The sequence below is a fragment of the Microvirga soli genome (genome assembly GCF_016734765.1).
Lineage (GTDB): Bacteria > Pseudomonadota > Alphaproteobacteria > Rhizobiales > Beijerinckiaceae > Microvirga > Microvirga soli.
On record NZ_JAERQE010000004.1, the window covers coordinates 1 to 115343 of the forward strand.

Annotated in this window: 99 protein-coding genes, 1 tRNA gene and 1 pseudogene (1 of these 101 running past the window's edge); 36 read left to right on the forward strand and 65 right to left on the reverse strand. The window is 60.4% G+C overall.

Annotation, left to right across the window (positions count from 1 at the left end; all coding sequences use genetic code 11):
- Positions 1 to 273: 273 nt before the first annotated feature.
- Positions 274 to 363: transfer RNA gene (locus JKL45_RS05315), tRNA-Ser, on the reverse strand.
- Between the two features lie 517 nt (positions 364 to 880).
- Here JKL45_RS05315 and JKL45_RS05320 point away from each other — a divergent pair.
- The 9 genes from JKL45_RS05320 to JKL45_RS05360 all read left to right on the forward strand — a co-directional run bounded on the left by JKL45_RS05320 (position 881) and on the right by JKL45_RS05360 (position 9995).
- On the forward strand, positions 881 to 1897 hold the full coding sequence (locus tag JKL45_RS05320; RefSeq protein WP_201860092.1) for a septal ring lytic transglycosylase RlpA family protein: 1017 nt from the start codon (positions 881 to 883) through the stop codon (positions 1895 to 1897).
- A gap of 127 nt (positions 1898 to 2024) precedes the next feature.
- Positions 2025 to 3236: a D-alanyl-D-alanine carboxypeptidase family protein gene (locus tag JKL45_RS05325; RefSeq protein ID WP_201860093.1), complete on the forward strand. Its 1212-nt coding sequence runs from the start codon at positions 2025 to 2027 to the stop codon at positions 3234 to 3236.
- Positions 3236 to 3925 carry a dTMP kinase gene (gene tmk, locus JKL45_RS05330; protein WP_201860094.1) on the forward strand — a complete coding sequence of 230 codons (690 nt, stop codon included), beginning with the start codon at positions 3236 to 3238 and terminating at the stop codon, positions 3923 to 3925. Before JKL45_RS05325 ends, tmk begins: the two co-directional genes overlap by 1 nt.
- Positions 3915 to 4979 (forward strand): DNA polymerase III subunit delta', encoded by a 1065-nt coding sequence (locus tag JKL45_RS05335; protein ID WP_201860095.1) that lies wholly within the window; start codon positions 3915 to 3917, stop codon positions 4977 to 4979. Before tmk ends, JKL45_RS05335 begins: the two co-directional genes overlap by 11 nt.
- A gap of 54 nt (positions 4980 to 5033) precedes the next feature.
- A complete protein-coding gene (metG, locus tag JKL45_RS05340; RefSeq protein WP_201860096.1) occupies positions 5034 to 6584 on the forward strand; it encodes a methionine--tRNA ligase in 1551 nt (516 codons plus the stop codon).
- 47 nt (positions 6585 to 6631) lie between these two features.
- Positions 6632 to 7963, forward strand: coding sequence for a family 1 glycosylhydrolase (locus tag JKL45_RS05345; RefSeq protein WP_201860097.1), 1332 nt, complete (start codon positions 6632 to 6634; stop codon positions 7961 to 7963).
- A 63-nt stretch (positions 7964 to 8026) separates the two neighbouring features.
- The gene (locus JKL45_RS05350; protein ID WP_201860098.1) at positions 8027 to 8836 is read left to right on the forward strand and encodes a TatD family hydrolase; all 810 of its coding nucleotides are present in this window, start codon (positions 8027 to 8029) and stop codon (positions 8834 to 8836) included.
- Entirely contained in the window at positions 8833 to 9633 is an 801-nt protein-coding gene (locus tag JKL45_RS05355) for an MBL fold metallo-hydrolase (protein ID WP_201860099.1), read from the forward strand. The genes JKL45_RS05350 and JKL45_RS05355 overlap by 4 nt, the downstream gene beginning before the upstream one ends.
- 8 nt (positions 9634 to 9641) lie before the next feature.
- Positions 9642 to 9995: a hypothetical protein gene (locus tag JKL45_RS05360; RefSeq protein ID WP_201860100.1), complete on the forward strand. Its 354-nt coding sequence runs from the start codon at positions 9642 to 9644 to the stop codon at positions 9993 to 9995.
- A 236-nt stretch (positions 9996 to 10231) separates the two neighbouring features.
- Here JKL45_RS05360 and JKL45_RS05365 read toward each other — a convergent pair whose 3' ends face one another.
- Positions 10232 to 10672 carry an OsmC family protein gene (locus JKL45_RS05365; protein WP_201860101.1) on the reverse strand — a complete coding sequence of 147 codons (441 nt, stop codon included), beginning with the start codon at positions 10670 to 10672 and terminating at the stop codon, positions 10232 to 10234.
- Positions 10673 to 10806: 134 nt separating this feature from the next.
- Here JKL45_RS05365 and mazG point away from each other — a divergent pair, with 134 nt between their 5' ends.
- Positions 10807 to 11652, forward strand: coding sequence for a nucleoside triphosphate pyrophosphohydrolase (mazG, locus tag JKL45_RS05370; protein ID WP_201860102.1), 846 nt, complete (start codon positions 10807 to 10809; stop codon positions 11650 to 11652).
- Here the strand turns inward: mazG and hflX are convergent.
- The 7 genes from hflX to dusB all read right to left on the reverse strand — a co-directional run bounded on the left by hflX (position 11647) and on the right by dusB (position 20799).
- Positions 11647 to 13041 carry a GTPase HflX gene (gene hflX / locus JKL45_RS05375; protein ID WP_201860103.1) on the reverse strand — a complete coding sequence of 465 codons (1395 nt, stop codon included), beginning with the start codon at positions 13039 to 13041 and terminating at the stop codon, positions 11647 to 11649. The two genes, mazG and hflX, sit on opposite strands and share 6 nt — an antisense overlap.
- A gap of 1 nt (position 13042) precedes the next feature.
- On the reverse strand, positions 13043 to 13297 hold the full coding sequence (gene hfq / locus JKL45_RS05380) for an RNA chaperone Hfq (RefSeq protein WP_009491222.1): 255 nt from the start codon (positions 13295 to 13297) through the stop codon (positions 13043 to 13045).
- A 234-nt stretch (positions 13298 to 13531) separates the two neighbouring features.
- Positions 13532 to 14902, reverse strand: a complete 1371-nt coding sequence (ntrX, locus tag JKL45_RS05385) for a nitrogen assimilation response regulator NtrX (RefSeq protein WP_201860104.1) — start codon at positions 14900 to 14902, stop codon at positions 13532 to 13534.
- Positions 14899 to 17151: a sensor histidine kinase NtrY-like gene (locus tag JKL45_RS05390; RefSeq protein WP_201860105.1), complete on the reverse strand. Its 2253-nt coding sequence runs from the start codon at positions 17149 to 17151 to the stop codon at positions 14899 to 14901. The genes ntrX and JKL45_RS05390 overlap by 4 nt, the downstream gene beginning before the upstream one ends.
- Before the next feature lie 100 nt (positions 17152 to 17251).
- Entirely contained in the window at positions 17252 to 18718 is a 1467-nt protein-coding gene (gene ntrC / locus JKL45_RS05395) for a nitrogen regulation protein NR(I) (RefSeq protein ID WP_201860106.1), read from the reverse strand.
- Positions 18719 to 18727: 9 nt separating this feature from the next.
- The gene (locus JKL45_RS05400; protein WP_201860107.1) at positions 18728 to 19831 is read right to left on the reverse strand and encodes a two-component system sensor histidine kinase NtrB; all 1104 of its coding nucleotides are present in this window, start codon (positions 19829 to 19831) and stop codon (positions 18728 to 18730) included.
- A complete protein-coding gene (gene dusB / locus JKL45_RS05405) occupies positions 19828 to 20799 on the reverse strand; it encodes a tRNA dihydrouridine synthase DusB (protein WP_376771003.1) in 972 nt (323 codons plus the stop codon). Before dusB ends, JKL45_RS05400 begins: the two co-directional genes overlap by 4 nt.
- A 157-nt stretch (positions 20800 to 20956) precedes the next feature.
- On the opposite strand from dusB, the gene JKL45_RS05410 reads away from it, so the two are divergent.
- Both JKL45_RS05410 and JKL45_RS05415 read left to right on the forward strand, forming a co-directional pair.
- The gene (locus tag JKL45_RS05410) at positions 20957 to 22150 is read left to right on the forward strand and encodes a bifunctional 2-C-methyl-D-erythritol 4-phosphate cytidylyltransferase/2-C-methyl-D-erythritol 2,4-cyclodiphosphate synthase (RefSeq protein ID WP_201860109.1); all 1194 of its coding nucleotides are present in this window, start codon (positions 20957 to 20959) and stop codon (positions 22148 to 22150) included.
- Positions 22147 to 22635 carry a CinA family protein gene (locus JKL45_RS05415; protein ID WP_201860110.1) on the forward strand — a complete coding sequence of 163 codons (489 nt, stop codon included), beginning with the start codon at positions 22147 to 22149 and terminating at the stop codon, positions 22633 to 22635. Before JKL45_RS05410 ends, JKL45_RS05415 begins: the two co-directional genes overlap by 4 nt.
- Here JKL45_RS05415 and JKL45_RS05420 read toward each other — a convergent pair whose 3' ends face one another.
- Genes JKL45_RS05420 through lipA form a run of 3 tightly spaced genes read right to left on the reverse strand, consistent with a single transcriptional unit; the run spans position 22636 to position 24607 of the window.
- On the reverse strand, positions 22636 to 23103 hold the full coding sequence (locus tag JKL45_RS05420; RefSeq protein ID WP_201860111.1) for a type II toxin-antitoxin system RatA family toxin: 468 nt from the start codon (positions 23101 to 23103) through the stop codon (positions 22636 to 22638).
- Between the two features lie 3 nt (positions 23104 to 23106).
- Positions 23107 to 23631, reverse strand: coding sequence for a P-loop NTPase family protein (locus JKL45_RS05425; protein WP_201860112.1), 525 nt, complete (start codon positions 23629 to 23631; stop codon positions 23107 to 23109).
- A 16-nt stretch (positions 23632 to 23647) separates the two neighbouring features.
- The gene (gene lipA / locus JKL45_RS05430) at positions 23648 to 24607 is read right to left on the reverse strand and encodes a lipoyl synthase (protein WP_201860113.1); all 960 of its coding nucleotides are present in this window, start codon (positions 24605 to 24607) and stop codon (positions 23648 to 23650) included.
- 220 nt (positions 24608 to 24827) lie between these two features.
- Between lipA and JKL45_RS05435 the strand changes: the two genes are divergently transcribed.
- Positions 24828 to 26783 (forward strand): sensor histidine kinase, encoded by a 1956-nt coding sequence (locus JKL45_RS05435; protein ID WP_201860114.1) that lies wholly within the window; start codon positions 24828 to 24830, stop codon positions 26781 to 26783.
- Between the two features lie 29 nt (positions 26784 to 26812).
- Here JKL45_RS05435 and JKL45_RS05440 read toward each other — a convergent pair whose 3' ends face one another.
- From JKL45_RS05440 to eno, 9 genes are all read right to left on the reverse strand, one after another.
- Entirely contained in the window at positions 26813 to 27268 is a 456-nt protein-coding gene (locus JKL45_RS05440) for a GFA family protein (protein WP_201860115.1), read from the reverse strand.
- Positions 27269 to 27344: 76 nt separating this feature from the next.
- Entirely contained in the window at positions 27345 to 27692 is a 348-nt protein-coding gene (locus JKL45_RS05445) for a hypothetical protein (protein ID WP_201860116.1), read from the reverse strand.
- Between the two features lie 155 nt (positions 27693 to 27847).
- Positions 27848 to 29284 (reverse strand): dihydrolipoyl dehydrogenase, encoded by a 1437-nt coding sequence (lpdA, locus tag JKL45_RS05450; protein ID WP_201860117.1) that lies wholly within the window; start codon positions 29282 to 29284, stop codon positions 27848 to 27850.
- 122 nt (positions 29285 to 29406) lie between these two features.
- A complete protein-coding gene (locus JKL45_RS05455) occupies positions 29407 to 30837 on the reverse strand; it encodes a pyruvate dehydrogenase complex dihydrolipoamide acetyltransferase (RefSeq protein WP_201860118.1) in 1431 nt (476 codons plus the stop codon).
- Positions 30838 to 30922: 85 nt separating this feature from the next.
- Positions 30923 to 31219 (reverse strand): DUF5076 domain-containing protein, encoded by a 297-nt coding sequence (locus tag JKL45_RS05460; RefSeq protein WP_036345636.1) that lies wholly within the window; start codon positions 31217 to 31219, stop codon positions 30923 to 30925.
- A 4-nt stretch (positions 31220 to 31223) separates the two neighbouring features.
- Positions 31224 to 32666, reverse strand: coding sequence for a pyruvate dehydrogenase complex E1 component subunit beta (locus tag JKL45_RS05465; RefSeq protein WP_201860119.1), 1443 nt, complete (start codon positions 32664 to 32666; stop codon positions 31224 to 31226).
- Positions 32667 to 32816: 150 nt separating this feature from the next.
- On the reverse strand, positions 32817 to 33878 hold the full coding sequence (gene pdhA / locus JKL45_RS05470) for a pyruvate dehydrogenase (acetyl-transferring) E1 component subunit alpha (RefSeq protein WP_201860120.1): 1062 nt from the start codon (positions 33876 to 33878) through the stop codon (positions 32817 to 32819).
- Between the two features lie 172 nt (positions 33879 to 34050).
- Complete coding sequence (locus JKL45_RS05475) at positions 34051 to 34365, reverse strand: FtsB family cell division protein (protein ID WP_201860121.1); 315 nt, start codon at positions 34363 to 34365, stop codon at positions 34051 to 34053.
- A gap of 287 nt (positions 34366 to 34652) precedes the next feature.
- Positions 34653 to 35936, reverse strand: a complete 1284-nt coding sequence (gene eno / locus JKL45_RS05480; protein WP_201860122.1) for a phosphopyruvate hydratase — start codon at positions 35934 to 35936, stop codon at positions 34653 to 34655.
- 144 nt (positions 35937 to 36080) lie between these two features.
- On the opposite strand from eno, the gene queF reads away from it, so the two are divergent.
- Positions 36081 to 36530 carry a preQ(1) synthase gene (queF, locus tag JKL45_RS05485; protein WP_201860123.1) on the forward strand — a complete coding sequence of 150 codons (450 nt, stop codon included), beginning with the start codon at positions 36081 to 36083 and terminating at the stop codon, positions 36528 to 36530.
- Here queF and JKL45_RS05490 read toward each other — a convergent pair.
- Both JKL45_RS05490 and kdsA read right to left on the reverse strand, forming a co-directional pair.
- The gene (locus tag JKL45_RS05490; protein WP_201860124.1) at positions 36515 to 37684 is read right to left on the reverse strand and encodes an MFS transporter; all 1170 of its coding nucleotides are present in this window, start codon (positions 37682 to 37684) and stop codon (positions 36515 to 36517) included. The two genes, queF and JKL45_RS05490, sit on opposite strands and share 16 nt — an antisense overlap.
- 109 nt (positions 37685 to 37793) lie before the next feature.
- Positions 37794 to 38642, reverse strand: a complete 849-nt coding sequence (gene kdsA / locus JKL45_RS05495) for a 3-deoxy-8-phosphooctulonate synthase (RefSeq protein ID WP_201860125.1) — start codon at positions 38640 to 38642, stop codon at positions 37794 to 37796.
- A 221-nt stretch (positions 38643 to 38863) separates the two neighbouring features.
- Here kdsA and JKL45_RS05500 point away from each other — a divergent pair, with 221 nt between their 5' ends.
- Positions 38864 to 39133 (forward strand): transcriptional regulator, encoded by a 270-nt coding sequence (locus JKL45_RS05500; RefSeq protein WP_201860126.1) that lies wholly within the window; start codon positions 38864 to 38866, stop codon positions 39131 to 39133.
- A gap of 26 nt (positions 39134 to 39159) precedes the next feature.
- On the opposite strand, the gene JKL45_RS05505 is transcribed toward JKL45_RS05500, so the two are convergent.
- From JKL45_RS05505 to tpiA, 5 genes are all read right to left on the reverse strand, one after another.
- On the reverse strand, positions 39160 to 39561 hold the full coding sequence (locus JKL45_RS05505; RefSeq protein ID WP_190848289.1) for a DUF350 domain-containing protein: 402 nt from the start codon (positions 39559 to 39561) through the stop codon (positions 39160 to 39162).
- A 58-nt stretch (positions 39562 to 39619) separates the two neighbouring features.
- Positions 39620 to 40483, reverse strand: coding sequence for a VOC family protein (locus tag JKL45_RS05510; RefSeq protein ID WP_201860127.1), 864 nt, complete (start codon positions 40481 to 40483; stop codon positions 39620 to 39622).
- Between the two features lie 58 nt (positions 40484 to 40541).
- Positions 40542 to 42170 (reverse strand): CTP synthase, encoded by a 1629-nt coding sequence (gene pyrG, locus JKL45_RS05515; RefSeq protein ID WP_201860128.1) that lies wholly within the window; start codon positions 42168 to 42170, stop codon positions 40542 to 40544.
- Positions 42171 to 42275: 105 nt separating this feature from the next.
- Complete coding sequence (gene secG, locus JKL45_RS05520) at positions 42276 to 42683, reverse strand: preprotein translocase subunit SecG (protein ID WP_201860129.1); 408 nt, start codon at positions 42681 to 42683, stop codon at positions 42276 to 42278.
- A gap of 120 nt (positions 42684 to 42803) precedes the next feature.
- Positions 42804 to 43571: a triose-phosphate isomerase gene (tpiA, locus tag JKL45_RS05525; RefSeq protein ID WP_201860130.1), complete on the reverse strand. Its 768-nt coding sequence runs from the start codon at positions 43569 to 43571 to the stop codon at positions 42804 to 42806.
- Between the two features lie 136 nt (positions 43572 to 43707).
- Between tpiA and JKL45_RS05530 the strand changes: the two genes are divergently transcribed.
- The 8 genes from JKL45_RS05530 (at position 43708) to JKL45_RS05565 (ending at position 52877) form a co-directional block, all read left to right on the forward strand.
- On the forward strand, positions 43708 to 45603 hold the full coding sequence (locus tag JKL45_RS05530) for a peptidylprolyl isomerase (protein WP_201860131.1): 1896 nt from the start codon (positions 43708 to 43710) through the stop codon (positions 45601 to 45603).
- Between the two features lie 3 nt (positions 45604 to 45606).
- Positions 45607 to 47127 (forward strand): anthranilate synthase component I, encoded by a 1521-nt coding sequence (trpE, locus tag JKL45_RS05535; RefSeq protein WP_201860132.1) that lies wholly within the window; start codon positions 45607 to 45609, stop codon positions 47125 to 47127.
- Between the two features lie 58 nt (positions 47128 to 47185).
- Positions 47186 to 47803, forward strand: a complete 618-nt coding sequence (locus tag JKL45_RS05540) for an anthranilate synthase component II (RefSeq protein ID WP_201860133.1) — start codon at positions 47186 to 47188, stop codon at positions 47801 to 47803.
- A gap of 6 nt (positions 47804 to 47809) precedes the next feature.
- Entirely contained in the window at positions 47810 to 48823 is a 1014-nt protein-coding gene (gene trpD, locus JKL45_RS05545) for an anthranilate phosphoribosyltransferase (protein WP_201860134.1), read from the forward strand.
- Positions 48824 to 48834: 11 nt separating this feature from the next.
- Positions 48835 to 49635, forward strand: a complete 801-nt coding sequence (gene trpC, locus JKL45_RS05550) for an indole-3-glycerol phosphate synthase TrpC (RefSeq protein WP_201860135.1) — start codon at positions 48835 to 48837, stop codon at positions 49633 to 49635.
- The gene (gene moaC, locus JKL45_RS05555; protein WP_201860136.1) at positions 49632 to 50108 is read left to right on the forward strand and encodes a cyclic pyranopterin monophosphate synthase MoaC; all 477 of its coding nucleotides are present in this window, start codon (positions 49632 to 49634) and stop codon (positions 50106 to 50108) included. Before trpC ends, moaC begins: the two co-directional genes overlap by 4 nt.
- On the forward strand, positions 50105 to 51361 hold the full coding sequence (locus tag JKL45_RS05560; protein WP_201860137.1) for a molybdopterin molybdotransferase MoeA: 1257 nt from the start codon (positions 50105 to 50107) through the stop codon (positions 51359 to 51361). The genes moaC and JKL45_RS05560 overlap by 4 nt, the downstream gene beginning before the upstream one ends.
- Before the next feature lie 208 nt (positions 51362 to 51569).
- The gene (locus tag JKL45_RS05565) at positions 51570 to 52877 is read left to right on the forward strand and encodes a calcium-binding protein (RefSeq protein ID WP_201860138.1); all 1308 of its coding nucleotides are present in this window, start codon (positions 51570 to 51572) and stop codon (positions 52875 to 52877) included.
- A 336-nt stretch (positions 52878 to 53213) separates the two neighbouring features.
- On the opposite strand, the gene JKL45_RS05570 is transcribed toward JKL45_RS05565, so the two are convergent.
- The 3 genes from JKL45_RS05570 to JKL45_RS30440 form a co-directional block, all read right to left on the reverse strand.
- The gene (locus JKL45_RS05570) at positions 53214 to 54245 is read right to left on the reverse strand and encodes a cadherin domain-containing protein (protein ID WP_312896912.1); all 1032 of its coding nucleotides are present in this window, start codon (positions 54243 to 54245) and stop codon (positions 53214 to 53216) included.
- The gene (locus tag JKL45_RS05575) at positions 54191 to 55591 is read right to left on the reverse strand and encodes a cadherin repeat domain-containing protein (protein WP_201860139.1); all 1401 of its coding nucleotides are present in this window, start codon (positions 55589 to 55591) and stop codon (positions 54191 to 54193) included. The genes JKL45_RS05570 and JKL45_RS05575 overlap by 55 nt, the downstream gene beginning before the upstream one ends.
- 81 nt (positions 55592 to 55672) lie before the next feature.
- Positions 55673 to 62455 (reverse strand): cadherin domain-containing protein, encoded by a 6783-nt coding sequence (locus JKL45_RS30440; protein WP_281401707.1) that lies wholly within the window; start codon positions 62453 to 62455, stop codon positions 55673 to 55675.
- 474 nt (positions 62456 to 62929) lie between these two features.
- On the opposite strand from JKL45_RS30440, the gene lexA reads away from it, so the two are divergent.
- A complete protein-coding gene (lexA, locus tag JKL45_RS05635; RefSeq protein WP_201860140.1) occupies positions 62930 to 63634 on the forward strand; it encodes a transcriptional repressor LexA in 705 nt (234 codons plus the stop codon).
- On the opposite strand, the gene JKL45_RS05640 is transcribed toward lexA, so the two are convergent.
- Positions 63612 to 65000, reverse strand: a complete 1389-nt coding sequence (locus JKL45_RS05640) for a ComEC/Rec2 family competence protein (RefSeq protein WP_312896913.1) — start codon at positions 64998 to 65000, stop codon at positions 63612 to 63614. The genes lexA and JKL45_RS05640 overlap by 23 nt on opposite strands.
- Before the next feature lie 82 nt (positions 65001 to 65082).
- On the opposite strand from JKL45_RS05640, the gene JKL45_RS05645 reads away from it, so the two are divergent.
- Positions 65083 to 66768 (forward strand): recombinase family protein, encoded by a 1686-nt coding sequence (locus tag JKL45_RS05645; protein ID WP_201860141.1) that lies wholly within the window; start codon positions 65083 to 65085, stop codon positions 66766 to 66768.
- 78 nt (positions 66769 to 66846) lie between these two features.
- Here the strand turns inward: JKL45_RS05645 and JKL45_RS31095 are convergent, their stop codons facing one another.
- The gene (locus JKL45_RS31095) at positions 66847 to 67137 is read right to left on the reverse strand and encodes a DUF6626 family protein (protein ID WP_512699572.1); all 291 of its coding nucleotides are present in this window, start codon (positions 67135 to 67137) and stop codon (positions 66847 to 66849) included.
- A 56-nt stretch (positions 67138 to 67193) separates the two neighbouring features.
- Here JKL45_RS31095 and JKL45_RS05650 point away from each other — a divergent pair, with 56 nt between their 5' ends.
- From JKL45_RS05650 to JKL45_RS05660, 4 genes and pseudogenes are all read left to right on the forward strand, one after another.
- The gene (locus tag JKL45_RS05650) at positions 67194 to 67532 is read left to right on the forward strand and encodes a hypothetical protein (RefSeq protein WP_201860142.1); all 339 of its coding nucleotides are present in this window, start codon (positions 67194 to 67196) and stop codon (positions 67530 to 67532) included.
- A 972-nt stretch (positions 67533 to 68504) separates the two neighbouring features.
- Positions 68505 to 69353, forward strand: coding sequence for a hypothetical protein (locus JKL45_RS05655; protein ID WP_201860143.1), 849 nt, complete (start codon positions 68505 to 68507; stop codon positions 69351 to 69353).
- 75 nt (positions 69354 to 69428) lie between these two features.
- Positions 69429 to 69587 (forward strand): annotated as a pseudogene (locus JKL45_RS30760) (helix-turn-helix domain-containing protein); the annotation flags it as partial.
- Between the two features lie 240 nt (positions 69588 to 69827).
- Positions 69828 to 70634, forward strand: coding sequence for a DNA-methyltransferase (locus JKL45_RS05660; RefSeq protein WP_246498328.1), 807 nt, complete (start codon positions 69828 to 69830; stop codon positions 70632 to 70634).
- A 32-nt stretch (positions 70635 to 70666) separates the two neighbouring features.
- Here the strand turns inward: JKL45_RS05660 and JKL45_RS05665 are convergent, their stop codons facing one another.
- Complete coding sequence (locus JKL45_RS05665) at positions 70667 to 70951, reverse strand: hypothetical protein (RefSeq protein WP_201860145.1); 285 nt, start codon at positions 70949 to 70951, stop codon at positions 70667 to 70669.
- 174 nt (positions 70952 to 71125) lie between these two features.
- Here JKL45_RS05665 and JKL45_RS05670 point away from each other — a divergent pair, with 174 nt between their 5' ends.
- Positions 71126 to 71800 carry a hypothetical protein gene (locus JKL45_RS05670; protein ID WP_201860146.1) on the forward strand — a complete coding sequence of 225 codons (675 nt, stop codon included), beginning with the start codon at positions 71126 to 71128 and terminating at the stop codon, positions 71798 to 71800.
- Positions 71801 to 71945: 145 nt separating this feature from the next.
- On the opposite strand, the gene JKL45_RS05675 is transcribed toward JKL45_RS05670, so the two are convergent.
- The 7 genes from JKL45_RS05675 to JKL45_RS05705 form a co-directional block, all read right to left on the reverse strand.
- Positions 71946 to 72296 carry a hypothetical protein gene (locus JKL45_RS05675; protein ID WP_201860147.1) on the reverse strand — a complete coding sequence of 117 codons (351 nt, stop codon included), beginning with the start codon at positions 72294 to 72296 and terminating at the stop codon, positions 71946 to 71948.
- A 194-nt stretch (positions 72297 to 72490) separates the two neighbouring features.
- A complete protein-coding gene (locus JKL45_RS05680; protein WP_201860148.1) occupies positions 72491 to 72760 on the reverse strand; it encodes a hypothetical protein in 270 nt (89 codons plus the stop codon).
- A gap of 68 nt (positions 72761 to 72828) precedes the next feature.
- Positions 72829 to 73338 (reverse strand): hypothetical protein, encoded by a 510-nt coding sequence (locus JKL45_RS05685; RefSeq protein ID WP_201860149.1) that lies wholly within the window; start codon positions 73336 to 73338, stop codon positions 72829 to 72831.
- A 40-nt stretch (positions 73339 to 73378) separates the two neighbouring features.
- A complete protein-coding gene (locus tag JKL45_RS05690; RefSeq protein WP_201860150.1) occupies positions 73379 to 74701 on the reverse strand; it encodes a restriction endonuclease subunit S in 1323 nt (440 codons plus the stop codon).
- Positions 74698 to 76167 (reverse strand): class I SAM-dependent DNA methyltransferase, encoded by a 1470-nt coding sequence (locus JKL45_RS05695; protein WP_201860151.1) that lies wholly within the window; start codon positions 76165 to 76167, stop codon positions 74698 to 74700. Before JKL45_RS05695 ends, JKL45_RS05690 begins: the two co-directional genes overlap by 4 nt.
- On the reverse strand, positions 76167 to 79547 hold the full coding sequence (gene hsdR, locus JKL45_RS05700; protein WP_201860152.1) for a type I restriction-modification system endonuclease: 3381 nt from the start codon (positions 79545 to 79547) through the stop codon (positions 76167 to 76169). The genes JKL45_RS05695 and hsdR overlap by 1 nt, the downstream gene beginning before the upstream one ends.
- A gap of 168 nt (positions 79548 to 79715) precedes the next feature.
- Positions 79716 to 80207, reverse strand: coding sequence for a Ros/MucR family transcriptional regulator (locus tag JKL45_RS05705; RefSeq protein WP_201860153.1), 492 nt, complete (start codon positions 80205 to 80207; stop codon positions 79716 to 79718).
- 639 nt (positions 80208 to 80846) lie between these two features.
- On the opposite strand from JKL45_RS05705, the gene JKL45_RS05710 reads away from it, so the two are divergent.
- Positions 80847 to 81725, forward strand: a complete 879-nt coding sequence (locus JKL45_RS05710; RefSeq protein WP_201860154.1) for a hypothetical protein — start codon at positions 80847 to 80849, stop codon at positions 81723 to 81725.
- A 128-nt stretch (positions 81726 to 81853) separates the two neighbouring features.
- Entirely contained in the window at positions 81854 to 82285 is a 432-nt protein-coding gene (locus JKL45_RS05715) for a hypothetical protein (protein WP_201860155.1), read from the forward strand.
- A 58-nt stretch (positions 82286 to 82343) separates the two neighbouring features.
- Here JKL45_RS05715 and JKL45_RS05720 read toward each other — a convergent pair whose 3' ends face one another.
- On the reverse strand, positions 82344 to 83066 hold the full coding sequence (locus tag JKL45_RS05720; RefSeq protein ID WP_201860156.1) for a tetratricopeptide repeat protein: 723 nt from the start codon (positions 83064 to 83066) through the stop codon (positions 82344 to 82346).
- Positions 83067 to 84060: 994 nt separating this feature from the next.
- Between JKL45_RS05720 and JKL45_RS05725 the strand changes: the two genes are divergently transcribed.
- Positions 84061 to 84570 (forward strand): endonuclease domain-containing protein, encoded by a 510-nt coding sequence (locus JKL45_RS05725; protein WP_201860157.1) that lies wholly within the window; start codon positions 84061 to 84063, stop codon positions 84568 to 84570.
- A 21-nt stretch (positions 84571 to 84591) separates the two neighbouring features.
- Here the strand turns inward: JKL45_RS05725 and JKL45_RS05730 are convergent, their stop codons facing one another.
- Positions 84592 to 85200, reverse strand: a complete 609-nt coding sequence (locus JKL45_RS05730; RefSeq protein ID WP_201860158.1) for a recombinase family protein — start codon at positions 85198 to 85200, stop codon at positions 84592 to 84594.
- 212 nt (positions 85201 to 85412) lie between these two features.
- Here JKL45_RS05730 and JKL45_RS05735 point away from each other — a divergent pair, with 212 nt between their 5' ends.
- Positions 85413 to 86777 carry a hypothetical protein gene (locus JKL45_RS05735; protein WP_201860159.1) on the forward strand — a complete coding sequence of 455 codons (1365 nt, stop codon included), beginning with the start codon at positions 85413 to 85415 and terminating at the stop codon, positions 86775 to 86777.
- A gap of 254 nt (positions 86778 to 87031) precedes the next feature.
- Here the strand turns inward: JKL45_RS05735 and JKL45_RS05740 are convergent, their stop codons facing one another.
- Positions 87032 to 87901, reverse strand: coding sequence for a DUF4131 domain-containing protein (locus JKL45_RS05740; protein WP_246498330.1), 870 nt, complete (start codon positions 87899 to 87901; stop codon positions 87032 to 87034).
- A 192-nt stretch (positions 87902 to 88093) separates the two neighbouring features.
- On the opposite strand from JKL45_RS05740, the gene gltX reads away from it, so the two are divergent.
- Positions 88094 to 89521, forward strand: coding sequence for a glutamate--tRNA ligase (gltX, locus tag JKL45_RS05745; RefSeq protein ID WP_201860161.1), 1428 nt, complete (start codon positions 88094 to 88096; stop codon positions 89519 to 89521).
- A gap of 165 nt (positions 89522 to 89686) precedes the next feature.
- Positions 89687 to 90979, forward strand: coding sequence for a citrate synthase (gene gltA / locus JKL45_RS05750; RefSeq protein ID WP_201860162.1), 1293 nt, complete (start codon positions 89687 to 89689; stop codon positions 90977 to 90979).
- Positions 90980 to 91050: 71 nt separating this feature from the next.
- Here the strand turns inward: gltA and lpxB are convergent, their stop codons facing one another.
- The 21 genes from lpxB to JKL45_RS05855 all read right to left on the reverse strand — a co-directional run.
- Complete coding sequence (gene lpxB / locus JKL45_RS05755) at positions 91051 to 92223, reverse strand: lipid-A-disaccharide synthase (protein WP_201860163.1); 1173 nt, start codon at positions 92221 to 92223, stop codon at positions 91051 to 91053.
- Entirely contained in the window at positions 92216 to 93082 is an 867-nt protein-coding gene (locus JKL45_RS05760) for an LpxI family protein (protein WP_246498331.1), read from the reverse strand. The genes lpxB and JKL45_RS05760 overlap by 8 nt, the downstream gene beginning before the upstream one ends.
- Positions 93079 to 93891 carry an acyl-ACP--UDP-N-acetylglucosamine O-acyltransferase gene (gene lpxA / locus JKL45_RS05765; RefSeq protein ID WP_376771007.1) on the reverse strand — a complete coding sequence of 271 codons (813 nt, stop codon included), beginning with the start codon at positions 93889 to 93891 and terminating at the stop codon, positions 93079 to 93081. The genes JKL45_RS05760 and lpxA overlap by 4 nt, the downstream gene beginning before the upstream one ends.
- Positions 93888 to 94352, reverse strand: coding sequence for a 3-hydroxyacyl-ACP dehydratase FabZ (gene fabZ, locus JKL45_RS05770; protein ID WP_036353784.1), 465 nt, complete (start codon positions 94350 to 94352; stop codon positions 93888 to 93890). The genes lpxA and fabZ overlap by 4 nt, the downstream gene beginning before the upstream one ends.
- Before the next feature lie 40 nt (positions 94353 to 94392).
- Entirely contained in the window at positions 94393 to 95457 is a 1065-nt protein-coding gene (lpxD, locus tag JKL45_RS05775; protein WP_201860165.1) for a UDP-3-O-(3-hydroxymyristoyl)glucosamine N-acyltransferase, read from the reverse strand.
- 38 nt (positions 95458 to 95495) lie between these two features.
- On the reverse strand, positions 95496 to 97790 hold the full coding sequence (gene bamA / locus JKL45_RS05780; RefSeq protein WP_201860166.1) for an outer membrane protein assembly factor BamA: 2295 nt from the start codon (positions 97788 to 97790) through the stop codon (positions 95496 to 95498).
- Positions 97791 to 97957: 167 nt separating this feature from the next.
- Positions 97958 to 99121: an RIP metalloprotease RseP gene (rseP, locus tag JKL45_RS05785; RefSeq protein WP_201860167.1), complete on the reverse strand. Its 1164-nt coding sequence runs from the start codon at positions 99119 to 99121 to the stop codon at positions 97958 to 97960.
- Between the two features lie 18 nt (positions 99122 to 99139).
- A complete protein-coding gene (gene dxr, locus JKL45_RS05790) occupies positions 99140 to 100324 on the reverse strand; it encodes a 1-deoxy-D-xylulose-5-phosphate reductoisomerase (protein ID WP_201860168.1) in 1185 nt (394 codons plus the stop codon).
- 6 nt (positions 100325 to 100330) lie between these two features.
- Entirely contained in the window at positions 100331 to 101185 is an 855-nt protein-coding gene (locus tag JKL45_RS05795) for a phosphatidate cytidylyltransferase (RefSeq protein ID WP_201860169.1), read from the reverse strand.
- Between the two features lie 2 nt (positions 101186 to 101187).
- Entirely contained in the window at positions 101188 to 101955 is a 768-nt protein-coding gene (locus JKL45_RS05800; RefSeq protein WP_201860170.1) for an isoprenyl transferase, read from the reverse strand.
- Between the two features lie 30 nt (positions 101956 to 101985).
- A complete protein-coding gene (gene frr, locus JKL45_RS05805) occupies positions 101986 to 102546 on the reverse strand; it encodes a ribosome recycling factor (RefSeq protein WP_201860171.1) in 561 nt (186 codons plus the stop codon).
- Between the two features lie 70 nt (positions 102547 to 102616).
- Positions 102617 to 103330, reverse strand: a complete 714-nt coding sequence (gene pyrH, locus JKL45_RS05810) for a UMP kinase (RefSeq protein ID WP_376771008.1) — start codon at positions 103328 to 103330, stop codon at positions 102617 to 102619.
- A 72-nt stretch (positions 103331 to 103402) separates the two neighbouring features.
- Entirely contained in the window at positions 103403 to 104332 is a 930-nt protein-coding gene (gene tsf / locus JKL45_RS05815; RefSeq protein WP_201860173.1) for a translation elongation factor Ts, read from the reverse strand.
- A gap of 104 nt (positions 104333 to 104436) precedes the next feature.
- A complete protein-coding gene (locus JKL45_RS05820; protein WP_201860174.1) occupies positions 104437 to 105462 on the reverse strand; it encodes a 30S ribosomal protein S2 in 1026 nt (341 codons plus the stop codon).
- Positions 105463 to 106270: 808 nt separating this feature from the next.
- Positions 106271 to 109744 carry a DNA polymerase III subunit alpha gene (gene dnaE, locus JKL45_RS05825; RefSeq protein ID WP_201860175.1) on the reverse strand — a complete coding sequence of 1158 codons (3474 nt, stop codon included), beginning with the start codon at positions 109742 to 109744 and terminating at the stop codon, positions 106271 to 106273.
- Positions 109745 to 110136: 392 nt separating this feature from the next.
- Complete coding sequence (locus JKL45_RS05830; RefSeq protein WP_201860176.1) at positions 110137 to 110832, reverse strand: ABC transporter ATP-binding protein; 696 nt, start codon at positions 110830 to 110832, stop codon at positions 110137 to 110139.
- A 2-nt stretch (positions 110833 to 110834) separates the two neighbouring features.
- A complete protein-coding gene (locus JKL45_RS05835; protein WP_201860177.1) occupies positions 110835 to 112124 on the reverse strand; it encodes a lipoprotein-releasing ABC transporter permease subunit in 1290 nt (429 codons plus the stop codon).
- A 6-nt stretch (positions 112125 to 112130) separates the two neighbouring features.
- Positions 112131 to 113459: a proline--tRNA ligase gene (proS, locus tag JKL45_RS05840; protein WP_201860178.1), complete on the reverse strand. Its 1329-nt coding sequence runs from the start codon at positions 113457 to 113459 to the stop codon at positions 112131 to 112133.
- A 395-nt stretch (positions 113460 to 113854) separates the two neighbouring features.
- Positions 113855 to 114190: a DUF1467 family protein gene (locus tag JKL45_RS05845; RefSeq protein WP_246498332.1), complete on the reverse strand. Its 336-nt coding sequence runs from the start codon at positions 114188 to 114190 to the stop codon at positions 113855 to 113857.
- Between the two features lie 10 nt (positions 114191 to 114200).
- Complete coding sequence (gene mce / locus JKL45_RS05850; RefSeq protein WP_201860179.1) at positions 114201 to 114605, reverse strand: methylmalonyl-CoA epimerase; 405 nt, start codon at positions 114603 to 114605, stop codon at positions 114201 to 114203.
- Positions 114606 to 114633: 28 nt separating this feature from the next.
- Positions 114634 to 115343, reverse strand: the 3' end of a protein-coding gene (locus JKL45_RS05855; RefSeq protein WP_201860180.1) for a ribonuclease J. It continues 964 nt past the right edge of the window; 710 of the gene's 1674 nt are visible here — the last part of the coding sequence; its start codon lies off the right edge, out of view; it ends in the stop codon at positions 114634 to 114636.

Consider the following 115343-nt stretch of genomic DNA (forward strand, 5'->3'; position numbering starts at 1 on the left):
AATCCTGCAAAATCGAAGGCGGTGATGCGCCTGATATCCCAATCGTCTCAACGAGATCGGGATTCTTCACGGACGACTAAGTAGCTTCTCACCGTTGAGGAGAGCCTCGGAAGGCACCAACCATAAATGAAGCGGCGTCAGAAAGCACAATGTGATGAAGGTCGGCCTAGCGATTCAATAGCCAAGCAGAGAGTGAAGGTGGGGAAGAAGGTAGGGAAGCGATATGATATCTTAAGTTTTCGCTAATTTTCTCAGCCACTTAGCTTTAGATGATGGCGGAGGGGGTGGGATTCGAACCCACGGTGGGCTTGCACCCACGGCGGTTTTCAAGACCGCTGCCTTAAACCACTCGGCCACCCCTCCTGATCGCCCGAGGTAGGCTCGGAGATGCGCCAATCTCTAAGGCTGTGACCCCGAGGTCGTCAACTCGTACAGCTTCCTATGGGCCGGTCCAGGGTCAAGAAAACTAACCTGTGGAACAGGTGATTCATTAACTACGTCAGGTCATGCCAGCCAATGATCGCGCAATCGGCACTGACGATCGGATTTCCAAGGACAATCCGGCGCCTGAACAGGGAATTTAGGCCAACTCACTGATAATACTGAGAATTTGTACTCTGCATGACAGTCCCCCATCTCAGGTACGAATCAGGTCTCACAAACGGGAGCATTCGCAGCTCGCTTCTCTTGAGAAGCTGCAAGCAAATGAAATGTTTGTCTTTTTACCTCTGTCTGATACTTAATAACAAATTTAATAGCTTTGCCATTGACAAGCGCGGCTGTTTAACTTTCCTTTAACGACTGAAAAGCACTTTGGCTTGATGCTCGGGCAACCGTGGACTGAGCCATACTCCGTGCTGATAACAGGATGCGAGACGACATGCGTTGCAACCGCGCTGAAGCGAATACGGGGCTGAGGGGAACGATCCCGTCCTTCACTCAACGGGCTGTGCTCCGCGTTGCAGGCGTAACGGCCATCGCCCTTATGGCAGCCAACTGCTCCTCGAATGTCCGTGGAGGAATCGACCCTAAATACGGCGTCGCTCCGAGCCCGAAGGTCGTGGCCGATGGGCAGCCTGTTCCGAAGGGGGGCGGGCGGGAGATGGTCGGCAAGGCCTATACGGTTGCCGGCCGCACCTACGTTCCTGATGCGACCCCGCGTCCGGCCGAGGGGCTGGCCTCTTGGTACGGATCGAACTTCCACGGGCGCATGACGGCGAATGGCGAGGTGTTTGACCGCAATTCAATCGCGGCCGCCCATACGACGATGCCTCTGCCGAGCTATGCCCGCGTCACGAATGTCCAGAATGGCCACTCGATGATCGTCCGCGTCAACGACCGTGGGCCGTTCCACGGCAACCGGGTCATCGATGTCTCGGAGCGGGCCGCTATGGCTCTCGGCTTCAGGCAGCAGGGCACGGCCCGCGTGAAGGTGGAGTATGTCGGCCGGGCGTCCACCAACGGAAGCGACGACCGTATTCTGATGGCAAGCCTCAGAACGGACGGGCAGCCGGCCAGCCTCACCAACACGCCTCCGACCATGATTGCCCAGGCAGCTCCGCAACAGAGCGCGCCGCGTCAGGCCATCGCCCTACGCAGCTTCGAGCCTGACAGCGAGGCTTATCAGGCTCCCGCCAGGGCCTCCCAGCCCTCGGCGATGCCCAGCGCGGTTGCCGTCAATGCGCCTCTGCCGCCCGAGCGGCCCTTCGATCTCGGCACGATCCCCGGTGCGGCAAGCCCGGTGGCCAGAATCAGCTCGGCTACTCCAAGCCAGCCGCAGGCCTCCCGACCAGTGGTCGCCAGTCTCTATGAGACGCCTGCCGGCACGGCGCCTTCTGGCTTCCAGAGGAGCGGCTCATCCACGGGTCCGGCTGCGCAGCGCTTCGTCCTCCGTTAAGCCGGAAACGCCCTCTCTCCTGAGCTGCGTGCCTCCGCACACAGTCCAGCGTGGCTGAATGTTGATTTGTTGTTGACGCGCCACAGATTCGGGATCTCCTAGGGGAAGAACCCGGAGATTTCTAGCGATGCGTCAGCCTCAAGCCGCCCGATTCCTTGCGGCCTTTGCGTTTTTGGTCAGTGGTTTATACCTTGCGTCTCATGGAGCGCATGAGGCAAAAGCCCAGGAATTTCAGACGGCAGCTCCCACGGCCATTCTGATGGATGCCGGGAGCCATGCGGTACTCTTCGAGAAGAACGCGGACGGGCTGACAGCGCCGGCCAGCATGGCGAAGGTCATGACGGCTGAGGTCGTCTTCAATGAAATCAAGAACAGCCGCCTGAATTTCGACAGCGAGTTCGTGGTGTCGGAGAATGCTTGGCGCAAGGGAGGGGGCGGCTCCGGCGGCTCGTCCATGTTCGCCAAGGTGAATACTCCTGTTCGCCTTGAGGATCTCCTGCGTGGCCTGATCATCCAATCAGGCAACGATGCCGCCATCGCCCTTGCCGAAGGTATTGCCGGAAACGAGGACAATTTCGCCCGCATGATGAACGAGCGGGCCAAGCAGATCGGCCTCTCGAAATCCGCCTTCCGGAATGCGACGGGTTATGGTCATCCCGAGCAGAAGGTGACGGTTCGTGACCTGGCGAAGCTCGCCCTCTACGTCATCGAGACCTATCCGGACCTCTACAAGATGTTCGGGGAGCGCGACTTCACCTGGAACAAGATCCGCCAGCAGAACCGCAACCCTCTGCTGTTCGCCGATGTCGGAGCGGATGGGCTGAAAACCGGCAATATAGACGAATCCGGCTATGGACTCATCGGCTCCGCCGTTCAGAACGACCAGCGCCTGATTGTGGTGGTGAACGGCCTGAAGACGGCTAAGGACCGGGCAACCGAATCCAAAAAGCTTCTGGATTGGGGCTTCCGGGCTTTCGAGTCCCAGCAACTCTTTGCGGAAGGGCAGGTTGTTGGCGAGGCTCAGGTTTTCGGTGGAAACATGCGCTCGCTTCCCCTTGTGGCGAAGAAGCCTGTTCGTGTACTTGTGCCCCGTGGCGACGGTGAGCGGGTGACCGCCCGCATCGTCTATACCGGTCCTCTGAAGGCTCCTATACAAAAGGGAGCCGAGGTGGCCCGGCTTCAGGTCAGCCGTGGTGACATGCAGGCTCTCGATATGCCGCTCTATGCCAATGAGGATGTCCAGCAGGGCACGCTGAGCCAGCGGGCCTTCGATGGCCTGCTGGAATTCAGCACAGGCTGGGTTCGCCGCGCATTCTCGAGTCTTGTCGAAAGCATTTGATGGCAGGTTGCTTCATCACCTTTGAGGGCGGGGAAGGCGCAGGCAAGTCGACCCAGATCGAGCGGCTTAAGCAACGGCTGGGAGAACTCGCCCAGCCGGCCCTGGTGACGCGTGAGCCGGGCGGATCGCCTCATGCGGAGGAGATTCGCGCGTTCATCTTAGGTGGGCATGCCAAGCATCTCGGGACCTTCGCGGAGGCTCTTCTGTTCGCCGCAGCCCGCATCGACCACCTGGACAAGACCATTGTCCCGGCCCTCAAACGCGGCACTCACGTTCTCTGCGACCGCTTCGCTGACTCGACCTGGGCCTACCAGGGTTCGGCTGGAAACATCGACAAGGCGCTCATCGACCAGCTCGAGCGAGTGACGCTTCGAGGCATTAAGCCCGACCTGACCTTCATCCTCGACCTGCCGGCTGAAACCGGTCTCGCCCGAGCCCGAGAGCGCCAGGTGGGCAGGGGTGAGAGTGCGGACCGCTTCGAAGGGGAGGCGGCCTCCTTCCATCATTCCCTGCGCCAAGCCTTCCTGGCCATTGCCCGCAACGAGCCGAAGCGGTGCGTGGTGATCAATGCCGACCAGGAGCCCGACGAGGTCGAAGCAGCCATATGGGCTGCCTTACGCGAGAAGCTGCCCCAGCTCACCCAGAACCGCCTGTCGGACAACGCCTTGAGGCCGCTCGATGTCGCGTGACAATCAGGATGTGGTCGAGCCGGACGGGTTCGAAGGAGCGCCGAATCCGCGCGAGCAATTTGCCTTCTTCGGCCACCGGGAAGGCGAAGAGGCTTTTCTGGAGGGGCTCCGCGGTGGCCGCCTGCATCATGCCTGGCTGATTGGCGGGGCGCAGGGCATCGGCAAGGCAACTCTCGCCTACCGGGTCGCCCGGGCTGTTCTCGATCCTCAGAAAGCGAATGAAAGTGCCCTTGCCACCCTGGACGTACCGGCAGACTCCCAGGTGGCCCGTCAGGTCGCAGCCCTGTCCCATCCCAATCTGGCCGTGCTGAGGCGGTCTCCGCCGACAGACAAGAAAGCAGCGTCGACAACGATCCCCGTGGATGCGGTGCGCCGAGCGCTCAACATGTTCGGCTCGACGGCCGCCAATGGCGGTTATCGGGTCTGCATCGTCGACAGCGCCGAGGATCTCACCATCTCGAGCGCCAATGCCCTTCTCAAAGTCATCGAGGAGCCGCCCCCGCGCTCGCTCTTCCTGATCGTGAGCCATGCTCCGCAGCGGGTTCTGCCCACCATCCGCTCCCGGTGCCGGCGCCTGCTGCTGCGCCCCCTCGACAACCAGGAGATCAGGGCGGCCATCGGCTCGCTTGGCTCTCCCTGGTCCGACATACCGGGGGACGTGGTCGATCAGGCGCTCCGCTATGGGGAAGGGTCTGTCCGCCGCACCCTCGAACTGCTCGATGCTGAGAAGGTCGCCTTTATCGATCAGGTCACGAAGCTCCTCGATGGGCTACCCAGAACCGACACGAAGCAGGTTCTCGCCCTGGCGGAGGCGCTCGCGCGGCGCGATGCGGACGACAGCTACGGGCTGACCCTGGAAACCGTCCAGCGCTGGGTCTCCGAGCGGCTGCACGACCGGGCAGGGCTCGGCGCCTCCCGCCTTGCGCCTTTGGTGGAGGTATGTGAGAAGATCGGCCGTTCGGCGCGCGAGATCGACGTGTTCAACCTCGATCGCCGGCCCTTCATCCTGACGATGTTCGACGATCTTGCCGACGCTGTTCGGCGAGCGGCCTGAAGCCTCCGCCGTCCGCAGGATTAGAGGTTCGCAAGTTTCTGGTTAGGATCCGACATGGCCGACAAACAGAAATTCTACATCACTACGGCTATCTCGTACCCGAACGGGGCTCCCCATATCGGTCATGCCTATGAGGTCGTCGCCTCCGATGCGATCGCGCGGTTCAAGCGGATCGAAGGGTTTGACGTCTTCTTCATGACCGGCACGGACGAGCACGGCCTCAAGATCCAGCAGACGGCGGACAAGAACGGCACCACGCCGAAGGCTTTCGTCGACGAGATGGCCGCCAAGTTCAAGGCCATGGCCGACCGGCTGGACTGCTCCTATGACCGCTTCATCCGAACCACTGACGCGGATCACGTGCCTTCGACCCAGGAGCTCTGGCGCCGGATGCACGAGAAGGGAGACATCTACCTCTCCAAGTATTCCGGCTGGTACTCGGTCCGGGATGAGGCCTATTACGACGAGGCCGAACTCACCAAGCAGCCCGACGGCAGCTGGCAGGCGCCCACAGGAACGCCTGTCGAGTGGATCGAGGAGGAAAGCTACTTCTTCCGTCTTTCCGCCTATCAGGATCGTCTGCTTGCCCATTACGACGCTCATCCGGACTTCATCAGCCCGGAAACCCGCCGCAATGAGATCACGAGCTTCGTCAGGTCGGGCCTGCAGGACCTCTCCATCAGTCGCACGACCTTCAACTGGGGCCTGCCGGTTCCGGGTGATCCGAAGCACGTCATGTATGTGTGGATCGATGCGCTCAACAACTACGTGACCGGCTGCGGCTTCCCGAACGAGAACGACCCGCGCTGGCAATACTGGCCGGCCGACGTGCACATCATCGGCAAGGACATCGTCCGCTTCCACACGGTTTATTGGCCGGCCTTCCTGATGGCGGCGGAGCTGCCGCTGCCCAAGCGCGTCTTCGGACACGGCTTCCTGCTCAACAAGGGCGAGAAGATGTCGAAGTCGGTCGGCAACGTGGTCGATCCCTTCGACCTGGCCGACACCTATGGCGTCGATCAGATCCGCTACTTCTTCATGCGCGAGGTGCCGTTCGGACAGGATGGCAACTACTCCCACGAGGCCATCGTTAACCGCATCAATGCGGATCTGGCCAATGATCTCGGCAACCTGGCGCAGCGTTCGCTCTCCATGATCGCCAAGAACTGTGACGCTTCGGTGCCGCAGCCGGGCGCGTTAACCCAGGCCGATCAGGATATGCTTTGGCTGGCCGACGCCCTCCCGGCGAAGACAAGAGCGGCCATGAAAGATTTCGCCCTTCATACGACGCTTGCCGAAATCTGGGCCGTGGTAGCCGAGGCCAACCGGTACTTCGCCTCCCAGGAACCCTGGGTGCTACGCAAGACCAATCCTGAGCGCATGAACACCGTGCTCTACGTCACGGCCGAGGTCCTGCGCGCGGTCGGCATCCTGTCGCAGCCCTTCGTGCCGACTGCCGCGGCCAAACTGCTCGATCTTCTGGCTGTTGCGCCGGAGGACAGGGGTCTTGCTGCTGTCGGGCCGGGGCATCGTCTGGCTGCCGGAACGGCCCTTCCGCAACCGGCCCCGATTTTCCCGCGTTATCTCGAAGCGGAGGCATCCTGACGCGTCCGCTTTGATCGGCCTGAAAGGGCCCCAAGCGGAAGCGTTCGATGTACACCTCATTCATGTTCGCCACCGGGATCGAGAACAGCATCCCGACGATCAACAACGGCCGCACGCGCATCGATCAGATGGAAAAGTGCGGCCACTACAAGCACTGGCGGACGGACTTCGACCTCCTTGAGGAGCTCGACATCCAGGTCCTGCGCTACGGACCGCCGCTCCATACAAGCTTTCTGGGACCTGGCCGCTACGACTGGTCCTTTGCGGACATGACCTTCGGCGAGATCCATCGCCGCAACATCATTCCTATCGTCGACCTCTGCCATTTCGGTGTCCCAGATTGGCTCGGCAACTTTCAGAACCCGGATTTCCCTGATCTTTTCGCAGTTTACGCGGAAGAGTTCGCACGCCGCTTTCCCTGGGTTCAGCTCTACACCCCGATCAACGAGATGTTCATCTGCGCCCAGTTCTCCGCCGCCTATGGCTGGTGGAACGAGCAGTTGCGCAGCGACCAAGCCTTCGTGACGGCGCTGAAGCACATCGTGAAGGCCAATGTGCTCGCCATGGAGCGCATCCTGAAGATCCGCCCGGATGCCCTGTTCATCCAGAGCGAGTCGTCAGAATACTTCCACGCCGAGAATCCGGCGGCCATCAAACCGGCCGAGATCATGAATGCCCGGCGGTTCCTGTCCCTCGACCTTAATTACGGCCGCCGAGTCGACTCGGAGATGTACGAGTTCCTGATGGATAACGGGATGACCCGGGACGAATATCACTTCTTCCTGAGCCGGTCGTCGCTTCGTCACCACTGCATTATGGGAAATGACTACTACGTCACCAACGAGCACAGGGTCTCTGCGGACGGACTGACGCGGGCAGCCGGAGACGTGTTTGGCTATGACGAGATCACCCGGCAATATTATGATCGCTACAAGCTGCCGGTGATGCACACCGAGACGAACCTCATGGAGGGTCCAACGGGCCAAGAGGCCGTGGACTGGCTCTGGAAACAGTGGGCCAACGTGCTTCACGTCCGCAATACCGGCGTGCCGATCGTCGGCTTCACCTGGTATTCGCTCACCGATCAGATGGACTGGGACGTGGCCCTACGAGAGGAGAACAGTCGCGTCACGCCCGTGGGCCTCTACGATCTCGACCGCAATATCCGTCCCGTGGGGCGCTGCTACAAGCAACTGATCCATGCTTGGTGCGATGTTCTGCCAGCCCAGAGTGTGTGCCTCGCCGTTCCCGTGGTTCGTCCGCAGGACCATGATGAGATTGCAGTCCGCAAGCACCAAGAACGACTGCGCAAGATGCGTCGCAAGGAAACGAAAGAGGACGACGAGCCCGCGGCGACCGCTCAGGGTGGCCATCGGTAGACGAGAGCGCTGATCCGATTTATGCAGCCATGCCGCTAGTCGCAGAGGAGGGCGCCTTCACCCATGCTGGTCGACAGCCATTGCCACCTGGATTTTCCGGATTTCCAGAGCCGTCTCCCTGAGGTTCTGTCCGCCGCGGCAGCGGCTGATGTCGGCCGGATGGTGACCATCTCGACCCATGTGGCGCGTGTCGAGACCTATCGGGCTCTGGCGGAGGCGCATGAGAGCATCTTCTGCACGATCGGCACCCATCCCCACAACGCAGCGCTGGAGCCGGACGTACCGGCAGAGCGGCTCATCGAGCTGTCGCACCATCCACGCTGCATCGCCATCGGAGAGGCTGGCCTCGATTATCATTACGATAAGAGCCCGCGCGACGTGCAGCAGCGGGTCTTTGTCACCCATATCGAGGCGGCCCGCGAAACCCGGCTGCCACTGGTGATCCATGCCAGGAACGCCGACGAGGACATGATCAGGATCCTGTCCGAGGAGATGAGGCGAGGGCGCTTCGATGCGGTTCTCCACTGCTTCTCATCCGGCGAGAGGCTCGCCCAGGTCGGTGTCGACTTGGGTTTCTACGTATCCTTTTCAGGAATTCTGACCTTTCGGAATTCGGAGGAGATCCGCCGGATCGCTGCCGCCGTTCCCCAGGATCGTCTGCTGGTCGAGACCGACGCGCCCTATCTTGCCCCCGTCCCGCACCGCGGCAAAACCAACGAACCGGCCTTCGTAGCTCATACGGCCCGTGTTCTCGCCGAAACCATCGGCGTGACCGACGAGGATATCGCCGCGCTGACGACAGCCAACTTCTACCGGCTTTTCACCAAGGCCGCGGCCGTCGATGCTGAATTCAGGCAGGCGCTCGCATCATGACGTTGCGCCTGACGATCCTCGGTTGCGGGTCTTCCGCCGGCGTGCCGCGCGTGGGAGTTGGCTGGGGTGCCTGCGACCCGATCAACCCTAAGAACCGACGCCGGCGCTGTTCCGTCCTGGTAGAGCGAACCGGTCCGGACGGCGCCAGCACAACCGTGCTGGTCGATACCGGCCCTGACGTGCGCGACCAGTTGCTCGGGGCCCATGTCCGCCGTCTGGACGCAGTTCTCTATACCCACGAGCATGCCGACCACATTCACGGAATCGACGATCTGCGCCCGCTCGCCCTCGTCCAGCGCCACCGGATCCCAGTCTATGCGGACCGGATGACCAGCGAACTCCTGATGATGCGCTTCGGCTACTGCTTCGAGACGCCGGCCGGGAGCAGCTATCCGCCGATTCTGAAGATGCACCATCTGAAACCCGGAGTGCTGACCTCGCTGGCAGGGCCAGGCGGTACCATAGAGGCGATGCCGTTCAGGATGGTTCACGGCGATATCGATACCCTGGGATTCCGGTTCGGGAGCATCGCCTATGCTCCGGACGTGAGCGAAATGCCCGAGGAGAGCCTGCGGCATCTGGAAGGCTTGGACATCCTGATCCTCGATGCCTTGCGCTACACGCCGCATCCGACGCATTTTTCCGTGTCGGAGGCTCTGGCGCTGATCGAAGCGCTCAAGCCCAAGCGGGCGATCCTGACGAACCTTCATACGGACCTCGACTACGAGAAGCTGCGTCGCGAACTTCCGCCGCAGATCGAACCCGCCTATGACGGGATGCAGATCGAAGCCCGCTGACGGAGCCAATGAACCGAGCCTCAACCGATCCGTACCCACGCACCCCGGATGGCCGCTATTTCGTGGTCCGTGGTCGATTGTGGCGCCTCAGCAATCCGGATCTGGAGCCCATGGAGCGCGAGCGTCTCGTGAAGGGGCTGATGGCAGCCCGCCGGGCCATTCGCAACGTGAGGGATGATCCGGAGGCTTTGGCCAAGACCCGTGCGCAGATTGATGCTGTAAAGCGGGCCCTTGGTGAGCGTGGTCCAGTCTGGTGGAGTGACGGCGCGCCGGACTATAACCGGCGACTGGTAAGAGATACACCATATGCCGAATGGTATCTCTCGCTTGGATCAGAATTCCAGATCGATTGGAAGACATAGAAGGCCACTTAGGCATCTTCCAATTTAAGTTCCATAATATATCTTATGCGAATTTCATATGCATAGCTCCAGACCTCTCCCCTCGGGTTCGAGGCTATCTATTTCAGGCTTCTGGTGAGTAAAATGCGATCGGCGATGACCGGCTTTGAAGAGCCGATCATCGCATGCCCTCAGTCAGAACATGTCCGATGGGCCTCGAATGGGACAGGATGCTAGATAGCTCAAACCCAATACGCTTAAGATGCGGCTTCCGGCTCTGCCGCTTCATCGACGGCCGTCCAACTATGGGTGATTTCAGCTACGGCGCCGAGCATGATCGAGGCCGAGCAATATTTCTCCTTGGACAGTTGGATCGCCCGCTCCACCTTTGCCGGCGCCAGATCCTTGCCGGCGACACGGTATTCGAGATGGATCTTGGTGAAGACTTTGGGATCGGTTTCCGCACGCTCCGCAATCACCTCGACCTCGCAATCCGACACATGCTCCCGGCCCTTCCTGAGGATCTGCACCACGTCGAAGGCCGTGCAGCCGCCAAGCCCGATCAGCAGCATCTCCATGGGACGGATCCCGAGATTGCGTCCGCCATATTCAGGCGCTCCGTCCATTACGACGGCATGCCCGCTGCCGGACTCGCCCACGAACATCATGCCATCGACCAGTTTGACACGCGCCTTCATCGTACTCTTCCTCAATCTTCTCATAGAAATCGGCTCAATTCATACACCGCTACTCCAGGCACATGGCGCAAATCCAGCTAGCCGCGGGTTTTGTCCGCAGGGTATGAGACTGGCTGAGCGAGCAGGAATTAACCATGAAGCCTTCAACCGACATTACACGCCTCCTGGAGATCATGGCGGCCCTGCGCACACCCGGAACAGGCTGCCCCTGGGACCTCGAGCAGGATTTTGCATCGATAACGCCATATACGCTTGAGGAGGCTTACGAGGTCGTGGATGCCATCGAGCGCGGCGACTTGGCGGATCTGCGGGACGAACTCGGCGATCTGCTGCTTCAGGTGGTTTTCCATGCCCGCATGGCCGAGGAGCAGGGTGCTTTCGCCTTCGGCGATGTGGTCGAGGCCATTACGCGAAAGCTCATACGGCGGCATCCTCATGTCTTCGGCAGCACTACCGACCTGTCGCCCGCGGAGGTGAAGAGCCTCTGGGATTCCATCAAGGCCGAGGAGAAGGCGGAGCGAAAGGCGGAGCGCGCGCGGATGGGCTTGTCACCGGAGGCGCACGAGGCCGGTTTTCTCGGTGGCATTCCGACGGCCCTGCCCGCCCTGACACGAGCCCAGAAGCTGACATCGAAGGCCGCCAAGGTCGGCTTCGACTGGCCTGACGCCAGCCAAGTGATCCACAAGATTCACGAGGAACTGGATGAGGTTAAGGAGGCTGCTTCATCCAAGGACAGAGACAGGATCGAGGATGAAATCGGGGATCTGCTCTTTTCCGTAACCAACCTCGCCCGTCACTTTGCAATCGAACCGGAGCGGGCGCTGCGGCGGACGAATGCCAAGTTCGAGCGACGCTTCAGGGCAGTCGAGCAGGGTCTGGGCAAGCAGGATCGGAGCCTCGACGATGCCACGCTCGAAGAGATGGAGCGTCTCTGGGTGGAGGCGAAGATGGCCGAGCGGGAGCCCGGCGCGTCGTCATAGAACGCGGGCTTCGGGGAAGCGGTTCAGGAAGCGGGGTTCCTTGCCGGCGACGAGGCGCACCTGGAGTACGGTGTGCCCATTCTCCTTCGTCTGACGCTCGAGGATCTCCGTGTTCTCATGGAGCCAGGCGAGCCCCTGCCCGTCCTCGGCCGCCACATCGACCTCGTAGGTTAGCCTCCCGAGCGCCAGGTGCTGCTCGATGGTGGCGAGCAGTTCGGGAATGCCATCGCCGGTCAGGGCGGAGATGAGGATCGGCCGCCTCTCCTCGCCGGTTCGCTGTGAGGTTGCGGCAAGCCGCTCCCGGTCCGCCTCAGAGAGAAGATCGGCCTTGTTCCAGACCTCGATGATACGCCGGGTATCGTCAGGGTCGATCCCGAGTTCCCGCAGGACCACGGCCACATCGCCCGCTTGGGCCTCGGCCTCCCCGTGAGAGACGTCACGGACATGCAGCAGCACATCGGCTTCGACGACATCTTCAAGGGTGGCGCGGAAGGCCGCTACCAGCATGGTGGGTAGATCGGAAATGAATCCGACGGTGTCCGACAGGATGGCCTTTTCCCCGTGAGGAAGATCGATAGCTCGTGAAGTGGGATCGAGTGTTGCAAACAGCATGTTCTCAGCCAGAACGTCGGCTTGGGTCATGCGGTTGAAGAGCGTGGATTTGCCTGCGTTGGTGTAGCCGACGAGCGCGATGATGGGATAAGGCACCCGCCGCCGGCTCGTCCGGTGCAGGGACCGGGTTTTCACGACCCCTTCCAGATCCCGCTCGATCCGGTTCATCCGTTCCTGGATCATGCGCCGGTCGGCCTCGATCTGCGTTTCGCCAGGACCGCCAAGGAAGCCGAAGCCGCCGCGCTGGCGCTCGAGGTGGGTCCAAGACCGGACCAACCTACCCTTCTGATAGGACAGATGCGCCAGCTCGACCTGCAGGGTGCCTTCTTTTGTCCGAGCGCGCCGGCCGAAGATCTCAAGGATCAGGCCCGTGCGGTCGATGACCTTGGCGCCCCAGGCTTTTTCGAGATTGCGCTGCTGCACGGGGCTCAGCGCGCAGTCCATCACGACGAGCCCGATCTCCTCCGCCCGGACCAAGCCGGCCAGTTCCTCAACCTTGCCGCTCCCGATGAAGGTAGCCGGGCGGGGCGATGACAGAGGGGCAATGAGGGAGCGGACGATGGTGAGATCGATGGCAAGGGACAAGCCCGTGATCTCGTCGAGACGAGCCTCGGGAGGGCGAGGGTTGCCCCCCTCGCCTTCGGCGTCCATGGACACGCGCCGCTTGCGTGTCAGGTAGGGCCCGACAACGAGCGTCCGAGTGCCTGCCGCAACCTCTTTCTCAGGTTCGGCAAGCTGAGCGAGACGTTCTTCCCCCGGGGTCCGCGGTTCCGTCACCTCAAGCCTTCTCGCCAGCCTCGTCGATCTGGTCGAACAACTGAACGGGCTGTCCCGGCATGATGGTGGAAATGGCGTGTTTGTAAACCAGCTGGGAGTGACCATCCCTGCGCAGGAGGACGCAGAAATTGTCGAACCAGGTCACGACCCCCTGGAGCTTCACTCCGTTCACGAGAAAGATCGTCAGGGGTATTTTCTGCTTCCGGACATAGTTGAGGAAGGTGTCCTGAAGGTTCTGCGCGCGATCGCCCGCCATTGAAGTTGCCTCGCCAGCCCATCGCCGCCGGTCTTGGCTATGGGGCCGCCTTGATATGATTGTCCGCTTTCGTGCGGTCGGTGACCGGCCTACATATTACAGGGCGAACAGCCGCGTTCGGCAAGGGGGACGCAACGGTTCTACCTCCTCGGAGCGCATTTTCCCGTGGATTGGTAGGTTTTAGTTCCAGCCGGCCGAAGGTGTGTGCCCCTGCGGAACATCGGCAGCGGGTCATCAGCCGCCGATGCCCAGAGATTTCAGCTTCCGGTGCAGGGCGGAGCGCTCCATTCCGATGAACTCCGCCGTCCTGGAGATATTGCCGCTGAAGCGGGCAATCTGCGCCAGGAGATATTCCCGCTCGAAAATTTCACGGGCGTCGCGCAGGGGCAGGCTCATGAGCTTTTCACCCCCTGCCCCGCCAGGCGTGCTCGGAACGAGCGCACCGATCTCGGACGGCAACATGTCGGCCGTGACCTCCGCGTCGGGCTCCCCCGAGGTGAGGATCATCAGGCGCTCGACGTTGTTCCTCAGCTGACGCACGTTGCCCGGCCAGTCGTGGGATTGCAGCACCGCCATGGCGTCCTCGGCGATGCGCCGCTTCGGCAGGCCCGTAGTCGACGAGATCTGCTCCATGAAGAACTCGATCAGCTCCGGCACATCCTCCCGGCGCTCGGCCAGGGACGGCACCCGAATCGGAATGACGCCGAGGCGGTGGAACAGGTCCTCGCGGAACCGACCGGCAGCAATTTCAGCCGGCAGATCGCGGCTGGACGAGGAGACGATGCGCACATCCACATGGACCCGGGTCGTTCCGCCGACCCGTTGGAAGTTCTGGTCCACGAGAACGCGCAGGATCCGGTTCTGCGTCTCCCGGGGCATGTCGGCGATCTCATCGATGTAGAGGGTGCCGCCATGAGCCTCTTCGAGCGCTCCGACGCGGCGGCCCCCGCCTTCGCCACCTTCCGTGCCGAAGAGCTCGGCTTCCATGGTATCCGGTGTGATGGTCGCGGCCGAGAGCACCACGAAGGGGCCGTTTGTGCGGGTGGAGAGACCGTGAAGGGTCCTGGCCGTCAACTCCTTGCCTGACCCCGGTGCACCGGTGATCAGGATGCGGGCATTCGTCGGAGCCGCCCGCTCGACGGCTTGCCGAAGCTGGTTCATCACGATGGACTTGCCGGCAATGCGGCTCGCCTGAACGGAACGGGAGCGGAGGTCGCGAACCTCGCGCTTCAGTCGAGATGCCTCAAGGGCCCGCTCGGCGACAAGCACGAGCCGGTCCGCCTTGAACGGCTTCTCAATGAAGTCGTAGGCGCCGGCCTTGATGGCCGAGACTGCGGTCTCAATGTTGCCGTGGCCTGAGATCATCACCACGGGCAGGTCGGGGTGCTGGCTCTTGACGATCTCAAGCACCTGTAGACCATCCAGGCGGCTTCCCTGCAGCCAGATGTCCAAGAAGACAAGGTGGGGACGCCGCGTTTCGATGGCCGCCAGGGCGTCGTCGGACGTCCCAGCCGTGCGCGTCCTATGGCCCTCATCCTCAAGGATGCCGGCCACGAGTTCGCGAATGTCGACTTCATCATCGACGACGAGAATATCAGCGCTCATAGGCTTGCCCTGCGAGAATCGTTTCGATTGGAAGCGCCCACTGGCTCTTCCGATGAAATCTGTTTCGTTTTCGGGATCCACATGCGGACCTGACCGCCCCGTCCAGCGGGATTGTCGGCCAGTTCCATGCCACCCCCATGGTCTTCCAGGATCTTTGCGACGATCGGCAATCCCAGTCCGGTTCCGCCCTCGCGGGTCGTCATGTAGGGCTCCAGCAGGCGCTGCCGCCCTTCGACCGGGAAGCCCTTGCCGTTGTCGGTCACGGCCAAAATCAGATAGTCCGGATGCGTATCGTCCAGAAGGACGGAGATCTGTCCCTGTCCTCTCTCCGCCTCTGGTACCGCCGCAATGGCTTCCGTCGCATTCTTGATGATGTTGGTCACGGCCTGAGACACGAGCCGGCGGTCGAACGGCGCGACAAGGGATCCTTGCGGCACCTGATCGACGAACTCGATCTCAGGATGGGCGATCTTCATCATGAAGACCACCTGCCGGATCGTCTCAGCCAGATCCTCGTTGCCGATGGTCGGCTTTGGCATGCGGGCGAAGGATGCGAACTCGTCGACCATCCGCTTGATGTCGTCGACCTGCCGCACGATGGTGTCCGTGCATTGGTCGAACACCTCGCGGTCAGTAGTGATCACCTTGCCGTACTTCCGGCGGATGCGCTCGGCCGAGAGCTGGATTGGCGTGAGAGGATTCTTGATCTCGTGTGCGATCCGACGCGCCACGTCGGCCCAGGCAGAGGTCCGCTGCGCCAGGACGAGATCCGTGATGTCGTCGAGGGTGATAACGAGATCCCGCTTTTCGCTGCGGGTCTGCTCGCTGGTCACGCGGACGTTGATCGTGCGCTCCTTGCCCCGGCGCGCGATATGGATCTGCTGCTGCATCAAGCGCTGGCGCCCATGGCTCATCTCCTCGACGAGCGAAGTCACCTCCGGCAGGATCATGGTGATCGGCTTGCCGAGCAGTTCCTCCCTGGAGGCTCCGAGCAGGGCCTCAGTCGAGGGATTGACGATGGTGATCACACCACGGGCATTCACGCCGATCACGCCGGCCGAGACCCCGGCGAGAACCGCTTCGGTGAAGCGGCGCCGGCGATCCATGAGCTCGCTCGCCGTAGTGAGGCCGTCATGCTGGCGGCGCAGTTCCGAGGTCATCTTGTTGAATGTCTCGCCCAGATGGCCGAGATCCCCCTCGCCTCGCTTGACGGGAACCTGGACGTAGAAGTTGCCGGTCGCGACTTGGTCCGTCGCATGGATGAGGCGCCTGACCGGCGCCACGAGGCGGTTTGCAAATTTCAGCCCGAACCAGACTGCCGAGAGCAGAACGATCAGGGCGATGAGTGCGAACATGGACGCGAAGGCGATCTGGATGCCGGCCTTCTTCTGATCGAGTGCTTCATAGAAAGCTACCCCGGCCTCCGCCACCTGCGGAAACTCGATAGCGCGCGGATCCACTTCGCGCGCTACGTAGAGGATGCGCCCGCCATGGGCATCGAGCTTCAGGGCGGAGCGGAAGATGTTGCCGCTGCCCCGTGTGAAAAGGCACAAGGCTTCCTGGGAGCTTGCCTCCTGAAGATCTGCCTGGGAGGGCTGAGGAATGTTCTCGACTTTCTTCACCTCGATCCGCTCGACTACCGTACCATCCGGATCGACGATCATGGCCAGCGGCAAGCCGAGGAAGACCGCGCGGGAATTCATAAACTCCCGAAACAGGTTGCGGTCGGCGTCGAAGAGGACCTTCGCACGATTGAGATCAGCTGCCATCAGCTGAGTTTCTCGCGCTAGGGTCCGGCACTGCATCTCCCGGTAGGAGTGGGCGATGGACACCGTGTTGTTCATGAGGTTCTTGAGCGCCCCGGTGAACCAAGGGTCGAGACCGCGCTCCAACGTCACCGTCGCAACGCCCGCAACGAGAATTGCCGGTAGAACGGCGACTAGGCTGAAAAGCCCGACAATGCGTACGTGGAGGCCCGCAGCGGCAGCCCCCGCCCTGCGTTCCCGCACGAGCTTTCTGGTCTGCCAGGCCACAATCCCAAGGAGCACGACGATCAGCACGCCGTTGAGCGTGAATACCCACACGACGACGTTGTGGGTCGGCAGGATGGGCGTGGCGCCGGCAAGGATCAGGAACGTGGCAAGAGCCGATGCCAGAGCCGACAGCACGGCACCATAGCCCAACCAGCCGAGACCGGTCTGGGACGGCTCGGCCGCCTGACGCTGTGCAATGGTGTCCTGATCGATCAAGACTGAAGCCCCACGAGATCGGGCGCCCTCGATACGGCACCCTGTCATGAGGTGATGCACCAACACAACACTGTGGTCAAATTATTACAGCCTAGACGGATCAGGCTCTATTCGAGCGCACGACCATGAGATCCAGGTCCCGCACCTTCTTGCGCAGAGTGTTGCGGTTAACCCCGAGAAGCTCCGCCGCCCTGATCTGATTGCCCCGGGTGGCCGCCAAGGCCGCCCCGATCAATGGTCCTTCGATCTCGCGCAGGATCCGATGATAGAGGCCGGGAGGTGGAAGCGAGTCCCTGAAGCCGGAGAAGTATTCGCTCAGGTGCCGTTCCACGGCATCCGACAGGCCCTCCGATCCCTGGAGATTAGGCTGGCTGGACTTCCCGGCGGGCTGCGGCGGCAGAAGAGGCTGGGAGTCGAGTTCGGAGTCGATAATCGCTCCGGTGATCATGTCCTGAGGGTAGAGTGCAGCCAAGCGCCGCACTAAGTTCTCCAACTCGCGCACGTTGCCAGGCCAGCGGTAGCGCTTAAGCCGATCCATAGCCTCTACATCGAGTTGCTTGCGGCCTAGCCCCTCCTTCTCCACCAGCACGAAGAAGTGGCGGGCGAGATCCGGGATGTCCTCAATGCGTTCGCGCAGGGGCGGAAGCCGCAGCGGGACGACGTTCAGCCGGAAATACAGGTCTTCGCGGAACAGACCCTGCTGGATCAGGACGCGCAGGTCCTTGTTGGTGGCAGCCACGATGCGGACATTGGTCTTGATCGGCACACGTCCGCCGACAGTGGTGTACTCGCCCTGCTGGAGAACGCGCAGGAGCCGGGTCTGTGCCTCCATCGGCATATCGCCGATTTCGTCGAGGAAGAGCGTGCCCCCTTCGGCCTGCTCGAAACGGCCCGTGCTGCGGGCGGTGGCCCCGGTGAAGGCACCCTTCTCGTGGCCGAACAGCTCGGATTCGATGAGTTCCCGCGGGATCGCGGCCATGTTCACGGCCACGAACGGCCCCTGCCGACGCTTGCCGTAATCGTGGAGCGCCTTGGCGACGAGTTCCTTGCCCGTACCGGACTCGCCCGTGATCATCACGGTCAGATCGGTGGGCATGAGGCGGGCCAGCGCCCGATAGATCTCCTGCATCGCCTGCGAGCGTCCGACGAGCGGGATATCCTCGTTCTCCGGGGCTGGTTGAGCGCCGGTGGGCACGCTGCGCGGGCGGGAAAGCGCCCGGCCGACGACGGCTACCAGCTCCTTCAGGTCGAATGGCTTTGGCAGATACTCGTAGGCACCGCGTTCAGACGCCTTGATAGCCGTCATGAACGTGTTCTGGGCGCTCATGACGATGATCGGAAGGTCCGGCCGGATCTTCTTGATGCGCGGCAGGAGATCGAAGGCGTTCTCGTCGGGCATCATCACGTCGGTGATGACGAGATCGCCTTCTCCCTGGGAGACCCAGCGCCAGAGAGTGGCGGCATTGCTTGACGAGCGGACCTCATAGCCTGCTCGCGAGAGCGCCTGGTTCAGGACGGTCCGGATGGCCGCATCGTCATCAGCAAGGAGAATCTGTCCGCTCGGCATTGGTCAGCCCTATAAATCGGTCCCGCGGCCGTCGCCGGCGCGGTGCATGGGGAGGAGAATTCGGAAGGTAGTCCGCCGGGGCGCCGGCTCGCATTCGACGATGCCGCCATGATCGCCCACGATCTTGGCAACGAGCGCCAGTCCAAGTCCGCTGCCCTGGACCTTCGTGGTCACGAAGGGGTCAAAGAGATCGCTCATCAGCTCGGGCGGAATGCCCGGGCCGTTGTCCATGACGCTCAGCTCGATCGGCAGGCTCACCCGCTCCTGCGAACCGGGCACCTGCAGCCTGACTCCGGTTCGGAACGCCGTCGACAGAATGATTTCTCCGTCCGGTGCATCAATACCGATGGCCTCGGCGGCATTCTTGACGAGGTTCAGGATGACCTGGATCAGCTGATCGCGGTTGCCGAGGACGGGCGGTAGCGACGGATCGTAGTTCTCGGCAAAGCGGATGTGGCGGGCAAACCCCGACTGCGCCAACCGTTTCACGTGATCAAGCACGCCGTGGATGTTGACAGCCCCCCGTTCCACGGGCCGCTCCTCACCGAACACCTCCATGCGCTCTACGAGCTTCACGATGCGGTCGGTCTCATCACAGATGAGCCGCGTCAGCAGCCGGTCGTCCTCGTTCGCCGACTGCTCAAGCAACTGAGCAGCGCCGCGGATGCCGGAGAGCGGGTTCTTGATCTCGTGGGCCAGCAGGGCACCCAGCGCCGTGATGGAGCGGGCGGCCCCTCGATGGGTGAGCTGGCGATTCATTTTGTCGGCGATCGTTCGCTCCTGAAGCATGACGATCACACTGTCGTCGTCATCACCCAGCGGGCAGGCCGAGACATCGACGATACGCTCGGCACCGAGGCGCGGGCTGCCGATATCGACCCGGTGCTCGCTGACGCTGGAGCCCCTGTGGCGAACATCATCGACCAGCGCCATGGCCGGCGAGCCGAAAGGCAGCAGGTCGTTGAGCTTCTGGCGCTGCATCATGCGCAGGCTCATCTCAAAGAACGACTCGGCGGCCGCATTGGCATGCACGATCCGATGCTCAGGCCCGACCGTGAGGACCGGAATCGGCAGGGCGTTCATGACCAGGTCATTGATCGGAAGAGCCGTCATGCAGCGTCTCGCTCCAGATGATTGTAAAGCGAGCGCAGCAGCGCGATTACGGCTCTCGGCTCCTCCGACGTGACAAGCCCCATGCGAACCCCTGGGAGCACCTGGAAGCCCGAGGCGAGTGCCACATCTGCATAGGCGGCCAAGTGCTTACGGGCATGGCGGATGCCGGTCTTTTCCCCGTAGAGGGAGAGCAATCCCTCGTAGTGTTCGACGGCGATGGACGTCATCTCTTCCGGTGACGGATCGGGAATGGTGCGCCCCTGAAGGGCTGCGCCGATCTGGCCGACGAGCCACGGCCGCCCCACGGCCGAACGGCCTATCATCACGGCGGCGGCCCCGGAAGCAGCCAAGCAGCGCCGCGCCTCCTCCAAGGAGCCGATATCGCCGTTGGCGATCACCGGAATGCGGACAGCTTCCACCACTGGCGCGATGGCGTTCCAGTCTGCCTGTCCTTTGTAGAATTGCTGGCGCGTGCGGCCGTGGACGGTAACCGCTTTCACGCCAAGGGCCTCGGCCTTGCGGGCAAGATCCGGCGCATTGATGCTCTGATGATCCCAGCCAAGCCGCATCTTCACCGTTATGGGAACGCTGCCCGCCTGCACCGTTGCCTCAATGAGGCGAGCGGCATGCTCCAGGTCACGCATGAGCGCGGACCCGGCATAGCCGCCGATGACGCGCTTTGCCGGGCATCCCATGTTGATGTCGATGATGCGGGCCCCTGCCCCTTCGGCCACGCGGGCGGCTTCCGCCATCCAGCGAGGCTCGCACCCGGCAAGCTGGACCACATGCGGCTCGATTCCAGCGCCCTCGGCGCGCAGCTGCGCCTCCTCGGAACCTTGAACCAGCTCGTCAGAAGCCACCATCTCGGTAACGACAAGGCCGGCACCCAGACGCTTGGCAATACGCCGGAAGGCAACGTCGGTGACACCGGAAAGGGGAGCCAGGATGGCGTTGCAATCGACCCGCAAGGGTCCAATGCTGAAACCACCATAGCCTAAATTTTGATCACACTTCATTGTGCCTATTTAATAGCCATATTCAGCCGATGAGCAAGCTCTCCCGTGTGGGATTTGCCTTCTTCCAGCTTCACGCTAAGGAGAGCGCGTGTTGCGGAGAACCTTCTCGATGTCAGTTGCCGCCCTCATCGTTGCCGCGGGACGTGGATCGCGTGCGGGAGAAGGAACCCCGAAGCAGTACAGGGATCTCCGGGGACATTCGGTCCTGGCCCGAACCCTCACCGGCTTCCTCTCGCATCCCGGAATCGACCGCACTCTCGTGGTGATTCACCCCGACGACCGGGATCTCTATGAGGCAGGCATTGCGGCCTTAACACCCCTACCGTCGGCACTTCTGCCATGCGTTTACGGTGGCCATACACGCCAGGATTCGGTGCGGAACGGCCTTGAGGCGCTCGCCACTTCATCCCCGGATATCATTCTCGTCCACGATGCAGCCCGCCCCTTCGTGAGCCCAAAACTCATCGACAGAGCGATCACGGCAGCCCTGCGCTCGGATGCGGCCGTACCCGGAACACCCGTCACCGACACGATAAAGGTGATTGGCAGCCGGTCCGAGGTCGTCTCGACCCCCGACAGGGCAAGCCTCAGGGCCGTGCAGACGCCGCAGGCTTTCCATTTTCCCCTGCTGCTCGACGCTCACCGCAAGGCGGCAGCCGCAGGGCTCCACGATTTCACCGACGACGGCGCTCTTGCGGAATGGGCCGGGCTGCCGGTTCAGGTGTTCGAGGGAGAGAACGGCAACATCAAGCTCACTCACCCGGCCGACTTCCTGGAGGCAGAGCGGCGACTGAAAGGTTCATTGATGACATATATCACTAAGCTCGGCACAGGGTTCGACGTCCATGCCTTCGGCGACGGGGATCATATCTGGCTCGGCGGGATCAAGGTGCCCCACGACCGGGGCGTGATCGCCCATTCCGACGGTGACGTGATCCTGCATGCCCTTACCGATGCGCTTCTCGGCGCCCTGGCCGACGGGGATATCGGCACCCACTTCCCGCCGAGCGACCCTCAATGGCGCGGCGCCTCCTCAGACCGATTCCTGGCTCACGCGATCAGCCTAGTGCAGAAGCGCGGTGGCATCGTCGATCATCTCGACGCCACGCTCCTTTGTGAGAAGCCACGCCTGGGGCCTCACCGGGAGGCCATGCGCCAGCGCATCGCTGAAATCGCCGGACTTCGCATCGATCAGGTCTCGCTCAAGGCGACCACGACCGAGAAACTCGGCTTCACAGGGCGCAGCGAGGGAATCGCTGCCCAGGCCGCCGCAACCATCCGCCTGCCGGAGGGGAACGCATGAGCCCAGACCTGAGAGACCGTGCCGCCACCCTGCTCGGTGCCTATCGCCAGAAGGGGCTGAAGATCGCCACGGCGGAATCCTGCACCGGGGGTCTGGTCGCTGCCCTTCTGACCGAGATTTCCGGTTCTTCGGCCGTAGTGGAGCGCGGCTTCGTCACCTACTCAAACGAGGCCAAGACGGAGCTGATCGGCGTGCCTGCCGGTCTGATCGGTGCTGACGGGGCTGTGAGCGAGCGGGTGGCCCGAGCTATGGCCGAGGGCGCGCTCACGCATTCCCGGGCCGATGTGGCGGTGGCGATCACCGGCGTGGCGGGCCCGACCGGTGGAACGGCGACGAAGCCCGTCGGCCTCGTGCATTTCGGTTTGGCGCGAAAGGGATCTCCGACGATCCACTTGGAACGCCGCTATGGCGACCTTGGACGGGAGAATGTGCGCCGCCGGGCGGTGGAGGATGCGCTGTCGCTGCTGGAGCAGGCTGTCGGCTGATCAGGCGCGGGCCTTGGAGGCGACGCCGTATATCTCGTCCGCCCGCTCCTCGAAGGCTTCCGTGAACTTGCGGAAGGCCTTGTCGAAAACGCTGCCCATCAGAAGCCCCAGAGCAAAGCTCTTGAATTCGTAGTTGATGTAGAACTCGACATCGCACCCGCCGGGCGCCTCCCGAAAGGTCCAGCGGTTCTCCAGGTACTTGAACGGCCCATCCACGTACTCGACCGTGATCTTCCGGCGAGGATCGTCCAGGGTCACACGGGTGGTGAAGCTCTCGCTGATGGCCTTGTAGCCCACCGACATGGTGGCCACGAGGGTCTCGATGCCCTCCCCGCTCTGGACCCGCCTCATGACCCTCAAGCTCTCGCACAGGGGGAGGAACTCCGGATAGCGCTCCACATCGGCCACGAGCGCGAACATCTGATCAGGCGTATGCTTCACAGTCCGGTTGGTGCGGAAGGTCGGCATGACTCAGGCGGCCTCTCTGAAGGTTGCAAGTTCGGCCTCCAGGGCCGGGATGTCGGATCGGGAGAGTAAGGTGTAAACGCGTTGGTCCGGACGCAGGCGCTCCAGCATCCGAGTGGTCTTCGGTCGCATCTTGTGCGGGTAGGACCAGATCCAGCGCATGAAGGAGAAGTCGAAGCGTTCGATACAGCCGGGTCCCAGATCCGGCCTCGTGCGCCCGTAATGCTTGACGACCCGCCACAGCGCACTTCCCAGGCACTGCCAGCGCGGCAGATCGAGCCAGACGATGGCTGTCGCGCGGGGCACACGGATGTCGAAGGTGCTGGCGTAGTTGCCTTCCATGATCCAGGCTGGGCGGGCGGCGAGCGCCGTCAGGTGCGCGCGCCATTCGGGCTTGGTCGGCGTCGTCCAGCCGGGTCCGAAATACTCTCGGTCGAGGTGGATCACGGGCAGGCCAAGGCGCTCGGCGAGACGGGCCGCCAGGGTGCTCTTGCCCGCGCCCGGGCTGCCGATGACCAGAATGCGCTGCATGCCTCAGCCCGGTTAGTTAGCCAAGCTTCGCGAGACGGGCCGCCTTCAGCTTGGCAAAATCCTCACCTGCGTGATGCGAGGAACGCGTCAGCGGGGTCGAGGAGACCAGGAGGAAACCCTTGGCATAGGCGGTGGTTTCAAAGGCCTTGAACTCGTCGGGCGTGACGAAGCGGATCACCTGGTGGTGCTTCTTCGTCGGCTGGAGGTACTGGCCGATGGTCATGAAATCCACATCCGCCGAGCGCAGGTCGTCCATGAGCTGGAGCACTTCGTTCCGCTCCTCGCCGAGGCCGACCATGATGCCCGACTTGGTGAAAATGGTCGGATCGAGCTCCTTCACCTGCTGCAGCAGGCGGATGGAGTGGAAGTAGCGGGCGCCGGGACGGACTTTCAGGTACTTGGACGGCACGGTCTCAAGGTTGTGGTTGAACACGTCGGGCTTGGCCGCAACCACGACCTCCAGCGCGCCGGGCTTCCTGAGAAAGTCCGGGGTGAGAATCTCGATGGTGGTCTTAGGGCTCCGGGCGCGGATGGCATGGATCACGTCGGCAAAGTGCTGCGCGCCGCCGTCTGAGAGATCGTCGCGGTCCACGGAGGTGATGACCACGTGCTCAAGGCCGAGCTTTTCCACGGCCTTTGCCACGCTCTCGGGCTCGTTCGGATCGAGCGCCTCCGGCATGCCGGTCTTCACGTTGCAGAAGGCGCAGGCACGGGTGCAGGTGTCGCCCATGATCATGAAGGTGGCGTGCTTCTTCTCCCAGCACTCGCCGATATTGGGGCAGCCCGCCTCCTCGCAGACGGTCACGAGCTTGTTCTCGCGCACGATCCGGTTGGTCTCGGCCCATTTGGGCGAGCCCGGCGCCTTCACACGGATCCAGTCCGGCTTGCGCTGCTGGACCGGCTGGTCCGGCCGGTGCGCCTTCTCCGGGTGGCGAGGGCGCTGATCCTTGTTCAGAAGGTCGAGAACGACGGCCATGAAGCTAAACCTTTGGGGCGAAGGGATCCCGCCCCTTCCTGACATGCGCCTGATTTAAGGCTTCCGCGGCTCAATCGCAAATGCTCAGATTGCGGAGCAGGCCTTCCTTCCGAGGCTCCCAAGGAGAAGATGCCCGTGCAACTTCTGGGTTACTGCCCGAACCGAAACCTCCGATTCCCGTTACTAGCCTATTCACTTCAATGTGTTGGGACATTCGCTCATGAACCGGACGTCGGAGCAGAACGGGGTCGCGGCAATACCCCCTGCCGAACATGTCCTGGACGCTCTGGCTGGTCCGGTGGCCGTGCTCGACCAGTACGGCACCATCATTGCCGTCAACCGGGCCTGGCGCGATTTCGGCCAGGCCAACAGCGGCAGCGAGGCGGGGCATGTCGGAACGAACTACCTCGATATCTGCCATCGCACCGCCGGAGTGGAGGCAGCCTGCGCCAAGGCCGCCGCTCACGGCATTCAATCCGTGCTGGCGGGGCATTCAGCCTTCTCGCTCGAATATCCATGCCATTCCCCCACAGAGAAGCGATGGTTCCAGCTTCGTGCCTCCCGGCTGGATTATGACGAACATGCTTACGCGGTCGTGGCCCACCACGACATCACCAACCGCATTCTGGTCGAGCAGGAGCGACAAGCTCTGTTGGCGAGGGCCCATCGACACCAGGAGCAACTGAAGGCACTGGCGGCAGCGTCGACGAGAGTTGCCGCAGTGGATGCACCCGAGGCCATCTTTCGCGAGATTACGGAGCAGGCGCGGCTCATCGTCGGGGCCCAGTGGGCCGCGACCCACACGCTTCCTTATGCCTTATGGCCAAGTGATCCCGTAATCGTCTGTGTCTCGGACGAGTTCCGTGACCATCCTGCGTCGACTCTGGCCGAGAGCACCGCCGTCATATACTCCCACGTGGTACAGCTCGGTCGACCGCTGCGATTGAACGAGACGGAACTCGGCGCCTATCCGGAGTTGCGTGATGCAGGCATCTCGGAGGCGGCCTCCCCGGCAGTGTCGAGCCTGCTCGCGGTCCCGATAACCGGTCCTCAAGGCGGGACGCTGGGCGTGCTCATGCTGCTGGATAAGCAGAAGGGTGAGTTTACGGCTGACGATGAAGCCATCCTCATCCAGCTCGCCCAAATCGCATCCGTTTCCGTCGAGAACGCCGTTAAGGCGAGAGCCGAGCGGGAAAGCCGCGAGCGCCTCTGGGCAACCCATGAACATGCCGGTGTCGGCATCGCTGAAACCAATGCCACCGGTCAACTTCTGACCGTCAACCGAGGGCTTTCGGCCATCACCGGCTACTCCCGCGGCGAGCTTCTCAACTTAAGCATCTTCGATCTCATTCATCCCGATGATGCCGAGGCCGAGCGTGACCTCTATGAACGTCAGGTCGCAGGCAAGCTGCAAACATATTCATTCGAAAAACGCTCGGTCCGCAAGGATGGCTCAGGTATCTGGCTGAATGTGTCGTCGACAGCGGTTTTCGGTGAGCGGGGAAACTTTCAATACAGCGTGCGGGTCATTCAGGACATCGACCAGAAGAAGCGGTTCGAGCAACGCCAGGCATTGCTCGTTCGGGAGCTCCATCACCGGGTGCGCAACACCCTTGCGGTCGTTCAGGCTCTGGCGAGTGCGACGGCCCGCACGTCGACCGGCATCCGAGAGTTCAACCGCTCCTTCTCCTCGCGGGTTGCCGCCCTTGCCAAGACGCAGACCCTTCTGACCGAGGATTACTGGCAGACCGCACCCTTGCGGGAGATGTTGCAATGTGAGCTTCAGCCTTTCTGGGGGAAGAGACATGAGCGCTTCAGGCTGGACGGGCCGGACGTAAACCTCTCGGCAGACCTCGCTATCCCACTGAGCATGGCTTTTCATGAGTTGACAGCAAATGCAGCGCGATATGGCGCGCTGTCGGTTCGCAAAGGGTGCGTCGCCGTCCAATGGGAGCTTGTTGCTGCGGAAGGCCAGAGGGAGCTTCATCTCAAATGGATGGAGCAGAATGGCCCTCCGGTCGGAAAGCCGGAGCACAGCGGCTTCGGGTCACTCCTGCTCGAGCGCGTTCTGCCGGCCCAGTGTCACGCCAAGGTACATCTGAGTTTGAATCCGACGGGGCTTCAGTACGAGATCCATATGCCTCTGATCACGCATCGTCTCGTACCTGAATATTGACCCTGAGAGGCTGGCGCTCCTTCGCCCATTCAGCTCGAGTTCCGAACGAAATCCTCGACCAGCTGGGCGTAGCGTTCCATCGGCGGGAATTTCTCAAAGCTGTGGACTGCCGGCGTCTTGGCCCAAGGCAGCGCCTCGCTCGTGTAGGTCTCAATGAAAGGCGTGAAACCTTTTGCGTCATCGAGCATCGTCGCACGAACGTTCACGAATTCGTCCAGACCCTCCGGCCGCGTGAACAACCAGCTCATGCAATGCGGACAGAAGAAGTGCCGGGTGGAGCCATGGAGCCCACCGATCACCGGCTCACCCTGGGTCACTTCGAAACTCGCGCTCGAGTAAAGGGAACTCAACGAGAAAGCACTGGCGGTCATGCGCTGGCAGCCGGTGCAATGGCAGGCCATGGTGATGATGGGAGCACCGCGAACCTGAAACCGCACCTGCCCGCACCGGCACTGGCCTTGGTGGACTTGATCCCGTTCTGCCATCGCATCTCTCCCTTGGGCAAGCTCTTCAAAACTCTCGCCTGTCGTCAACCTCTGTCAAGGCGACATAGGCGGGCGCTTATCGCACGACGCCTCTCTCGAACGACAGGAGCTTGCCCGGCCGTCCTGACGCGGCAATGGGAATGATCAAGCCCTCCGCCGGTACGTCTTCGCCTGCACTATCGGGATCGACAATGATCCGCACGGCACTCTCCCCCGCAGCCTCGACGGAGCGGGGAACCGGGAAGGCATCAGTCGTGAGGATCGTGTGGCTCCACCAAGCACGAGGACCGAGGCGGACAGTATAGACCCCGGCTGTCGTTGCGCCGCAGCCCTGGCGCTCGATGGACCAGACGAGGCGCCGCGCTGGGAGCACGCCGTGCTCGGTCGTTTCGGAGGAGCACATCACGGCCTCGAAGGCAGCCATAAGGCCTGTCGGGACCGCGAGCGCGGATAGGAGGTAGCCAAAAGAAAGGCCCAGTCGGCGGAGAGGCCGACTGAGCCTGTGCGAGACCAGGAATGCCGCAACGGCCAAAGTGGAGCAGAGCAGAAAGAGACCGCCCCACATGGCCGATGCGACCCTCAGATGTGGATCACGCGTCCGTACGCATCCAGGACGCTCTCGTGCATGGTCTCGGACAGCGTCGGATGCGGGAAGACGGCGTGGATCAGCTCTTCTTCCGTGGTCTCCAGATTCATTGCGATCACGTAGCCCTGGATCAGCTCGGTCACTTCGGCGCCAACCATATGCGCCCCGAGCAGCTGGCCGGTCTTCTTGTCGAAGATCGTCTTCACTAGGCCGTCCGGCTCTCCGAGCGCAATCGCCTTGCCGTTGCCGATGAAGGGGAAGCGGCCGACACGGATGTCGAAGCCCTGCTCTTTCGCCTTGGCCTCGGTCAGGCCCACGGATGCGATCTGCGGGTTGCAATAGGTGCAGCCCGGGATCTTGGCCTTGTCCATAGCATGGGTGTGCATGCCCTTGATGGTCTCGACGCAGATCACGCCCTCGTGCTCCGCCTTATGCGCCAGCATGGGGGGACCGGCGACATCGCCGATGGCGTAGATGCCGGGCACATTGGTGCGTCCCAGACCGTCCGTGACCACGACGCCGCGCTCGATCTTCACACCAACCTTCTCGAGACCGAGATTCTCGATATTGCCGACGACGCCGACCGCCGAGATCATCCGCTCGGCGGTGATCGTCTGTGTGGTCTTACCGTCGTCGATGGTGGCCGTGATGGAGTTTGCGCCCTTCTCGACCTTCGTCACCTTGGCGCCGGTGAGGATCTTCATCCCCTGCTTCTCGAAGCGCTTGCGGGCCAACCCTGCAATCTCCGCATCCTCGACAGGCAGGATCTGCGGCATCACCTCGATCACCGTCACTTCCACGCCCATGGTGCGGTAGAAGGAGGCGAACTCGATGCCGATGGCGCCCGAACCCATGACGATGAGCGACTTCGGCATGGCGGGCGGCACCATGGCCTCAAAATAGGTCCAGATCAGTTTGCCATCCGGCTCGATGCCGGGCAGCGCCCGCGGACGCGCGCCTGTGGCGACGATGATGTGCTTGGCGGAGTAGGTGCCGGGCTCCAGCACGCCCTTCGGCACCGGGTTCTGGGGCTGCATGGCAGGCTTCTTCGGGGCCGTGACCACAACCTCGCCGGGCTTGGAGATGCTGGCCTCGCCCCAGATCACGTCGACTTTGTTCTTCTTCAGCAGCATGCCGACGCCGCCGTTGAGGCGCCCCGAGACGCCGCGCGAGCGCTGCACGATGGCCGCCGCGTCGAAGCCGATGCCCTGTGCGGACAGGCCGTAATCCTTGGCATGCTCCATGTAGTGGTAGATCTCGGCCGAGCGCAGCAGCGCCTTGGTCGGGATGCAGCCCCAGTTGAGGCAGATGCCGCCGAGATGCTCGCGCTCCACAACCGCGGTCTTGAACCCGAGCTGTGCCGCGCGGATCGCCGCCACATAGCCCCCCGGCCCGCCGCCGATGACGATGATGTCGTATTGGTTTGCCATGATCTTTCCACTCGTCATCCCGGCCGAGCAGAGCGAGGGCGGGGATCGCTATCAGGATAAGGCACTATTCTCGTCGTGCGATCCCGGGTTCTGCTGCGCAGCCCCGGGATGACATTTTTCGGTTAAACCAGCATCCCCATCGGGCTTTCGATCAGCTGCTTGAAGGCCGCCAGCAATTCCGCGCCGAGCGCGCCGTCGACCACGCGGTGGTCGCAGGAGAGCGTCACGGTCATGGCCTGGATGACGGCAGGTGCGCCGTTCTTCACCACGACCCGCTGCTCGCCGGCACCGACCGCGAGGATCGTGCCCTGGGGCGGATTGATGACGGCCTGGAAGTTCTTGATGCCGAACATGCCGAGGTTGGACACCGCCGTAGAGCCGCCCTGGTATTCCTCCGGCTTGAGGCGGCGGTTGCGGGCACGGCCCGCCATGTCCTTCACTTCGGCCGAGATGGCGGTGAGCGTCTTGGTCTCTGCCTTGCGCACCACCGGCGTGAACAGGCCGCCCTCAATGGCGACCGCCACACCCACGTCAGAGTGCTTCATCTTCAGGATGCGGTCCTCGGCCCAGACCGAGTTTGCAGCCGGCACACGCTGGAGCGCGATGGCGAGCGCCTTGATGACGAAGTCATTGACCGAGAGCTTGTACGCGGGCTTGCCGTCCTTGTCCTTGCCGGCAGCCGCGTTGATCTGCTCGCGCAGGGCCATGAGCGCATCGAGTTCGCAGTCGAGCGACAGGTAGAAGTGCGGAACCGTCTGCTTCGATTCGACCAGGCGCTTGGCGATGGTCTTGCGCATGCCGTCGAGGGGCACCTCCTCGTAGGTGCCGGCCTCGAACATGGCCTTGACCTGATCGGCGCCCATGCTCTGGGCCAGTTGTGGCGCTGCCGGTTTGGCAGCCGTCGCCGGAGCTGCTGCCGCGGCCGGAGCGGATGCAGGCTTCGTGCCGCCGCCCTGGAGGGCCGAGCGGACGTCCTTCTCGATAATACGGCCATGGGGGCCGGAGCCCTGGACCGACGCGATGTCGACACCGGCTTCCTTGGCGATGCGCTTGGCGAGCGGCGAGGCGAAGACGCGGTTGCCGCCGGCCTGCGGCTGCCCTGCCCCATTGGGCTTTGCGGCCGTTGCAGGACCTTCAGGAGCCTGATCGACGCGGGCGTAGGACATGTGGGCGTTCGGGTCGCCCTGAACGGTATTGGCCTGCGGCTGGGGGGCTGCTGCCGGCGCAGCAGGAGCAGGCGCCGCTTCCGCCTTCGGCGCGGGCGCCAGAGCGCCGCCGGATGCCGGGGCTGTCACGCTCTTCGGATCCTCACCCTCACCGGCAATCAGCGCGATGAGCTCGTTGACGGGAACGTCGGCCGTTCCTTCAGGCACCACGATCTTGGCGAGGATGCCTTCGTCAACCGCCTCCACTTCCATGGTGGCCTTGTCGGTCTCGATCTCGGCGATCACATCGCCGGACTTCACCGTGTCGCCTTCCTTCTTCAACCACTTGGCAAGGTTGCCCTTTTCCATGGTGGGAGAAAGGGCGGGCATCAGGATATTGATGGGCATGGCGTTTATGGATCCTGACTTGAAGTTAAAATCTTGGGTCGCATTCTCTGATCGGAAAACCGGCTTCCACTTTTCCGGAGAATGCTCAGTTGATCGCCTGCGTCGAGCCGGGATCGCTTGGATCGTCCAGCTCAGCCTGAATGCCGGCAGCAATCTCGGCCAGAGCCTCCTCCTCGGAGAACTCCGTTTCCATGGCATAGACGCGCGCGGCGTGACGGGCGAGATCCACCAGGAGCACGCCCCAGGTGAACGGATCGTCGAAGGCGCGGCGCAGCGCGATGCTCACCTCGCCATCGACCACCGAAGCCCTCAGGATCTCGACGCCGCCCTTTTCAAGGACGTCAGGCGGAACGTTGAGGGCTTCGAATTTCCGTTCAGTCATGAGGTCACCTGTAGCAGACGGCCTTCGCCGCCTGCACGACTTCAGCCACGTTCGGCAGCGCGAGCTTCTCGAGGTTGGCCGCATACGGCATGGGCACATCCTTGCCGGTCACGCGGGCCACGGGCGCATCGAGGTAATCGAACGCGTTTTCCATGATGCGCATGGCGATTTCTGCGCCGATGCCTGATTGCGGGAAGCCTTCTTCCACTGTGACGCAGCGGCCCGTTTTCATGACCGAGGCCACGATGGTGTCGGTGTCCATCGGGCGGAGTGTGCGAAGATCGATGACCTCGGCGTCGATGCCTTCCTTCTCCAGCTCCTGGGCGGCCTTGAGCGCGTAGGTCATGCCGATGGAGAAGGACACGATGGTCACGTCCTTGCCCTCGCGATGGATGCGCGCCTTGCCGATCGGCACCGTGAAGTCGTCGAGCTTCGGCACCGGGAACGACTGACCGTAGAGGATCTCGTTCTCCAGGAACACGATCGGGTTCGGATCGCGGATGGCGCTCTTGAGAAGTCCCTTCGCGTCGGACGCCGTATAGGGCGCGATGACCTTGAGGCCAGGAACGTTCGAGTACCAGGCTGCGTAATCATGGCTGTGCTGAGCACCCACGCGGGCCGCAGCGCCGTTGGGACCGCGGAACACGATGGGCGCGCCGAGCTGACCGCCGGACATGTAGAGTGTCTTGGCCGCCGAGTTGATGATCTGGTCGATCGCCTGCATGGCGAAGTTGAAGGTCATAAACTCGACGATGGGGCGAAGGCCGGTGAAGGCCGCGCCGACACCGACGCCGGCAAAGCCGTGCTCGGTGATCGGCGTGTCGATCACGCGCTTGGCGCCGAATTCCTGCAGCAGGCCCTGGGTGACCTTGTAGGCGCCCTGGTACTCGGCCACCTCTTCACCCATGACAAGAACGTTCTGATCCTTGCGCATCTCCTCGGCCATGGCATCGCGAAGAGCCTCGCGGACGGTCATGTTGACCAGTTCCGTGCCCTCAGGGATTTCCGCCATGGCGTTGTAGCTCGTGCGGTTCGTGATCACCGACGGAGCCGCCGGGGTGGACAGGTCCGATTGTTGCGGGCGCTCGGCTGGTGCCGGGCGATCCGCCAATCCTTCGGCCTGCATGTCAGGCGTCGGTGCCGGCTGGGCTTCCGGAACTGGCGCGGCGGGTGCCTTCGCCGAGGAGGCAGCCGAAACGTCCTCACCCTCGCCCGCGAGGATCGCGATAGGGGTGTTCACGGCCACGTTGTCGGTACCGTCTGAGACCAGGATCTTGGCGAGGACGCCCTCATCGATGGCCTCGACCTCCATGGTCGCCTTGTCGGTCTCGATTTCGGCCAGCACATCACCGGGCTTGACCTGATCGCCCTCTTTTTTCAGCCACTTGGCCAATTTGCCCTGCTCCATGGTGGGAGAGAGGGCAGGCATGAGAATATCGATCGCCATTAAAAGACCTGTTTTGATTGTCGCAGCGGCGAGATTCAGGGAGAAGCGGCGCGAGCGCGCCGCCTAAGCTTCGATCAAATGATCGAAGCCATTTGTTTGATAGAGCATGGCTTCATCAGAAAACCGGTTCCCACTTTTCTGACCCATGCTCTAGAGAAGGATATCCGTGTAGAGCTCGGACGGATCCGGCTCCGGATCGTGCGTGGCGAACTCGGCCGCCTCGTTGACGATCTCGCGAACCCGGCTGTCGATGGCCTTCAGCTCGTCTTCCGACAGCTTCCAGCTCTCCAGCAGACGGCGGCGCACCTGCTCGATCGGGTCGTGCTCCTCGCGCATGCGGGCCACTTCGTCCTTCGTGCGGTACTTCGCCGGATCGGACATCGAGTGGCCGCGATAGCGGTAGGTCTGCATCTCGAGGATGTAAGGACCCTTGCCGGAGCGGGCGTGCTCGATCGCGCGCTGGCCGGCAGCATACACCGCACGGATGTCCATGCCGTCCACCTGCTCGCCCGGAATGCCGAAGGACACGCCGCGCTTAGAGAAATCGGTCTGCGCCGAGGCGCGGCTTACCGAGGTACCCATGGCGTAGCGGTTGTTCTCGATCACGTAGACCACGGGCAGCTTCCAGAGCTGCGCCATGTTGAAGCTCTCGTAGACTTGGCCCTGGTTGGCCGCGCCGTCACCGAAATAGGTCAGGCAGACATTGCCGTTCTCGCGATAATGGTTCGCGAAAGCGATGCCGGTGCCGAGCGAAACCTGCGCGCCGACGATGCCGTGGCCGCCATAGAAATGCTTCTCCTTGGAGAACATGTGCATGGAGCCGCCCTTGCCTTTCGACAGGCCGCCGCGGCGTCCCGTCAATTCCGCCATGACGCCCTTCGCGTCCATGCCGCAGGCAAGCATGTGACCATGATCACGGTAGCCGGTGATCACCTGGTCGCCCTCTTTCGTCGCCATCTGCATGCCGACGACAACAGCCTCCTGGCCGATGTAGAGGTGGCAGAAACCGCCGATCAGGCCCATGCCGTACATCTGGCCGGACTTCTCCTCGAAGCGCCGGATCAGAAGCATCTCATTGTAGGCGGACAGGTCCTGGTTCTTGTCGAATTGTGGGGAATTGGGAGCAGCTCCGCGTGTGGAGCCTTTAGTGGAAGTGGTCTTGTTAGCCGCGCCTGCACCAGCACGGCCCGCCTTGCGGGCAGCAACAGCCATCGGGTCCTCCGAAGGGTTTCCTCGACGAAAGTTGTAGCGCAGACGACACGGGAAATCGAGTGGGCTAAAAGCCGTTTTGCGCTGCACAATGAAAAGTGCAAGCCTATGGATTGTCTATGTAATTTCAAGTTAACTTGATTTCAGTTAAGCAGAACTTTCGGGCTATGCTTAATCATGGGCCTGTGATGATGACGAGATCGTTCTTATGCACACGTCCTAACATTACGCGTGCTCTTTCTTCGAGCAGATCCCGGTCGATCTGATCGCTCCGCAGCAAGGCGATGCGGCGCTCCCAATCCGAACGCTGCGTTTTCAAACCCGTCAACTCGCCGGAAAGTTCAGCCACCTGAGCTTCATATTTTTGGCGGGCTTCGATACCGCGTGCGCCGCTATGGGCGTGATGTACGAAGTAACCGGCCACAGCCGCCGAAATGCTATAAAGCACCAGCGGGATCAGAAATCGTCGTGCGCGTCTGCGGATCACCATAGGGATGAGTCTTACATCGGCATGGTTAAGGAGGCGTTAGAACTAGGCTTATTAGCTAAATCACCTTCCCAGTGCAGAGAGCGTAAGGGAGGACACTCTCCGGAAAAAGTGCGACCCCTCACCCAGGCCTGACGGCCCGACCTCTCCCTCAAGGAGAGATGAACCTGGGTTGGACGCGGATCGGCTATTGCTCGCACTCTTCGTCCTCTTTGCTAAGAGGAGGGAAACGCACGCAAAGAAAAAGCCGCCGTAAGGCGGCTTCTTCGAATTACCGTCATAACGCGAAATCAGGCTAAAGCCTTCAGCGCCGCGCGCCCTGCATACTGTGCCTGAGAGCCCAACTCCTCCTCGATGCGGATGAGCTGGTTGTACTTGGCCAGTCTGTCCGATCGGGAGAGTGAGCCAGTCTTGATCTGCCCGCAATTCGTGGCGACGGCGAGGTCCGCGATGGTGGAATCCTCCGTCTCGCCGGAGCGGTGGGACATGACAGCGGTGTAGCCGGCGCGGTGGGCCATATCGACCGCTGCGAGCGTCTCGGTGAGCGAGCCGATCTGGTTCACCTTCACGAGGAGCGAGTTGGCGACGCCCTGCTTGATGCCCTGGGAGAGCCGGTTCACGTTGGTGACGAAGAGGTCGTCTCCCACGAGCTGGCACTTGTTGCCGATGAGATCCGTGACGGCCTTCCAGCCCTCCCAGTCGTCCTCGGACATGCCGTCCTCGATAGTAGCGATGGGATAGGCAGAGACGAGCTTGGCGAGATACTCGGCCTGCTGCTGCGGGTTCAGCTTCTGGCCGGTGCCCTCATAGACATAAGTGCCGTTCTTGAAGAACTCGGTGGCGGCACAATCGAGGCCAATCACCATGTCCTTGCCGGGCTTGTAGCCGGCCTGCTCGATGGACTTCATGATGAAGTCGAGGGCTGCCTCGGCACTGGACAGGTTCGGGGCAAAGCCGCCCTCGTCGCCGACATTGGTGTTGTGGCCGGCATCCTTTAGGGCTTTCTTGAGGGTGTGGAACACCTCGGCGCCCATGCGCACGGCCTCTGCCAGTGTCGGAGCTCCGACCGGCAGAATCATGAACTCCTGGAAGTCGATGGGATTGTCCGCATGCGCACCGCCGTTGATGATGTTCATCATCGGCACGGGGAGAACACGGGCTTGTGTGCCGCCCACATAGCGGTAGAGCGGCAGGGTCGAGGCCTCTGCCGCAGCCTTGGCGACGGCGAGGGATACGCCGAGGATAGCGTTGGCGCCGAGGCGGCCCTTGTTCGGCGTGCCGTCGAGCTCAATCATCGTCTCGTCGATGGCAACCTGCTCTTCCGCATCCATGCCGCCGATGGCGTCGAGGATTTCGTTGTTGACCGCATCGATGGCGTTGAGCACGCCCTTGCCGAGATAGACCTTCTTGTCGCCGTCGCGCAGTTCGACCGCCTCATGGGCGCCGGTGGAGGCACCAGACGGAACGGCAGCGCGGCCCATGGAGCCGTCCTCGAGGGTGACATCCACCTCGACGGTGGGGTTGCCTCGGCTGTCGAGGATCTGGCGGGCGAAAACGTCGATGATCGCTGTCATAAAGCAGGCTCCTGCTGGCTGAAGTGCGGCCGAGGCAACCCGGAAGCGGGTGCGGCCTCAAGTCATGGATTGGCTTATTGACCGAAATACCCAGGTGAGCAAGGACGGCAAGAGCTTCATCCCCTCGATCCAAGGCGAAATCATATGACAGAAACCACTCTCCAGCTCGGACAGGCAAGCGCCCTCCCCGATTCGCCTGAGACGGCGCAACTCGACCGGGTGCCGAACCCGCATCCCGACACCGACTACCTGGCCCGTTTCACCGTGCCGGAATTCACCTCGCTTTGCCCGGTGACGGGCCAGCCGGATTTCGCGATTCTGGTGATCGACTACGCGCCCGGGCCTTGGCTCGTCGAGTCCAAGTCGCTGAAGCTCTACATGCACAGCTTCCGCAACCACGGCGCCTTCCATGAAGATTGCACGGTTGCCATCGGCAAGCGCCTCGCCGATCTGCTGGAGCCACGCTATCTGCGTATCGGCGGCTACTGGTACCCGCGCGGCGGCATTCCTATCGACGTTTTCTGGCAGACCGGCGATCTGCCGAAGAACCTGTGGCTGCCCGACCAGGGCGTCGCCCCTTACCGGGCGCGCTGAGTCACCGGCCGCGTCAGGAGGATCGATGCGGCAAGACCGACACCCAGGATGACCAGGGCGGCACTGAACGTCGCCCCGGTCAGCCCGATATTGCGCAGGCCGAAGCCCATCAGCACCACGCCGAGCGCCTGCCCGCAGAAGAACGAGAAGGCGTGAAGCGCCACGGCCGATGCGCGGGCGCCGGGCGCCACCTCGGTCACCTGAGCCTGGAAGGTGTTGTGAAGCATGTAGAAGCCTAGGCCCATGAGAAGCATGGCAGCGGCGTCGAGCTTCCAGTCGCCGCCCAATCCAAGCAGAACATGCGCGGCGCCCGCGAAGAGGCCTCCGCCTAAAAGAATGCGGCCAATGCCAAGCCGCTTCAGCATCCAGGCGACGAGAGCGGAATAGACAAGCCCGCCGATGGCGAACCCACCCAGGGCAAAGCCGGCCTCTGCCGCCCCACCGCCGCCCCGCTCTTCTAGCAGGGGCGCCACATAGGGAAAGATGCCGAAAATGGCGATGGCCTCCACGAAGACGAGGCTGAAGAGGGTAAGCGCCCGCGGATTGGACAGGATGTCCCGGTATCGCAGGAGCGCGCTGCGCAGATCGAACCGACCTCCCGGCACAGCTTCCCTGAAGCCGATAATGGTCGCGGCCAGAGCCAGGGCAATCATGAAGGTCGAGAGAGTGAAAACACCCCGCCATCCGATCCATTCCGCCAACAAGCCGGCAAAGGAGGACCCGGCGAGCTGACCCATGATGACGGCGACCATATAGCGGCTCAACGCTACCTGACGTTGAGCGACTTCGATTCTGTCACCGATCAGCGCGATGGAGAGCGGAATCGATCCGCCCGCTGCAGCGCCGGCAATGATGCGAAGCGTGAAGAGTGTCGACGGATCGGGCGCGAAAATGGAGCAGGCCAAGGCCAGGAACAGCACCGCCAGAGCGACCTTCATCACGCGCTCCTTGCCGAGCGCATCACCGACAGGGCCAAGGACAGGCTGGATGAAGGCATAGGGGAGCGCGAAGGCGGCTGAGAGCAGCGCAATGGTCTGAGGCGTGGAACTCAGATCCCGGGCGATCACGCCGACCATCGGCTCGACGGCGCGGCCTGAGAAGGTGCTGGCAAAGCCGCTGGTAGCGAGAATCAGGATCAGGTTGCGCGAGGACATGGCATCCTAACAAACAAGGCCGTGAGAAGAGCCTTCGCTCTCTATCACGGCCTTACTCTTAAGCGAGCATGAGGAGCGCAGACCTGCCCTCCTCCAAAAGCATGGACGATCAGGCCTGCCCGCTCTTGGCCAGCGCGTCGAAGGCCTTCAGCTGCGCCAGCAATCCCTCAAGCTCCTTCAGCGGCACCATGTTGGGACCGTCGGAGGGCGCCTTGTCCGGATCCTGGTGCGTTTCGATGAAGACACCGGCAACGCCTACGGCCACGGCAGCGCGGGAGAGGACCGGGACGTATTCCCGCTGACCGCCTGAGGTCGCGCCCTTGCCGCCGGGCTGCTGCACGGAATGCGTGGCATCGAAGATCACCGGGGCGCCGGTCTCGGCCATGATCGGCAGGCTGCGCATGTCGGACACGAGGGTGTTGTAGCCGAAGGAGGCGCCGCGCTCGGTGAGCATGACGTTCGGATTGCCCGCCGCCTTCACCTTGTTGGCAACATTCGCCATGTCCCAGGGAGCGAGGAACTGGCCCTTCTTCACGTTGACCACCCGGCCGGTCTTGGCGGCCGCGACCAGAAGATCCGTCTGGCGGCAAAGGAAGGCTGGGATCTGGAGGATGTCGACGACCTCCGCCACGGCGGCGCACTGGTCGTTCTCATGGACGTCGGTGAGCACCGGCAGCCCGTATCGCTCCTTCACCTCGGCAAAGATGGCGAGCGCCTTGTCGATCCCGATGCCGCGGGCGCTGGAGATCGAGGTCCGGTTCGCCTTGTCGAAGGAAGACTTATAGACGAGGCCCAAGCCCAGCCTGCCGGCCATCTCACTGAGGGCCGCGGCCATTTCCAGCGCGTGATCGCGGCTTTCCATAGCGCAGGGCCCGGCGATGATGCTGAGCGGAAGGTGGTTCCCGAAGCGGACGGAGCCGGCCTCGACGACGGCGGGGTGCTGTTTGGTTTCGGTCATGCGTCGTCACTAGCCTTTTTGGCCAAAAAGGCAAAGTGGGGTTGTGCCATGGGGCCGAATTCGAAGGTTGCGCCGAGAGGCGTCGGTGATTCTACGGAGAAACACCGATTTTCACCATCAGCATCGAAATCAGTAACATTACCTTAGGTAATTGGCTAAAGAGTACTGCTGAAGTTACTGCAAACACTAAGAAAATTTACCCGATAGCGGGAGGCGTTTAGATGTCAGATCAGGACAAGATGCAGGAGCTCGTGGCGATACGCACGGCTCTTGGCTTCACCCAAAGCCGGATGGCGCACGAGATCGACATGAACCTGCGGGATTACCAAGCTTTTGAATGGGGAGAAACCGAGATCCCGGATCTCTATCTCAGGGCGATTGAGCGGATCGCGATGCTCCTCGCGGTCCGCCACAGAAACCCGATGCTTGTACCGGCCTCCATGCGAGCCGAAGCCCTGCAATTTGCCAAGCTGGTCGAGATGGAGACCTGAGCGATGGACCCCGACCCCGCTGAACCTCAGAACGTCATGGCGGCGGCATTGATGATGCCGGCCGACAGCGATGAAGCGCCAAGGAACAGAGCGGCCGCCATCTCGCCGGCAGCGATTCGCTGCGAAAGATTGGGCATGACGATTCGAACGAGCCAGTAGACGACGATCTGCACGGCCAGCGCGACGAGACCCCAGACGAGGCAATCGACGATTGTCTGAGCATGCACGATGGCGCTGGCGAGCGGCAGGGCAAAGCCGACGAGGCTGAAGCCAAGCGCCGTGGCGGCCGAGATCACGTTCTCTCGGATCAGAGCGAACTCATTGTGCATGGTCGCAAGGGTGTAGATGGCGAGATACAGCCCCACCAGAGCGACGGCGAGCACGAAGAAAATCAGAAAATCGGGCAAGCCCGCGAGAGAATTAGCCACGGGTGTAAGGCCCCCACCGGTTGATTGTTTTCAACCGTTTAAGGGGACATGGTTAATATTACGTTGGCTCGAACGCGATAGCGACACCAAAAGCGGTGCTGGCCGGGACGATGAGCCTGCTGCCCATGTGCTGGTAGGGGATCTCCGCCGCGTCGAGCCACCTCGCCTGCCGCTGGATGTCCTCGACACGGATGGCGAACGCGACGAGGGACGGCTGGTCCAGCTCGGCTTCGATTGAGCCGTAGATCTCCGCGGCATCGTCCGGCGTCAGGACGTCAATGTGGCTCCCGTCCAAGCGGAAAGACAGGTCGTCCCCATCAGGGCTTCCGGGCTGCACGCCTGTGAATGCGTTCAGAAAATCACGAAGCTGCTCGGGCTCGGGAGCAGCCAGGGTGACGGAGGAGATGCGGGTCGCCTGATTGTCGTGCCGCTGGAACCCCGGGTTCCAGAAATTCTCCGGATAATGCTGCTGGCAAACGAAGAAGCTGGCCTTGGGAGAACGCTCGGCTGAGGTAAAGGCCAGCGTGAAAGCCACCTTGGTCTCGCTGCCGTCGGGCCGGCGTCCTGTTCGCTCGAAATGAAAAGGCTCGAAGGATCCGATGCCTTGCTCAGCAAAGAGAGCAGCGTCAGCCTTGGCGTCCTCGCTATCGAGGACCAGCATGGCAAGACCTTCGCGGGCCCGCAGGTAGTCCTGCACGAAAGCCCCGAAACTGAAGGCGCTGGCTGCATGGGGTGCTATGGCAGCACCCTCGCCGACCGTGATCAGTTCGATGAAGGAGCCGGGAAACTGGACGATCCGGTTCTCGGTGCCCCAGGGGTGCCGGTTGCGGGAACCGACTTGGAAACCGAGGCGCTGGTAGAAGTGTCCGGCTTGATCGAGATCCTGAACGGCAACTACGAGATGGTCGATCCGGCGGGTCATTGAGCTCTTTCCTGCGGGTCGCCCCCGTAAAACTCGGGGGCGACGGTTCAGGTTAACATCAAACCAGCCGGCTTTGCTCCACGGCCGCGTGGATGAAGCTCTTGAACAGCGGGTGAGGTTCAAACGGGCGCGACTTCAGCTCGGGATGATATTGCACGCCGATGAACCACGGGTGGTCCTCGTACTCGACGATCTCGGGCAGGATGCCGTCTGGCGAGACGCCTGAGAAGCGCAGGCCCTTGGCTTCCAGCTGGTCGCGGTAGGACATGTTCACTTCATAGCGGTGACGGTGGCGCTCGGAAATTTCCGTGCCACCATAGATCTCCGCCACCTTGCTGCCGGACTTGAGGGAGGCCTGATAGGCACCGAGCCGCATCGTGCCGCCGAGGTCGCCGCTGGCATTGCGCTTCTCGAGCTCGTTGCCGCGCAGCCACTCGGTCATGAGGCCAACGACCGGCTGCGAGGTCGGACCGAACTCGGTGGAGCTGGCATCCTGGATCCCAGCAAGGGAGCGGGCCGCCTCGATGACTGCCATCTGCATGCCGAAGCAGATGCCGAAATACGGCACCTTGCGCTCGCGGGCGAAGCGCGCCGCCCGGATCTTGCCCTCGGCGCCGCGCTGGCCAAAGCCGCCCGGTACCATGATGCCGTGGATGCCCTCCAGGAACGGAGCCGGATCCTCGCTCTCGAAGACCTCGCTCTCGATCCACTCGAGGTTCACCTTCACCTGGTTGGCGATGCCGCCATGGTGGAGCGCCTCGATGAGCGACTTATAGGCGTCCTTGAGGCCGGTGTATTTGCCCACGACCGCAATGGTGACCTCGCCCTCGGGGTTGTGGACGCGCTCGGAGATAGTGGTCCAGCGGGACAGATTCGGGTTCTTGGCCGTGTCGAGACCGAAGGCGGCCAGAACCTCGCTGTCGAGACCCGCCTCGTGATAGGCCAGCGGCACGTCGTAGATCGAGCGGGCGTCCCGCGCCTCGATGACGGCGGTCTCGCGCACGTTGCAGAACAGGGCAAGCTTGCGGCGCTCGTCCTTCGGGATCTCGCGATCGGTCCGGCAGAGCAGGATGTCGGGCTGGATGCCGATGGAGCGCAGCTCCGCCACGGAGTGCTGGGTGGGCTTGGTCTTCAGCTCGCCGGCGGACGGGATGAACGGGAGAAGCGTCAGGTGGACATAGATCGCCTGCCCTCTCGGCAGATCGTTGCCGAGCTGACGGATGGCCTCGAAGAACGGAAGTCCCTCGATATCGCCCACCGTGCCGCCGATCTCGACCAGGACGAAATCGAAGCCCTCGTTGCCGGTGAGGACGAAGTCCTTGATGGCATTGGTGACGTGCGGGATCACCTGGATGGTGGCGCCGAGATAATCGCCCCGTCGCTCCTTAGTGATGATGTCGAGATAGATGCGCCCCGTCGTGATGTTGTCGGCCTTGGTGGCCGGCACGCCGGTGAAGCGCTCGTAATGGCCGAGATCCAGATCGGTCTCAGCACCGTCGTCGGTCACGAAGACCTCGCCGTGCTGATAGGGACTCATCGTCCCTGGATCGACGTTAAGATAAGGGTCGAGCTTGCGAAGCCGAACCTTGTAACCGCGTGCTTGGAGAAGCGCTCCCAGGGCCGCCGAAGCCAGACCCTTGCCGAGCGAAGACACCACGCCGCCGGTGATGAATACGTACCGCGTCATGGACCCCTATCCAAAAATATCAGGCGCCGATTCGCAATCGCGAACCTGACCACCCGAAAGTCATCCACAAAAAGAGAGGGCCGGAAGCACCGGCCCTGGGTTCGTTTACTGCTGAGGCGCTGCGGGCGCCGGCGCCGGGGTGCCCGGGGCTGGAGCCGCGGGTTGATCGCCCTGAAGACGCTGCAACTGCTCGAGCACATTGCCACCCTGCGGAGCTCCCGGGGCCTGCTGGCCCGGAGCCGCCGGCGCGGTGCCGTCGAGGATCGAGCGCGGAGCCCGGGTCGTGGTCGCCATGACGGTGAGCGCGATGCTCGTCACGAAAAAGAGGCCCGCCAAAATCGCCGTCGCACGGGTGAGCGCATTGGCCTGGCCGCGCCCGGTCATGAAGCCGGAAACACCGCCGCCTCCACCGCCACCGAGACCCATGCCGCCGCCCTCGGAGCGCTGCAGGAGAACCACACCGATCAAGGCGAGCACGATGATCAGGTGGATAATGATGAGAACTGTTTGCATCGTTTTCAAAAACCTCAAGCGGCTGCGCACAGGGCGACAGCCGCTCGCAATCCGTTCGTTGCGGCGGCCTGTAGCATAGGTGGGCGCAGGATCAAAGGCCCGCAAGCCGCCTTTTCGCACTTACCCCAGATAAGCCCCTGCGATACCCAGGAAATCGGCCGCCACGAGGCTGGCCCCGCCGACCAGGGCACCATTCACGTTCTCCACCGCCATCAGCTCAGCGGCATTGGAGGGCTTCACGGAACCACCATAGAGAATGCGGACCTTGGGCGCATCTGCCTTACCGACGAGGCGGCGCAGCTCGTCGCGTATCGCGGCGTGAACCTCCGCCACATCGGCCGCAGTCGGGGTCAGGCCTGTGCCGATGGCCCAGACGGGCTCATAGGCGACGACCAGGTTGTGGCTGTTCGAATCGACCGGCATTGAGCCGCGCAGCTGCTTCTTGACGACCACGAGAGCCTTGCCGGCCTCACGCTCCTCGCGGGTTTCGCCGACGCACACGATGGCTGTCAGCCCCGCCCGGTGGGCTGCCACCGCCTTGGCGCAGACATCCACGTCCTTTTCCTTGTGGTACTGGCGGCGCTCGGAATGGCCGACGATCACATAAGTCGCGCCGGCATCGGCCAGCATCTCGGCCGAAAGGTCCCCGGTAAAGGCCCCTGACTCCTTAGCGTGACAGTCCTGGCCACCAATCGCGACCCGGGAGCCGACCGAGGCTTGCGCGCAATGACCGATTAGGGTCGCAGGCGGGCAGACAGCCAGCTCGACCTTGGCCTTGAGGCCTGGGGTGTAACCGGCGTGGATCTCCTCCAGCACCCTGGCCGAGCTCCTCAACCCATTCATCTTCCAATTGCCCGCAACCAGCGGGCGCGGCCTATCGACGCTCATATAAGGCACTCCTGTCACGCTTGATAACTTGGAACTAGCAGAGGCTTAGACCCTCTTTCAACCAGACTTGCCCTTTTCGTAGCGCCCCTGATCGTTTATCGGCAGGTTTAACGAGTTTTTGGGAAACGGGTTCACGATGCTTCGGAACATGCGCAAGGCTGGGCAGACAGTCGTCGGCAAAGCCATCGCCACCATCTTTTTCGGCGCCCTCATCGTCAGCTTCGCCATCTGGGGCATCGGCGACATCTTCCGCGCGACGCCTGCCTCCACGGTAGCCGAGGTCGGTGATACGACGATCACCGTCGATCAGACCCGCAATGCCTATACCAACGAAGTGCAGCGGCTCGGACGGCAGTTCCGCACAGTGATCAGCCCCGAACAGGCCCGCGCCTTCGGCCTAGACCAGCAGGTGATCAACAATCTGGTGACCGACGCCGTCCTGGCCGAAAAGGCCCGGGAAATGGGCCTCTCCGTCTCGGACCAGCTCGTCGCCGCGTCCATCATGAACAACCCGGCCTTCAAGGGTGCCGACGGCCAGTTCAACCGCGCTCTCTTCGATCAAGCCCTGCGCAACATCAATCTTTCCGAGGCCGGCTTCGTGCAGGAGCAGCGCTCTGCCATGGCACGGCTGCATCTCGCCGAGGCCATTGCCGGGGACATCAACGTGCCCCTGGCCGCCAAGGAAGCCCTGAACCGCTATGCCACCGAGCGCAGGGCCGCCTCCTACCTGCTCCTGACGGCCGCGATGGCGGGCGATGTTCCCGCTCCCACGGCGGAACAGCTTCAGACGTTCTTCAACGAGCGAAAGAGCGCGTTCCGCGCCCCTGAGTATCGGGCTGTATCCGTCATGGCTCTCGACGCAGCGGCGCTCGCCAAGCCTGACACCGTCTCGGAGACTGACGCCCGCCAGCGCTACGAGCAGCAGAAGGCGCGATACGGCACTCCCGAGCGCCGGACGATCCAGCAGATCACCTTCCCGTCCCCGGCCGAGGCCGAGGCCGCAGCCACCAAGATCAAGGAAGGCGCGACCTTCGAATCCGTTGCAGCGGAACGAAACGTGTCGGCGCAGGATCTTGAACTCGGCACCTTCACCAAGGCCGAGATGCTGGATCCGGCTGTGGCGGACGCCGCGTTCGGCCTTGAGCAGGGAGCGGTCAGCGCTCCGATCACAGGTCGCTTCGGCCCTATCCTGCTGCGGGTGACGCAGATCCAACCGGAAGCCGTGCGGCCTTTCGAGGAAATCGCCGCGGAACTCCGGCAGGAGGTCGCAACGGAGCGAGCCCAGGGGCAGATCGAGCGGATCCACGACGAGATCGAGGATCTGCGCGCCGGCGCCAAGCCTCTCGCAGACATCGCCAAGGAGAAGGGCCTGACCCTGGTCCAGATCCCGGCAGTCGATGCCAGCGGCCTCGACAAGGCCGGCAACCCGGTCAACCTCCCCGAAAAGGCTGCCACGGTGAAAGCAGCCTTCGCGTCCGATATCGGCGTCGACAACGAGGCGCTGCGCACCGGCACCGGCTATGTCTGGTACGATGTGACCGGCATCGAGGCTTCCCGCGAGAAAAACCTCGATGAAGTCCGCGAGCAGGTGGCCGCCCAGTGGCGCGAGGATCAGGTCGCCCAGCGTCTCTCCGAGAAAGCCCGTGGGCTGACGGAGCGCCTGGAAAAGGGCGAGGCCATCGAAGCTGTGGCTCAGGAGGCCGGGGCAACGGTGCAAACCGCCACCGACCTTGCCCGGAACGCCGTCAAGAACGACCTGACCGCCGAGGCTGTAAACCGCATCTTCGCCGTTCCGGTCGGCAAGGCAGGAAACGCCGCCAATGGCCCGGACGCGCGCGTCGTGTTCAAGGTCACGTCCGCGACGGTCCCGCCCTTGGTCACCTCGACCCAGCAGGCGCAGAACACCGAGAACCAGCTCCGCACCGGTCTCGGCGACGACCTGATCGGCCAGTATATCGCCCGGGTCCGCCAGGAGCTCGGCGTCACCATCAACCAGCAGGCGTTGCGTCAGGCCACCGGCGGTGAACTGTAAGCCATGACGCTCACGCCCGATTTCGACACATTCGCCACGGCCTATGAGGCTGGCGAGGCGGGCGTCCTGCGCGCCACCCTGGTGGGCGATCTTCTCACCCCTGTCGCGGCCTTCCTGAAGCTGCGGCATGGGCAGAAGGGCTCGGCCTTCCTGCTGGAATCTGTTGAAGGCGGCGCAACCCGCGGCCGCTTTTCCATGATCGGGCTCGATCCGGACCTCGTCTGGCGCTGCCAGGACGGCGTTGCCTCCATCGACCGTCAGGCTTTGCGCCGGGTGCAGGAGTTCACGGTGGAGGAGCAGCCTCCCCTGGAGAGCCTACGGGCCCTGATCAAAGAAAGCGCCCTGCCCCTCTCCGACGACCTGCCGCCCATGGCAGCCGGGCTCTTCGGATATCTGGGCTACGATATGGTCCGGCTCATGGAGCGTCTGCCGGAGCCAAACACGGACGTGTTGAGGGTGCCGGACGCCATCCTGATCCGGCCCACCGTGATGGTGGTGTTCGACGGGGTAAAGGACGAGATCTCGCTGATCACGCCGGTGCGCCCTCAGGCGGGCACATCCGCCAGGGCGGCCTATGAGACGGCGCTGGCGCGTCTCGACGAGGTAACAGTGGCTCTGGAGCGTCCGCTGCCCATGGACGATCGCACCGACCCGACGCACATCCACTTCGAGCCGCCGGTGTCCAACACCTCGCCGGAGGAGTTCGAGGTGATGGTCGCCAAGGCGAAGGACTACATCCGCGCCGGCGACATCTTCCAGGTGGTTCTGTCCCAGCGCTTCGAGTCCGCCTTCCCCTTGCCCGCCTTTGCGCTCTACCGGTCCCTGCGCCGGGTCAATCCGGCGCCGTTCCTTTGCTACCTCGACTTCGAGGACTTCCAGATCGTCTGCTCATCGCCTGAGATCCTGGTGCGGGTCCGCGACGGCAAGGTCACGATCCGCCCCATCGCCGGCACTCGCCCACGCGGGGCAACAGCCGCCGAGGACCGGGCCCATGCGGAAAGCCTGCTGGCCGACCAGAAGGAGCGCGCCGAGCACCTGATGCTCCTCGATCTTGGGCGCAACGACGTGGGCCGCGTGGCCGAGATGGGCTCCGTCGAGGTGACGGATTCCTTCTTCCTCGAATATTACAGCCAGGTGATGCACATCGTGTCGAACGTGGAGGGACGGCTCGATCCGGACTTCGACGCCCTCGACGCGCTCATCGCAGGTTTCCCGGCCGGCACCGTTTCCGGGGCCCCGAAGGTCCGCGCCATGCAGATTATCGATGAGCTGGAAAAGGACAAGCGCGGCCCCTATGCCGGCTGCATCGGCTATTTCGGCGCCAATGGAGAGATGGACACCTGCATCGTGCTGCGTACCGCAGTGGTGAAGGACGGGCGCATGGCCGTTCAAGCAGGCGCCGGCATCGTGTACGATTCCGATCCGGCTTCCGAGCAGCAGGAATGCATCAACAAGTCGAAGGCCCTGTTCCGGGCCGCCGAAGAGGCTGTGCGGTTTGCCAGTCAGGCGAGGGTCGGGCAATGAGATCGGCGTCAAGGCTTCCCTTGACCGGAGACGTCGCATACGCGAACGTCGGCACGCCATGACCCGCGTTCTCGTCATCGATAATTACGACAGTTTCACCTGGAACCTGGTGCATCTGCTCGGCCCGCTTGCTACCTCCGTCAACGTGGTGCGCAATGACGCGATTACAGCCGACGAAGTGCTCGCCTCCCCGCCGGACGCGATCGTGATCTCACCGGGCCCAGGCACACCGAACGATGCGGGTGTCTGCCTCGATCTCGTGAAGCGCGCCTCACCCGAGATCCCGACCTTCGGGGTGTGCCTCGGCCTGCAGACGATCGGTCAGGTTTTCGGCGGCACCGTCTCGCGGGCCCCCCTGCCCATGCACGGCAAGGTGTCTGAGGTGGAGCACGGTGGGCAGGCTGTCTTCCGTGGCATCAACGGCACGTTCAAGGCCACCCGCTATCACTCCCTCATTGTGGATCGGGAGACCTGCCCTGACGATCTTCTCGTGACCGCAGAAACCGCCGATGGCCTCGTGATGGGCCTGTCCCACCGGTCATTGCCGGTCCATGGCGTGCAGTTTCATCCCGAGAGCATCCTGTCCGAGCATGGGGTGACAATCATGCGCAACTTCTTCGATCTCGCAGCGGATTGGAACGCCAAGCACCGCGCCGCCGCTCCAGCAGGGCACTAAAAACCGATGGAATCCTTTAAATCCTACCTCGCCAAGGTTGCCACCGGCGCGTCCCTGACACGCGACGAGGCACGGGATGCTTTCGATGACCTGCTCTCCGGCGAGGTGACGCCAGCCCAGGGCGGCGCCTTCCTGATGGCGCTCAGGGTTCGCGGAGAAGCGCTTGATGAGATCGTCGGCGCCGTCACGGCCATGCGCGGACGCATGCTGCGGGTCAATGCTCCCGATAAGGCAGTCGACATCGTCGGCACCGGTGGCGATCACAAAGGCAGCTACAACATCTCGACGCTCGCCTCGATTATTGTAGCCTCCTGCGGCGTTCCCGTTGCCAAGCACGGCAACCGGGCGGCCTCATCCAAGTCCGGCACGGCAGACGTGCTCTCGGCGCTCGGCGTGAAGCTCGGCCTCGCCCCTGAAGGCCTGGAGCGCTGCCTGTCCGAGACGAAGCTCTGCTTCATGTTCGCCCAGACGCACCACGCCGCCATGCGCCATGTCGCGCCGGTCCGCGTCGAGCTTGGAACGCGCACCGTCTTCAATCTGCTCGGCCCGCTCGCCAACCCGGCCGGCGCCAAGCGACAGCTGCTCGGTGTCTTCTCAGAGGCTTGGCTCGAGCCTCTTACTCAGGTTCTGAAAGAGCTCGGCTCGCAGAAGGTTTGGACCGTTCACGGTTCTGACGGGCTCGACGAGATGACCACCACAGGCCCGACCTTCGTGGTCGCGCTGGAGAATGGCGCGCTCCGCCGCTTCACCGTCACACCCGAGGAGGTTGGTCTGCCGACTGCATCCCTCGATGATCTGCGCGGCGGAGATCCCGAGCACAACGCAGCGCAGCTGCTTGCGGTCCTCGACGGTGCCCGTACACCCTATCGCGACGTCGCTCTCCTCAACGCCGCCGCCTCCCTGGTGGTGGCGGACGAGGCGGCCAACCTGCGCGACGGCCTTGAGCGCGCCTCCCGCGCCCTCGACAGCGGTGCCTCGAAGGCGACGCTCGAGCGCCTCGTTCAAGTCTCGAACAGTTAAGTGGCCAAGCCATGAGCGACGTTCTTAGCCGGATCGAAGCCTACAAGCGTCAGGAGATCGCAGCCGCAAAGGCCGCCGTACCGCAAGCCGAGATCGAGCGCCGCGCCCGTGAGGCCTCGCCGCCACGGGGCTTCGCTAGGGCTATTGAGCGCCACCTTGCCGAGGGTCGTCCTGCGCTGATCGCCGAGGTCAAGAAGGCAAGCCCCTCCAAGGGTCTGATCCGCGCCGATTTCGATCCTCCGAGCCTCGCCCGTGCGTATGCTGATGGCGGCGCCACCTGCCTGTCTGTTCTCACCGACGAGCCTTCCTTCCAGGGCAGGCCCGAATACTTGGCCCAGGCGCGAGACGCTTCGGGCCTCCCTGCCCTGCGCAAGGACTTTCTCTTCGAGCCGTACCAAGTCTATGAGGCCCGCGCCTGGGGTGCCGACTGCATCCTCGTGATCATGGCGAGCGTCACGGACAACGAGGCCCGCGGCCTGATCGACACCGCCCACGATCTTTCCATGGATGTGCTGGTCGAGGTGCATGACCGGGCGGAGCTTGAGCGCGCCCTGCCGCTCGGCACCAGGCTGATCGGCATCAACAATCGCAACCTTCGCACTTTCGAGGTTTCGCTCGGGGTCAGCGAAGAAGTGGCGCCGCTGATCCCGTCCGACCGCATCATCGTCGGCGAGAGTGGCATCTTCACACTCGAGGACATCGAGCGCCTGAAGTCAGTGAACATCCACACGTTCCTGGTGGGCGAAAGCCTGATGCGCCAGGCAGACGTGGCCACAGCCACCCGTAAGCTCCTGTTCGGCGAGGCGGCATGACGAGGCTGACGCATCTCGATGCGGCGGGCGAGGCCAACATGGTCGACGTCTCGGAGAAGGACGTCACGAGCCGCACCGCAATCGCAGAGGGCTGCGTGGTTATGCTGCCGGAAACGGTGGCCTTGATCGGCCAGGGTGATGCCAAGAAGGGCGATGTCCTTGGGACGGCAAGGCTCGCCGGCATCATGGCCTCCAAGCGCACGCACGAGCTCATTCCTCTCTGCCACCCTCTCCTGATTTCGAAGGTGAAGGTGGATTGCACCCTCGACGACAGCTTGCCCGGTGTGCGCGTGAGCGCCGAGGTGAAGGTGTCGGGTCAGACCGGCGTCGAGATGGAGGCGCTCACGGCCGTTTCCGTTGCATGCCTGACGATCTACGACATGGTGAAAGCGGTCGATAAAGGCATGCGGATCGAGAACATTCGCCTTCGCCGCAAGAGCGGCGGACGCTCGGGAGATTACGAGGCGCCATGAGCCTGATCTCGGTCGAGGATGCCCTCTCACGGGTGCTGGCGAGTGTGGAAAAGCCGCTCGACACCGAGCATGTCCCCCTCGCCTCCTGCGCCGGACGCACCCTCGCCGAGAATCTCAGCGCCCTGCGCGACCAACCGCCCTTCCCGGCCTCCGCCATGGATGGCTATGCAGTGCGCAGTGCTGATTGCACCCAGGCCCCAGTGAACCTACAGATTATCGGCACCAGCGCTGCCGGGTCCCGGTTTACCGGAGTTGTTGGCCCTATGGAGGCCGTCCGGATCTTCACAGGCGCACCCGTACCGGACGGCGCCGATGCGGTGGTGCTGCAGGAGGATACGGAGCGCTCCGGAGATCAGGTGACGGTCAAGGAGGCGACCCGCCCCAACCGGCATATCCGCCCGGCAGGCCTCGACTTCCGCGCCGGTAACGTTCTTCTGCAGGCAGGAATGCGCCTCGATTCCCGCCACATCGCCTTGGCTGCCGCCATGGGGCATGGAACGCTCCCTGCCCATCGCAAGCCGCGCGTTGCGGTGCTCGCCACGGGCGACGAACTTGTGCGGGCGGGCGAGCCTGTCGGCCTCGACCAGATCACCGCTTCCAGCCTTCCGGCCACGATCCTCATGGCCGAAAAGGCCGGTGCCGAAGCCATCGATCTCGGCATCGCCCGCGACACACTCGAATCCCTCGACGAGCGCATTCAGGCTGCGCGCGACGCCGGTGCCGACATCCTCGTGACCCTAGGCGGCGCATCGGTGGGCGAGCACGATCTTGTACAGAAGGCTCTGAGCCGCCAGGGCATGGATCTCGGCTTCTGGCGCGTGGCATTGCGGCCAGGCAAGCCCCTCATGCATGGACGGATCGGCTCGACCCTGCTCCTGGGCCTTCCTGGCAACCCGGTCTCATCCCTTGTCTGTGCCGTCCTGTTCCTGGTGCCGGCCATCCGCGCTTTTCTGGGGGATCAACGAGCCGCAGACGATCCAGCGGAGGATGCCATCCTCGGGGCGGACCTCCCGCCCAATAAGGAGCGGCAGGATTATATGCGAGCCTCGCTTACCTTGCAGGACATACCCTTAAGCCTCGCCCAAGGCTCTGAGCGCCTCATGCTCCCTGTCGCAACGCCGCATCTGCTGCAGGACTCATCCATGCTGAGCATCCTCGAACGCTCCAACGCCCTGCTCGTTCGCCCGCCTCACGCTCCAGCGGCAGTAGCTGGGGAGGCGTGCCGGATCGTTCGGCTGGAGCGGTTCTGCTAGCGACTACATAGCCGCCCTTTCGCACCCTACCGTTCGACAGAAGCAAAGACTTTTAGATTTACTCGCCACTCGCTCCCGACGTGGGCTTTTGCCGATTCCAGCAACAACGGTTGTACTTCCAAGACAATGGTAGTTGCCTCATCGCTCTTAAAATGCAACTATATAATATCAATAATACCGAGCCTTTTAGGCTTGATAAGGGGTACAAATGGCTGTCGAAATTATCAATGGCTCTGAAAATGCCGATCAATTTAATGTTGTTGCACTCATATCGGGCCAAGATGGCCTGATTTATAACGGGTTGAATGGCGACGACGTCTTCGTTGTCAACGCAGGTGTGTCACAAACAAGCATTTATGGCACGAATGGTGCTGGTGACTTCGCGGACACTCAATTGGATACCATCCAGCTTCTAGGTTCCGCTCATCTTAATTCTATCGTCGGGATCGACGTTCTGAGATTTGGACCTCTGAACCTTGCGACGACCCTCAGCTATAACGCTAACAGCTCCTTCGGCGTATCGAAGGTTGTCGGTTCCATCGCTGGCGTTGACACCATACACTTCAGCAGTGCTTCGGAGGCTGTCGATCTCGACCTTTCGAAGACGGTATTTGAAAACTGGGGCCGCGCCAATCAGACCATTCTGGTCGAGATGAACGCCGACGCTACGAGGATCAACGACGACCGCTTCGTTGGCAGTGCAGCGAGCGAGCGTGTTACAGCAGGCGTGGGCCGTGACCTGCTCTACGGCAATGCTGGCGACGACTATCTCGATGGCGGCGACGGCATTGACGTGCTCGATGGCGGCGACGGCAACGACACCCTGATTGCCGGAGGCGGCGAAGGCCCAAATATCCTGAAGGGCGGCAACGGCAACGACGTCTATAAGTTTGATGAGAAGGTCGACATCATCGTCGATACGGGCGGGCTCGACAGCCGGATGGTGGCGAAGAACACCACGATGTCCTCCAAGGACAAACTCGAAGGCCTTGCCGCCGATGAGGCCGCTGGAGGTAAGTCGATCAATTTGACCGGCAACACCAAAGCCAATCTCCTCGTCGGACACGTCGGCAAGAATTCCCTAAAGGGCATGAACGGCAACGACATCCTGGAAGGACGTCTTGGTGCAGATAAGTTGGACGGCGGCGTCGGCAACGACAAGCTCTATGGCGGTCTCGGCAACGACAATCTCACCGGCGGGGCAGGACGGGATACGTTCTATTTCGATACGGCTCTGGGCGGCAACGTGGACAAGATCGTCAGCTTCTCGACCAAGGACGACCGGATTGCTCTGGACAGAGACATTTTCACGGCCATCACCGGCAGCAAGCTGGCCTCATCGGCCTTCTACATCGGCACGAAGGCCAAAGACGCGGTCGACCGGATCGTTTACAACAAGAGCACCGGCGCCCTCTCCTACGATGCCGACGGATCCGGCACTACGTTTAGTGCGATCAAGTTCGCTACGCTCGACAAGAACCTGAAGCTCACGGCTTCGGATTTCATGCTGATCTAAACAATCAGAATACCTTTTCCATTCGACCCGCTTCGGCTGAAACCGAAGCGGGTTTTTTGTTGCCTATTGACGCCAGCAAAGGGCGCTTGGCACGGTCCACTAACTGTCACGGCGCACTCATGTCGATGTCACAGGGCAATTCATCTCTGGCTATCTGCGACTGAACAAAATTCTTCTCCTGGTGCCGAATTTCATCTGCTTCCCAGACCCTTGCTGCGCCTAACAGTCGTGAGATGCATTCTCACCCGCAAAACTCTGCACCTAAAGACCAAAACAAAATAGCCAGCCGCCCTATTGGACGGCCGGCTATCTTAGATCGCTATAACGTGTCAGATATTAGATAAAGAAGAACTCTGAAGCCTTCAGGATCTTCAAGGCCTTGTTCTTAGTGAAGGTTGCCATTTCGATCGCGGCCTTCGAGCCTGAACCGTCTGCATCATAGTACAGAACACGCTTCTTTGAGTCATACACGAAGTAGTCGTCTGCCTGCTTCGCCTTATCGCCCACCGTGAAGAACTTGCTCGCCATCTTCAGCGGCTTGCTCTCAACGCCTTTCTTGATCGCTTTGTAGAGCGCCTTGTTGCTCTTGAAGAGATCGTTCTCCAGCCAGATCGAGTCGTCCTTGACGCTGTAGTCCTTGATCGTATCGAAGTTGACCTTCCGATCCGTCTTGGAGGTGCCCAGTTTGGCATTGAAGATAAAGGTGTCCTTGCCTATGCCGCCCCACAGGGTGTCATTTCCATCACCGCCCCACAGCTTGTCATCGCCAGCGTCTCCACGGAGAGTGTCCTTACCCAAGCCACCATAGATTGAGTCGTTCCCGAAGCCGCCACTCAACGCATCAGCAGCAGCACCTCCGTAGAAAACATCGTGAGCGCTTGAACCGGCCGTCACTTCAGGATTCACGTCATTGACGGAGATCGTAAAGTTCTGGGTATGTGAAAGACCGGTTCCGTTTTTATCAGTCACTTTCACGGTGACCGTGTGTGAAGTCAGCTGCTCGTAATCAAGCCTGTATCCATCCTTGACTTTGAGCTGATTGCCAACGAACTCAAAACGTCCATCAGGATTGACGATGGAGTACACGAAGCCACTACTGTCATCTGGATCGGTGGCCGCGAACGTTGCCACAGTCACTCCTGCGGCCTCCAGCTCGTTTACAGATCCACCAGAGGAGATTCCGATCGAGGTCGGGCCTTTGTTCTGAGGTGTTGTTGCTGGATTGACGGTGACGGTGACGACCTCGATGTGGGAGAAGCCGGTGCCGGCCTTGTCCTGCACCCGCACCCGCACCTGAACCGTCGTCGGCTGGGTCACGTCCGGCAGGCCGAGCGCCCCCACCGTGATCCGGCCCGTGGTGGCGTCCACGGCAAAGTTGCTGTTGACGGTGATCGGGTTGCCGTTGGCGTCACCAGCGTGAAGCGGAAGTCGCGGTTGCCCACAAACGTGTCCGGGTCGGCCACTGAGGTGACCGTACCCACCGTCGTGCCGGCCTCAGCATTCTCGCTCATGACGTTGACCGCGTAGGTGGCGTCCGAGACCGCCTCGTTGACGTCGTCAAGGTAGACCTTGACCGTCGTGGTGTCGGAGGTCTGGCCGTTGGTGCCGCTCTCCTTGGCCCGCACCTGCACGTTGAAGAACTTGCGCTCCTGGGCCGTGCCGGCGTTTTCCACCTGCAGGTTGGTGTTGTTCTCGTAGTTCTGCGCCGTGCCGTTGAAGGTGATCACGCCGCTGGTCGGGTTGATCGAGAACAGGCCGTTGACGCCGTTGACCATCTCGTACTGCAACGTCGTGCCGCCGACACCATCGTCCGTCGACACAACCGTCGCAACGTTTCTTGCCCCAGCCGCACTCTCAGTCAGTGTGACAACCGCATTGTCGACAATCGTCGGAGTCGTAGGTCTACTGTTGATATCATCACCAATGTCGTTGGTGACATAGACCTTAATCGTAGTTGTAGTCGATAGAGGCGTACCGCCGACGGCACCACCACCGTCCGTCACTGTAATGCCGACATCGTAGTATTTGCCGGAACCATCTGTCTTCAGCAGTGGATCAGTTGCCTCATAATCCAGAGGTCCGGTCAGCTGCAACTGACGACCTGTCGCATCCAACTTAAAGCGATTACCCGGGTTTGTGGTGATAGAATATGCAAATGTATCGCCGTCACCGCCAGAAGTTGTCCTATCCTGATCAATCGATGACAGATTTGCAACAAATGTATTTGCGCCTTGGTTCTCGACTACTGAAAGCGAGGCTCCGCCGGTTGCATTCAGAGCTCTCAAATTCGTCGGAGCTTCGTTGATATCACTTACAACGAAAGTAAATGTGCCTTCGTGCCTAATCGCTTTGGTTGTCTTATCTGTAAACCGGTAGGCAATCTCGTGCTGGGCAAGATCTTCGTAGTTGAAGCGGATCTCTCCACCATTATTAGGTTTAACTTTTATGACGTATCTCGTCACACCATTGATAACCGCAGTCGTAATCTCGTATCGCCCTTCGGCATCACCGGGGTTTTCATTGCCGAAATAGAAATCGAGATTCATAGTCGCCGGATCTATGGCAGATCCGTTGAGATCAAATCCATCGAGAATACCAATATTTCGCTCGGACTGGATATTCTCCTGAATGATGACGGTCTTATCAAAGCGGGCTACATCAGGCGGAGGATTGGTGAAACCATCGGCCGCAATGATGCGAAGATTACGAGGCATGTGGGTACTCCTGATAGAATGTTTTCGACAAAATTTTGAGTTGCACTGCAGCAGCGATGCCCAGATCGCTGCTGCAGGTCTTTAGAAGATGAGGAAGCTGTTGAAGGTAATGACAGGAAGTTTCTGCAGTTTGGCAAATAGAACTTGTGCAGCCTCTCCGTTCCCATCGGCATCATAGTAGAGATCTCCGTTCTCCTCATCATAGATTATACGATGAGCTTCGGAGGTCGCTTGCGCGCCTTTGTGGAATGCTTGCTCCTGAAGATTTCCTGCAGGACCGATTTGAGAGAAGACACCCTGCCTCTTCAGATTGATCATGTCTTGGCCAACTGTAAAGTCGACAATGGTATCCACGTTATTTGCACTTGGACGTGTGTCGAACACAAAGATGTCCTCACCGGTGCCGCCTGTGAGCTTATCGTTGCCTAGCCCTCCATAAAGCTTGTCGTTTCCAGCTCCACCGTTCAATTGATCACGACCGCCGGTCGCACGAATTGTGTCGTGGGTTGATGCACCGGTGTTCATGATTTCGACCGCAGCATTGACGATGTCGAACGTGATCAGCTTCTCAAAAGTGTTTTGCTGAGAATCTGTGACGCGGACTCGAATCTCATGTTCTGTCTCGTGCTCAAAATCGAACCGTACGCCACTGGTAATACGGACGACATTGTTCTCTTCTGGATCAAGGTAGAAGCGCCCATCATCGTTATCGATCAACTCGTAAGTAAAGGTATCGTCTGTATCCTGATCCGTAGCACCCAGCGTAACGACGTATGTCCCATTAGGCGAAAGCTCCTGAATGGACCCGTCTCCGTCTTTGAAGACAATGTCGTTCGGCCCGTGATTGCCCGGATTGTCATCCAGATTTCGGATATTGACCCGGATCCTTTGAGCGTCACCGGTCAAGCCCAGGCTGTCGGTTGCCGCGATATCCAGGTCGACGAAGTCGCCCAGGATCTCCCAGTCCAAGACTGCACCATCAGCCATTCTCAGCTCGAAGGCGCCGCTGGTCGGGTTCCACACGATGGTGAACAGATCTGCGTGCTGTCCTGTGATGGAGTAGCCGGTGATCTGATCTCCGTCTTCGTCCAAGGCGCTCATCGTGCCGAGCACGACGGAGTTCTCATCCACCGTCACAGCCGTAGCGTCGTCGATCCGAACAGTGCTTGGCGCATCGTTCACATCGTTGATCGTGATCTCAACGTCATCTTCGAGCTCCAGTCCATCACCATCGATAACTCTCACGGCCAGTCTGTAAGAGCCTACCGCTTCATGGTTGAGCACGGCACCTTGGTTGACGCGGATCTCCCAGACGCCATTGTTATTGACGATCCGGAACAGCCCCGTCGAGTGGATAAGACCTTCAGGATCCTGACTATCGACAAACCTGAAGCTGAAGGTTTCACCTAACGTGTCGACAGCACCCAGCCGGCTGACAAATGTATCAACGCCTGAATTCTCGTTGACAGAATTGCCCTCAAAGGTAAGTGCCGTTGGGGCTTTGAATAGTTTTCCGTTGATCCAGACATTTTCGATGCCATTGGCGTTCAGGGTTCTAGCGGCATTGATGGCATCAGCCCGATTCCCACCATAGACAGAGGTCTGAAGATAAGCGGTATCGTTTGTGCCTGTACCGCTATCGTGAGCTGAGTCACTGGCATGGCGGATGTAGTAGACATCATCGCCTTCGCCGCCGTCCAGAACATCGCCTCCACCTGCGCCGTCGAGGGTGTCGTTACCCCCGCCGCCATTCAGCGTGTTGCTGCGAGCGTTACCGGTCAGAACATTCGCGCTTCCATTTCCGGTAAGCGTGATACCGTCGAACCCGCTCTCAGCTGTCAGGTTTTCAATGAAGGAGGCATCATCGATGCCATAGCTGTAGCTGGCTACAACCGTGTCGATCCCTCCGCCACCATTAGCTTCGCTGATTGAATCGCCGGCACTGTCGATATGGAAAGTGTCATTACCCGCGCCACCGATCATGACGTCGTCGCCGGTGCCACCATCGAAAATGTCGTGACCGCCATTACCTGTCAGCGTATCGTTACCTTCCTTGCCTTGGATAAGATTATTGCCTGCGTTTCCTTTGATATCATTCGAAAGTGAATTGCCGGTTAGTGTAAGGTTGTTTTCGGAAGTGGCATGTTCCACTTCCATATCTTCCAAGCCAGCGCCAAGCGTCCAATTGATAGAAGTAATAACCTTGTCGCGTCCACCGCTGCCAGTGTCAGATGCGGAGTCACCTTCGCCAACATAGTAGGTATCACCTCCGTGGCCGCCGCTCATGATGTCGGCGCCTTCGCCACCTTTCAGCACATCGCTGCCGCCGGATCCATTGAGCGTATCGTTTCCACCGCCTCCGATGAGAATGTCATCTCCAGAGCCGCCGACGAGCTTATTCTTCTCATCGTTGCCGACAATCTCAAGCCCTGCCGTTCCTACTACCTCGATGACCTCAATAAATACATCATTCTCAAGGGTGAAATTTACTGTGGTTTTGATGATGTCAATGCTTGTTCCATTCTGGCTTTCATCAACGGCATCATTTTCATTGTCGATAAAATGGGTATCGCCATTGTCGCCACCTCTCATAGTATCGGCACCAGTACCGCCGTCGAGAGTGTCAGCGCCACTTCCACCGATCAAGGAGTCGTCCTGTGCTCCACCTTCAAGTATATCGTCGCCCTCATCACCTCGGAGCGTGTCGTTTCCGCCGCCTCCAACGATCGAGTCGTCTCCACCGCCACCTTCTAGGGTATTTCTCTCGTCATTCCCTTCAATGGTGTTCTTTGCGCCGTTGCCGATAAGGTGAACACCTGTCGCACCTATTTCAGCCTTCATATTTTCAATGACCGAGGCTGCCCTGTACGTGCCAGCAACCGTGGCGACCAGCGTGTCGGTGCCCGACTCGTCGATAACAGTGTCAATATCTTCGACATCGTAATAAGTGTCGTCGCCTGCACCGCCGTTGAGCGTATCCTCTCCGCGTCCACCCCTTAAGGTGTCGCGCCCTTGACCACCATCAAGGCTGTCGTTGCCGTCCCCACCGGTTAAATCATTATGCCCCGCATTACCGGTCAGAATGTTGTGATCATCATTGCCTGTGAGCGCAATATTTCCCGCACCGGCGCCAGCAGTGAGATTTTCAATGTTCGCATAGCCAACAAGCGAGAACGACCCAAGAGCTGCCGCGACAACAATAGTGTCTTCATCGTCAGATGGCATTTCCTCAATATGATCGGAAGCACTGTTAACAACGTAGGTGTCGTTGCCGGCTCCACCAATCAGAGAGTTGATGCCGGCTCCGCCAATCAGCGTATCGTCACCGATTCCACCTGTCAGCGTATCGTTATCTGCACCACCATCGAGAGAGTCATTTCCGTTATGACCGTGAAGGGTATCCTCACCTTTTCCGCCGAGAAGGATGTTATCGCCTGAGTTTCCGGTAAGAATATTGCCAAGGTCATTGCCGGTAAGCTTGATGTTCCCCGAGCCCGTTGCCGTCATGTGCTCGATGCCAGCACGGCCTTCAAGCGAGTAGTTTACCGATGTTTCGACGATATCAACGTCATCGCCTCCGGTTCCTTCGCTGACATCGTCATCGACGTTGTCGACGATGTAAGTATCTCGGCCACCGCCGCCGATCATGACGTCGGCGCCAACGCCACCGTCGAGATAGTTGTCGCCGTCATGACCGGTCAAAGTATTGCTGAGAGCATTACCTGTGAGATTGATTGTCCGGCCGCGAGTCTGCGCGTTATTCAAAGCCGTGATATTCTCGATGCGATCCCTGGTCAGCAACGAGTAGTTCACGCTTGTGATAACCGTATCGGTGCCGTCAGCATCCGGATCTTCTATGACCTTGTCGTCGGAGGAATCCACATAGTAGATGTCATGCCCAAGGCCCCCTCTCATCTCGTCGTTGCCGGTGCCGCCATCAAGGGTGTCGTTGCCTTGGCCGCCATTGAGAGTGTCGTCATCAGCGTCGCCGAATAGAGCGTCGTCATCAATGCCGCCACTCAAGGAGTCGTTACCGATGCCGCCACGCAGAGTGTCGTTGCCCGCCAAGCCCTCGATTATGTCGTTGCCGCCTCCGCCGAGCAGAGTGTTGGCCCTGTTGTTCCCGGTCAGCAAGTTGGCGCTGCCGTTACCGGTAAGGGTAAGACCGTCGATATTCTCAGCCGCGGTCAAATTCTCAATGAAGGATGCGTCATCGATGGAATAACTATAGCTGGCAACAACAGTGTCGATTCCTCCCGTTCCTGCGGCCCCACCACCTTCTGAAATACTGTCGCCAGCACTGTCGACATGGAAGGTGTCGTCGCCGCCGCCGCCCACCATTATGTCGTCGCCAATTCCACCATCAAGAATGTCTTTGCCGCCGCCGCCGATCAGGACGTCGTTCCCGCCCATGCCGCTTAGCTTATTGGCAGCGGAGTTGCCCCTAATCTCGTTGTTATGAGAGTTTCCGGTGAGATCAATTGCAGCCGATGTGCCAGCCTCGAGATCCTCGACATTATCCCTGAGAGTATAGCTGATCGTGGTGATAACCTTGTCACGGCCGTTTGCTTCACCTGGATCTTCAAAGACAGTGTCGCCCGCTTCCTCGACATAATAGAGGTCGTTATCCGCCCCGCCCTTCAGGATGTCGCTACCGGCGCCGCCCTTCAGCGTATCGCTTCCGGATCCACCCTCAAGGGAGTCACTGTCCGCACCGCCCTCAAGGCTGTCGTCGCCGCCCGCTCCTAGCAAGGTGTCGCTGCCAGCCAATCCAACAATCGTGTTTTTGCCCGCATTACCGGTAATTCTATTACCGGCAGCATCATTATTTCCCGTCAGGTTGAGGTCACTGGTTCCATTGATGTTGGAGGTTTCGAGATGCTCCACATTTTGGCTGAGGATGTAGTGGACACTTGTAATGACCGTATCTGTACCGCCAGTGCTTGAAGCCTCTTCGACTCGGTCGCCACTGTCGTCCACAATATAGGTGTCGTCACCGCCACCCCCGCGCATGGTATCGGCATTAGCTGCGCCGTCGAGACGGTTTGCGCCGTCATTGCCAACGAGCGTATTAGCTGCGGAATTGCCGGTAAGGTTGATCGCGGCATTTCCAGCCACGGCTTCGATGATCTCAACTCCAACGACTTGACCTGCCAGACCTAAGTTATAATGGGCCTTGGTGATGATCCTGTCACCGTTTTCGATACCGTTATCGATGACGTTATCGCTCTCGGAATCCACGTAGTAAGTGTCATTACCACTGCCTCCTTCCAGGGTATCGACGTCTCCACCACCATCGAGCGTGTCGTTACCTTCGTTGCCGAGCAGATGATTTCGTGTGTGATTGCCTATGATTGTATCGGCTATGGAACTACCAATAACGCCTTCGATACCCCAATACTTATCCCCAAGAGCTCCGCTAAAATTCTTATTAGTTTCCAGATCAACATAAACCGAAACGCCTCCGGTGTAGTCCACATAGTCAAAGTGATCACCACCATCCATGGAGTCGTTGCCCACTCCACCATTCAGAGTGTCGTAGCCTATTCCGCCCTTAAGAGTGTCATCCCCATTACCTCCGGAAAGGCTGTCCTCGCCTGTATGCCCGGACAGTCGATCGGCACCATCACGGCCGTTCAGTATGTCATTCACTGCCATACCAACGTAGTAGTCACTTGCGTCAGTACCCGACCAGAAATACTTACCCCCGGGACTATTGGCCGAACGAGTATCGAGCGTTTGGCTGCGAATGTTGCCGCTCCACTCAAAGGTGACAGTAAACTGGCCGTCTTTGTGCGAAATCAATTGAGGCGCGGAATATGCAACCTCATCCCAAATATTGACCTCAGCAAGATGTTGGGTTCCGTCGGCGTTCAGAACCTTAACCTTGACGCTGTATTTGCCACCGCCCACTGTATCCAGCCAAGCGATTGCAATCTTGTCGCCAGGAAGGACGATCGCAGTCGATTGCGCTTCTACCCCTGTAAAGACAGGACTGACCTCAGTGCCGTTTGGACCGCCATGCACGACAGTTCCAGCATCATCGCGGATCTGCCAGTACACCTTCCCAACGTGCTCCCAGCTGATGAAGATGCGCCCATCAGACAATGCAGCAATACTGGTACCGGCGTTCTCAACACCGTTCAGAGCGAAGACTTCAGTTCCGAGACTGCCATCGGTATTAATATACCGGTATCGCAGACCATAAGATATTACTTCTTCATCTCCAACAATTGTGATCACGCTGTAATTCCAAAGCACCACGCTTCTCCCGTCGGACAGCGTGATAACTTTAGGATCAGACTCAGTCATACTGGAGTTTGCGATCGAATTAACGCGGGTCTCAACGCCTGTTTTCTGCCCATTGGCTAGGAAGATTTGAGATTTGATGTCTCCATTGGCTTCCCAAATCACCATATAGCCACCGGCCGCTGGCCCCGACACGAGCGGAACGATTTTTGCGTCCTGCGGCTGGCCTATAACGCCATTATTGGCCTGCAGCTCAGGAACAACGCGGTCACCGGAAGAATCCAAGAGAAGAGTATAAATGCGGCTGTCCGCCAGCGTGCCACCGCTAAATGCGACAGCGTAACGACCATCCTGCAAGATCTTGATTGTCGGGGATCCAACACCAGAACCGCCTGGAGCCGCCATGGTGCTGAGAGTCCAAGTGTCTTTAACAAGCTCCCCATCAAACCCGATACGTTTAGCCTTGATAACAGTGCGGCCTAGAGATGGATCGTACTCGGTCCATACGACCATTGTGGTTCCATCTGCACCAACCACCGAGCTAGCACCAGACTGGGCATTGGAGGAGGCAGAAACTTGAGAGACATTGTTCCAACCGCTTATTCCGCCAGACATGTTAGGCTCCGATCAATATAGTTACTAAACGTTATATTGCATCGTTATGGCATGAAGTTGAGGCGGAATGCAACACCCTTTCAATTTGAAGCTAGAGAATGGTTTACAAGCCCGAATGAAAAGCCAGCACCAAGGAAGATATTCGGATGCCAGCTATCAATCAAGTTTCTAGATTATGTACAATTGCTATCGTTTCCCTCCATATGAAGAGGCTCGATCATTAGACAAAATGATTCCTATTATATCAACTATAGATGACAACATGCCTTTCTAGACATTTATTCAAATTCGATTACTTCTCGATCCGTCCTGTTGTAAACATCGCCTCTTATTACATTAAGATACGTAAGATCTGAACTCAGACACTTACAGTCACTAAAAGCTGAGCAGCTGGCTTGCAGAACACAGCAAGAACGGCTACCTTGTTCCTGATTTGTTTCAGAATCGCCTTTTCGAAGGCAGTAAGGGCCAGCCATGCTGACGCGTAAACAGCACGAATTGCTCCGCTTCATTCATGAGCGGTTGCGTGAAACCGGGGTTCCGCCATCCTTCGACGAGATGAAGGACGCGCTCGACCTCAAGTCCAAGTCGGGCATCCATCGCCTCATCACGGCGCTGGAGGAGCGCGGCTTCATCCGCCGCCTGCCTAACCGAGCTCGGGCGCTTGAGGTGATCCGCCTGCCGGAGAGCACCAGCGGTGCAGGCAGCCAGCGGCGCTTCACGCCGAGCGTCGTCGAGGGCGGGCTGGCCGGCAAGGCCAAGGCCGCTCCGCAGCCGGCTTCCGATCCTCGCAGCCGTGAGATGTCGATCCCGGTGATGGGACGGATCGCCGCCGGTGTGCCGATCTCGGCGATCCAGACCCAGAGCCACTCCATCACCCTCTCGGGGGACTTCCTGGCCCAGGGCGATCACTTCGCTCTTGAGGTGCGGGGCGACTCGATGGTGGAGGCCGGCATTCTCGACGGCGACCTTGTGGTCATCCGCCGGCAGGACAATGCCAATACGGGCGACATCATCGTGGCGCTGATCGACGAGGAGGAGGCGACCTTGAAGCGCTTCCGCCGCCGCGGCTCCTCCATTGCCCTTGAGGCCGCCAACCAAGCCTACGAGACCCGCGTGCTCGGCCCTGACCGGGTCAAGATCCAGGGCAAGCTCGTCAGTCTGGTTCGCCGGTACTGATCTCGTCTTCCGGAAGATCCTGCTCAGGGACAGGCCTTGCACGCCTCGGTCTCCCCTGAGCGGGCACTCCTTCAGCCTGGATTGATTGGTCACCAGGCCAGTCCATCACCTCGCGGCCCTTCCTGACCGATCTGACCTCGATTGCGTCGTTACTAAGACGCAGGGTCGTGGCTCCGCGCTCCTTCAGGGCCTCACCGTCGAGGACGAAGGCTCCGTAGCATGTCGGCGGAGCCTGCAGCCGCGTGACGATCACATGCGCCCTGCGACAATCCTCCTCGAAAGCGGCGTAATCCTGGACGAAGGCAATCCGCCGTCCAGCTCCGGCGACCACCACGCATCCAGCGCTATCGCAGCGTGCCTCCTGCCTAAGGCTGGCATCATCCGCATTCCTGGCATCGCCATCCGCGCGCAACCATTGCTCCGTTACGAAGTCCGATGGCCGTCCGACTAGGGCAAGCTGTCCTCGGGCGCCGCGAATAGCCGCCCCTGCCCCCTCGCGGTCGATGAAGATGTCATGGCGAACTGGAGCAGCCGTGAAGGCAAGCCCGATCCCGGCCGGCACCAGGGCCATCCATCGCAGCGACGAGGCCGGTATGGCCAGGACGAGCAGGCCCAAGCTCAGGAACGCCAGGGCAGCGATGCTGAGCGCCGGCACCACCACGGTCGAGCCGCTGAAAGACCCGACCCAGGCCGACACCGCAAGCACCTGCTCGACGGCCACTCCCATCACCTGCCAGACAGGACGGTCGAGACCGAATGGGTAGGCCAGCACGCCCAGAACGGCCGACGGCATGACCACAACCGAGACGAGCGGCAGGGCGAGCGCATTGCCGATGAGGCCATATGGATTGAGCGACTGGAAGTGATAGGCCGAGAACGGAGCCGTGGCGATGCTGGCCACAAGCGTCGTGGTCACGAGCCCGAGCATCGCCCGTCCGGACCAGCGCAGACCTCGCTCGAGAATTGTTGCGGGTGTTCCTTCAGTGGGTTTGCGCTGCATCAGCGGCACAAGGGCCATCATGGCGACAACGGCCCCGAACGACATCTGGAAGCTCGGTCCCAACAGCGCCTCAGGCTCACGCGCAAGTACGATCAGAGCGGCAATCGAGAGATTGCGGATGCTCAGCGCAGGACGATCCGCCAGCACCGCGCCGAACATCACGAGGGTCATGATGAGCGAGCGCTCGGTAGCCACATCGGAGCCCGAAAAGATGCAGTAGATCGTCGCCCCGATCATCGCCGCCATGGCGGCGATCTTCTTCACCGGCCAGAGAAGCGCAATCGTCGATCCCAGAGACAGGAGCGCTCGAACCAGCCAGAAGAACGTGCCGGCGGCCAGCACCATGTGAAGGCCGGATATGGACACGATATGTTTGTCGATTTCGCCTATAACACCTCTGGCGCTCGGCTGAACTTGTCTCAGACCGAATCAGAACATGAGGGAGAGCATGGAAGTCCTTGATACGACCGCAACAACCAAAATCGATTCGGCAGACAGTCGCCCCCTCGCCTTCTCATATCTGCGTCTGAGTTCCGACAAGCAAAAGAAGGGAGACGGTTATCGTCGGCAGATGGAAGATACCGAACTTTATTGCGAAAAAATGGGTCTGCACTTGGACCACCAACTAGAAGACATCGGCGTAAGCGGCTGGACAGGTGCCAACGTTACCAAAAAAGCTGCGCTCGGCCAGTTCCTTGAAATGACGAAGGACAAACCGGGAAAGCCACGGAGCATCCCTAGAGGCTCACATCTCGTCGTAGAGTCACTGGATCGTATAAGTCGAGACAAGGTGATGAAGGCGTTCCGGATCTTCACCGAAATACTCGAAGCCGGGATCACCCTTCACACCTTTGGTGACAACAAGATTTATACGGAGGAATCGGTCAACGAAAACACGTCTGATCTGATCATCTCTATCACAATCATGATCCGCGCTAATAACGAAAGCACCATGAAGGCACGTCGGCAGCGCAAGACATGGGAGCAGAAACGAAAGGACGCCTCTAACGAAAAACTATCGGCACGCTGCCCGACATGGCTGAAACTTCTGCCCGACCGCAAAACTTTCGAGCCGCTGCCGGAAAGGGTGAAACTCGTTGAGCGGATGTTCATGATGTCTGCTGATGGGTGGGGATGTGACAGCATCGCAAGAACGTTCAACCGGGAGAATGTAAAGCCGTTCTCCCACGGTCGCTCGTGGCATGGAGGAACGGTCAGAGCCTATCTCCAGAGCAAGGCCGTCTTGGGCCACTACCAGCCCAACAGAACCATGCGCGTCAGGGTAGTGGATGAAGAAACAGGCGAACCAGAACTCAAGGTTCAGCGGGTGCCCGAAGGCGATGTCATCACCGACTACTATCCTCAAATAATTACAGACGAACAGTGGCATCGGACGTGGGATGCCATCGGAAGCCGGAGCTTAGGCAAAGCCATGAACCCGCAGGGGCGGAAGGGGTCCAAGCTCACGAACCTGTTCTCGGGCTTTGGACGCTGCGTTTACTGCGGCTCTCCCATGAACGTCCGCAACCGTGGTGAGTCCACCCGCCACAAGCATAAGCCCTTCCTGATGTGCTCGAACTCTCGAAACGGTATCTGTCCCAACAATCGGCAGTACACCCTTCCACCGCTCGAAGAAGCGGTTCTTGAGTTCGTTCAGGAAATCGATCTGTCGGAACCTCAGTCCATCGGGGCTCAAGTGCTGGAGCAGCAGATGGCCAGCAAGCGCACCAAGGCCGATGACCTTCAGTCCTTCATCGACAACCTCATGCCGTCCGTTGAACGAGGCTCCAAATCGGCTCAGAAGCAATTGGAGGTCCGTGAAGCTGAACTGGAGATCGTCGAACAAGAAATTGCTGCCATCCGGTGTCAGCTTGAATCCATGAAGGCTGCGGTGCCGCTGGCCGACCGACAGGCGGCCATGAAAGAGCTTAGGCAGAAGGTGGCCACTGCCAACGATGCGGAACTCTTTGCCATCCGCACCGGTCTTCGTCAGACGCTTCGGGAAATCATCACCTTCATGACTTTCATGCGTGACGGGTCCGTGGCCGTGGCTGTAAAGGGCATGGAAATTGGCTACATCTTCAAAGACGGTAAGATGATCAAGCGCATGGAAGATCTGAAGCCAGCAGCGTAAAAAGGCGGCGTGACCCAACATTTCCGGAAGTTCCGACACCCTCGCTTTGGATGGCAATCAGAGCTTCGGATGATCCAATTATAGACGCCGCCAGCCAAGGGCTTGGGCCACTTGGCAATCCCGATCCAGATCAGCAATCGTTTTTTCAAGTTGCTGCCTGATCGTTTGCGGCGTGAACTCCGCGATTTGCGCGAGGCGTCCGCGCAGTATCTGGATGACGTTCAGAGGAACTGTAAGTTGCCCTCGCTGCTCGATATTCTTGAGATAGCGTGGCCCTTTCCCTAGCAGCCGCGAGAAGTCCGCCTTGTTTCGAACGAGCCCTATAGCCCGGAGCATGTGGTAGGTCTGTGAGAGGTTCGCGGCAATCATCCTGCATATTTAGCTAAATACAGGCATCAAAACACATTTTCGCTGTAGGTGCCTCTATGAACCCTCATACCTCAATCGTTGATGCGGCCAACAAGTTGGCCGTCCAGAAGCTTATTCGGCTGCATCTGCCCCCTCCTTTCGATCCGTTTGCAGAAGGTGGTGTAACGATTCGCGCCGACCTGACATCGAACAGATCGGGCGTCCCACATAGCGCGGAGACATGGTGCTACGAGTTCACCGGCACCGGTTGGCAGATGGTCGTCCGAGCCACCTTCTATGAGGGTAATCTGCTTGAACCTCTCGCGACCCACTGTGTGATTGAGAGGTACGACGGGACCACCATCGATGCGGCATGTCAGGCGGCGAATGCGTGGCTCAAATCTCTGCCGATTTGATAGGGTTTAGGCGCACGAGTTTATCGACTTTCTGCCCAACAGTGTGAGATAATAAATAATATTGATGGATGACCATCGCACGAAACGCTCAGGAGTTATAGGGGCCAACTCCGCCCCAAAACGGAAACCGGGACAAATAACAAAGGCAGAGACGGGTGATGCCGTCAGCCGCAGACCGGGGACTATGAGGTAGAGCACCGACGAGACGGAATTGAGACAAACTGCAAGTGTCGGTGTCTCTCTAAACGGCTGCTCGGCAAAGGCCAGAATGGCGCTTTGCAAGAAGGCACCTCCATAAAGAGGATAGGTATGCCTTGACGACTTTGGCACCTATCCGCGTGGACCGATCCCTCAACGGTCTGGTCCACGAGCTTCGATTTCAATCGATAACCGTTCTGGCGAAAAGACAACCGGAAACGCAAGTCGCGGCAGATGCAAAAGGCGCATCGCACATCTAGCCGCACGATCCCAAAGTTTCACTCGTAGGTGTGTTGCCGGGGAATGGGCCGTTACATGCTGGCAAACGGAGAACCACCAGCAATCAATAAAATGAGCACGCGGCCAGTTGAGCGATCACAGACTCAGGGTGTGAATACGCAATTTTCCCTCCTTCTCTGCTCATACGTCTCGGTATGTTCAGAGAAGGGGGGAAATAGACGATTGATCTTGGGTGTGAATGGAAGAGAGATCCAAAAGAAATTGTTTGCAGATCACTGATGGTCTGAAGGGAGAGCGTTCCAGAGCACAGCGAGGGAACGCGAACAACGTAAGACCATCAGTGGGCACAGGGTCGCGAAGCGATCCTGTCCCATGAGAGGATCAGAGGAATACTAGAGCGGTCTCAGAACGGTTCACGAGGACCGTCAGCAACCGTCAGCCTCCATTCCTTGAATCTGTTGGAAATAAACCAAAAGCCACTACCCGGTATGCGAAGTCTGTGTCACCAGATACGAAAAGCTTTGGGGGCACGCCTTGGGATATGAACGTTTCATCGGTTCTTGCGTCAATGGACACCTCGCCGACCTGAAAATTCTCGCTGCGATCCTTGTCAGCCAGATTGAGGAAGAGCCCCACGTCTACACACCACGCAAAGAGCGTGGACGCCGTAGCGTCGTTTCAAAGGGCTGGCGCGACCGGCTTCAGAATTATGAATGGAAGCCGAGGAATGGATCTGACGGGATAGGACAGGCCCGACAGATTGCTGCGGATTTCGAACCCGTCGCTCAGAAGATCGATGCTGGATTGCCCCTCACAGATGAAGACCATGAACTACTCAAGAGCCTCGCTCGACGGACGTTCGAGTGGGGTGGTGTTGAACGAGGGGCCACCAAGCAGAACCCCACAGGTGATCAGATAGCAGCCGTCATTGCCAGCGCCCTTCAATGGAGACACGTCAACGACGCCTTTATGGATTCCGGATGGACCAAGGTGGCCGCATTCGGAACAGCATGGCTGGAGGATGCCGACCGGACGCCGCAGATCATCTATGATAGCCGAGTAGCTGCGGGTTTGATCCGCAATGTGGAGAAAGCCATCCTGACCGGTGGAGAGGGATGGTCCGACAAATTCAAAGCCTACGTCCAAGACCAGCTACGGTGGGTGCCGGGTCGAGACGCCAACCGGCTCCGGTCTCTCCAACTGCGATGGAGGTCTGGATATCAAAAATGGCAGCCGCAGTTCTTCGGGAGCCTGCTCGTAAGGCTCATGCGGGACGCTCTGAATGCACAGCCTGAACGCTATGGGCTAATGCCGGATCAGGATGGTGATCGCCGCTGGACGATGCGCGGGATCGAGATGGTCATGTTCATGGAAGGGTATTGATCGCCCAAAGAGCGCCCTTGAGTTCTACCACCGAACCATGAAAGGTTTAGACAGTCCCTCCTGTCGATTCCTTTCATGAAATTTGCACCCTCAATCCGAGATGCGCGTCAGCGCGCAATCCTCTCTCAGGAGGAACTGGCCCAAGCCATCGGCGTGACACCCCGTGCGGTATGGCTGGCCGAACAAGGAGCAGGAACGCTAAAGACCCTGATCTCCATTCTCGACCACCTCCGGATACCGGTAGCTGGCCTTCCGCCAGCCAGCAGCCTCGGCGCTCGCGTCCAAGCGGCCCGACGAAGGAAGGGCTGGTCGCTTCAGAAACTCTCGGAGCGGAGTAGCCTCTCGATTCCTACGATCCGTGGGCTGGAACAGGGCAAGGGGCGCATTGCCAGCCTTGAGGCTGCCATTGCCGCATTAGCCCCGACTGCGCGTGTGCGGAAGCCTGCAACAGTCAGGAGGGAAGCGCCTCGCAGTATGGGCGGTTCATCGGTCCAGAGATTGGTGCATGCCGACTGCATCGAATTCATGCAGGGTATGGAGAGCGCGTCTGTGGATCTGGTCGTGACCAGCCCTCCGTACAATGCCGGTAAGGAATACGAGGCCGATCTTTCGGTTGAGGAGTATGTGAGCTTTGCAGAGCGGTGGGTCTCGTGCATTCCACGGATCTTGGCTCCCAGCGGCGCGCTTTGGCTCAATGTCGGTCATATCAAGGTCTCCGAGACCGAAAACGTCCCTCTCTCCTACCTCTACTATCCGCTGCTCCGCCGATATGGTCTCCATATGCTTCAGGAGGTCGTCTGGCATTTCGAAGGGGGAATGTCTTACAAGACTCGCTTTTCGCATCGTACAGAGCGTTGGATGTGGCTGGTCAAAGACCCCAAGAAGTATGTCTTTCACTTGGACGATGTGCGCGACCATACGCTCAACATCGGCTCTGACAATCGAAACAACCCTGCCGGAAAGAACCCAACCGACTACTGGCACTTTCCCAGAGTGGTGGGAGGACGTGGCGCATCACGGGAGAAGACGGCACACCCCTGCCAGTTTCCGGTCGCTATGATCGAGAGGATCATCCGAGCCTGTAGCAACCCCAGAGACGTTGTGCTCGATCCCTTCGGGGGCTCCGGCACTACCGCCGTTGCGGCCTACCAGAATGGTCGTGGATTCATTAGTGTCGAGACCAACCAGCGTTACCACGAGATCGCCAAGGCCCGTTTGGAGAGGCTGCATAAGGAGAATGGCGCAGAGCCTCCACCCGATCTTGAGCGTCTTGCCTCATAAATCATTACGGGCTGTGATGGGGCTTCGGGTAATTAGTTGACGTAAGCGGCGTCGTGGCAAAGCTTCCGGAAGGAATGGTCATGGAAGTTAGCGAATAGCTCCCAAGCCGCATCGACATCCTTACAGAGCACATCAACCGAAAAACCCTGATACCGAGGTGCGAGCGATCTGACAGCAATGATCCGGCTTGGACCTGTGGCCTTGCGGATTTTGGTCAGGAGAGCCCATTCTGCATCATCGAGGACGTAGAGGGTGACGGTTCGAAGACGCTTCTTAAAGGTGGAGGTTTGGGTGGGGGCGAAGTCGCTGTAGCGCATGGTGGTCCTTCGACATAGGTGCCCGGTATTTATCCAATGTCTGTGAAAACATGGGCTGTCGGGACGTTAGGTACTCACTCAGACTTGCGTAGCTGTAGATAGCGCATAATCCGGAGCTTGACCCTTGTAAGTCTCTACGGGAAGCTGGTTCCAAAATGCGAACGGGGTGGGGCAGTGTATTATCTTGTAAAGCTATCGGATGATGTTCTGGAGTCGATGGTGCTTGCCGCAGTGGAGGCTTACTGCCTTGGGGATGGGCGGAGGTCTGGTGCGGCTCATCTCGAAACTTTGGGGTACGTCTGGGGCTTCGGTAGAATTGAGGATGAACTCACGGTTCTATATGTCACCAAACTCAGTATGAGCCTTTCGGCACGAAGGACCAATAATAGTGTCACACCGAACTTAAGGGCTGCACTACTCAAGAACGAAGTGATTAGGCGATGGTCGCCTCAGCTATCCTTGCTTGGAGATTTTCATACACATCCATACGAGGATTTGTCTCAAGTCCAAGGATGTAACGGCTTTGAGTTCTCTACTGCTGACTACGCTTCCTTCGCGAAAGACGATCTCGTTTGGAACGAATCCGGAAATTCGCCTCTTATGTTGGCCATGACGATCTGTAAGCTGAACCGCGTGCATACGTCTATTGGCGGAGAGCAAATTCGAGGTAACGTCTGGCGATTTGATGTCGGAGAGTACCGACTTTGGCTTAATGCCGCTGTTGGGGAGCTTGACGCGCAGGGAAACCGCGTCGCGACAGGCAATAAATACTCAAAAGTAGACCTCGACCTAAATTCCCGTTTCTTCAACATCAGCGGGGATCGGATCATAGATCGCTTGTCCGCGTAATCTCCGCGATTACTCGGTCGAGTCCCTGAGTCGATCTGAGGACGCGAGTTCATCGTCGCCTCCTTTGAGGAGGCGTTAGAAGTTTGATCCAAGCTCAACCCATATAGCTGGTATGCTAGGGGCGGGTTTTCCCGCCCCCTTCTGCTTAGATCCCATACTCCACTAGGAGCCGGGTACGAAGTCGTCCCCGCGCGGCCTGTTCCAGATCGAAGTCTGGACCGATCACGACGTGTACGGGAGCGCGCACATTGATTTCTTGAGAAGCGATTGCTCTGGAGAAATTTCTCTCTGGAGGCTGACCGGGCTTTGCGTACTGCGCGAATGTAATCATAGCGACCGGAGTTTTCTTACCGTCGCGCCCCGGGTTCACGATGCAGGCACTAACACGATAATACCCATCGCTACCATGATAGTTCGAGGGAGCGTTGACGATCTCGCAGTCGATTTCGGTGTAAACCCGGTCGTGATTGACCGGCGGAAGGGGTTTCAGAGACATGGCTCTATCCATCTGTAAGTAGGTGGGTGAAGAAGGGGAGCAGTTGCTCCATGTCCTCATCCCAAGGTCAGTGATCTGAGGAAGGGGAGCAATGCTCCAACGTCCTCAACACTAAATCTGGGCAACGCTTCGCCATTGGTCAAGGCACATTTTCACAGCATCCGCCTCAGCCTGTCTCAATCTTCATCAACCGACTATTGAGGCAAGACCTCGTACTTCCAGCCAAAATAGCTGTAGAGGAAGTCGCCACTGCCCTCCTTGTCGGTAAGTTTGGCTTTGATCCGGAAGCGGGTTCCGACCGGATAGTTCCGGCTGAGAGACTTCGAGCACTCGACGTGCAGGTTGGTCGGCAAGCCCTGACCTGCCACGGGCCGAATATGGATCGGCCCGTGGAGACCACTCGTCTGGGAGGGACGGTAACTCTCCACGATCACCAATCGGTATGGCTCGTCCTTCTTGGCCATATCCTCTTCTACCTCTCGTTCTTCAGTTGTCGCTGCATGTAAGCCACTGCTGTCCCGGTAGCAGAACCTCACAACTCGGGAACAGGTCGATCTTCACTCGGCTCGCTGGCTATTCTGCCTGCTGCATGGAGGTTCTTCCGTAGGAGCCTCCCGGCGATAAACCCAATCAAGCTCCACGCGAGCATCCGGACCAACACAAAGATGAATGCCTGTTCCGAAAGAAGCGGAAAAGGTACTCCGCGCAGTACCGCCTCCCAGATGGCATACACACATCCGGCAATTGCTCCCGTTATGGCAACCAGCCTCGGCACTTGTGTAATAACAGCGGTAGCTTTGTGGTCCCCGCGACGGAGACGACGCTGAAGCAACAACCTTACTAAGAAGCCCCACAGGAAGCCAAGTAATGTGACGGGCAGGAGGATATAGGTCGCCAGACGGAGGACGCCTTCAAGCTGAAGGGACGAGGTGCCAACGTCTGGAACAATCACCAAAACAGACCAGACCACCGATCCAATGAGGCTGTTTCTGGTCCAGCGCCACGGGATTGCAGCGATCCATTTTTCAGTCTTGTCATCCACCGCGTCACCCTTGGTTAGTCGCCTGTTCCGTGGCTGTGCGTTAGTTCGCAGCTTTGCGACCCCGCCTGCGCCCCTTGCCGTCTCCAGCAGATTGTTCTGTCCTGATCCTCTCCAACAAGACGCTTGCCGGTTCATCATTCGGATCTTGCGGCACAAGCTCGCCTCGAAAGGCTTTTGAAAGGATCGCCTGATCGAGATGGTCGATCAGCTTACGCGCGCTGGTGGCTTCGGAGGCGAGGCGGTCGATCCATGCGAAGGCACTATGGATACGTCGGACGAGGCTCTTCTGCTCCGATAAGTCTGGAAAATAGAGTGTAGCAAGCTGGATATCAGCGGCTCGAAGATGGGGCTGCGCCGATCCTCGTGCGTTGGAGCCTGCCCATCCAAGGAAAAGTGGCGAGCGAAGAGCCCACATTAGATAATGAGGATCTGCCGCAACTTTGGGTCTCACAATGATCATCGCTGAGTTGATACGGACTACATCGAAGGGAACCGTATCATCGTAGATAGCACAATTGCCAAGGGTTCCCCTGATTGTTAGGACGATATCCCCGCGAGAGAGTGTGCCGCCTCTCAGTGATTGATGCTTCTCTTTTGTTATGTAACTTGTATCGGAAAAGTCAAAGAATCCTTGTCGAACATTCCTTGTTCCAAGAAACAGACAGTATCCGGCTGGCAGTTGCTCGTCATCACTCGGATAATTCTGACTTCTATCACCATTAAGTAGGTCAACTACATCGCCAAAGGTGACAGACTGCCCGTCCTGAGACGGGTCAAAAACACGCGCCAAGATAGCTTGTTTGTATTTCTCCACCAGCCTCGCTACGTGATCGAGATGATCACGGGCGCGCTTCGATTTTGTCGAAAGACTATCGATCTTCACGACGATGCGGCGCTGTTCATCTGGCGGGGCCAAAGGTACTTCGAGACTAGACAGGATCGAGGCGTTCGCGCCCGGTTGAGCCGTGCCCTTCGAGACAACCTGTATTTGAGACCAGTAGTCCGGAGATTGCAGAAATGCGCTAAGGTACTCCGGATTGATACCACCGCTCGTTCTCACTCGGATCAGGTACGAAGCGAACACTGCACGCTCTGGCACGGCGCGAATTAGAAAGCTCTTGCCTGTCGTTGCACCAGTTCGGGCGATAACAATGTCACTATCTTGTAAGAAGAACTTTGGTGACGCTCCCTCGCGACAATGCGGAACAGTCGTCCAATCTACCTGCCCCTCTTGGATGTCGGTGATGCGAAGAAGCTTTGGCCCAACCGGGTCCGGTGTTGCTGAGGCGGTGTATCCGTAAGAGATGTCCTCAGCCAAGCTGCCCAAAGTGGTCAGTTCCCAATTCGTCGGAACGCTTATCATTCCGCCGCCTCCGGAAGGATTGTGCCCTCTTCCTCGCCTTCCAACTCGTCCGATAGCGCCTCAATATCTTCCAGCGCCGCCTTCAGGTGGCCGATAATGGCAGCGGCGATGTCCTCCGGCTCCGACAGGCTCTCCTCAGCATCAGCCTCGGTGTCTCGGAGCCATGAAATGTCAAGATTGTCATTGCGCGCAGCGATCTGCTCTCGCGTAAAGCAGCGGAACCGCCCTGCCTCTCCTTGATCCTGACGCACTGCGTTTCCGAGTGGGTTATCCCCGAAGCAAGCCTCGAAGTTAGCAAAATCAGCGACCGTCAGCGGTCGAGTCTTGCCGAAGGCTGGCATGTTGTTCCGCATATCATAGACCCAGACGGCCTTGGTGTTGGCCTTGTCGGTCTTACCACGGGACAGGAATAGCACATTCGTCTTCACGCCCTGCGCGTAGAAGATGCCGGTGGGAAGGCGCAGGATCGTATGGAGGTCGCACAGTTCCATCATCCACGTTCGCAGCCGACGACCGGTGTTATCCTCGAACAGGACGTTATCGGGGAGCACCACTGCCGCCCGCCCTCCGGGCTTTAAGGCACGGACGATGTGCTCCACGAAAGCCAACTGCTTGTTGGACGTGTCGGCGGTAATCGAGAAGTCGCTGCGGGTCGGCCTGCCGCCGCCCTTCTTGGTGCCAAAGGGCGGATTGGTCAGGATTAGATCCGCTTTACCAAATGCCTCACCATCGGGAGAAAGGGTATCGACATGGGCAACACCGCCCTCGATGCCGTGGAGCATGAGGTTCATCATGCACAGGCGATGGGTATCGGTGACAAGCTCGCCCCCGGTGAAGGCATTGTTCCGCTGGAAGAAGGCTTGTGCCTGTGACAGCATGAAGAGGTCGTTGGTGTGATCCTTGATGTACCGGTCAGCCGCCACCAAGAAGCCACCCGTTCCTGCCGCCGGATCTTGGACCACCTCACCGGGCTGCGGCTTCATCACGCGAACGATGCAATCGATCAGGGGGCGAGGCGTGAAATATTGGCCTGCTCCGGACTTCTTCTCCGCCGCGTTCTTTTCCAGCAAGCCCTCGTAGAGGTTGCCGAGCCCTTCCTCGCGTGCCGAGAACCAGTCCAGCTTGTCGATAGAGGTTGTGAGCGCCTTGAGGTTTGTCGGCTTGCGGAGCCGGGTCTGTGCGTCCGTGAAGATCGCCTGCACCAGCGAGTCTGTCGTCTTCTTGGCGTCACCCAGATCGAGCAGCATCCGCTTGTAGTAATCTAGCTGCTCCAATCCTTCCCGCTGCGCCAGTTCGCTCCAACGATAGCCATTGGGCAGGCGCTCCTCCCGTCCGGTCTCCGCTAGCATCTTCAGGAAGAGCAAATATGTTAATTCTGTTACATATTCATTGTAGGTGATGCCATCATCCCGCAAGACATGGCAGAGGGACCAGAGTTTCGCGACGATATCGTGGGTGGTTTCCATCAGGCGCTTCGCTTCCAAAGTTCTTCGTTAACATCTGCAAGGACCGCTTCGAGGTGGCCGTCAAACACCTTGTTCAGCCGGTTGAAGCCGCCGACATTTGTGAATGGATCGCGGTCGAGGGACTGCCGGTCTACAACGATTTCCTTACTAAGCTGCTCACCGATCCGCTTGAGCCAGAGCTTCTGCGGCTCGGTCCAAGGACGGCTGGCCATGATCCGGCGCATGGCGGCGCTCACCCGCTCCTCATAAGGGACGAGAGGATCACCCAATGCCGCTTGCCGCACGAAGCCGATGATCGAGGCAGCAATCTCCTCATTGGTCGCATCGCTCCACGCACGACGAAGGTGAGCCTCCGAGAAGCCCTGCTTGTCGAGTTCCTGCCGAAGCTCCCGCAATTGGGCACGGGTGAGGTCGCGGGGGCGTGTCACCACCACATTGAGAGCGGCAATCTTGTTGACATTGTTTTTGACGAAGGCCGTGAAGCTGTCGAGGAAGTCCTCCGGCTTCTTAGCCGAGCCATAGCCGCGTGTCGTCCGGATGTGCTCGTCGGCATGGTGAGAGATCGGGATATAGGTCGGAGTGGAGCCGTTGGACTGCCAATCGAGGATTGGACCAATGCCGAGGCGAGCCTTCGCCCATTCGGTAAGATCCGGTCCACCGGAGTTCTGAAGGCGCGTCAGCGTCTGTTCTGGGGTCTCACCCGCGACAGCCTCGAACTGCGCCTTCGCCTCGTCGGGGAGCTTCTTCAGGCGGCGGCGGAGCTTGACCGTCAATTGGTCGCGGATCGTGTCGCGCTGTGCCTCTGTTTGGGCCTGAGCGAGTTCATTGACCAATTGCTCGAAGCTGATCGACGGATTGACCACCACCGGCTTCATGTCGGTGAGGTTTTGAAGGTGGGGATAAAGGTCCACAGCATCGAAGATGCGGAAAACCTCTTTGCCAATATCCAGACATAACCGGGTCGCGCGCCCGATCATTTGCTCATAGAGAATGCGGCTGTTGACCCGGCGCAGGAACACGAGATTCGTGATCGAGGGCACATCAATGCCGGTCGTCAGCAGGTCCACAGTAACGGCAATCTTGGGGTTGGCATCATTGCGGAAGGACCGGATCAGGGCCTGAACCCGGTCTACGCTGCCGGTGATCTTCTTCACCGCCGCATCATCGATAGGGCCGTACCGGTCCTCGAACGCCTTTTTGACCTGCTTGACCACGATATCCGCGTGAGCGTCGGTGGCGGCAAAGATCAGGGTCTTCCCCGGCAGTTCCGGATCGATGTGCTTGGCCAACTCCTCGGCCACGACCCGATTGAACTCCTCGGTGATCACGGCCCGATTGAATTGCTCCACCTCGAACCGGATCTCGTCAGGGGCATGAGCGAGATCTACCTGACCCGTGGTCGTGTTGATGACCTCCAGTTCCTCATCTTTCTCGAACTCGATGCCGCTGCGGGAGAGGGCCGTTTCGATCCGGATGGGTGGTTCATGGTCGATGAGGAAGCCGTCAATCACCGCATCACGGTACGAATAGGTGAAGATCGGGTCGCCAAAGATCTGGGTCGTATGGAGGGCCGGTGTCGCCGTGAGGCCGATTTTGACAGCATCGAAATACTCCAGCACCCGCCGGTACTTGGAGATGTAATCCTCCTGCCCCCGGAAGGACAGTTCGGCGTCCGATAGCTCCCGGTCGAGCAGATAACCGCGATGGCATTCATCGATAACCATTAGATCATATTGGTCAATCGGCGGGGCTTCTGAGGCGTCGGCTTGATAGAGAACGCGACGGACAAGCCCTTGGATCGTGCAGATATGAACCTTGGTCTCAGCGTCCGGAAGCACATCGGCTAACCCTTTGAGGCCGAAGATCTCGGCAAAGGTTTTGCCCGACACGACCTTGGTGGTCGAGAACTCGCCTTCGGTCTGGTTGCCGAGGGCACTGCGGTCCACGACGAAGCAGATGCGCTGGAACCGCTTGGACGAGAGAAGCCGGTACAGGAGGGCAATCGCCAACTTCGTCTTGCCGGTGCCGGTCGCCATAGCAACCAACATGGCCCGTCGCTCTTCCTCAAGCTTCTGCTCTACAGCCTTGATGGCGTCACGCTGATAATCGCGAAGGGGGAAGCCGAAGTCGAAGGGCTGCGCCTTCAGAGCCTCAGTGGCAGCGTCCTCATCCACCTCCAATCGCTTGAGTAAGCCATCCGGAGTGGGCCAGTCCACGAGGGCACGCCTGTGGTTGGTTGGGCGGCGGGTGTCCCGAAACCAGATTCCGCTCTCGGTCTCGATCTGCTTCAGATAGGAGCGCCCGTTGGCGGCGAACACGAAGGGGACGGCATGCCCGTGCCACGGGCCACCTGCGAACTCCCCACCATCGACCGAGGTGAGGCCCTTGGCATATCGCTCGGCTTGATCAATTGCGGCGGAGATGTTCTTGCGCTGGCGCTTGGCCTCGACCACGCCGATCAGCTTCATTCCAACAAACAAGGCATAGTCCGCAGGGCCGTTCTTGGTCGGCCATTCGGCAATCGCCAGATTGCGGCCTTTGGCGGGGCGCACGCCTTCGTGATACCGAAGCTGCTTGGTGTCGGCTTCCCATCCCCGGTCCCGTAGCTGCTGATCGATCAGGGCGCGGGTCTCAGCCTCATCGAGATCAATCTTCTGTGCTGCCGCTTCGCTTCGCTCGACCAAGGAAGCAACTTCGGCCTTCGGAGCTTGTTCGGCCTGCGCCTGAACCTCCGCGAGCTTCGCGACGACCTCAGCCTTACTGGCCTCGGTCTCTTGAGCCAGCTTCTCCCAGAGGGCGCGTTCCTCGCTCTCGCGCTTCAGGCGTTCTTCCAGCGTCTCGCGCGCACGGGCCTCGTCCTCGGCAGCCCGTCTGGCCTGTTCAGCGGCGCTTTCCGTCTCGGCCATCTTCTGGCGCAGGAGCGCGATCTCAGCCCTGAGCGCGGCTCCGATGTTCTCCGGCTCCGGTGGGGGAGCGAACGTGCCGGGGCGGAAATCCGGCTGCTTGCCATAGGAGCGGTGAAACCAGACCCCAAGCTCACGGGCGAGCTTCAGAGCGGAAAGAGCTTCGGCATGGCTGCCCTTGGCTTCATGGACAGCAGCGTTTCCGAGCTTGCGAATGCGGTGGAAGAGATCGGCTACCTCGCGCGGGAGGATACGGTCATAGGAGAGGCGGCGAAGGACTTCCTCAAAGGTTTCGCGCTCACCGGAATAGGCAGCGTTACGGGCAGCGATCAGCTTCGAGAGAAGTTCGGCAAACTGGCGGATTTTGACGAGGGATGTGGAAGGATCATCGCGGAAGTAGCGTTCTGCCAGTCCACCGAGGCTGACGAGGTTGGCATCATGACCACCCAGAAAGCCAAAATTCGTGCTCGTGACCATTGCCCCTCAGCCACCCCATATTGGTAGTGACAACGTAGCGATTAGAGCGGGGCTATGCAACAAATCTCAGCAGACTGGCTCTGGGCTGGTGACATGACCGCCGAGGACTACCTGCCAAAAAAGAAGGCCGCTCGAATAGCAGCCTTCTAAACCTTCGTGACAGATGCCTTAAGCAGCCTTCTTCCGTCCGCGCTTGGCTGGAGCCTTCGCAGGGGCAGCTTTCACAGTATCATTGGCAGCGGCTTTGGCCTGAGCCGCTTTTGAACGTTGCTGACCAAGGCCCATGCTCTTCGCAAGTTCTGAGCGCCTTTGAGCGTAGGCGGGAGCAACCATAGGGTAATCGCGTGGCAGCCCCCACTTTTCCCGGTAAGCCTCTGGTGTCAGCCCCAACTTACCGAGGTGCCGCTTGAGCGACTTGTACTGCTTCCCGTCCTCCAAGCTGATCAAGTAGTCCGGCGTGACAGATTTCTTCACAGAGACGGCAGGAAGAGGCTTCGCTTCCTCCTGCTTCGCCGCCGGTTGGCCGATGTTCTGGAGGGCAGCGTGAACATTCCCGATGAGGCTCGGAAGTTCAGAGGCTGGTACGGAGTTGTTGGTCACAAAGGCTGACACGATGTCAGCCGCAAGCTCGATGTAGTTTGCTGTTGTCTCGTTGGACATTCAAGATCCCATTGGATGAGGTGTCTAAAAGGTGCAGCCTCATCTGCGCGCATTTTTACTAACTGAAAGATAGTGAACCGCAGCTATACGCACGATCTAAGAAGTTCAAGTGGTGAATGTCGATTCCCAACTCCCATGGCAGATCGGTATTGGGAAGGGCGAACCCATAAAGATGATTAGCTCATCTCAATGAAGGGCAGCAGAGATGGTGTTTCCCGCTAGGTGAGCCAGCTTTTGGTGTAAGTGGCGGTCCTATGACTCAGAATAACGAGCGATATTCGTAATACTGATTCATAATATACATCAAATGAGAAGTTATACTTTACAAATGCTCTTTTATATGAAACAATGAATCATCATCAATATTGACGGGGATTGCTCTTGGATCTTAGTCCGGAAATGAAACCGCGCGCATTCAACGGTTGGGCTCTCAGCATCCTCATCTCCTACGACGAAATCCATCCCGGTATTCTCCGATTTGCTATGGCCGCAGGCCCCCTGCGCCGACAAGCGACCTTTCTCGTGCTCTCGTCCTGCCATCATGAGGGGCCGGAGGGCATCGCAAGCCGTCTCGGCTCCCTTATCCCTCATGCTGGAACTGCTGATGCCGACCCGCGAGCGCGGGTCGCTCAGGTGCTCATGACCCGCCAGATTCGAGTGCGCGATCTCGTTCGTGTCGCCTATGGACCGTTGGAGGGGCTGGTCGGAGTTCTTGGCCGCTTGGGCACTAGCCCTCTGCATCCGGCTACCTACCGCACCATCGTCAGCATACTCTCTCAGCCTGAGCACCGTGTTCGCGCCAAGATTCTCCGGCAGATGGATAAGGTGGCTCCCTCTATGCCTGCGGTTCTGTTGGCGCTGAAGCCTCCCTTTGTTCTTACCAATCTTGTCGAGGGTCTGCGCTCGGTTGAGCAAGTGGCAGACTTCAAGACGACCATCGACTTGATCCTGAGCCTTGTGCCGCAGGTGACGGAACTCGAACTGGCCAAGAGCCTCGCTGATGTCAAACCCGAAAAGTTGGACGATTGGGCTATGCGGTGGTTGGATAAGGCCGGACTCTTTCCTGTCTCTCCGCCGATCTGCGATAACGGAGATTTCGCCGTCCTTGGCTCGGCACAAGCGATGCAGGAGGCGGCGGCGCGCTTTAACAACTGCTTGGCGACTAAGATCCGGTTCTGTGTGGTCGGTCGGCAAGCCTACGTAGAGTACCTACCGGAACCCGCCATCATTGAAGTCCTGAGCCTCAGCCCGAACCATTGGCTTCTGACCGGCATCTACGGCCCCAACAACCGTCCTATCGATACTGCCACCGCTCACACGATCCACCGGAAGCTCGAAGCTGCTGGTATCTTGAGCCCCGCGCGGGTGGCGCAGGCCAAGCCTTACAACGCTGTGGCGCGGCTCCTCGGCATTAGCCAGTTCGATGGACTGGAGCTTGATGTGCTTGAGGAGGACGCAGGGCCTGACGATTTGCAGGCCATCGTGAACGAGGTGGCCAGAGAACTCCACGCCGCGTGAGCCTCATCATGCGCGCGTTTCTGAACCAAGCAGTGGTGGCAGGGTGGAAGCTGTTCGAGCCGGGGCTTGATACAATCCTTTCCTCCCCACGGACGCTTCGGCTCGCGATCATCCTTGGAAGCCTCCTAATGATCGTGAAGTGGCCCGTGCTCGCCGTGGGGGTCCTGTGGATCTCAGTCGTCTGGGCAATTCCGCTGATGCTGTCGGATCGACGCGAACTCGTCCGTCTCCGTTCCGTATGCCAAAGCGCGGGGGCTGAGGCCGGAACTCTGCGGAATGTCCTGATCGCCGCGCAGGAACAGATCGCGCGTTTGGAGCAGGAGCTACAGGAAGCCAAGGAGCACCAAGGAAGGGAGAGCAAGGGCCATCGCGTGTTTCGGCGGGTTGGGTTGGACACGGCGGCACCAAGGTTCGTAATCGATGCGGCGCGCAAGGAGTTTAGGCGTCGGTTGCACCCAGATCTCCACCCGGTTCACCGGAAGTTGGAAGCAGAGCGCCGCTTCAAGGAGGCTGAAGCGGTGTTCGATGAAATCTGGCGAGTGCGCGGCTTCTCAAACTAAGGAGGTTAGCAGCAGGGTGTCCTTAACAAGGCTCAACACTCCTTAACAAGGCTCAACACTACGCATCTTCCCCTTCGGGCTCTACCCTATGCTTCTCCTCAGCCTCTGTCTCCCGTTCCTCCATTACTCGCTCCTCCTCTTCGCGGAGGGCACGAAGCTCCGCCAAAAATTCAGCCATTTCTGGATCTGGATTGCAGCCCTCACCGTCGCGGAAGCAACGTTCTAAGTGTCCTATTGTGATCGGACTTAATTCTCCAGATGCTTTCATTAGGTACTCAAAAGCTCTCTGCGGGTTCTTTGGGACACCATAGCCATTTAGGTAAATCACTCCGAGATTATTGTTTGCTGCCCAAAGACCCTGTTCGGCTGCTCGCTCGAACCAAAACTTCGCAGCGCGCCAATTAAGTCCTAACTTGTCTGGGAAGAGATCTTTATTCTTCTCTGTGTTGTGGTGGAAGGATAGACGCATACCGACCAAATTTTGATGTTCAGGATCGCCGTCAATTGCACGCTTCCAAGAGTCAAGAGCGTTGGCGCTTCCGCAATCGGTGTACCCGATTGCTGTGCTAGGTTTGATGCCTGTTTGCCCACCTTGTGGGAGAGCCACCTTCAAGAAGGCGATCTCATAAACTCCGACAACAGATTCGCGGATATATATAGGTGCAGTGTCATCAATCTTAAGCGACCCTTCAACACCAAGTCGAATTGGATATCCTGAGTTAAGTCGTGTTCCATTGAGGACGGTCAGCGTGTCGTCAATCTTCACAGATTGAAGTTTCAACGGCTCCCATCCGTCCTTGGCCCAAATGGGTGTGCTGATCTGTTGTGCTACTATTCCAAGAGGTCGGGGCTGATAATTATAATATTGTGAGTTGTCAGTGCAGGGATGCTTTGGCCAAGGCGGACCAAGCTGATCGAAGAAGACACGCCCATCGTATGGCGAACGATAAAAGAAGACGACCGCTCCACAAACAGGGCATCTCGCGTTCGGGTTTACATAACTCTGTAATGTCGCTGTCTGTCGAGACCAAGATCGTACTGTTGGAGTTGGGGGCTGCCAGCCTCTACCGCCACCTCCAGTATCGCCTCCCCAACCGCAAGTACAATCTATTCGGTGGTTCCAAGCATTGCAGCCCAATTCCACCTCCGAATAACAACGAAGTCACGGACATATTGAGGATTTTCGAGCACGAAGTGTCAATAGGGCGGCCTCGATTGCCTCCTTTATTGCCGCCCTCGGTCGTACCGGGTCCAAGCAAGGATCACTTTAGCAGAGACGTGTCTGAGAATTGCGGTGTCACATACGGCTTATTCGTTGCCTTGATTTATACTTATAATATTACAATGATCGGTGTGACAGGCAGTAGGCTCCACTCGCATGATATCCGCTTGGGCAGGAGCCTGTCTTTGGGATCGCGTGTCGGGCATCCTTGTACCCAAGGCAGTAGTCGCCTGATGTGTGATAGCCGCTCGGACAGGAGCCGACCTTTGGCAAGGCTGGTCTAGGATTCTGAGAATATGACACGCAGGCTCCGCCGCTGCTGTGATAGCCAGAGGGGCAAGTTCCAACCTTCGGGACTGCTTGAGCTAAGGCAGCCGGAGATGTGGCGAGCCAAACAGCAAGCCAAAGTTCAGTTTTACCTACCCTCATAACTTTCTCGTGTGCTGTCCCCCAGAATGAGAAGAGGAACATAAGCTATCTAGGGATAAATTCTGTTGAAGACTAAGCCAGACTATGATCCTCTTCAAGGATGTTAGTTCGGAACTGAAGCGTCATGCGAAAGAGAAAACGACAACGGCAAAACCCACGACCTAGCACCTTTAGCGGGATTGTCCTTCCGGGTGTCGTTGGAGAGGCAGGTTGGAGTACGCTCGGATATAATGAGAGCACGATCAGACGCTTTGCACGCACAAACAGGCGCAATCCGACATCTGCTGAGCGGCATCTACACCGGATTCTAAATGATCTAAACGGGGGCGTTCTGCGAGGGAGCTTCAAAGTTCAGCACCCTATCAGTGGCAAGTGGATCGTTGACTTCTTCTTTCCAGAGATCCGCTTGGCCATCGAAGTGGACGGCAGCGTACACCAGCTAGAAGCTCAGAAGGTGCGGGACGCAGAGAAGGATCGCGATTGCGAGCGTTTCGACATCACTTTGATTAGAGTTCGAAATGCCGAGATCTTTGGAGAAAGAGAAATGCTCATTTCCAAGCTACGAGCGGCTTGGGTCAAAGCGAAACGACGGGAGAACAGGATAATTGGAAAGCCGTATGTGCCTCAAGCATAGGCTGCTCGAACTACGTCAATGTCACTGCGGTGCAGAAAGATTGAGGCTCGTTACACCCTCACTCAGGATACGGTAGACGGACGCTCTTCCAATCTTGAGGCGCTTTGCGATCTCAGTGGCTCCAAGCTGCTCGACCTCGTGCAGACGCCGAACTTCGTTTGCGTCGATGGTCGCAGGCCGTCCCTGATAGGTTCGCTCGTGCTTAGGTTTTGCCCGGTCAGCAGCCTTTTTCGCCGCAATGCCGTCAAGCTGGCGCTCACGACGAAGGCGGGTCTCAAATTCGGAGAATGCCATTAACAAGTTGAGGAAGAGGTCGGAGGTGGGGGTGCCGTCGAGAACGACCCCGGCCTGATCAATGGCGCGGAACCGAACACCCTTTGATTTCCACTCGCTGATAATCCGTTGGAAATCTGCTACCGACCGGGCACAGCGGTCGATGCGGGTGCAGATCACCTCGTCGCCGTCACGAACAAACTGCATGAGAGCCTGAAATTCGGAGCGTCCATCAAGGGTCGTACCACTCCGCTTCTCTGCGAAAATCCGTTCGGCTCCGGCTTCTTCCAGCTTTGCGAGTTGCACTTCGAGGCTTTGATCGTCCGAACTTACTCTCGCATAGCCGATTACAGCCATTCGCGCTCCAACTGTCTCGTATGGTTCTTAGAGAACAGTAATGATATGTCTCGAAATTGTCAAGCTTACCCTAATAAGACGCATGAGGCATGCGGGAAATGTCTCGTAAGTTCTGTACTGTCTGGGTAAACCCATTCAAAGCATCTTGCGAACACAATGGATCTGGGCACAGTCGCTTCCGGTTAGCGTCCCAACAACCAAGGTTTCTCCAGATGCGTGTTTTGCGTCATTCCCATTCGTTGCTTCGGAGTGAGCAGTTTGGAGCGTTTGTACGGGATGCAACAAAGAAAGGCTGGACCGCTCTTACCGAAGTGATCGGTGATCGGTTGAGCAGCGCGCTCAGCACGGACCAAACGTTTCGCCAGTTGAAGCCTCGCGAGGCGAGTCCCTACGACCCTGTAGAGAGGGTCGCCAGTGAGATCTTTATCTTCCCCGATGGCTTTGCGATCTGTGAGCTTGTCCGACGCCGCACAAGGACAGGCGCTTTAGGCGGGATATTATCAGGCGGAACGGCGGGAGATGGCGGTCATGCCATAAATGTCTCCGTATTGGCACAAAGCATCGATACTTGTGATCGGCTCCTGTGCGAGATCGCAAATCAATTTAGTGAGTTGGGGGGAACACTTTTCCCCATGACTTACGATCATGCGGATCGTCCCTTCATCAAGAAGGCACGAGGCGAATTTATCAACTTTGTAAGAGGTCTGAAAGAGACGGCAGAATTCGAAGAGCCTGAGTTTGATGATCCAGACCGCGAATTCGCCGTACTAATGGCGAACCCACCCTTGAGGGACTTCGCGCACCGTTTCGCACAACTCCGTCAGATGAACGACGCACAATTTACCTCAGAGATATCCTCTTTGCAGGCTGAGACTGACCTTGCTGCATTCTTACTCTCGAATGCCTTTATAGCACGGGAGGTAGTTATTGAATGCAAAGCGCAGAACCAGCGCCTCGGAACTTTTGGCGGCAACATCAGCGATCTCAATCAACTTAAAATTAGGTGCAGCATCTGTGGCAAGCACTATAAGGACGAAAGGGTATACTCCGCATACGCTCTGACAGAACGATTTAAGAGGCTGGTAAACTCAAGTTTATGGATGAACATATTGGTGACACACCATCTCCTTGAGCTTGGTATTCCCAAAGAATTCATAGTTTGGAACGTGAGATTTGGGGCTGACGAGATCGACCTCATCGCGTGGGTGGATGGTTTACCTTGGATCTTTGAATTGAAAGATGCGGAGTTCAGCTACAATCATGCTCACGCATTCAACCATCGAAGGCTGCTGATTAAACCCCGCGTTTCAATGATTGTTAGTACAAAGTCTGTCTCAGCAGATGCGAAGTCAGTTTTCACTGCCTCGCAGCAGAGGGGCTTAGGCTCTCTGGAAGCTTTGGATTTGGAACCACTTCCGATCATGATTGAAGGCGCAAGCAGATTGGCGGAGCAGTTGCGAGCGGCACTTCAAGCAGAAAGCGCCTCCAACGTTTTGTGGCATCTCCAACGAGGAATGGATGGCTTAGATAATTTTGTCGCACAAATCGTCGGAGCGAAATTCCTTCGCTTTGAATAGATCCAATTTTGAAACGGTGGCCAGCAAACGTCACCTCTATCCGTAAGGGTGAAGTTGGAGCCATGACGTAACTGACCCGTTCAGAGGGACCGACGCATCATTTCATCTGCCAACCGAGACAGAGGAAGGCTCGTGTCGCTTTCTGCTTCTTCATACCCGCACGATGTCGCAATGAAATAACAATTGTTAGAAAGTTTGCCGGATTGTGAAATGCCACACTCTAAAATTGTGAGTCCTGTCACTGCTCCCCTATCTCATCCAATTGTTGGTGAAATCGGCAAACATAGTACGATGTGATAGATTCCGGCTCCACGCAGAATGTCGTTCGTCGTCTCGGGAATGAGTCCCCGCTTGCCGGTCACCAGGGCTGCCCCGACACCACCGGCCGCGCCGCCGATGGACGTTGCGATGCGATGTGTGAGCGCGTTGCGGGCTTCGTCCACTTGAGCTGCCAGCTGCAGTGACCAATCCGGAAGTCGCGGCGGATCGACCCGCCTCGCCTGTCCAACCATGGAGCCGACGGCGCCGATCCCTTTGTAATAGGCATCGCGGGCGAAGTCGTAGCCGCCGGGCCAGGCTGCCTCCGGTGGCGGCAGCAGGCGGGCGGTGCCGGTGACGAACTGCCCGGCCGTCAGCCCTGCTCCGGCACGCACGGAGACGCGCACGAGACGCGGACGCTCAGCCTCCGTGACGTCCTTCATCTGTACAATCCGAATGAGAAGCCTCTGCCCCTCCTCTCGGTCCTCCACCGCCTCGACGAATCCTGCAATGGTCGTGATGGTGATGCGTGTAAGAGCCGGCGCCTGGACATTCCGGGTGCGGATAACACCAGCCGAAAAGCCCGCGAACACGGCCGAGAGGGCGATCACGGCGATCAGCGCCGTCATGTTGCGGCGCAGGGCGATGCCTGCCGCACCACAGACGGCAAAAGCTCCCAAGGGCGCCCAAAGGGCTGGCGTGCCATCGGCCTGGAAGAACAGGAGAATGCCGATGCCGAAACACACGGGAATCCAAGGAAAGAGCCGGCGTTGCTCGATCTCGCAGGTGATGGCATTCGCCAGCCAGCTACGCCCGTCGAGGAGCTTCCACTGGATGCTGTCGTTCCATGACCGGGGCACAGCCATGACACGCGCTGAGCTGCGCGGGATCCGACTGGTCTTTCCTCGGTTGTCTTCCATCACGCCTTCGGCTTAACGCGGGTTCGGTTGCATGCTAGACGACCGCACGCTCCGCCCCAAGCCGCCCTGTGGATTGAGTCGGAAGGCTGCGGCAGCACGGCCGCACCATTCAAGTTTCTTCAGTCAAGGTTCCCCGCGATGACCGTCGTCACCCGCTTCGCCCCCTCTCCCACCGGCTTCCTTCATATCGGAGGGGGACGCACGGCCCTGTTCAACTGGCTCTATGCCAAGCGGCGCGGGGGCAAGATGCTGCTGCGCATTGAGGACACGGACCGGGAGCGCTCGACGGACGCAGCCATCGCGGCGATCCTGGACGGCCTGAAGTGGCTGGGCCTCGATTGGGACGGTGACGTGGTCTACCAGTTCTCCCGCGCCGCCCGTCACAAGGACGTGGCCGAGAGCCTGCTGGCCCAGGGCCGCGCCTATTACTGCTATGCCTCCCAGCAGGAACTGGAGGAGATGCGCGAGACCGCCCGCAAGGAGGGCCGGCCCCTGCGCTATGACGGTCGCTGGCGCGATCGGGATCCCTCTGAGGCCCCCAAGGACGTGAAGCCGGTCATCCGCCTGAAGGCACCCATTGAGGGCGAGACGGTGGTCGAGGATGAGGTTCAGGGCCGCGTGGTGTGGCAGAACAAGGATCTGGACGATCTCGTGCTCCTGCGCTCGGACGGCACGCCCACCTACATGCTCGCCGTCGTGGTGGACGATCACGATATGGACGTCACGCACGTCATCCGGGGCGACGATCATCTCACCAATGCGGCGCGCCAGACGCAGATCTATCAGGCGCTGGGTTGGGACGTGCCCAAGATGGCCCACGTTCCAATGATCCTCGGCCCTGACGGTGCCAAACTGTCCAAGCGCCATGGTGCCCTTGGCGTCGAAGCCTATCGCAGCATGGGCTATCTGCCAGAGGCCATGCGCAACTATCTCGTACGCCTCGGCTGGAGCCATGGCGACCAGGAGATCTTCTCTACCCAGGAGATGGTTGACGCCTTCGATCTCAAGAACATCGGGCGCTCCCCATCCCGTTTTGACTTCGCCAAGCTGGAAAACCTCAACGGGCACTATATGCGCCAGACGGGGGACGAGAACCTGGTGAAGTCTATCGAGGAGATCTTGCCGGAGCTTGGGGCTGAACGCGGGATTGGCGCGACCTTCTCCCCCAGCCTGCGCGATAAGATGATCGCCGCCATGCCGGGTTTGAAGGAGCGTGCCAAGAACCTCGTGGAGTTGCTCGACAGCGCCTACTACCTTTATGCCCAGCGACCGCTTCGTCTGGATGAAAAAGCCGCTACCCTGATTGCGGACGGGCGGGCTCGCCTTGAGGGTATCGCTGAAAAACTCGAGGCTGTTTCCGACTGGTCGGCCGAGAGCGTCGAGGCTGTCGTGCGCGAGCATGCGGAGGCTCTCGGAGCGAAGCTCGGGCAGGTGGCGCAGCCTCTTCGGGCGGCGCTGACCGGCCGGGCCACATCGCCAGGGTTGTTCGATGTCATGGCGGTTCTCGGCAAGGACGAAACCCTGTTGCGGCTGCGCGACCAGACCAAGAATGCGCCCGCTGCATAGCGGGCAAATCTCGCCTTTAGACGTGCTTGCCCCCTTCCTATGGATAAGCTACCGAAGGCGCCATAAACCGACCGGCAAACCCTGGTTTGGCAGCCCTGAGGGCCTACCCCGCACCCGCGGTCGCTCTAGGTTCTGCCCGGCCTCCTTTCGAAAGGGCCATGACGCATGAGTTCCAGCACCAGCACAGTCACAGTCGGCGACAAGTCCGTGGAGCTGCCGGTAAAAGAAGGCACCATCGGCCCGAGCGTCGTCGACATCTCCAAGCTTTATGGCCAGACCGGGATGTTCACCTACGACCCCGGCTTCACCTCCACGGCGGCCACCGAGTCCAAGATCACCTACATCGACGGCGACAAGGGCATCCTGCTCTATCGCGGCTACCCGATCGACCAGCTGGCCGAGCACGGTGACTTCCTCGAGACCTGCTATCTGCTTCTCTATGGAGAGCTGCCGACCGCTGCCCAGAAGGCCGACTTCGACTATCGTGTCACGCGCCACACCATGGTGCACGACCAGATGAACCGGTTCTTCACCGGCTTCCGGCGCGATGCGCACCCGATGGCGATCATGGTCGCCTGCGTCGGTGCCCTCTCGGCCTTCTATCACGACTCCACGGACATCTCGGATCCCCACCAGCGCATGATCGCGTCCATGCGCATGATCGCCAAGATGCCGACGCTCGCCGCCATGGCCTACAAGTACTCCATCGGCCAGCCGTTCGTGTATCCGCAGAACGATCTGGATTACACGTCCAACTTCCTGAAGATGTGCTTCGCGGTCCCGGCCGAAGAGTACAAAGTCAACCCGGTGCTCTCGCGGGCCCTGGACCGGATCTTCATCCTGCACGCCGATCACGAGCAGAACGCCTCGACTTCGACCGTACGCCTTGCCGGCTCGTCGGGTGCAAACCCGTTCGCCTGCATCGCGGCCGGCATCGCCTGCCTGTGGGGACCCGCCCACGGCGGCGCGAACGAAGCGGCCCTGAAGATGCTGGAGGAGATCGGCACGCCTGATCGTATTCCGGAATACATCGCCAAGGCGAAGGACAAGAACGATCCGTTCCGCCTCATGGGCTTCGGCCACCGGGTCTACAAGAACTACGACCCGCGCGCACGCATCATGCAGAAGACCACCCACGAGGTGCTCAACGAGCTCGGCATCAAGGACGATCCGCTCCTCGACGTGGCCGTGGAGCTCGAGCAGATCGCCCTCAAGGACGAGTACTTCGTCGAGAAGAAGCTCTACCCGAACATCGATTTCTATTCGGGCATCACCCTCAAGGCGATGGGCTTCCCGACCTCCATGTTCACGGTGCTGTTCGCGCTGGCCCGCACGGTCGGCTGGATCGCCCAATGGAGCGAGATGATCGAAGACCCGTCCCAGCGCATCGGCCGTCCGCGCCAGCTCTACACGGGCTCGCCGGAGCGCGACTACGTGACGGTCGCCCAGCGCGGGTAAGAGCGTCCGAGACAATGAACAGAAAAGGGGCCGAAAGGCCCCTTTTTTTATGTCAGTTGGCAAGGGGCAGCTCAGATGCGAGCGGACAACACCTCTTCCACGATACGTGCCGCCCGTTCGCTCGGGACCTCGTCCCCAATCTTCATGAGAGTGTCGAGCTTGCCGAAGGCGTCGATCTGCCGTTGACGCTCCGGGGTGTCGCTGAGGAGCGGCAGGAGTGCCTCGGCCAGCTTCTCCGGCGTGCAGTCCCATTGGATCAGTTCCGGGATGACGTTCTCGCCGAGCACCAGGTTCGTGAGCACGATGGAAGGCGCCTTGATCAGGTACTTCAGCACTTCCTCGATTTTTGAGACCCGGTAGGCCACCACCATGGGAACACCCGAGAGTCCCAGTTCCAGGGTGACGGTCCCGGAAGCGGCGAGCGCGGCATCGGCCTGTCGGAAAGCAGCCCATTTAGCCGTCTCGCCCTCTACGATCCGAGGCTTCACGCTCCAGTTCTCTGCCCGCGTTCTGATCTCGTCCGCCACATGGGAAACCGCCGGGATCGTCACCTCGAAAGGACGCGTCGAGCGCTCCTTGAGAAGCGCCAGGGCGGCGCCGAACGGCTCCATCAGCCGGCTCACCTCCGAGCGGCGGCTGCCGGGCAGGACGAGCAGGTTGATCGGCTGACCCTCGACGCGCTGCCTCTCGCCGGGTGCAGGCCTGATCTCGTCCAGACGCTCGATGAGCGGGTGACCGACATAGGTGGTCGGCGGGCCGCCGAGGCGTCGATGCGCCTCAGGCTCGAAAGGCAGCAAGGCCAAAAGGTGATCGACATAGGCGCGCATTTTCACAGCGCGCCCCGGACGCCACGCCCAGACGGAGGGGCTTACGTAATCGACAATGGGGATGTCCGAGGCACGCTGGCGCACGGCTTTGGCGACACGGTGTGTAAAATCCGGACTGTCGATGATCACCAGCATGTCGGGCTTTGCCGCCACCACCGCATCGACCGTCATTCGAATGCGCTTCAGAATGGCAGGCAGCCGAGCGATCACGGCGGAGAAGCCCATGACGGCAATCTCCTCCAGAGGGAAGAGAGAGTTCAGTCCCTCTTGCCTCATGGCGTGACCGCCGACGCCGCCGAAGCGCAAACGCTCTGCTCCAAGCCGCGCCTTCAGGGAGCGCATCAGCTTAGCCCCAAGCTGGTCGCCCGATTCCTCGCCCGACACGATCCAGACCGTCAGCGGCTTGACTTCAGCCAAGAGGCTTCTCCATCCAAGGCAGATCGACGGCAATGAGGAAGAGGCCGAGGCGGTCGGCCGTGCGGAGCGTTTCCTCCTGCTCCAGCACGAAGGTGGAACCCGCTCCAATGGCGATGCCGGCGAGGCCCGCCTTGGCAGCCTCGACCACGGTTCTCGGGCCGATGGTCGGCATATCGACCCGCAGGTCCTGACCGCGCTTGGCAGCCTTGATCAGCACTCCGCCTTCCTCGCGGCGGCGAAGGCCGAACCAAGACTGACGAAGGCCTCTTACCCGGCGGATCATGCGGTCGGTGCCTTCGGGCCCCTCGATAGCCAGAACATGCCTGCGGTCGACGACAGCTCCCTGGCCGATATCGAAATCTGACAGGGAGGCGAGAAGCTCCAGCCCGAAGGCAATGGCCTCATGATCGTCGGCTCCCGGCTGCTGCGCACCTGTGAGCGTACGGGATGCGACAAGATCGGGGGCAAGCTCATGGGCGCCGATGACCCGGTGTCCCCGCTCCTCCAGGAGCATCACGGCACCGCGCAGTACCTGATCATCCCCGCGGGCAATCACCTCCCTCACCTCGTGCATATTGCGAAGCAGGGAATAAGCGCTCAGCAGGGCTGAAAACCCGGGACGGCGAACGGCCCCAACGAGGGAGACGGCCTGTGGCCGCCAGCCCTCGAGCGTGCTCATGATCGTCTTGAGATCGAGAAGATCGACTCTGGCGTGGGCGCGGCGTTGCAGCTCGGCCTCCGCAAAGCCGCGAAAGGCCAGAATCCGGACGTCCTGCCCCGTCCGCTCCAGATGACCCAAGAGCTGGATGGGAAGCTGCCCGGCCCCGGCGAGAATTGCGATGGGGCCTTGGGGCATCATCCGGCTGTGCTGACGGGATCCCGCGGCGTGCAGATCGCCCTGTCGCCACCGGCACGGATGAAGTCCAGGATTTCATGCACGAAGGGGTGGCTTTCGAACTCGCCCGCCACGTCCTCGACGCGCTCGGACAGCGTGCCTTCATCCGCGAAGAGAAGCCGGTAGGCGCGTCGGATCTCGTGGATCTGCTCGCGGGTGAAGCCGCGGCGGCGCAGGCCGATGATGTTGAGGCCGGCGAGGTGCGCCCGGTTGCCCATGGCCATGCCATAGGGGATCAGGTCGTTCTCCAGGCCCGACATGCCTCCCACGAAAGCGTGGGATCCGACGCGGGCGAACTGGATCACCGCGGCTGCACCGCCGAAGATCACGAAATTGCCGACTGTGACGTGGCCAGCCAGCATGACGTTGTTGGACAGGATGCAGTCGTTTCCAACCTTCGTGTCGTGACCCACATGGGAGCCGGCCAGGCAGGCGCAGCGATCGCCGATCACCGTGCGAAGGCCGCCGCCCTCGGTGCCGGGATTCATGGTCACGCCTTCGCGGATCATGCAGTCGGCGCCGATCTCGAGGGTCGAGGCTTCGCCCTTGTACTTCAGATCCTGCGGAATATGGCCGATGGAGGCGAACGGAAAGATCCGAGTCCGGGGGCCGATGGTGGTGCGCCCTGCCAGGGCAACATGGCTGATGAGCTGGCAGCCCTCGCCGAGCTCTACCTCAGGGCCTACGGTGCAGAAGGGGCCGATCTTCACACCCGGAGCGATCTTGGCCCCGTCTTCGACGACAGCAGTCGGATGAATCACCGTTTCCATCAGTCGTTCACCAGCATGGCGCTAACTTCGGCCTCGCAGACGAGAACACCGTCTACCTTCGCCTCGCCCTTGTACCACCACATGTTGCGCCGGTTGTTCAGCTTGCGCATGTGGAACTCGACCCGGTCGCCCGGCTCCACCGGCTTGCGGAACTTCACCTTGTCGATCGTCATGAAAAACACCTGCTTCGGCTTGGCCATCTGGGCCATCTTGGCCTTCACGCAGATGGCTCCCGCCGTCTGAGCCATCGCCTCGATCAGAAAGACGCCCGGGAAGATCGGACGCGAGGGGAAATGGCCCGTGAATTGTGGCTCATTGAAGGTGACGTTCTTGATGCCGATGCACGAATTGTCGCCGTCGATCTCGATGATCTTGTCGACCAGGAGAAAGGGATACCGGTGCGGCAGAAGCTCCAGGATCTCCATGATATCGGCGGTTTGAAGCGTGGTGGGCGCTTCTGACATGACGGGAACTCCGAACGGTAGGGAATGTCTTCAGCAAATGTTATGAAGACGCATCGTCGTCTTTGGCGGAATCGCCCCCGGATGCAAGCTTTTTCAGCGCCGTGATCTCGCGGAACCACTCCCGCATGGGCCGCGCCGGAATGCCGCCCCAGCGGGCACCCGCCGGAACATCGCCGTTGACGCCGCTGGTGGCCGCGATCTGGGCGCCCATGCCGATCCTGACATGGCCCTTCACGGCCACTTGGCCGCCGATCGCCACGTAATCCTCGATCGTGGTGGAGCCGGCAATACCAACCTGGGCCACGATTACGCAGTGGCGGCCGATCACAACGTTATGGGCGATCTGAACCAGGTTATCGATCTTGGTGCCCTCGCCGATCACCGTATCGCGGCTCGCGCCCCGGTCGATTGTCGTATTCGCCCCGATCTCCACATCGTCCTGGATGATGACGCGTCCGACCTGCGGCACCTTCAGGTGGCCCTGCGGTCCCATGGCAAAGCCGAACCCATCCTGGCCAATCCTGACGCCAGGATGGAGGATGACCCGGTTCCCGAGATACGCGTGGGTAACGGTTACATTGGCGGCAATGGAACAGTCCCGTCCGATCTTGACGTTGGGGCCGATCACCGAATGGGCACCGATGAGGGTGCCGGCACCGATTTCCGCATGCGGCCCGACAACCGCACCAGGATCGACGCGCACACCATGCTCCAGCCTCGCAGAGGGATGGACGAAGGAGCCGGGAGAGATCCCAGTCGCAGCAAAGGCAGATTCCGGCCGCATGGCGGACGGAAACAGAACGGCCAGAACCTGAGCGAAAACCCGATAGGCCTGGGGAGTGACCAGAGTGACCGTGCCGGAAGGCACCTTGGAGGCATAGCGCGGCGTCACCAGACAGGCCGCGGCTTTGGTCGTCGTCAGGGCACTGACGTAGGCGGGATTGTCCATATAGGCGAGATCGCCAGGACCCGCGCTCTCAAGGGGAGCAACCCCACGAAGCAAAAACTCCCCGTCGGTGCCGTCGGGGAGCGCTACATGGGCCATCTCCGCCACCTGACGCAGATTCAACGTCTGGCTTTGCGGGAAGAAGTTTGATTCAGCCATGAAGAATAAGTGAGGGCGCCGTTTGGCGCCCTCCCCGATTAGAAGCGCGTACCACCCGTGAACCGGAAGGCCTGGGTGCGGTCGCCGCCAACGCGAGTGCCGTCCTCAAGGAGTTCACCCTCTTCCTTGGTGAGTGCGAACGCATAGTCGAAGCGGATCGGGCCAAGCGGCGAGGTCCACAGGATCGAGGCGCCAACCGACGAGCGCAGCTTGCTGCTGTCGAACACGTCAATAGACTCACCGTCGAACGTGACCGGACCGTCATAACCGAAAAGCGTACCCGCATCAGCGAAGACAGCACCTCTCAAGCCCAACTCACGCGGCAGAACGGGAATTGGGAACTGCACTTCGAGCGAGCCACCGAAGTAAGTGGTGCCGCCCAGGGCATTTGCCTTGCTGTCAGCGGTCGAGATGTCACGCGGACCGATGCCGTTCGGCGCGAAACCGCGCACGAGGGATGGGCCCATGAAGAATTGGTCGATGATGCGCAGATCACCACCTTCTCCGCCATTGTCGCCGAAGCCCATGATGTGACCGCCCTGAACGCGGGCGATACCGATTACGTCTTCAAAGAACTCACGGTAGTAGCGAGCATCAGCCGTCACGCGGAAGTAGTGGGAGTCACCACCAAGACCGGCAAAGTCCGTCTTGACCTCGCCATAGAAGCCATTGCGGGGGTTACGGGTGCTGTCGAGTGTATTGTAGTTGAAGGTCAGACCCGCCAGGGAGGTGATCGTCTCACCCTGTGCATCCTTGATTGCGAGAGACGCCTCACCGTTCGTTTCACAGTTGAAAGGAGTCGTGACGCCTGGGATTGGGAACGAGCAGTCGTTGTACGGCTGGTCCGCGTCGTTCGGGATCGTCACTTCCTGCTGATACAGCGAGTAACGGGCCGTGATCGTGAACTCTTCCGTGAACGGAAGGCCCAAGCGCAGCGTACCGCCGGTCATGCGGTTTTCGTAGCGGGAGTACCGGGTCTGGTCGCTGAACTTCGAGTACAGGTCGATACCGGCCGACATCCGATAGCCCAGGAAATACGGCTCGGTGAAGGAGAAGTCGACACCGTGGGCGCGCTGGCCGAGCTGCCCGGCAAGGCGCACGAACTGGCCGCGACCCAGGAAGTTGGTCTCGGTCACGGAGACTTCACCGATGAAGCCGTCGGCCGTCGAGTAGCCGCCCGAGATCGAGAAGGCGCCGGTGGACTGATCTTCCACATCCACGTTCACGACCACACGGTCGGCCGAGGAGCCGGGCTCGTTGGAGACACGAACCTGCTTGAAGTAGCCGAGGTTGTTCAGACGACGCTCGGCGCGGTCGATCAGCACCTGGTTGTAGGCATCGCCCTCACCAAGTTCGAATTCGCGGCGAATGACGTAGTCGCGGGTGCGGCTGTTGCCGCGCACGTTGATGCGCTCGATGTAGATCCGCGGCGCTTCCTCGACCACATAGGTCAGATTGATCGTGCGGGTCGAAGGATCGCGGGCACCCACAGGGCGCGCGAGGGCAAACGGATTGCCCTGACGGGCAACGTTGGCGGTGAGGTTCTGTACCGACTTCTCGACGGCCTCGGCGTTGTAGACCGAGCCCTCCGAGGTCGAAATGCCCCTGCGCAGCGCCTCGGGATCAACCCCGGGAAGACGGGGATCGACGCTCACGCTGCCGACCCGGTACTGCTCGCCCTCTTCGACCGCGATGGTGATGACGTAGCCGCCACCATTGGCATCGAACGAAACATCGCTGGAGATGATGCGGAAGTCCGCATAGCCATTCTTCAGGTAATAGCGACGGATCAGCTCCAGATCATTGGCGATGCGAGCCGGATCATAGACGTCGGTGCTCTTGAGGAAGCTCAGGAGATTTGTTTCGGTCGTCAGCATGACGCCGCGCAGGCGGCTCGACGAAACCTGGTTGTTGCCGACGAACCGGATTTCCTTCACGCCGGTCTTGTCACCCTCGACGACCGTGTAGACCACGTCCACAGTGCCGTTGGGGAGGTCGACCACTCGCGGTGTAACCTGGGCGAGACCCCGGCCGGACTGCTGGTAAACTTCAAGGATACGGCTGACGTCGGCGTCCACAGCGGCCTGGTTGTAGGGAGCACGGGCACGGGCCTGGAGTTGATCCTGGAACGCCGCGCTCTCGATCTTCTTGTTCCCCTCGATCACCACGCGGTTGACGATGGGACCCTGTGAGGCCGAAGCACGGCGACTCCTTGGGGCCACCTGCTGAGCGAAGGCGCTCTCCGCGGCAGTAATTCCGGCCATCAGCGCGCTGATTGCGATAACGGCGGTGGTGGCCGGCTTCTTCCGGCGAGGCGTGGTCGTCGACATCATCAACTGGCCCGTTCTTTGTCTTTATATCCCTAGCGAGGGTGTCCCCGCAGGCTGGAGACGTGTGCCCCCAACCTTATCCATGTGAAGCGCTTGTACAAACTTTCGCCGCTATTGCAAACGGCGCGTCCACAACAGAGTAGCGATTTTTATCCTGCGTGGCGTCCTTGTCACGATCCCGGGCTCATAAAACTGGTGCCAAGGTGAACAAGATCATTCCAAGTGGCGAAAAGCATGAGCATCGCCACCAGGGCAAACCCGATTCTGAAGCCGATTTCCTGGGCTTTTTCGCTCAGAGGACGACCGCGCACGGCCTCAATGGCATAGAACATCAGGTGGCCGCCATCCAGCAGGGGAATGGGGAAAAGGTTAATGAGGCCGATGGAAACCGACATGAAGCCGATCAGGCTGACAAGGCTGTAGACCCCGCCGATGTCGAAGGCGGTTCCGGACGCCCGGGCGATTCCGATGGGGCCCGAGAGCTGATCGGCCGATTCCACCCCCATCACCAGGCGGCGGATGAAGTTGAGGGTGCGCTCGACGAGATTCCAGGTCTCGACCACCGCAGCTTTCAGGGCTCCCCAGGGAGAATAGGTCAAGCGCTTGATCGCCGAAGGATCCCGCGAGACCTCAACGCCCAGCAGACCGATCCGCTGCTTGCCGAAAGGGCTGGTTCTTTCGACGAAGTTCGGTGTTGCCGTAAGGGCAACCGTTTGTCCGCTGCGCTCCACAGTAAACGCGAGCGGCTCACCTGCGCTTGAACTCACGATGAGCTGCATGTCGGCAAAGGTCTCTATGATCCTGCCATCGACGGTCAGAATCAGGTCCTTCGGCTGAAAGCCCGCCTTCTCGGCCGCGCTGCCGGGCTGAACCGCCTCGATCCGGGGCTCCAGAACCGCCCGCCCATTAAAGTAGTTGAACCCGGCGAAGATCGCGATGGCCAGGATGAAGTTCGCAATCGGCCCTGCCGCCACAATAGCAGCCCGCTTGGCGACATTCTGGTGAGGGAAGCTGATGGCGCGCTGCTCGACTGGCATCTGATCGAGCTGGCCCTGGTCCGGCACGCTGGCGGCGTTAAGATCGCCGACGAACTTCACGTACCCTCCAAGGGGGATGGCGCAGAGCTTCCACCGCGTCCCCTTCTTGTCCGTCCAGCCAACCAATTCGGGTCCGAACCCAATGGAGAAGGCCGTCACGCCGACGCCGCATAGGCGCCCGACCCAGAAATGGCCGAACTCATGGATGAAAACGACCACCGTGAGCACGACGAGAAAAGCGATCAGGGTCAGGAACAGGGAGCCCGTCGCACCGCCGATCATCGAGAGAAAGTCCATCTGTGTTCCTTTCGCGCCCTAGCGAACCTGCGCCGCTTCAACGGGGGCTGGAATGAGCCTGCGCGCCGTCGCCCGGACCTCCTGGTCTAGAGCCAGGGCCTCCGCGACGGTCGCCAGGGTTGAAATTCGTCTTCCGGAGAAAGTCGAGCAAACCCTCTCAACAATCTCGGAAATATCATAAAATCCGATTGCCTCTGCCATATAGGCCTCGACGGCAATCTCGTTGGCGGCATTCAAGACAGTGGGCATCGCCCCTCCGGCCCTCAGCGCGGCTTTTGCCAAGGACAAGCACGGAAAACGCCCCTCGTCGGGCCGCTCGAAGCTTAAACGGCCAATCGCGGCAAGATCGAGACGAGGCAGTTCCATTCCCAGGCGGCCCTCGCCCTGGAGTGCATTGGCGATGGGAACCTTCATGTCCGGCAGGGCGAGCCCTGCTGTTACGGCTCCGTCGGTCCACTGCACCAAGCCGTGAACGATGGCTTCCGGGTGAACCAGGACATCGAGGCGCTCTGCGCCAAGACCGAACAGATGATGAGCCTCGATCAACTCGAGACCCTTGTTCATCAAGGTCGCAGAATCGATGTTGATCTTCGATCCCATGGACCAGACCGGATGAGCCGAGGCTTCCTTAGCGCTGGCCTTCGCAATCTGCTCCCTCGACCAAGTCCGGAATGGACCGCCTGAGGCGGTGATCACGGCCTTTTCCACATCACGGTTGAGACCGGCGGCCAAGGCGTGCTCCAGGGCATTGTGCTCGGAATCAACCGGCGTGATCTCGACGTTGAGGCGGCGCGCATCAGCCATGAAGGCATCGCCGGCGCAGACAAGGCTTTCCTTGTTGGCTAGGGCAATCCGCTTCGCCGATTTCAGGGCGCCATGGGTCGGGGCGAGTCCTGCGGTTCCGCTGATCGCGGCAAGGACGATGTCGGCCTCGCGCTCGGCGGCCTCCAAAACGGCAGCCTGCCCTGCTCCGCTCTCGATTCCCGTCCCGGAGAGCGCCTGCCGCAAGGCCTCACCTCCGCGCTCGTCGGCAAGGGCTGCGAAGCTTGCTCCGAGGCGGCGGGCAACCTCCGCCAGGGCCAGGGCATCGCGACCACCCACAACAGCCTCGACCCTAAACGCGTCGGGATGAGCCAGAACCACGTCCGCCGTCGAACGGCCGATCGAGCCGGTTGCTCCAAGAATCGTGAGGGAACGGGTCATCGAGGCCTATACGGTGGGGTCGAGGGTCAGCAGAACAAGGATCACGATGACACAGACGGCCCAGAAGCCGTCGAGCCGATCCATGACTCCGCCATGGCCTGGGATGAGATGGCTCGAATCCTTGACCTGGCAATGGCGCTTGAGCGCCGACTCGCCCAGATCGCCAACCTGACTGGCAATGGACGCCACGAAGGACAGGGCGGCAAGGCCGGCGAAACTCAAAGGCAGGGTGGCGCCGTAACGCTGACCGATCCAGGCCACCAGGAGCCCTCCTGCCGTTGCAGCAACAACCCCGCCGATGAATCCCGACCAAGTCTTCTTAGGGCTGATCGGGGGACAGAGCTTGGGTCCTCCGAAGGTGCGCCCCGTGAAGTAGGCCGCGATATCGGTGGCCCATACGACGGCGAACATCCAGAGGAGACCGAGGATCCCAAGATCGGGATGAGCGCGCACCATGGGAGGGACGAGGACGATCGGGACCGCATAGATGAAGCTGGAAACAGCCCATACCCGCTTCTGAGCACCGGATACCGCAAAGGCACCGGCTGCCAGGAAGGCAAGACCGACCGCCACGGAGAGCCAAGGCTCAGCCTCAAGCAGGAAAAGGAGCGTCAAGGCTGCAAGACCGCATCCAAGGATGGCCTGGACAAGCCGCCGGGGCTCGATCCCGGTCATGTCGGTCCATTCCACCATGATGGCGATTCCGGCTGCCAGCCAGAACAGGGCAAAAGGCCAGCCACCCCAATAGGCCGTCAGGAGCGCAGCCGCCACCATGACAAGGGCGGACAGAACTCTGGTGGTCAGTTCCTTGGATGGGACCGGCTTTGACTGAGACGGCGAGGAGCCTTCGTCCGCAACCATCGTCAGACAGCCCGGGCGCTCAGCCCGCCGAACCGACGGTCGCGCCTGCAATACTCATCGATGGCGGCTTTGAAAGCGGCCTCGTCGAAATCAGGCCAGTAGCAGGGCAGGAACACGAACTCGGAATAGGCGGTCTGCCAAGTCAGGAAGTTCGAGACCCGCTGCTCGCCGGAGGTCCTGATGACCAGATCCGGATCCGGAATTCCATGGGTGTCGAGGGCGGCGCCGACCGAATCCATGTCGATATCGACTGGATCGAGACTGCCCTCCTTCACCCTTCGGGCGAGCGCCCGTACGGCACTCACGATCTCCTGGCGCCCGCCATAATTGAAGGCAATCACCAGGGTAAGGCCCGTATTGGAACGGGTGAGCTGCTCAGCCTCGTCAAGGAGCAGGCGGATATCCGAGGTCAGCCCCTCCCGCTCGCCGATGATCCTGACCCGGATGTTGTTGGCATGAAGCTCCGCCAGATCGTGCCTGACAAAGCGCTTGAGGAGACCCATGAGGTCCGAGACCTCCTCAGCCGGGCGCCGCCAGTTTTCGGCGGAGAAGCTGTAGACGGTCAGGTACTGGATCCCTAAGGCTCCCGCCGTGCGCACGGCCCGGCGGATCGCCTCGACGCCGCGCCGATGCCCCTCGAAGCGGGGCAGGCCCCGTTGAGCAGCCCAACGGCCATTCCCATCCATGATGATGGCAACGTGGGCCGGCATCCCCTCGCCTGCTTCCCTGCAGGCAAAGCCTGGATCCACCCGTTTGGCTTCGCCGCTCATGATGTCCTGTTCCGATGCACGCCTTAAGGATCAGACGTGCATGATTTCCTTTTCCTTGGCGACCAGAATGGTATCGACCTCGGCCACGAACTGATCTGTCGCCTTCTGCACCTGCTCGGCATGACGCTTGCCGTCATCCTCGCTGATCGCGCTATCCTTCTCAAGCTTCTTGAGCAGGTCGAGGCCGTCGCGGCGCACATGGCGAACGGCGATTTTCGCCTCTTCGGCATATTTGTGCGCGACCTTCACCATCTCCTTGCGGCGCTGCTCGTTCATCTCAGGGATGCGCAGGCGGATCACTTGGCCTTCCGTCTGGGGATTGAGGCCGAGATCCGACTCACGGATCGCCTTTTCCACGGCCGCGACCATGCCCCGGTCCCAAACCTGAACGCTGAGCAGGCGCGGTTCCGGCACGTTGACGGTGGCCACCTGCGAGATCGGCATCGATGCGCCATAGGCATCGATCTGGATCGGGTCGAGCAGATTCGGGGAGGCGCGGCCCGTCCTGAGGCTGCCCAGGTCGTTCTTGAAAGCGTTGATGGCGCCCTGCATGCGGCGCTTCACATCGGCGATATCAAAGGTCGTAGCCATCGGTTTTGTCCTTACGCGAACTATCTAAACGGGCTTACGCCCCCCAGGGTCCAGCATCAAGACCCCTGGATCAAGGGGCGACAACCGTGGAGGGCACTTTCCCCTGGAGAAGAGCCGTCACGGAGCTGGGAGCATGCACCGAGCCCACGATGATCGACAATTTGCTCTCGCGAGCCAGCGCGAAGGCCGCCGTATCCATTACCTTCAGGTCCCTGGCAATCGCCTCGTCATGGGTCAGGCGGTCGAATCGGACCGCATTCGGGTCCTTCTTGGGGTCGGCCGAGTAGACGCCATCGACCTGGGTCGCCTTGAGCACCGCGTCGCAGCGCAGTTCGGCCGCGCGCAGGACAGCGGCGGTGTCGGTGGTGAAGAACGGGTTGCCGGTGCCGCCGGCCAGAACCACCACCTGGCCCTTGTCCAGGTGATGCAGGGCAGGCTGGCGGGCATAGGTCTCGCAGATGGTCGGCATGGAAACAGCCGACATGGTCCGGGCAGGAACGCCGGCGGCGTTCAGGGCCGTCTCGACGGCAAGCGAGTTCATGACCGTGCCGAGCATGCCCATGGAATCGGCGGTCGGGCGGTCGATCCAGCCGGCAGCGCTCATGCGGGCGCCGCGAATGATGTTGCCGCCGCCGATGACCACGGCGATCTCGAAGCCAGCGCGGGTGGCCTGAGCGAGATCCTCCGCCAAAGAGGTCAGGATCTGGGGGTCGAGCCAGTAGCCGTCAGGGGCCATGAGGGCCTCGCCTGAGAGCTTCACCAGGATGCGCCGGAACGTTGCCATCATCAGACCTTTCTTTTCGAACCTTCTCATGAAAACGGCGGCTGAGGAGCCGCCGTTTCGTTTAGGGTCGATTTAGGCCTTCAGCCCCGCTTGGGCGGCGACTTCCGCCGCGAAGTCCGGAGCCTCCTCCTTCTCGATGCCCTCACCGAGAGCATAGCGGACGAAGGCCTTCAGGGTAACCGGCTTGCCGGCCTTGGACTCGGCTTCCTTGAGCACCTGGCTCACGGTCTTGGACGGATCGTGCACGAAGGGCTGCTCCAGGAGGGTGACTTCCTTGAAGTAGCTCTTCAGGCCGCTCTCGATGATCTTCTGCATGACATTGTCGGGCTTGCCGGCATTCTTGTCGCGCAGAATGGCGCTCTCGCGCTCAACTGTCGCCTGATCGACACCGGAGGCATCGAGAGCAAGCGGGCTGGTGGCGGCCACGTGCATGGCGATCTGACGGCCGAGCGCACCGAGAACGGTCACGTCGCCCTCGGACTCAAGCGCCACGAGCACGCCGATCTTGCCGAGGCCTTCGGTGACGGCGTTGTGCACGTAGGACGCGATCACGCCCTTCGACACTTCCAGCTTCGTGATGCGGCGCAGGGTCATGTTCTCGCCGATGGTGGCGATGAGCTCCTGCAGGCGATCCTTCACGGTCGTCTGCGAACCCGGGAAGTGCGCAGCCTCGAGCGACTCGATGGTGCCGGTGCCCATGAGGCCGATCTTGGCGGCTTCGCGGACGAAAGCCTGGAACCCGTCGTTGCGGGCGACGAAGTCCGTCTCGGAATTCACCTCAAGGATCGTCGCGGTGTGGCCCGACGACTCGACGGCCACGAGGCCCTCGGCGGCCACGCGACCGGCCTTCTTGGCAGCCTTCGAGAGGCCCTTCTTGCGAAGCCAGTCGATCGCGGCCTCCATGTCGCCGTTGGTCTCGGCGAGGGCGGCCTTGCAGTCCATCATGCCGGCGCTGGTCGTTTCGCGCAGCTCTTTCACCATCGCAGCGGTAATGTTCGCCATGGCTGTTCCTTTCAAGGTTTATGCATAGAGGGAGCCCGGCGCTCGTGGAACGCCGGGCTCGGTCATTCGTTCAAGCGGCGCTGCACAGTGCGGCGCCGTAAGGCTTACGCGGCAGCGGCTTCGATCATCGAGCGGGCCTGGTTGATCCAGCCATCGCGCTCGAGACGGCCGTTCAGCTTCAGGTCCTTGTCGAGCTGAGCGGTATCGGCCGGCTGCATGGCAGCGAGCTGCCAATAGTGGAAGATGCCGGCTTCGTTGAGCTTCTTCTCGAGCTGCGGGCCGACGCCGTTGAGCTTGGTCAGGTCGTCCGGAGCGCCGCGGGGAGCTGCCAGACGCTCGAACTGCTCACCCTCATAGGCGGGGACAGCAGCCGTGTCGTTGGCCGGAAGCTCTTCAGCCATCGGGTTCTCGGAGGCACCGATGTCGATGCCCATGTCGCCGGCGCCGCGGGAGATGCCGTCGAGGGCAGCACGGGCAACCAGATCGCAATAGAGAGCGATCGCGCGACCGGCGTCGTCATTGGCCGGAACCGGGAAGGTGATGCCGTCCGGATCGCAGTTGGTGTCGACGATGGCTGCCACCGGGATTCCGAGGCGCTTGGCCTCCTGAATCGCCAGCTGCTCCTTGTTGGTGTCGATGACGAAGATCAGGTCGGGCGTGCCGCCCATGTCCTTGATGCCGCCAAGAGCGCGCTCGAGCTTTTCCTTCTCGCGGGCGAGCATGAGGCGCTCTTTCTTCGTGAGGCCCTGGCCGCCGCCGGCGAGGATCTCGTCGACCTTGCGCAGACGCGAGATCGAGCCCGAGATCGTCTTCCAATTGGTCAGCATGCCGCCGAGCCAACGAGCATTCACATAATACTGCGCCGAGCGCTTGGCCGCATCGGCGACCGCATCGGCTGCCTGACGCTTGGTGCCGACGAACAGCACGCGGCCGCCCTTGGCCACGGTGTCGCTCACCGCCTGAAGGGCGCGGTGCAGCATCGGAACCGACTGGGCGAGGTCGATGATGTGGATGTTGTTGCGGGTGCCAAAGATGTATTGACCCATCTTCGGGTTCCAGCGGTGGGCCTGGTGGCCAAAGTGAGCGCCAGCCTCAAGCAGGCTGCGCATCGAAAATTCAGGAAGCGCCATAGTCTATTCTCCGGTTAAGCCTCCGCGGAACAGTGGACCGGACTTTCCGGCCACCGGGGGTTCCTCATGGACTCATGAGGGGATTCCGCGTGTGGGATGCGGGCGCATATAGGGGGAAACGCGAGGAAACGCAAGCGGGGGCGTTCTCCTGCCGGAGCATGGCGCCGTACCCTCCCCGGTGTCGTCCCCGCGCAGGCGGGGATCCAGAGCCACGACGCCTCAAGGAGGGCGGGAAGTGTTGCACCTCGTTCTGCCTCGTCGGCGGTTATGGATCCCGGGCTCTGCTGCGCAGCCCCGGGATAACAGTGCTGGGCTGGTCTGACGACCCCGGATCTGCGCTGCGCTTCGTCCGGGATGACGCGAGTGGTGGGGTGTCAAAGAGCAGCCAGCACCTTGTGGCCCGCAGCGGGTGCTGCGAGCCTGAAGGGCAATCGAGGGTGGCGCGACAGGCAGCCCGGCTCGATGATGGATGGTGAGAAGGAAGAGCCGAGGTGCCTCTTCGCGCACGGCTTCTTTAGGCGTTCAAGCGGTGCCAGCCCGGTGACCGTTCCAGGCGTTGCCCGTCTGCTCGACGGGGGCCTTGAACCGATTCCGACCACCGGCATGCAGCCTGGGCCTCCTGTCAGTGAAGCTTGCGAGGCCGCACCACAGGACCGTGCCTGCCTCCACACTGCGACGCCTCGCGAGCGCGCCCCTCATTAGAGGCAGGTCTAACAAACGATATAGCCGATGTTAGGAGAATTGTCAAGAACAAATAGGGAACATAAGGCTACCCCACCCTCTCTGCGAGGGAAGGCTCCGCACCGGCCTAATTCATATGAACGTCTACGACCCCCGGCACAGCCCGGAGAGCACCGGCGATCTGCGGCGAGGCCATGTATTTGCCGGGAAGCTTGACCTCTACCTCCCGATCGCCGTCGTCCAGGATCAGAACCAGGGAGACCTCGCCCTCGCCTCTTGCCTTCAGGCGCTCGCAGACGCTGGAGATCGGTCGCTCGTCCCGCAGGAAAATCCGCATGCCTTTCTGGTGCTTGGCGAGAGCCTCTTCCAACGGCTCGGCGATGCCGATTCGCGCCCTCACCTCCTCGCCCTCCATGCCGGCCTGCAGCATGAGGACCACGGCGGCGCCGGGCTCGAGCACTTCGCGGAAGCGCATGAGGCCCTCCGAGAAGATGATGGCCTCGAACTGCCCGGTCTGATCGGAGAGCATGAGAATGCCCATCTTATTACCGGTCTTGGTCCGGCGCTCCTGGCGATCGAGCACAGTTGCGGCGACCCGCCCCACGGAATTGCCCGCCTTCACCGAGCGGCAGAACTCAACCCAGGTTTGCACCCGCAATTTCTTGAGAAGGTCACCGTACTCGTCGAGCGGATGACCCGAAAGGAAGAAGCCGACGGCGTCATATTCCCGCTGCAGTCTCTCGGCCGCCGGCCAGGGATCGTAAGGGCCAATCCGCAGGTGGACATCGGCCGAAGCAACTCCCCCGAACATGTCCATCATGCCGCCGTTGGCCGCCTCATGGGACTGCTGGGCAAGACTCATCATGGCGTCGATGGACGCGCAGGCTTTTGCCCGATCCGGCTCCACCTCGTCGAAGGCACCGGCAGCGATCAGGTTCTCCACGGTTCGCTTGTTGATCATGCGCGGATTGATGCGCCGGGCGAAGTCGGCGAGATCCTTGAAGGGCTTGTCCCCGCGGGCCTCGACCACGCTCTCGATGGCCTGCCGGCCCACGCCTTTGACGGCAGCCAGCGCATAGAGAATCTGCCCCTGGCCTTCTGCATCGTACTCCACGTCGAACACCACACCCGACCGGTTGATGGAGGGTGGGATGACCTTGAAGCCAAGGCGCTGGACCTCGCGGCGGAATTCCGACAGCTTGTCGGTGTTGTCGAGATCGAGCGTCATGGACGCGGCCAGGAACTCGACTGGATGGTTGGCCTTCAGGTAGGCGGTCTGGAACGCGACGAGCGCATAGGCTGCCGCGTGGCTCTTGTTGAAGCCGTAATCGGCAAACTTCGCGAGCAGGTCGAAGATCTCGTTGGCTTTCGCCTTGTCGAGGCCGCCCTCCTTCGCACCGGACACAAAACGCTCGCGCTGCGCGTCCATCTCGGCCTTGATCTTCTTGCCCATGGCGCGGCGCAGAAGGTCGGCGTCGCCGAGCGAGTAGCCGGAGAGGACCTTCGCCACCTCCATCACCTGCTCCTGGTAGACGATGATGCCGAAGGTCTCGCGCAGGATCGGCTCGAGCTTGTCGTGGGGGTACCAGTCTTTCTTGTTGTGCTCGTCCTTGCCCAATTTGCGCGCGCAATAGACCGGGATATTCGCCATCGGACCCGGACGGTAGAGCGCCACGAGAGCGATGATGTCCTCGAAGCGGTCGGTCTCCATTTCGACAAGCGCCTTGCGCATGCCCGCCGATTCCACCTGGAACACGCCGACCGTCTCGCCGCGCTGGAGCATCTCGTAGGTCTTACGGTCATCCAGTGGCAGTGCCGAGAGATCGATCTCGATCCCCTTGCGGCGAATGAGGTCGACCGCCGTGCGCAGGACGGTGAGGGTCTTGAGACCCAAGAAGTCGAACTTTACGAGGCCCGCCTGCTCGACCCATTTCATGTTGAACTGGGTCACCCGCATGCCGGTCTTCGGGTCTCGGTAGAGCGGCACCAGTTCCTGCAGCGGACGATCACCGATCACGACACCCGCCGCGTGGGTCGAGGCGTGCCGATGCAGGCCTTCCAGCTTCTGCGCGATGTCGAGCATGCGCTTGACGACGGGTTCCTCGTCGATGGCAGCCTGTAGCTTCGGCTCGCCTTCGATAGCCTGGGCGAGCGTCACCGGATTGGCAGGGTTCTGCGGCACGAGCTTGGTGAGTTTGTCCACCTGGCCGTACGGCATCTCCAGCACGCGGCCGACGTCGCGCAGCACGCCGCGGGCGAGCAGCGTACCGAAGGTGATGATCTGCGCGACCTGCTCCTCACCATACCGCTGCTGCACATATTGGATCACGCGTTCGCGTCCATCCACGCAGAAGTCGATGTCGAAGTCCGGCATCGAAACGCGTTCCGGATTGAGGAAGCGCTCGAAGAGTAGGCTGAAACGCAGGGGGTCGAGATCCGTGATGGTGAGCGCATAGGCCACGAGCGAACCCGCACCGGAGCCACGGCCCGGCCCCACCGGGATGTCGTGATCCTTCGCCCATTTGATGAAGTCCGCCACGATCAGGAAGTAGCCGGGGAACTGCATCTTGCGAATGATGCCGACCTCGAAGGCCAGCCGGTCGTGATAAACCTGCTCGGTCAGTCCCGGCGCCGGGCCATGCGCGGCAAGACGCCTGGCGAGACCTTCTTCCGCCTGGCGCTGCAACTCCGCGCCTTCATCGAGAGTAGCGGCGTCAGGACCGGTGCCGAAATTCGGCAGGATAGGCTTGCGGGTCTTCACGCGCGTTGCGCAGCGCATGGCGATTTCGACGCTGGCCTGCAGGGCATCCGGCAGGTCCGCGAACAGCTCCATCATCTGCTGGCGCGTCTTGAAGTGGTGCTCCGGCGAGAGGCGGCGGCGATCCGGGTTGGAGACGATCTGCCCTTCCGCGATGGCAAGCAGCGCATCGTGCGCCTCATAGTCTTTTGCCGACGAGAAGAAGGGCTCGTTGGCGGCAACGATCGGCAAGCCATTGCGATCGGCAAGCGTCAGCAACTCGCCCTCGATCAGGCGTTCGTCTTCCAATCCATGACGCTGGATCTCGACATAGAGTTGGTGTCCGAAGGCTTCCTTCAGGATACCGAGCCGCGCCTGAGCCAAATCCTGGCGCCCACCATTGCGCAGGGCGCCGTCGAGAGGCCCTGTGAAGCCGCCCGTCAGCGCGATGATCCCTTCGCTGTGAGCCGACAAGATGGGAGCCGCAACGCGTGGGCTCTCGCCGAGCGGCACGCCGAAATAGGCGTGGCTCACCAGGCGCATGAGGTTGCGATAGCCCTCCTCGTTCTGCGCGAGCAGCACGATATTGGCGGGCTGGGGCACCACGCGGGCAACAGGATCGGCTTCCTCGAAGCAGACCGAGAGCTGGACGCCGGCGATGGGCTGGATGCCGGAGCCCGCCATCTTCTCGGAGAATTCGAGGCCACCAAAGAGATTGTTGGTGTCGGTGAGCGCCAGCGCCGGCTGCTTGTCGGCGGCAGCGAGTTTCGCCAATTGCGCGATCTTCAGGGCACCCTCGAGCAGAGAATACGAGGAATGCACGTGCAGATGAACGAAACCAATATCCTGGAGAATGCGCGCCATGAAACTCTACTCACTCAATGGCACGCATAGTGGCACGATTCTTTCCTCGAAATCCTAACCCAGGACGCCGAGGACTATGTTCCTGTGAATCGCGGTGGGTTGTTGTGGATTTCCGGTATCAAGCGATGGGAGAAAGAACCAGAGCCCAGATTGCCACGGCCGAGCCGAACATAGCGAGCGAAGCGATTTCGGCGGTGGTCTCGATGATGAAGCGAAGCATGGTCCGATCTCCGTGTTCCCAATATGTTCATATTTGTTCATTGGATGTTCTGTGTAAAGCGTGTGCAAAGACTGCTTTCGGGACGGAGTCAACAAAGCGTAAAGATGCGATCACGCACAGGCGGGCGTGCCTGGAAGGCGCCGACTTACAATCTCAGTGAGAGCGTGAAACCTCAGGGCAGCTGAACGATCAGCCCGTCGCGGATGGTCACGCGCCGATCCATGCGGGCGGCGAGATCCATGTTGTGGGTAGCGATAAGAGCCGCGAGCTTCGAGGCGCGGACAATGGCCACGAGGGTCTGGAACACCCGGTCAGCCGTGTGCGGGTCGAGGTTGCCCGTGGGCTCGTCCGCCAGTAGCAGACGCGGGGCGTTGGCAACCGCGCGTGCGATGGCGACGCGCTGCTGCTCACCGCCGGAGAGTTCACCGGGGCGATGGTCCAGGCGCTTGCCCAAACCCAAGAAGGTCAGGAGCTGCTTCGCACGATCCTGCGCTTCGGGCTTCGGCAGACCCCGAATGAGCTGCGGTATCACCACATTCTCCAGCGCCGAGAATTCCGGCAGGAGATGGTGAAACTGGTAAACGAAGCCAAGTTCCTCGCGCCGCACTCGCGTACGCTCCTGGTCGTTCATGGAGGCCGTCTGCTTCGAGCCCACGAAGACCTCACCGCCATCGGGCTTCTCGAGCAGGCCTGCCACATGAAGCAGGGTCGACTTGCCCGTGCCGGACGGCGCCACGAGGGCAACGATCTCGCCCGGCCAGATCGCGAGGTCTGTCCCGCGCAGCACTTCGAGGAAGCTGCCCGCTTGCGGGTAGCGACGCTCGACTTTCGACAGGTACAGGGCGGGTTGGGACTGGGCTGGCGACATGCTTATCCGTAACGCAACGCCTCGACAGGATCGAGTTTGGCAGCTCGCCAAGAAGGGTAGAGGGTCGCGAGCAGCGACAGCACCATCGCCATGATCAGGATGGTCGCCACTTCGGTGGGATTCACATCGGCAGGCAGGCGGCTCAGGAAGTAAAGTTCAGCCGGAAAGAGGTTCGTGCTTGTGAGCCGTGAGATCACATCGCGAATGGTCTCGACATTGAGCGCGAGCAGGAGACCGAGGCCGAAGCCCGCAATGGTGCCGACGATTCCAATGGAGGCACCCGTGATCAGGAACACGCGCATAATGGCTCCGCGCGTCGCCCCCATGGTGCGCAGGATCGCAATGTCCTCCGATTTATCCTTCACAAGCATGATGAGGCCGGAGATGATGTTGAGCGCCGCCACCAGCACGATGAGGGTCAGGATGAGGAACATCACGTTGCGCTCGACCTCGAGCGCGCCGAAGAAGGTGCGGTTGCGCTGGCGCCAGTCGGTCATCAGGATCGGCCGGCCCGCCGCCTCGTCGATGGCCGCGCGGGCCTCATCCACCCGGTCGGCATTGTCGAGATAGACCTCGATCAGCTGCACGTCGCCCTGACGGTTGAAATAGTTCTGCGCCTCCGTGAGCGGCATGAACACGAAGGTGGAGTCGAACTCCGACATGCCGATCTCGAAGATTGCCTTCACCGGATAGCCCTTGACCCGGGGCGCTGTGCCGAAGGGCGTTGAGGCGCCCCGGGGCGTGATGAGCGTAAAGGTGTCGCCTGCTTGGAGCGACAGGGCATCCGCAAGACGCCGGCCGATTGCCACCCCCTCGCCTTCATCGAAGTCGTCGAGCGTGCCCTGGCGGATATTGCCCGAGATATGCTGGATCTTCTGCAAGTCCTCGGGGCGAATGCCCCGCACGAGAACGCCGCTTCCGTTATATTGCGAGGAGCCGAAGGCCTGCCCCTCCACCAATGGAATAGCGCGCCGAACGCCCGGCACGGCGGCAATGCGCGCAGCCACCTCCGGATAGTCAGTCAGCGGGCTTTCTATCGGTGCCACGAAGATATGGCCGTTGATGCCGACGATCTTGTCGAGCAGCTCCTTGCGGAAACCGTTCATGACCGAGAGCACCACGATCAGCGTGGCGACACCGAGCATGATGCCGAGGAACGAGAAACCGGCGATCACCGAGACGAAGCCTTCCCGCCGCCGCGTGCGCAGGTAGCGACCGGCGAGCATCCACTCGAAGAGCGAAAAGGGTTTCGTCCCCGTAGGTGTCGCTTTGGTTTCCGCTGCCTTGGCCATGGGAGCTTATTTATGGCCAATGAGGCGGGCGGCCACGTCGTCGAGAGACAGCGTCTCACGTTCGCCGGTGGCGCGGCGCTTCAGCTCCACCTTACCTTCAGCAAGTCCTTTCGGGCCGATCACCACCTGCCACGGCACGCCGATAAGGTCTGCGGTGGCGAACTTGCCGCCGGGGCGCTCGTCGCGATCATCGTAAAGCACGTCGCGTCCAGCGGCGGAGAGCTCACGGTAGAGCCGCTCGCAGGCAGCATCCGTGCCGGCATCGCCTGCCTTCAGGTTGAGGATCGCGATATCGAAGGGCGCCACACCTTCCGGCCAGATGATGCCGTTCTCGTCATGGCTGGCCTCGATAATGGCGGCGATCAGGCGGCTTGGGCCGATGCCGTAGGAGCCCATATGGACCGGCCTCTCCTGCCCGTCCGGCCCCATGACCTTAGCGCCCATGGGCTCGGAGTACTTGGTGCCGAAATAGAAGATGTGGCCGACCTCGATGCCGCGCGCCGACATCTTCTTGTCGGCGGGCACCGCGTCGAAGGCGCCTGCATCGTGCATCTCGGACGTGGCGGCGTAGAGCGAAGTCCACTTATCGACGGTGCTCTGCAGGCCAGGAATATCGTCGAAATCGGTATCTTCGGCCGGAATGTCGAAGTTCAGGTAATCCGCGTGGCAGAACACCTCGCTCTCGCCCGTCGAGGCCAGGATGATGAACTCGTGGCTCAGGTTGCCGCCGATCGGGCCCGTATCGGCCCGCATCGGGATCGCCTTGAGACCCATCCGGGCAAAGGTGCGCAGATAAGCCACGAACATCTTGTTGTAGGAGTGGACGGCACCGTCCTGATCGAGATCGAAGGAATAGGCATCCTTCATCAGGAACTCGCGCGAGCGCATGACGCCGAAGCGCGGGCGCACCTCGTCGCGGAACTTCCACTGAATGTGATAAAGGTTCAGCGGCAGATCCTTGTAGGAGCGCACATAGCCGCGGAAGATCTCCGTGACCATTTCCTCATTGGTCGGGCCGAAGAGCATCTCGCGCTCATGCCGGTCCTGGATGCGCAGCATCTCCTTGCCATAAGCGTCGTAGCGGCCCGACTCGCGCCACAGATCCGCCGACTGGATCGTCGGCATGAGAAGCTCGACGGCGCCCGAGCGGTTCTGCTCTTCGCGGACGATGGCGTTGATCTTGTTCAGGACCCTCAGCCCCAGCGGCAGCCAAGCGTAAATGCCCGCCGATTCCTGGCGGATCATGCCGGCGCGCAACATCAGGCGGTGGGAGACGATCTCCGCTTCCTTCGGCGTCTCGCGGAGAATGGGGAGGAAGTAGCGGCTCAAACGCATGGGACGCCTTTTAAGGTCTCGATCTGAACAGAAGCTGAGTAACGACTCGTTTCCAGCACACAACACAGGCCCCGGGCAAAAGACAAGCTGTCATCGGTTCGCAGGAGCCGCGGCGAGGTGGATTAGACCAAAGATGAATACATGAAATGCCGAAATTTGCATCATCGGCTGCCTAAGAACGGTGACACCCCAACGGAAGGTGACTATAAACAAAATCCTAACGTCTTGAGACCCTCAGAGGTCGGAGGCTACGGTCCGAGTTTCGGGAGGAACAATGTCCCTAAGCGCCAGATAGGCGCCGGCCTAAGAAAGCCAGGGATCAAAAATTGCCAAAAGGCAGTTCAGGCAAGGCGAAAGCCTTGCTTTTCTTTTTTGGGCTACCGGCCAGAGGCTGTCTAGAGACCTGCCAGAGGGAAAACCAAAGCAACGATCACCAGCACCACTGAAGCGACGAGCGTCGTCCAGATCGCCTTCTCGCGCAGAGCAGGAAGCGCGGGCGCCCCCGGCTCGCTGCCGCGGATCACCTCACCGGCCTCTGCCTGGCTGCGAACGCCGAAAGGCAGAACGGCGAAGAGCAGGATCCACCAGATCACGAAGTAAAGGGCCAACGCTCCGCTGATCCGCAACTCGAAGCCGTTGACCACCACGGCGATAGCAATCGCCGAGACCACGACTACCACAGCCAGAGTGGACCAGAACGACCGAGCAAGGGTTTTGACAAAGTTTATCAACAGCTTGTCCTCAGGCTTGTTCAAGTTCGATGAGAGTGCCGTTGAAATCCTTGGGGTGCAGGAAAAGCACGGGTTTTCCATGCGCTCCGGTCTTCGGCTCGCCAGTGCCGAGCACCCTGGCCCCGGAATTCACAAGCTGGTCCCGAGCCGCGTTGATGTCGTCGACTTCGTAGCAGATGTGATGCATGCCGCCGTCCGGGTTCTTCTCGAGGAACCGGGCAATGGGGGATTCCGCTCCAAGCGGCTCCAGCAGCTCGATCTTGGTGTTGGGCAGCGTGATGAACACGACGGTGACACCGTGCTCTTCGAGCGGCTCAGGTGCCGAGACCTCGGCGCCGAGAGTATTGCGGTAGAGCTCGGAAGCCGCCGTGATATCCCGCACGGCGATGGCGACATGGTTGAGACGTCCGATCATTCTGGTCCCCTCAAAGGCCCTGCAGCCCTTAGGCCTCGATCACGAGAACATGGCAGGCGGGCTTCTTGCCCCATTCCTGATTCACGGCCGCGCGGACGGCCCGGTGGACGGCGTTCTCGACAGCCTCAGGATCCCGGCGCTTGGCTTTCGGCAAGCCGTCGAGCAGGTCTGCCACCGTGTCGGCAATGATGTCGGTCAGGTCCCGGCCCTGCCGGTTCTTGTCCGGCAGGCCCATGGCGTCGATCACCGGGTCGCCCACGAGCTCGCCCCGGTCGTCAATGGCGATCGCAACCGTTACAATGCCGGCGAATGCGAGCTTGCGGCGTTCCGGCAGCGCCCGGTCTCCAGCGCCGATCACGATATTCCCATCGCGGTAGAGACGCCCTGCCGGGATGTTGTCGACGATCTCGGCCGGGCCGGGAGAAAGGCGCACGAGGCTGCCGTTCTTCGCGCGGATTACCTCCTGCACACCCTGCTGGCGCGCGAACTTGGCGTGCTCGCTCAGGTGCAAGGGCTCGCCATGAGCTGGGATCGCGATGCGAGGACGGGTCCACTGGTACATCTGGGCAAGTTCGCCCCGGCGTGGATGTCCGGAGACGTGAACGAGCTCCGTCCGGTCGGTGATGATCTCGATTCCCTGGTCGATGAGGCTGTTGATGATGGAGCCTACCGCCTTCTCGTTGCCCGGGATGGCGCGAGAGGAGAAGATCACACGGTCGCCGGCGGAGAGAGCGATAT

Coding starts and splice junctions, on each gene's coding strand:
- JKL45_RS05320 (WP_201860092.1), top strand. CDS start 881: ATGCGTTGCAACCGCGCTGAAGCGAATACGGGGCTGAGGGGAACGATC.
- JKL45_RS05325 (WP_201860093.1), top strand. CDS start 2,025: ATGCGTCAGCCTCAAGCCGCCCGATTCCTTGCGGCCTTTGCGTTTTTG.
- tmk (WP_201860094.1), top strand. CDS start 3,236: ATGGCAGGTTGCTTCATCACCTTTGAGGGCGGGGAAGGCGCAGGCAAG.
- JKL45_RS05335 (WP_201860095.1), top strand. CDS start 3,915: ATGTCGCGTGACAATCAGGATGTGGTCGAGCCGGACGGGTTCGAAGGA.
- metG (WP_201860096.1), top strand. CDS start 5,034: ATGGCCGACAAACAGAAATTCTACATCACTACGGCTATCTCGTACCCG.
- JKL45_RS05345 (WP_201860097.1), top strand. CDS start 6,632: ATGTACACCTCATTCATGTTCGCCACCGGGATCGAGAACAGCATCCCG.
- JKL45_RS05350 (WP_201860098.1), top strand. CDS start 8,027: ATGCTGGTCGACAGCCATTGCCACCTGGATTTTCCGGATTTCCAGAGC.
- JKL45_RS05355 (WP_201860099.1), top strand. CDS start 8,833: ATGACGTTGCGCCTGACGATCCTCGGTTGCGGGTCTTCCGCCGGCGTG.
- JKL45_RS05360 (WP_201860100.1), top strand. CDS start 9,642: ATGAACCGAGCCTCAACCGATCCGTACCCACGCACCCCGGATGGCCGC.
- JKL45_RS05365 (WP_201860101.1), bottom strand. CDS start 10,672: ATGAAGGCGCGTGTCAAACTGGTCGATGGCATGATGTTCGTGGGCGAG.
- mazG (WP_201860102.1), top strand. CDS start 10,807: ATGAAGCCTTCAACCGACATTACACGCCTCCTGGAGATCATGGCGGCC.
- hfq (WP_009491222.1), bottom strand. CDS start 13,297: ATGGCGGGCGATCGCGCGCAGAACCTTCAGGACACCTTCCTCAACTAT.
- ntrX (WP_201860104.1), bottom strand. CDS start 14,902: ATGAGCGCTGATATTCTCGTCGTCGATGATGAAGTCGACATTCGCGAA.
- ntrC (WP_201860106.1), bottom strand. CDS start 18,718: ATGCCGAGCGGACAGATTCTCCTTGCTGATGACGATGCGGCCATCCGG.
- JKL45_RS05400 (WP_201860107.1), bottom strand. CDS start 19,831: ATGACGGCTCTTCCGATCAATGACCTGGTCATGAACGCCCTGCCGATT.
- JKL45_RS05410 (WP_201860109.1), top strand. CDS start 20,957: ATGTCAGTTGCCGCCCTCATCGTTGCCGCGGGACGTGGATCGCGTGCG.
- JKL45_RS05415 (WP_201860110.1), top strand. CDS start 22,147: ATGAGCCCAGACCTGAGAGACCGTGCCGCCACCCTGCTCGGTGCCTAT.
- JKL45_RS05420 (WP_201860111.1), bottom strand. CDS start 23,103: ATGCCGACCTTCCGCACCAACCGGACTGTGAAGCATACGCCTGATCAG.
- JKL45_RS05425 (WP_201860112.1), bottom strand. CDS start 23,631: ATGCAGCGCATTCTGGTCATCGGCAGCCCGGGCGCGGGCAAGAGCACC.
- lipA (WP_201860113.1), bottom strand. CDS start 24,607: ATGGCCGTCGTTCTCGACCTTCTGAACAAGGATCAGCGCCCTCGCCAC.
- JKL45_RS05435 (WP_201860114.1), top strand. CDS start 24,828: ATGAACCGGACGTCGGAGCAGAACGGGGTCGCGGCAATACCCCCTGCC.
- JKL45_RS05440 (WP_201860115.1), bottom strand. CDS start 27,268: ATGGCAGAACGGGATCAAGTCCACCAAGGCCAGTGCCGGTGCGGGCAG.
- JKL45_RS05445 (WP_201860116.1), bottom strand. CDS start 27,692: ATGGCTGCCTTCGAGGCCGTGATGTGCTCCTCCGAAACGACCGAGCAC.
- lpdA (WP_201860117.1), bottom strand. CDS start 29,284: ATGGCAAACCAATACGACATCATCGTCATCGGCGGCGGGCCGGGGGGC.
- JKL45_RS05455 (WP_201860118.1), bottom strand. CDS start 30,837: ATGCCCATCAATATCCTGATGCCCGCCCTTTCTCCCACCATGGAAAAG.
- JKL45_RS05460 (WP_036345636.1), bottom strand. CDS start 31,219: ATGACTGAACGGAAATTCGAAGCCCTCAACGTTCCGCCTGACGTCCTT.
- JKL45_RS05465 (WP_201860119.1), bottom strand. CDS start 32,666: ATGGCGATCGATATTCTCATGCCTGCCCTCTCTCCCACCATGGAGCAG.
- pdhA (WP_201860120.1), bottom strand. CDS start 33,878: ATGGCTGTTGCTGCCCGCAAGGCGGGCCGTGCTGGTGCAGGCGCGGCT.
- JKL45_RS05475 (WP_201860121.1), bottom strand. CDS start 34,365: ATGGTGATCCGCAGACGCGCACGACGATTTCTGATCCCGCTGGTGCTT.
- eno (WP_201860122.1), bottom strand. CDS start 35,936: ATGACAGCGATCATCGACGTTTTCGCCCGCCAGATCCTCGACAGCCGA.
- queF (WP_201860123.1), top strand. CDS start 36,081: ATGACAGAAACCACTCTCCAGCTCGGACAGGCAAGCGCCCTCCCCGAT.
- JKL45_RS05490 (WP_201860124.1), bottom strand. CDS start 37,684: ATGTCCTCGCGCAACCTGATCCTGATTCTCGCTACCAGCGGCTTTGCC.
- kdsA (WP_201860125.1), bottom strand. CDS start 38,642: ATGACCGAAACCAAACAGCACCCCGCCGTCGTCGAGGCCGGCTCCGTC.
- JKL45_RS05500 (WP_201860126.1), top strand. CDS start 38,864: ATGTCAGATCAGGACAAGATGCAGGAGCTCGTGGCGATACGCACGGCT.
- JKL45_RS05510 (WP_201860127.1), bottom strand. CDS start 40,483: ATGACCCGCCGGATCGACCATCTCGTAGTTGCCGTTCAGGATCTCGAT.
- pyrG (WP_201860128.1), bottom strand. CDS start 42,170: ATGACGCGGTACGTATTCATCACCGGCGGCGTGGTGTCTTCGCTCGGC.
- secG (WP_201860129.1), bottom strand. CDS start 42,683: ATGCAAACAGTTCTCATCATTATCCACCTGATCATCGTGCTCGCCTTG.
- tpiA (WP_201860130.1), bottom strand. CDS start 43,571: ATGAGCGTCGATAGGCCGCGCCCGCTGGTTGCGGGCAATTGGAAGATG.
- JKL45_RS05530 (WP_201860131.1), top strand. CDS start 43,708: ATGCTTCGGAACATGCGCAAGGCTGGGCAGACAGTCGTCGGCAAAGCC.
- trpE (WP_201860132.1), top strand. CDS start 45,607: ATGACGCTCACGCCCGATTTCGACACATTCGCCACGGCCTATGAGGCT.
- JKL45_RS05540 (WP_201860133.1), top strand. CDS start 47,186: ATGACCCGCGTTCTCGTCATCGATAATTACGACAGTTTCACCTGGAAC.
- trpD (WP_201860134.1), top strand. CDS start 47,810: ATGGAATCCTTTAAATCCTACCTCGCCAAGGTTGCCACCGGCGCGTCC.
- trpC (WP_201860135.1), top strand. CDS start 48,835: ATGAGCGACGTTCTTAGCCGGATCGAAGCCTACAAGCGTCAGGAGATC.
- moaC (WP_201860136.1), top strand. CDS start 49,632: ATGACGAGGCTGACGCATCTCGATGCGGCGGGCGAGGCCAACATGGTC.
- JKL45_RS05560 (WP_201860137.1), top strand. CDS start 50,105: ATGAGCCTGATCTCGGTCGAGGATGCCCTCTCACGGGTGCTGGCGAGT.
- JKL45_RS05565 (WP_201860138.1), top strand. CDS start 51,570: ATGGCTGTCGAAATTATCAATGGCTCTGAAAATGCCGATCAATTTAAT.
- JKL45_RS05575 (WP_201860139.1), bottom strand. CDS start 55,591: ATGCCTCGTAATCTTCGCATCATTGCGGCCGATGGTTTCACCAATCCT.
- JKL45_RS30440 (WP_281401707.1), bottom strand. CDS start 62,455: ATGTCTGGCGGAATAAGCGGTTGGAACAATGTCTCTCAAGTTTCTGCC.
- lexA (WP_201860140.1), top strand. CDS start 62,930: ATGCTGACGCGTAAACAGCACGAATTGCTCCGCTTCATTCATGAGCGG.
- JKL45_RS05645 (WP_201860141.1), top strand. CDS start 65,083: ATGGAAGTCCTTGATACGACCGCAACAACCAAAATCGATTCGGCAGAC.
- JKL45_RS31095 (WP_512699572.1), bottom strand. CDS start 67,137: ATGATTGCCGCGAACCTCTCACAGACCTACCACATGCTCCGGGCTATA.
- JKL45_RS05650 (WP_201860142.1), top strand. CDS start 67,194: ATGAACCCTCATACCTCAATCGTTGATGCGGCCAACAAGTTGGCCGTC.
- JKL45_RS05660 (WP_246498328.1), top strand. CDS start 69,828: ATGGGCGGTTCATCGGTCCAGAGATTGGTGCATGCCGACTGCATCGAA.
- JKL45_RS05665 (WP_201860145.1), bottom strand. CDS start 70,951: ATGCGCTACAGCGACTTCGCCCCCACCCAAACCTCCACCTTTAAGAAG.
- JKL45_RS05675 (WP_201860147.1), bottom strand. CDS start 72,296: ATGTCTCTGAAACCCCTTCCGCCGGTCAATCACGACCGGGTTTACACC.
- JKL45_RS05680 (WP_201860148.1), bottom strand. CDS start 72,760: ATGGCCAAGAAGGACGAGCCATACCGATTGGTGATCGTGGAGAGTTAC.
- JKL45_RS05690 (WP_201860150.1), bottom strand. CDS start 74,701: ATGATAAGCGTTCCGACGAATTGGGAACTGACCACTTTGGGCAGCTTG.
- JKL45_RS05695 (WP_201860151.1), bottom strand. CDS start 76,167: ATGGAAACCACCCACGATATCGTCGCGAAACTCTGGTCCCTCTGCCAT.
- hsdR (WP_201860152.1), bottom strand. CDS start 79,547: ATGGTCACGAGCACGAATTTTGGCTTTCTGGGTGGTCATGATGCCAAC.
- JKL45_RS05705 (WP_201860153.1), bottom strand. CDS start 80,207: ATGTCCAACGAGACAACAGCAAACTACATCGAGCTTGCGGCTGACATC.
- JKL45_RS05710 (WP_201860154.1), top strand. CDS start 80,847: ATGACCCGCCAGATTCGAGTGCGCGATCTCGTTCGTGTCGCCTATGGA.
- JKL45_RS05715 (WP_201860155.1), top strand. CDS start 81,854: ATGATCGTGAAGTGGCCCGTGCTCGCCGTGGGGGTCCTGTGGATCTCA.
- JKL45_RS05725 (WP_201860157.1), top strand. CDS start 84,061: ATGCGAAAGAGAAAACGACAACGGCAAAACCCACGACCTAGCACCTTT.
- JKL45_RS05730 (WP_201860158.1), bottom strand. CDS start 85,200: ATGGCTGTAATCGGCTATGCGAGAGTAAGTTCGGACGATCAAAGCCTC.
- JKL45_RS05735 (WP_201860159.1), top strand. CDS start 85,413: ATGCGTGTTTTGCGTCATTCCCATTCGTTGCTTCGGAGTGAGCAGTTT.
- JKL45_RS05740 (WP_246498330.1), bottom strand. CDS start 87,901: ATGGCTGTGCCCCGGTCATGGAACGACAGCATCCAGTGGAAGCTCCTC.
- gltX (WP_201860161.1), top strand. CDS start 88,094: ATGACCGTCGTCACCCGCTTCGCCCCCTCTCCCACCGGCTTCCTTCAT.
- gltA (WP_201860162.1), top strand. CDS start 89,687: ATGAGTTCCAGCACCAGCACAGTCACAGTCGGCGACAAGTCCGTGGAG.
- JKL45_RS05760 (WP_246498331.1), bottom strand. CDS start 93,082: ATGATGCCCCAAGGCCCCATCGCAATTCTCGCCGGGGCCGGGCAGCTT.
- fabZ (WP_036353784.1), bottom strand. CDS start 94,352: ATGTCAGAAGCGCCCACCACGCTTCAAACCGCCGATATCATGGAGATC.
- lpxD (WP_201860165.1), bottom strand. CDS start 95,457: ATGGCTGAATCAAACTTCTTCCCGCAAAGCCAGACGTTGAATCTGCGT.
- bamA (WP_201860166.1), bottom strand. CDS start 97,790: ATGATGTCGACGACCACGCCTCGCCGGAAGAAGCCGGCCACCACCGCC.
- rseP (WP_201860167.1), bottom strand. CDS start 99,121: ATGGACTTTCTCTCGATGATCGGCGGTGCGACGGGCTCCCTGTTCCTG.
- dxr (WP_201860168.1), bottom strand. CDS start 100,324: ATGACCCGTTCCCTCACGATTCTTGGAGCAACCGGCTCGATCGGCCGT.
- JKL45_RS05795 (WP_201860169.1), bottom strand. CDS start 101,185: ATGGTTGCGGACGAAGGCTCCTCGCCGTCTCAGTCAAAGCCGGTCCCA.
- JKL45_RS05800 (WP_201860170.1), bottom strand. CDS start 101,955: ATGAGCGGCGAAGCCAAACGGGTGGATCCAGGCTTTGCCTGCAGGGAA.
- frr (WP_201860171.1), bottom strand. CDS start 102,546: ATGGCTACGACCTTTGATATCGCCGATGTGAAGCGCCGCATGCAGGGC.
- pyrH (WP_376771008.1), bottom strand. CDS start 103,330: ATGGCAACGTTCCGGCGCATCCTGGTGAAGCTCTCAGGCGAGGCCCTC.
- tsf (WP_201860173.1), bottom strand. CDS start 104,332: ATGGCGAACATTACCGCTGCGATGGTGAAAGAGCTGCGCGAAACGACC.
- JKL45_RS05820 (WP_201860174.1), bottom strand. CDS start 105,462: ATGGCGCTTCCTGAATTTTCGATGCGCAGCCTGCTTGAGGCTGGCGCT.
- dnaE (WP_201860175.1), bottom strand. CDS start 109,744: ATGGCGCGCATTCTCCAGGATATTGGTTTCGTTCATCTGCACGTGCAT.
- JKL45_RS05830 (WP_201860176.1), bottom strand. CDS start 110,832: ATGTCGCCAGCCCAGTCCCAACCCGCCCTGTACCTGTCGAAAGTCGAG.
- JKL45_RS05835 (WP_201860177.1), bottom strand. CDS start 112,124: ATGGCCAAGGCAGCGGAAACCAAAGCGACACCTACGGGGACGAAACCC.
- proS (WP_201860178.1), bottom strand. CDS start 113,459: ATGCGTTTGAGCCGCTACTTCCTCCCCATTCTCCGCGAGACGCCGAAG.
- mce (WP_201860179.1), bottom strand. CDS start 114,605: ATGATCGGACGTCTCAACCATGTCGCCATCGCCGTGCGGGATATCACG.